The sequence below is a fragment of the Shewanella sp. 30m-14 genome (assembly GCF_052977125.1).
Genome location: NZ_JBRILW010000018.1, coordinates 1 through 106181 on the forward strand (window position 1 = coordinate 1; position 106181 = coordinate 106181).

Annotated in this window: 92 protein-coding genes, 1 rRNA gene and 1 other RNA gene; 44 read left to right on the plus strand and 50 right to left on the minus strand. The window is 44.5% G+C overall.

All coding sequences use genetic code 11. The features are described from left to right. Nucleotides 1–520: 520 nt before the first annotated feature. From ACVBIU_RS13690 to ACVBIU_RS13715, 6 genes are all read left to right on the plus strand, one after another. A complete protein-coding gene (locus ACVBIU_RS13690; protein ID WP_447163998.1) occupies nt 521–1399 on the plus strand; it encodes a TIR domain-containing protein in 879 nt (292 codons plus the stop codon). 456 nt (nt 1400–1855) lie between these two features. Continuing rightward, entirely contained in the window at nt 1856–3376 is a 1521-nt protein-coding gene (locus ACVBIU_RS13695) for a YifB family Mg chelatase-like AAA ATPase (RefSeq protein ID WP_447163999.1), read from the plus strand. A gap of 457 nt (nt 3377–3833) precedes the next feature. After that, nucleotides 3834–5357: an EAL domain-containing protein gene (locus ACVBIU_RS13700; RefSeq protein WP_447164000.1), complete on the plus strand. Its 1524-nt coding sequence runs from the start codon at nt 3834–3836 to the stop codon at nt 5355–5357. Nucleotides 5358–5567: 210 nt separating this feature from the next. Next, nucleotides 5568–6473 (plus strand): acyltransferase, encoded by a 906-nt coding sequence (locus tag ACVBIU_RS13705; RefSeq protein WP_447164001.1) that lies wholly within the window; start codon nt 5568–5570, stop codon nt 6471–6473. A gap of 7 nt (nt 6474–6480) precedes the next feature. Further along, nucleotides 6481–7419 (plus strand): acyltransferase, encoded by a 939-nt coding sequence (locus ACVBIU_RS13710; protein ID WP_447164002.1) that lies wholly within the window; start codon nt 6481–6483, stop codon nt 7417–7419. Between the two features lie 329 nt (nt 7420–7748). Beyond that, complete coding sequence (locus ACVBIU_RS13715) at nt 7749–8153, plus strand: hypothetical protein (protein WP_447162151.1); 405 nt, start codon at nt 7749–7751, stop codon at nt 8151–8153. A 193-nt stretch (nt 8154–8346) separates the two neighbouring features. Here ACVBIU_RS13715 and ACVBIU_RS13720 read toward each other — a convergent pair whose 3' ends face one another. Both ACVBIU_RS13720 and ACVBIU_RS13725 read right to left on the minus strand, forming a co-directional pair. Then, the gene (locus ACVBIU_RS13720) at nt 8347–9438 is read right to left on the minus strand and encodes a branched-chain amino acid aminotransferase (RefSeq protein WP_447164003.1); all 1092 of its coding nucleotides are present in this window, start codon (nt 9436–9438) and stop codon (nt 8347–8349) included. A gap of 238 nt (nt 9439–9676) precedes the next feature. Further along, a complete protein-coding gene (locus ACVBIU_RS13725) occupies nt 9677–10468 on the minus strand; it encodes a TetR/AcrR family transcriptional regulator (RefSeq protein ID WP_447164004.1) in 792 nt (263 codons plus the stop codon). Between the two features lie 342 nt (nt 10469–10810). Here ACVBIU_RS13725 and ACVBIU_RS13730 point away from each other — a divergent pair, with 342 nt between their 5' ends. From ACVBIU_RS13730 to ACVBIU_RS13750, 5 genes are all read left to right on the plus strand, one after another. After that, nucleotides 10811–12322: a flavocytochrome c gene (locus ACVBIU_RS13730; protein WP_447164005.1), complete on the plus strand. Its 1512-nt coding sequence runs from the start codon at nt 10811–10813 to the stop codon at nt 12320–12322. An 11-nt stretch (nt 12323–12333) separates the two neighbouring features. After that, complete coding sequence (locus ACVBIU_RS13735; RefSeq protein WP_012279024.1) at nt 12334–12702, plus strand: cytochrome c3 family protein; 369 nt, start codon at nt 12334–12336, stop codon at nt 12700–12702. Between the two features lie 45 nt (nt 12703–12747). After that, complete coding sequence (locus ACVBIU_RS13740; protein ID WP_447162579.1) at nt 12748–13890, plus strand: hypothetical protein; 1143 nt, start codon at nt 12748–12750, stop codon at nt 13888–13890. Between the two features lie 273 nt (nt 13891–14163). Next, entirely contained in the window at nt 14164–15267 is a 1104-nt protein-coding gene (locus tag ACVBIU_RS13745) for a DcaP family trimeric outer membrane transporter (protein ID WP_447164006.1), read from the plus strand. 176 nt (nt 15268–15443) lie between these two features. Continuing rightward, nucleotides 15444–16187: a cupin domain-containing protein gene (locus ACVBIU_RS13750; RefSeq protein ID WP_447164007.1), complete on the plus strand. Its 744-nt coding sequence runs from the start codon at nt 15444–15446 to the stop codon at nt 16185–16187. 306 nt (nt 16188–16493) lie between these two features. Here ACVBIU_RS13750 and ACVBIU_RS13755 read toward each other — a convergent pair whose 3' ends face one another. The 5 genes from ACVBIU_RS13755 to ACVBIU_RS13775 form a co-directional block, all read right to left on the minus strand. Beyond that, a complete protein-coding gene (locus tag ACVBIU_RS13755; protein ID WP_447164008.1) occupies nt 16494–17798 on the minus strand; it encodes a BamA/TamA family outer membrane protein in 1305 nt (434 codons plus the stop codon). Next, the gene (locus ACVBIU_RS13760) at nt 17795–19096 is read right to left on the minus strand and encodes a DUF4056 domain-containing protein (protein WP_447164009.1); all 1302 of its coding nucleotides are present in this window, start codon (nt 19094–19096) and stop codon (nt 17795–17797) included. The genes ACVBIU_RS13755 and ACVBIU_RS13760 overlap by 4 nt, the downstream gene beginning before the upstream one ends. Beyond that, the gene (locus ACVBIU_RS13765) at nt 19093–20001 is read right to left on the minus strand and encodes an alpha/beta fold hydrolase (protein ID WP_447164010.1); all 909 of its coding nucleotides are present in this window, start codon (nt 19999–20001) and stop codon (nt 19093–19095) included. The genes ACVBIU_RS13760 and ACVBIU_RS13765 overlap by 4 nt, the downstream gene beginning before the upstream one ends. Nucleotides 20002–20070: 69 nt before the next feature. Continuing rightward, complete coding sequence (locus ACVBIU_RS13770; protein WP_447162565.1) at nt 20071–20964, minus strand: virulence protein; 894 nt, start codon at nt 20962–20964, stop codon at nt 20071–20073. A 247-nt stretch (nt 20965–21211) separates the two neighbouring features. After that, on the minus strand, nt 21212–22558 hold the full coding sequence (locus ACVBIU_RS13775) for an esterase/lipase family protein (protein WP_447164011.1): 1347 nt from the start codon (nt 22556–22558) through the stop codon (nt 21212–21214). A gap of 242 nt (nt 22559–22800) precedes the next feature. Here ACVBIU_RS13775 and ACVBIU_RS13780 point away from each other — a divergent pair, with 242 nt between their 5' ends. Beyond that, on the plus strand, nt 22801–23409 hold the full coding sequence (locus ACVBIU_RS13780) for an outer membrane beta-barrel protein (RefSeq protein WP_447162563.1): 609 nt from the start codon (nt 22801–22803) through the stop codon (nt 23407–23409). Nucleotides 23410–23509: 100 nt separating this feature from the next. Here the strand turns inward: ACVBIU_RS13780 and ACVBIU_RS13785 are convergent, their stop codons facing one another. Beyond that, on the minus strand, nt 23510–24997 hold the full coding sequence (locus ACVBIU_RS13785; protein WP_447164012.1) for a Na+/H+ antiporter NhaC family protein: 1488 nt from the start codon (nt 24995–24997) through the stop codon (nt 23510–23512). A gap of 180 nt (nt 24998–25177) precedes the next feature. Between ACVBIU_RS13785 and zapB the strand changes: the two genes are divergently transcribed. Continuing rightward, nucleotides 25178–25381 (plus strand): cell division protein ZapB, encoded by a 204-nt coding sequence (gene zapB, locus ACVBIU_RS13790; protein ID WP_447162561.1) that lies wholly within the window; start codon nt 25178–25180, stop codon nt 25379–25381. Nucleotides 25382–25390: 9 nt separating this feature from the next. Here the strand turns inward: zapB and ACVBIU_RS13795 are convergent, their stop codons facing one another. The 9 genes from ACVBIU_RS13795 to ACVBIU_RS13835 form a co-directional block, all read right to left on the minus strand. Beyond that, complete coding sequence (locus ACVBIU_RS13795; RefSeq protein ID WP_447162560.1) at nt 25391–25603, minus strand: DUF1107 domain-containing protein; 213 nt, start codon at nt 25601–25603, stop codon at nt 25391–25393. Nucleotides 25604–26206: 603 nt separating this feature from the next. Then, complete coding sequence (locus ACVBIU_RS13800) at nt 26207–26818, minus strand: thiol:disulfide interchange protein DsbA/DsbL (protein WP_447162706.1); 612 nt, start codon at nt 26816–26818, stop codon at nt 26207–26209. 129 nt (nt 26819–26947) lie between these two features. Beyond that, nucleotides 26948–27976 carry a serine/threonine protein kinase gene (locus tag ACVBIU_RS13805; protein WP_447162707.1) on the minus strand — a complete coding sequence of 343 codons (1029 nt, stop codon included), beginning with the start codon at nt 27974–27976 and terminating at the stop codon, nt 26948–26950. 82 nt (nt 27977–28058) lie between these two features. Further along, entirely contained in the window at nt 28059–28355 is a 297-nt protein-coding gene (locus ACVBIU_RS13810) for a DUF3630 family protein (protein ID WP_447162708.1), read from the minus strand. Between the two features lie 49 nt (nt 28356–28404). Then, nucleotides 28405–29868, minus strand: a complete 1464-nt coding sequence (locus ACVBIU_RS13815) for a protein adenylyltransferase SelO (RefSeq protein WP_447164013.1) — start codon at nt 29866–29868, stop codon at nt 28405–28407. Nucleotides 29869–29928: 60 nt separating this feature from the next. Beyond that, a complete protein-coding gene (locus ACVBIU_RS13820) occupies nt 29929–30222 on the minus strand; it encodes a hypothetical protein (RefSeq protein ID WP_447162710.1) in 294 nt (97 codons plus the stop codon). A 122-nt stretch (nt 30223–30344) separates the two neighbouring features. Next, on the minus strand, nt 30345–31310 hold the full coding sequence (locus ACVBIU_RS13825; RefSeq protein ID WP_447164014.1) for a hypothetical protein: 966 nt from the start codon (nt 31308–31310) through the stop codon (nt 30345–30347). Nucleotides 31311–31496: 186 nt separating this feature from the next. Then, complete coding sequence (locus tag ACVBIU_RS13830) at nt 31497–33515, minus strand: EAL domain-containing protein (RefSeq protein WP_447164015.1); 2019 nt, start codon at nt 33513–33515, stop codon at nt 31497–31499. Nucleotides 33516–33704: 189 nt separating this feature from the next. Further along, the gene (locus ACVBIU_RS13835) at nt 33705–36281 is read right to left on the minus strand and encodes a TonB-dependent receptor (RefSeq protein ID WP_447164016.1); all 2577 of its coding nucleotides are present in this window, start codon (nt 36279–36281) and stop codon (nt 33705–33707) included. A gap of 629 nt (nt 36282–36910) precedes the next feature. On the opposite strand from ACVBIU_RS13835, the gene ACVBIU_RS13840 reads away from it, so the two are divergent. From ACVBIU_RS13840 to ACVBIU_RS13860, 5 genes are all read left to right on the plus strand, one after another. Beyond that, nucleotides 36911–37306 carry a nitrous oxide-stimulated promoter family protein gene (locus ACVBIU_RS13840; protein ID WP_447161801.1) on the plus strand — a complete coding sequence of 132 codons (396 nt, stop codon included), beginning with the start codon at nt 36911–36913 and terminating at the stop codon, nt 37304–37306. Nucleotides 37307–37502: 196 nt separating this feature from the next. Further along, nucleotides 37503–38699 carry a SpoIIE family protein phosphatase gene (locus tag ACVBIU_RS13845; protein ID WP_447164017.1) on the plus strand — a complete coding sequence of 399 codons (1197 nt, stop codon included), beginning with the start codon at nt 37503–37505 and terminating at the stop codon, nt 38697–38699. A 13-nt stretch (nt 38700–38712) separates the two neighbouring features. Further along, nucleotides 38713–39045, plus strand: a complete 333-nt coding sequence (locus tag ACVBIU_RS13850; protein ID WP_447161803.1) for an STAS domain-containing protein — start codon at nt 38713–38715, stop codon at nt 39043–39045. A 109-nt stretch (nt 39046–39154) separates the two neighbouring features. Further along, the gene (locus tag ACVBIU_RS13855; RefSeq protein WP_447164018.1) at nt 39155–39598 is read left to right on the plus strand and encodes an ATP-binding protein; all 444 of its coding nucleotides are present in this window, start codon (nt 39155–39157) and stop codon (nt 39596–39598) included. Nucleotides 39599–39680: 82 nt separating this feature from the next. Beyond that, nucleotides 39681–40007, plus strand: a complete 327-nt coding sequence (locus ACVBIU_RS13860; RefSeq protein WP_447161805.1) for an Hpt domain-containing protein — start codon at nt 39681–39683, stop codon at nt 40005–40007. Between the two features lie 66 nt (nt 40008–40073). Here ACVBIU_RS13860 and ACVBIU_RS13865 read toward each other — a convergent pair whose 3' ends face one another. Further along, on the minus strand, nt 40074–41114 hold the full coding sequence (locus tag ACVBIU_RS13865; protein WP_447164019.1) for a hypothetical protein: 1041 nt from the start codon (nt 41112–41114) through the stop codon (nt 40074–40076). A gap of 2 nt (nt 41115–41116) precedes the next feature. Next, entirely contained in the window at nt 41117–41611 is a 495-nt protein-coding gene (locus tag ACVBIU_RS13870; RefSeq protein WP_447161807.1) for a hypothetical protein, read from the minus strand. Nucleotides 41612–41714: 103 nt separating this feature from the next. Between ACVBIU_RS13870 and ACVBIU_RS13875 the strand changes: the two genes are divergently transcribed. Both ACVBIU_RS13875 and ACVBIU_RS13880 read left to right on the plus strand, forming a co-directional pair. Then, nucleotides 41715–44372 carry an ATP-binding protein gene (locus tag ACVBIU_RS13875; RefSeq protein WP_447164020.1) on the plus strand — a complete coding sequence of 886 codons (2658 nt, stop codon included), beginning with the start codon at nt 41715–41717 and terminating at the stop codon, nt 44370–44372. A gap of 159 nt (nt 44373–44531) precedes the next feature. Beyond that, nucleotides 44532–45437 (plus strand): hypothetical protein, encoded by a 906-nt coding sequence (locus tag ACVBIU_RS13880; protein ID WP_447164021.1) that lies wholly within the window; start codon nt 44532–44534, stop codon nt 45435–45437. 38 nt (nt 45438–45475) lie between these two features. Here the strand turns inward: ACVBIU_RS13880 and ACVBIU_RS13885 are convergent, their stop codons facing one another. Further along, entirely contained in the window at nt 45476–46069 is a 594-nt protein-coding gene (locus ACVBIU_RS13885) for a TetR/AcrR family transcriptional regulator (RefSeq protein WP_447164022.1), read from the minus strand. A gap of 204 nt (nt 46070–46273) precedes the next feature. On the opposite strand from ACVBIU_RS13885, the gene ACVBIU_RS13890 reads away from it, so the two are divergent. From ACVBIU_RS13890 to ACVBIU_RS13905, 4 genes are all read left to right on the plus strand, one after another. Continuing rightward, the gene (locus ACVBIU_RS13890; protein ID WP_447164023.1) at nt 46274–47305 is read left to right on the plus strand and encodes an HlyD family secretion protein; all 1032 of its coding nucleotides are present in this window, start codon (nt 46274–46276) and stop codon (nt 47303–47305) included. A 27-nt stretch (nt 47306–47332) separates the two neighbouring features. Next, nucleotides 47333–48877 (plus strand): MFS transporter, encoded by a 1545-nt coding sequence (locus ACVBIU_RS13895; protein WP_447164024.1) that lies wholly within the window; start codon nt 47333–47335, stop codon nt 48875–48877. A gap of 162 nt (nt 48878–49039) precedes the next feature. Continuing rightward, entirely contained in the window at nt 49040–51100 is a 2061-nt protein-coding gene (locus tag ACVBIU_RS13900) for a prolyl oligopeptidase family serine peptidase (RefSeq protein WP_447164025.1), read from the plus strand. 167 nt (nt 51101–51267) lie between these two features. Continuing rightward, nucleotides 51268–51834 carry a YSC84-related protein gene (locus tag ACVBIU_RS13905; RefSeq protein ID WP_447161814.1) on the plus strand — a complete coding sequence of 189 codons (567 nt, stop codon included), beginning with the start codon at nt 51268–51270 and terminating at the stop codon, nt 51832–51834. Between the two features lie 122 nt (nt 51835–51956). Here ACVBIU_RS13905 and ACVBIU_RS13910 read toward each other — a convergent pair whose 3' ends face one another. After that, nucleotides 51957–52541 (minus strand): hypothetical protein, encoded by a 585-nt coding sequence (locus tag ACVBIU_RS13910; RefSeq protein WP_447161815.1) that lies wholly within the window; start codon nt 52539–52541, stop codon nt 51957–51959. Between the two features lie 189 nt (nt 52542–52730). Between ACVBIU_RS13910 and lpxL the strand changes: the two genes are divergently transcribed. After that, nucleotides 52731–53660, plus strand: a complete 930-nt coding sequence (gene lpxL, locus ACVBIU_RS13915) for an LpxL/LpxP family Kdo(2)-lipid IV(A) lauroyl/palmitoleoyl acyltransferase (RefSeq protein WP_447161816.1) — start codon at nt 52731–52733, stop codon at nt 53658–53660. A 30-nt stretch (nt 53661–53690) separates the two neighbouring features. Here lpxL and ACVBIU_RS13920 read toward each other — a convergent pair whose 3' ends face one another. The 3 genes from ACVBIU_RS13920 to ACVBIU_RS13930 all read right to left on the minus strand — a co-directional run bounded on the left by ACVBIU_RS13920 (nt 53691) and on the right by ACVBIU_RS13930 (nt 57147). Further along, nucleotides 53691–54032, minus strand: a complete 342-nt coding sequence (locus ACVBIU_RS13920) for a YkvA family protein (protein ID WP_447164026.1) — start codon at nt 54030–54032, stop codon at nt 53691–53693. Nucleotides 54033–54159: 127 nt separating this feature from the next. Beyond that, a complete protein-coding gene (locus tag ACVBIU_RS13925) occupies nt 54160–56499 on the minus strand; it encodes a YgiQ family radical SAM protein (RefSeq protein WP_447164027.1) in 2340 nt (779 codons plus the stop codon). 249 nt (nt 56500–56748) lie between these two features. Beyond that, on the minus strand, nt 56749–57147 hold the full coding sequence (locus tag ACVBIU_RS13930; RefSeq protein WP_447161819.1) for an MAPEG family protein: 399 nt from the start codon (nt 57145–57147) through the stop codon (nt 56749–56751). Nucleotides 57148–57360: 213 nt separating this feature from the next. On the opposite strand from ACVBIU_RS13930, the gene ACVBIU_RS13935 reads away from it, so the two are divergent. After that, nucleotides 57361–58581, plus strand: a complete 1221-nt coding sequence (locus tag ACVBIU_RS13935) for a threonine/serine ThrE exporter family protein (RefSeq protein ID WP_447164028.1) — start codon at nt 57361–57363, stop codon at nt 58579–58581. A gap of 229 nt (nt 58582–58810) precedes the next feature. Further along, the gene (locus ACVBIU_RS13940; protein WP_447164050.1) at nt 58811–60409 is read left to right on the plus strand and encodes a ShlB/FhaC/HecB family hemolysin secretion/activation protein; all 1599 of its coding nucleotides are present in this window, start codon (nt 58811–58813) and stop codon (nt 60407–60409) included. Nucleotides 60410–60691: 282 nt separating this feature from the next. Here ACVBIU_RS13940 and ACVBIU_RS13945 read toward each other — a convergent pair whose 3' ends face one another. The 4 genes from ACVBIU_RS13945 to ACVBIU_RS13960 all read right to left on the minus strand — a co-directional run bounded on the left by ACVBIU_RS13945 (nt 60692) and on the right by ACVBIU_RS13960 (nt 63787). Next, nucleotides 60692–61018: a DMT family transporter gene (locus ACVBIU_RS13945; protein WP_447164029.1), complete on the minus strand. Its 327-nt coding sequence runs from the start codon at nt 61016–61018 to the stop codon at nt 60692–60694. A gap of 200 nt (nt 61019–61218) precedes the next feature. Then, nucleotides 61219–62058, minus strand: a complete 840-nt coding sequence (gene fghA / locus ACVBIU_RS13950; protein ID WP_447164030.1) for an S-formylglutathione hydrolase — start codon at nt 62056–62058, stop codon at nt 61219–61221. Between the two features lie 95 nt (nt 62059–62153). Next, nucleotides 62154–63284, minus strand: coding sequence for an S-(hydroxymethyl)glutathione dehydrogenase/class III alcohol dehydrogenase (locus ACVBIU_RS13955; RefSeq protein WP_447164031.1), 1131 nt, complete (start codon nt 63282–63284; stop codon nt 62154–62156). A 236-nt stretch (nt 63285–63520) separates the two neighbouring features. Then, a complete protein-coding gene (locus ACVBIU_RS13960; protein ID WP_447164032.1) occupies nt 63521–63787 on the minus strand; it encodes a DksA/TraR family C4-type zinc finger protein in 267 nt (88 codons plus the stop codon). Nucleotides 63788–64132: 345 nt separating this feature from the next. On the opposite strand from ACVBIU_RS13960, the gene ACVBIU_RS13965 reads away from it, so the two are divergent. The 6 genes from ACVBIU_RS13965 (at nt 64133) to ACVBIU_RS13990 (ending at nt 71456) form a co-directional block, all read left to right on the plus strand. Then, nucleotides 64133–65008, plus strand: coding sequence for a LysR substrate-binding domain-containing protein (locus ACVBIU_RS13965; RefSeq protein WP_447161824.1), 876 nt, complete (start codon nt 64133–64135; stop codon nt 65006–65008). A gap of 282 nt (nt 65009–65290) precedes the next feature. Further along, nucleotides 65291–66499: an NAD(P)/FAD-dependent oxidoreductase gene (locus ACVBIU_RS13970; protein WP_447164033.1), complete on the plus strand. Its 1209-nt coding sequence runs from the start codon at nt 65291–65293 to the stop codon at nt 66497–66499. A 464-nt stretch (nt 66500–66963) separates the two neighbouring features. Next, entirely contained in the window at nt 66964–67965 is a 1002-nt protein-coding gene (locus ACVBIU_RS13975) for an ABC transporter substrate-binding protein (RefSeq protein ID WP_447164034.1), read from the plus strand. Between the two features lie 83 nt (nt 67966–68048). After that, the gene (locus tag ACVBIU_RS13980) at nt 68049–68948 is read left to right on the plus strand and encodes an ABC transporter permease (protein ID WP_447164035.1); all 900 of its coding nucleotides are present in this window, start codon (nt 68049–68051) and stop codon (nt 68946–68948) included. After that, nucleotides 68941–70203: a quaternary amine ABC transporter ATP-binding protein gene (locus ACVBIU_RS13985; RefSeq protein ID WP_447164036.1), complete on the plus strand. Its 1263-nt coding sequence runs from the start codon at nt 68941–68943 to the stop codon at nt 70201–70203. The genes ACVBIU_RS13980 and ACVBIU_RS13985 overlap by 8 nt, the downstream gene beginning before the upstream one ends. Continuing rightward, complete coding sequence (locus ACVBIU_RS13990; RefSeq protein WP_447164037.1) at nt 70203–71456, plus strand: carbohydrate porin; 1254 nt, start codon at nt 70203–70205, stop codon at nt 71454–71456. Before ACVBIU_RS13985 ends, ACVBIU_RS13990 begins: the two co-directional genes overlap by 1 nt. A 228-nt stretch (nt 71457–71684) precedes the next feature. Here ACVBIU_RS13990 and rnpB read toward each other — a convergent pair. Both rnpB and rsmI read right to left on the minus strand, forming a co-directional pair. After that, an RNA gene (rnpB, locus tag ACVBIU_RS13995) (RNase P RNA component class A) lies at nt 71685–72036 on the minus strand. A gap of 72 nt (nt 72037–72108) precedes the next feature. Next, complete coding sequence (gene rsmI, locus ACVBIU_RS14000; protein WP_447161830.1) at nt 72109–72951, minus strand: 16S rRNA (cytidine(1402)-2'-O)-methyltransferase; 843 nt, start codon at nt 72949–72951, stop codon at nt 72109–72111. A 102-nt stretch (nt 72952–73053) separates the two neighbouring features. Here rsmI and ACVBIU_RS14005 point away from each other — a divergent pair, with 102 nt between their 5' ends. The 4 genes from ACVBIU_RS14005 (at nt 73054) to ACVBIU_RS14020 (ending at nt 76603) form a co-directional block, all read left to right on the plus strand. Then, entirely contained in the window at nt 73054–74928 is a 1875-nt protein-coding gene (locus tag ACVBIU_RS14005; RefSeq protein ID WP_447164038.1) for a penicillin-binding protein activator, read from the plus strand. A gap of 110 nt (nt 74929–75038) precedes the next feature. Further along, nucleotides 75039–75380 (plus strand): YraN family protein, encoded by a 342-nt coding sequence (locus ACVBIU_RS14010; RefSeq protein ID WP_447164039.1) that lies wholly within the window; start codon nt 75039–75041, stop codon nt 75378–75380. A 63-nt stretch (nt 75381–75443) separates the two neighbouring features. Continuing rightward, nucleotides 75444–76037 (plus strand): phosphoheptose isomerase, encoded by a 594-nt coding sequence (locus ACVBIU_RS14015; protein ID WP_012279127.1) that lies wholly within the window; start codon nt 75444–75446, stop codon nt 76035–76037. After that, nucleotides 76034–76603 carry a BON domain-containing protein gene (locus tag ACVBIU_RS14020; RefSeq protein ID WP_447161833.1) on the plus strand — a complete coding sequence of 190 codons (570 nt, stop codon included), beginning with the start codon at nt 76034–76036 and terminating at the stop codon, nt 76601–76603. Before ACVBIU_RS14015 ends, ACVBIU_RS14020 begins: the two co-directional genes overlap by 4 nt. A 30-nt stretch (nt 76604–76633) precedes the next feature. On the opposite strand, the gene ACVBIU_RS14025 is transcribed toward ACVBIU_RS14020, so the two are convergent. Continuing rightward, a complete protein-coding gene (locus ACVBIU_RS14025; protein WP_447164040.1) occupies nt 76634–77518 on the minus strand; it encodes a DMT family transporter in 885 nt (294 codons plus the stop codon). Nucleotides 77519–77662: 144 nt separating this feature from the next. Between ACVBIU_RS14025 and ACVBIU_RS14030 the strand changes: the two genes are divergently transcribed. Beyond that, the gene (locus ACVBIU_RS14030) at nt 77663–78532 is read left to right on the plus strand and encodes a LysR substrate-binding domain-containing protein (RefSeq protein ID WP_447161835.1); all 870 of its coding nucleotides are present in this window, start codon (nt 77663–77665) and stop codon (nt 78530–78532) included. 119 nt (nt 78533–78651) lie between these two features. Here ACVBIU_RS14030 and trpS read toward each other — a convergent pair whose 3' ends face one another. Genes trpS through rpe form a run of 3 tightly spaced genes read right to left on the minus strand, consistent with a single transcriptional unit; the run spans nt 78652 to nt 81044 of the window. After that, a complete protein-coding gene (gene trpS / locus ACVBIU_RS14035) occupies nt 78652–79662 on the minus strand; it encodes a tryptophan--tRNA ligase (protein ID WP_447164041.1) in 1011 nt (336 codons plus the stop codon). A gap of 5 nt (nt 79663–79667) precedes the next feature. After that, nucleotides 79668–80366, minus strand: a complete 699-nt coding sequence (locus ACVBIU_RS14040; RefSeq protein ID WP_447164042.1) for a phosphoglycolate phosphatase — start codon at nt 80364–80366, stop codon at nt 79668–79670. Between the two features lie 3 nt (nt 80367–80369). Then, nucleotides 80370–81044: a ribulose-phosphate 3-epimerase gene (rpe, locus tag ACVBIU_RS14045; protein WP_220778473.1), complete on the minus strand. Its 675-nt coding sequence runs from the start codon at nt 81042–81044 to the stop codon at nt 80370–80372. Between the two features lie 213 nt (nt 81045–81257). Here rpe and ACVBIU_RS14050 point away from each other — a divergent pair, with 213 nt between their 5' ends. After that, entirely contained in the window at nt 81258–81596 is a 339-nt protein-coding gene (locus ACVBIU_RS14050) for a hypothetical protein (protein WP_447161838.1), read from the plus strand. An 8-nt stretch (nt 81597–81604) separates the two neighbouring features. Further along, complete coding sequence (locus ACVBIU_RS14055) at nt 81605–81790, plus strand: DUF2970 domain-containing protein (protein ID WP_447161839.1); 186 nt, start codon at nt 81605–81607, stop codon at nt 81788–81790. 25 nt (nt 81791–81815) lie between these two features. Here ACVBIU_RS14055 and ACVBIU_RS14060 read toward each other — a convergent pair whose 3' ends face one another. The 9 genes from ACVBIU_RS14060 to ACVBIU_RS14100 all read right to left on the minus strand — a co-directional run bounded on the left by ACVBIU_RS14060 (nt 81816) and on the right by ACVBIU_RS14100 (nt 90931). After that, nucleotides 81816–82655: a Dam family site-specific DNA-(adenine-N6)-methyltransferase gene (locus ACVBIU_RS14060; RefSeq protein WP_447161840.1), complete on the minus strand. Its 840-nt coding sequence runs from the start codon at nt 82653–82655 to the stop codon at nt 81816–81818. Nucleotides 82656–82709: 54 nt separating this feature from the next. Beyond that, nucleotides 82710–84119 carry an AAA family ATPase gene (locus ACVBIU_RS14065; RefSeq protein ID WP_447164043.1) on the minus strand — a complete coding sequence of 470 codons (1410 nt, stop codon included), beginning with the start codon at nt 84117–84119 and terminating at the stop codon, nt 82710–82712. A gap of 160 nt (nt 84120–84279) precedes the next feature. After that, nucleotides 84280–85359 (minus strand): 3-dehydroquinate synthase, encoded by a 1080-nt coding sequence (gene aroB / locus ACVBIU_RS14070; RefSeq protein ID WP_447161842.1) that lies wholly within the window; start codon nt 85357–85359, stop codon nt 84280–84282. A gap of 3 nt (nt 85360–85362) precedes the next feature. Further along, on the minus strand, nt 85363–85878 hold the full coding sequence (aroK, locus tag ACVBIU_RS14075; protein ID WP_012279139.1) for a shikimate kinase AroK: 516 nt from the start codon (nt 85876–85878) through the stop codon (nt 85363–85365). Between the two features lie 214 nt (nt 85879–86092). Next, nucleotides 86093–88105 carry a type IV pilus secretin PilQ gene (locus tag ACVBIU_RS14080; RefSeq protein WP_447164051.1) on the minus strand — a complete coding sequence of 671 codons (2013 nt, stop codon included), beginning with the start codon at nt 88103–88105 and terminating at the stop codon, nt 86093–86095. Nucleotides 88106–88165: 60 nt separating this feature from the next. Beyond that, entirely contained in the window at nt 88166–88684 is a 519-nt protein-coding gene (locus tag ACVBIU_RS14085; protein WP_447161843.1) for a pilus assembly protein PilP, read from the minus strand. Then, nucleotides 88681–89301 (minus strand): type 4a pilus biogenesis protein PilO, encoded by a 621-nt coding sequence (locus tag ACVBIU_RS14090; RefSeq protein ID WP_447161844.1) that lies wholly within the window; start codon nt 89299–89301, stop codon nt 88681–88683. Before ACVBIU_RS14090 ends, ACVBIU_RS14085 begins: the two co-directional genes overlap by 4 nt. After that, nucleotides 89298–89864 carry a PilN domain-containing protein gene (locus tag ACVBIU_RS14095; protein ID WP_447161845.1) on the minus strand — a complete coding sequence of 189 codons (567 nt, stop codon included), beginning with the start codon at nt 89862–89864 and terminating at the stop codon, nt 89298–89300. Before ACVBIU_RS14095 ends, ACVBIU_RS14090 begins: the two co-directional genes overlap by 4 nt. After that, complete coding sequence (locus ACVBIU_RS14100; protein WP_447161846.1) at nt 89852–90931, minus strand: pilus assembly protein PilM; 1080 nt, start codon at nt 90929–90931, stop codon at nt 89852–89854. Before ACVBIU_RS14100 ends, ACVBIU_RS14095 begins: the two co-directional genes overlap by 13 nt. Before the next feature lie 436 nt (nt 90932–91367). On the opposite strand from ACVBIU_RS14100, the gene ACVBIU_RS14105 reads away from it, so the two are divergent. Further along, nucleotides 91368–93917 (plus strand): penicillin-binding protein 1A, encoded by a 2550-nt coding sequence (locus ACVBIU_RS14105; RefSeq protein ID WP_447164044.1) that lies wholly within the window; start codon nt 91368–91370, stop codon nt 93915–93917. Between the two features lie 115 nt (nt 93918–94032). Here the strand turns inward: ACVBIU_RS14105 and argH are convergent, their stop codons facing one another. The 5 genes from argH to argC form a co-directional block, all read right to left on the minus strand. Continuing rightward, nucleotides 94033–95400 carry an argininosuccinate lyase gene (gene argH, locus ACVBIU_RS14110; protein ID WP_447164045.1) on the minus strand — a complete coding sequence of 456 codons (1368 nt, stop codon included), beginning with the start codon at nt 95398–95400 and terminating at the stop codon, nt 94033–94035. A gap of 110 nt (nt 95401–95510) precedes the next feature. After that, the gene (locus tag ACVBIU_RS14115) at nt 95511–96749 is read right to left on the minus strand and encodes an argininosuccinate synthase (RefSeq protein ID WP_447164046.1); all 1239 of its coding nucleotides are present in this window, start codon (nt 96747–96749) and stop codon (nt 95511–95513) included. Between the two features lie 72 nt (nt 96750–96821). Next, nucleotides 96822–97727 carry an ornithine carbamoyltransferase gene (locus ACVBIU_RS14120; protein ID WP_447161850.1) on the minus strand — a complete coding sequence of 302 codons (906 nt, stop codon included), beginning with the start codon at nt 97725–97727 and terminating at the stop codon, nt 96822–96824. Nucleotides 97728–97742: 15 nt separating this feature from the next. Then, nucleotides 97743–98549, minus strand: a complete 807-nt coding sequence (gene argB, locus ACVBIU_RS14125) for an acetylglutamate kinase (RefSeq protein ID WP_447164047.1) — start codon at nt 98547–98549, stop codon at nt 97743–97745. A 21-nt stretch (nt 98550–98570) separates the two neighbouring features. Then, nucleotides 98571–99563 carry an N-acetyl-gamma-glutamyl-phosphate reductase gene (gene argC, locus ACVBIU_RS14130; protein WP_447164048.1) on the minus strand — a complete coding sequence of 331 codons (993 nt, stop codon included), beginning with the start codon at nt 99561–99563 and terminating at the stop codon, nt 98571–98573. Between the two features lie 276 nt (nt 99564–99839). Here argC and argE point away from each other — a divergent pair, with 276 nt between their 5' ends. From argE to ACVBIU_RS14145, 3 genes are all read left to right on the plus strand, one after another. Continuing rightward, a complete protein-coding gene (argE, locus tag ACVBIU_RS14135) occupies nt 99840–100991 on the plus strand; it encodes an acetylornithine deacetylase (protein ID WP_447161853.1) in 1152 nt (383 codons plus the stop codon). 167 nt (nt 100992–101158) lie between these two features. After that, the gene (gene ppc / locus ACVBIU_RS14140) at nt 101159–103795 is read left to right on the plus strand and encodes a phosphoenolpyruvate carboxylase (RefSeq protein WP_447161854.1); all 2637 of its coding nucleotides are present in this window, start codon (nt 101159–101161) and stop codon (nt 103793–103795) included. Further along, nucleotides 103795–104337, plus strand: a complete 543-nt coding sequence (locus tag ACVBIU_RS14145) for a DUF1439 domain-containing protein (RefSeq protein ID WP_447161855.1) — start codon at nt 103795–103797, stop codon at nt 104335–104337. The genes ppc and ACVBIU_RS14145 overlap by 1 nt, the downstream gene beginning before the upstream one ends. A gap of 66 nt (nt 104338–104403) precedes the next feature. Here the strand turns inward: ACVBIU_RS14145 and ACVBIU_RS14150 are convergent, their stop codons facing one another. Beyond that, a complete protein-coding gene (locus ACVBIU_RS14150; RefSeq protein ID WP_447164049.1) occupies nt 104404–105678 on the minus strand; it encodes a CinA family nicotinamide mononucleotide deamidase-related protein in 1275 nt (424 codons plus the stop codon). Between the two features lie 429 nt (nt 105679–106107). After that, nucleotides 106108–106181: ribosomal RNA gene (rrf, locus tag ACVBIU_RS14155) — 5S ribosomal RNA — on the minus strand; the annotation flags it as partial.

Here is a 106181-nt window from a genome sequence, read left to right on the forward strand (position 1 = left end):
TAACGCAGGCTTTAAATCTACATCGATGAACCTTTGATTCACCAATTCTTAGGCTAAGTTTGATGTATCTTCCAACATCAGTGGTTCCAATGGCCTGCGGCCAGCGCATGTGCAGAGGTTGAGGGTTCCATTGGCGTGAAACTAACGCAGGCTTTAAATCTACATCGATGAACCTTTGATTCACCAATTCTTAGGCTAAGTTTGATGTATCTTCCAACAACAGTGGTTCCAATGGCCTGCGGCCAGCGCATGTGCAGACACTGCTGAAACACGCTGCAAGTACGTCCTTGTAAGCTCTACGATGGCATCCATGCCATCAAAGGCTTCAGCCGTATCTACACCAAGTTAGAAAAGCGGATATTTTGGCTTAGTCATACTACTAATGAACACTAGAGTTTAACTCACCCTCGATGCTCGAGCTTTAACAGCAAAATAAAGCTAACCAATTAATCCTAAAACGTTTTGTCACCAAACACTCATATGCTAAAGTCAAAATACATCTGTGAATTGAGATAAGAAAATGAGTGGTCTACCAAGAATTTTTATTGCTTCCTCTTCGGAGAGCTATGAAGTAGCGTCAGCCTGTAACACCTGCATGGATAGAAAGGCCGAGCCAACAATCTGGTCGCAGATCTTTGTTCCCGGCGGAACCACTCTACAAACTCTGACGGAAAAAGCTAATAATGTTGATTTCGCCTTATTTATTTTTACGCCTGATGATTTAACAGTTATGCGTGGGAAAGACAAACCAACTGTTAGGGATAACGTATTATTTGAGCTAGGACTTTTTATTGGTGCGATAGGACAAGAACGATGTTTTATCTTAAAACCAAGAGGAGAAGAACTTCATTTCCCGACAGATCTCCTTGGCGTTAATACTCAAGATTATAATCCAAACCGTTCTGATAACGAGCTCGATTCAGCAGTAAATGCGGCATGCTCTCAATTCATAAAACAAATGAAAAAGCTTGGCCACTTTGACAGAAAAGTGAAAGACTTTATCAATAACCCCAAGCTCCATAAAACTTATGAGCTTAATGAAATATCTCTTAAAGTAATCAGCATATTATTATCTACAGCAACAACTAACGACTCCTTTGCTATGCATCAGCTCGAAAGCAAATGTGTAGGTATCGCAGAACAAAAGCTGCATATAGCTGTTATCAAACTACTAAGAGCTGGTTTCATCGAAAAAATTATCGAGTCTGACTGGAATGGAAATGAATGGTTCGCATATACCCTAACTCCTGACGGAGTGGAATACGCATTAGAGAACGAGGAGCGTCTAGACCAAATAAATGCTCCGAAGCCACAATATTATCCACCACAACAGCAACAAAAACCCAAAAATTCACAAGCTCTGCAAACAGTTGAAGACAAGCCATTCTGGGAAGATTAGCAAATAAGAGCAAAGCGTCTGTTAATTAGAACCTCATAACCACCTATCTCTGTAGAACTCACAGAAAACACCACTTCCCCCTCGGAGTTGCCGAGGGTCATTAAAGATAAATCGCGTGAACGAGTCATGGATGACGAGGTAGCCTCAGTAGAGCCATGGATGGCGATTCTGAGGCGATAGCGATTTTCGAAAATGACTGAGGATCAACAACTTCGTCTGGGGCGCTGAGGGTTCGCTAAGGGGGACAAGCGCTTTCCCCCTTGGCTCGGGTGTGGGCGAAGCGCCACGATGTTAGTTGTTAGACGAAGTCTAACTCCAAGCCCAAGTTATTAAGATAAAAAACAAACCCCATATAACTGCTAAACTTAATCAGAACCAAAACACAGAACCAAAACAAAGGGGAAATTGGATTTCCCTATCCACAACCACCTCTTCATAAAACAAAAGGATTTGTTTATGCCCATCGCCTGTGTTGCCACCCGCGCTAGCCTCGGTGTCCAAGCCCCTGCAGTACAAGTCGAAGTCCACCTTAGCAACGGACTACCAGCATTTAGCCTCGTCGGACTGCCCGAAGCTTCAGTCAAAGAGGCCAAAGAACGAGTGCGTAGCGCACTTATCAACGCCGGCTTTGAATTCCCCATGCGCCGCATCACCGTTAACTTAGCCCCTGCGGATCTACCCAAACATGGTGGCCGCTACGATCTACCTATCGCCATCGGCATACTCGCCGCCTCAAAACAAATTCCACTCAAATCTATCGAGCAACATGAGTTTGTCGGTGAACTGGCGCTCTCTGGCCATGTTCGCTATTGCCAAGGCTTGCTGCCTGTCATCGTCGATGCCAGCAAACAAAACACCACCTTAGTTCTTCCCGTTGATAACCGTGAGGATGCCGAACTTGTCGGCTTTGAAAAGGTGCTATTTGCTACCCATTTACAATCTCTCGTCGCCTACCTGCACGGCCAATCACAACTGCCCAGTATCGACCTTAACCTTGAATGGCTGACACAAGATAAAACTGAACCGCTATCTTGTATGAGTGAAGTCGTTGGTCAACATCAAGCAAAGCAAGCGCTTGAAATCGCAGCGGCGGGCAATCATAACTTATTGATGCTGGGGCCACCTGGCACAGGTAAAACCATGCTTGCCAGTCGCATGATGCAGCTGCTGCCGCACTTAGCGTATAACGAGGCCTTAGAGGTCGCTGCGATTCACTCTGTTGCAGGGCATAATATTAAGCCTGATAGCTTTTATCAACGTCCCTTTAGAAGCCCACACCACACCTGCTCAGCTATCTCTTTGGTCGGCGGTGGTGCTCAGCCCAAACCCGGTGAGATTTCGTTAGCTCATCGAGGCGTGCTCTTTCTTGATGAGGTGGCGGAGTTCCCAAGAAAAGTGCTCGATTGTTTACGCGAACCTATGGAGACAGGAGAAGTGAGTATTTCAAGAGCCGCAGCAAAGCTGACTTTTGCTAGCCGATTTCAGTTAATTGCCGCGATGAACCCTAGCCCTTGCGGTGATAGCGACAATGGCAGATCCAGTAATGAACAGATCCTGCGTTACCTTTCTAAGTTATCTGGCCCATTTATCGACCGCTTCGACTTAACCATAGACGTGCCTAAACTGCCATTAGGTGCACTCAATAGCCACAACAACCAAGCCGAAACCAGTGCCACGATAGCTAAACGCGTACAACAAGCCCGCGAGATACAACTTGCTCGCTCGGGGGTGCTTAACAGTGAACTGTCGGGCAAGCAGCTAAAACAAGATGCTAACTTTGATGATAAAGACCTGATTTTTTTAGAGCAAAGCGTTAATCAACTCGGCTTATCGGTGCGCAGCTATCATCGTTTACAACGTGTTGCCCGTACTATTGCCGATTTACAGCAGGAAGTTAACGTAAGCCGCTCTCACATAGCGCAAGCCTTAGGGTATCGCGCCATGGATAGGTTACTGGCCTCATTATCGAGGCAATAATCCCTGTTTATTTGCGGTAATCACGACAGGTTTACCAGACTAAAATAATAAGTCGTTAATTTTTATACCGGTTAAAGTTAACGCCAGTGGGCTTTAGCCAATGATCTGCTTTGAGCTTGATATGAGTAACTGCCATATTTACTGATAAACTCAATAGATTGAAAAAAGCACAAATAAGATACATGTTAATATCTGCATAAATAAGTTGATTCACATCTCAGATTACAGTAAATTCCGCCAGCTTCGTTAACTCGATGATATTGAAGTAGCAAACATTTATTTACTTAGATCCTACTTAGCCAGCGCTTTTATAGCATTAGTGCCTACAAGAACAACCTTGTATAACGCAGCTGAAAAATAGTAATTAGCTGTTTGCTCACCATCCCAACCAGCTAATCACAGGCTAATGGCTATCATCTTTTATTTAATATTTTCTTATAGTTAGTAAATCATAGCCATGCCAAGTAAATTCAAATATAACAGTCAATATGCCGTTAAATCCCTTGCTGCGGGGCTCATTTTGATCGCATTGCTGGCAACGTCTCTTGGTTTAAGCCATTACCAACTCACTCGCCAGCTTACCGCAGTGGCCGTACAACTGGATAATGAGTATCAAACACGCTTGCTCGCTGCAAAAACGCAGATGAAAGAAGTGCAAGCGATGCTCAATAAAGAGCAAGAAACACACTGCTCTGAAGCAACCATAAATTCGCTGAAACAGAAGCTGTTCGAACAAAGTGATCAACCTGTTCCCTGGGTTAAGTTTAACGATGAAAAACTTATTTGCTCGGCGATTGGCCGCTGGCCAGTTCCTAAAGGAAGTCGGTTATTAAGCCGCGATATAGACGGCCAAGCGCTGTTTGATGGCGAAGATCACCGTACCTTTAATAGACAAAAAACCATTTATGCCAGCGCGGCAAGCAGCACTGCTCATATATTTGTGCCAGTACAATCGGCTGATGCTATCAATACTATTTTAACTAACTGCAAGATATGCGGTGGCATCGATATCAAGGTTAATGGCCATGATTGGGTAAGCCGTAATACCGATTGCAACCCGTTTGCCAGTATCGAATATCAAGCCAAAGACTCTGAGTTTAAGTACACCTTAATCGCCAATGAAACCGCTAGAAATCACTTATGGTTGATCATATTCCTGTTATTACTCATTCCAACCTCGCTGTTAGCGGGGATCCTCTACCTCTTTCGCGAACGCATATTTAAATTATATTGGCACCGTCGCTTTGTGTCTGCGTCGAATCAAGGCGATTTTTACCTTGCCTATCAGCCGATTATTGATACTAACAATGGACGTGTTTTTGGTGTGGAAACCCTATTAAGGTGGCGCACAAAAGGCACTAAACATCGAGAGACCAGCAGTTATATATCTATGTTAGAGCAAGACTCGATAATGCCAAAACTGACGCAATGGATGATAAAAACGGCTCTCAGTGAATTAAAATCGTTACTGAAAAGTAATCAGATCGCTAGATGCAGTATCAATATTAGCGCCAAGCAAACAGAGCAAGGCCGGGTAATCTCTTACCTGCAACAGTTAGCCAATAATGGTTACCCGGTTGATCAGTTATGCTTTGAGTTAACAGAGCGTCAGCCTATCGAATCCTGGCAGGCGATGCGTGAATTTATCGCTGGCTGCAAACAGTTAGGCTGTCGGATTAAGTTAGATGACGTGGGCATAGGCTACGGCGGCGGTATACTTCTTCAACAATTGGAGTTCGATTGCCTAAAGATTAATAAGGCCTTCACCAAGATACTCTCGAGTGAAAATAATCAACCGTTTTTGATCCGCTCCTATGTCGCCATCGCCAAAGAGATGAATATTGCTCTTATCGCTGAAGGAGTTGAAACCCAGGATCAAGCCGAGCAACTTAAGAAGCTCGGGATTCATTTGCATCAAGGCTGGCTCTACTCAAAAGCCTTACCTGCAACGGAACTCAGATCTTACCTTCTCAATCATTAATATAAAAATCTAAGCCCTGGCATTGCCGGGGCTTAACCTTTACTGGTGACGACTTTTCATAAACAAGCATCACTCATGCTGACAATTAATCACAAACGTCCCCTAAATACTAATAGACTGCACCGTTAATCGTCGAAATTTAACATCTAGATTGAGACCAAACCTGACAACGAGTACTATAAGTCTCCAATTTTTTTCTTGAGGTTGTTAATGGGCGCGATAGTGTCACGCATTAGAGGAAGCTTTGCCTTCTTGTGTTATTTTATTAACACGTTATTTTGGGTCACCCCAATTCTTATTATGAGCATTTTTAAGCTCATTCCTTTAAATGTGACTCGCAAGGGCTGCACCTATTTCCTCGATTTTTGTGCCAGCGCCTGGATCAGCGTCAATGGCTTTATCGAAAACCGACTGCATCCGATCAAACTCACGATTGAAGGTGATAGCGAGCTGTCTACCAAAGAGTGGTATATGGTTATCGCTAACCACCAGTCTTGGGTAGATATCCTCATCTTGCAGCGAATTTTTAACCGTAAAATCCCCTTTTTGAAGTTTTTCTTAAAACAAGAATTGATCTTTGTACCTGTACTGGGGCTCGCCTGGTGGGCGCTGGACTTTCCATTTATGCGTCGTTATAGCAACGCACAATTAAAGAAAAACCCTAAATTACGTGGCAAAGATATCGAGATCACGCGTAAGGCCTGCGCCAAGTTCAAAAGCAAACCTGTCAGCGTAATGAACTTTGTTGAGGGTACCCGTTTCCATCCTAGTAAGCACAACAAACAGAACTCACCTTTTGCTCACCTGCTTAAGCCTAAAGCTGGCGGAATGGCTTTTGCCCTTTCAGCAATGGGCGAGCATATTGATAAATTAGTCGACGTTTCTATCTATTACCCCGGCAAGGTGCCAACCTACTGGGAGTACATTAGTGGCCAAGTCAAAGAAGTTAGAGTTCATATCACGGTTAATAATATTAGCGATGAACTGCGCGGTGATTATATCAAGGACCGTCAATTTAAAATTCAATTCCAGCAAGAGTTAAACCTTATCTGGCAGCAGAAAGATCAGGTTCTAGCCCAATTAGCACAAGCAGAAAACACCCGAGAAGAGGCATAAGAGCAAGATGTTAAACTTTTTACCTGCACCCATCTTATATTTTATAAGTACCCTGTTATTGATCATTAATACAGCTTTGTGGGCATCACTTATCAGCATAGGTGGCATCATTAAGCTGCTACTGCCTTTTACCGCTGCTCGTAACGGTTTAACCCATATCATGAATCGCTTCATGTGGGCCTGGGCTACCTGTAATGGAGGGATTTTATATCTACTCGCCGACATTGAATGGGATGTAGAAGGGCTAGAGAATCTCGACAAAAAGAGTTGGTATCTGCTGATCAGTAACCACCTCAGTGGTTTTGATATTGCTGCGCAAACTTATGTGTTACGTAACCATATTCCCATGCTCAAGTTTTTCCTTAAAAAAGAGCTTATGTATGTGCCGTGCTTAGGCTTGGGTTGCTGGGCACTGGATATGCCCTTTATGAGCCGTACTAGCCCGGCTAAGTTAAAGAAAAATCCTAAGCTCAAGGGTAAGGATTTAGCCTCTACTCGCAAAGCCTGTGAAAAGTTTAAAACCATGCCCACGTCTATCATCAACTATGTTGAAGGCAGCCGTTTTACAGAAGAGAAGCATACACGCCAAGATTCGCCTTACCGCTATCTATTACGCCCCAAAGCAGGCGGGATTGCTTTTGCCCTTTCGGCAATGGGCGAGCAGTTCACCAATGTCCTCGACGTGACGGTTCTTTACCCCGAAGTATTTAAAAAAGATGCCTTATATGAAGTAATGCATGGCCGCATGAAGAAAATTGTCGTGCGCGTAAAAGTACTACCTGTGCCTGAAGTGGATAATAAGCGTTATTTTTCTGAAGCTTCTTACCGCGTCGACTTTCAACGCTGGCTCAATGAACTTTGGGAAAGGAAAGATGAAGAGATCCACCAATTGATGCTTAAGCATAATAGCTCTAGCGAACATATTGTTGTTAAGCCTAAACAATAACTATCATTTTCTGCCCATCAATAATCAGGCCGCATTTTAAATGCGGCCTTTTCTTTATTTTGAAATCAATTGCAAGTCACAAAAACGTCAATAATACCAATGCAATATACTCATAAACCAATAAAAACGATATCGCTATAATTGAGCGTAAAAACAGTATGTTCCTCTACCCAGATAGATATACTCCCTTCCTATCCAAACCAATTAACAACATTGCCCTATAAAGCCCTAATGAAAAATAGTCACGGTCAAATTATTGACTGGATTTATAGCCAATAACTGGATAAGTTAACCTCGACTTTAAACATTGATGCAACAAGGGAAACCAAATGTATCACAAGAATCATTTAGCCAGTGTGTTGTTCATTTTCTTATCCGTTTTGGTAAATACCGCCTGCGCCACTCAAGGCGTAGATCAAAGTCGCCAACAAATTATTGAGCTCAGTGGTAGTGATATGGCCCGCTACTGGGTAACAAGAGACAAGCTTATTGATTGGCAGCAACTACTCCCAACAGACACTCATATCAACACTGGCAAGCATAAAGCAGTTTATGAGGTATCGTTTGTAGTCAATACTCACGGACAGATGAGTCAAGTCACCATGAAAAATACTGCCAATGGCACTAGGGTTCCTGCTGAGTTATTGGTCGGTGTAGACGACTATCAATTTTTTGCCACGGCATACAACATCACTCGCCAGGCTGTAAAAGTAAATGCCACGGTAGAGCTGTAAATTAACTGCTGTCGCCAAATAATATGGTGGCTATTGTAGTCTTATGCTAATCAGTGCAATACCAATTTGTACAAGCCCAATCTGTATAAGACTGATTTGTATAAGACTGATTTGTATAAGACTAATGAGTATTGCTTTAAAAATAACAAAAAAGGCTCCTATTTAGGAGCCTTTTTAGATCTAGTTAATCTAGTTAACTTTGCACACGCTTTACGTGCTGCACCCAGCCTTCAGGCCCTTGAATATGGCCTTTTTGGATCTCGGTTAACACCTTATAAATTCGCTTAGTGTGCTCACCTACTTCGCCATCACCAACCGTGACGATGCGGTTATCCTCAAAGATATAAGAGCCTACTGGAGAGACCACGGCTGCAGTACCAAAGCCACCTGCTTCAATAATCTCACCTGACTCGATGTCACTAATAAACTTATCCAGCATCACCGTCTCTTGGCGTACGTCGCAGCCCAGTAACTCGCCCAAATCGAGAATTGACTGTGAGGTAATCGACTTTAAGATAGTGTCGGTAAATTTAGGGATAATAATGCTGCCATCTTTCAGCACGTGGAAGTGGTTCATCGCGCCCACTTCTTCAATCTGCTTATTGTTAGCATCCAGATACAGCACCTGCGCTGCACCATACTCTGCAGCAGCTTTACCCGCCTTAAGTGATGCCGCGTAGTTACCTGCCGCCTTTGATGCGCCAGTACCACCAGAAACAGCACGGTGAAAACGCTCGCTAATCAGCAAACGAATCGCCTTATCAAAGCCGTCGCTATAGTAAGGGCCGCTTGGACTTAGCATGACGCAGAAGGTGTATTGTTCACTCGGGCTAACCGATAAACGATCTTCAGTGGCGAAGATAAACGGACGGATATACAGACAAGCGCCCTCTTGCATTGGAAACCACAAACGATCGACATCGATCAACGCGTTGATCGCATCAATCTGCATCTGCTCAGGCAATGCGGGAATACAAAGAATATCGGCCGAACGATTAAGTCGCTCGGCATTTTTATCAATTCGGAAAGTGTAGATTTCGCCGTCTTCATGTTGAAAGGCTTTTGCGCCCTCAAATACCGACTGACCATAGTGCAGCGCAATGGCGCCCGGTGCGACTTGAAAGGGGCCATAAGGAACGACTCTAGGATCTCGCCACTCACCATCGCGATAATCCATTAAAAACATGTGGTCAGTTCTTAGGTTACCGAAGCCAACGTTGCTTGTAGGCTTAAATTGCTCGGTACGGCGCTCTAACGCAGGTTTTAAGTTATAAGTTATTTGCATTGTATACCACCTTGATTACTGATTGAGCAGCCTATCAGTGGTCATAAAAAAGTCAAGTAAAACGGGGGCTAGCATCAGGATCTTCAGGCACGAAATCAGACCCTAACGGGAGGCTGATTTATGTATTGCCACCAGCAGAGCTTAACTGCATTTTAGCGCTAAAAAAACCAAGCTTTTATCCATTGGATAAATGCAAAAGCCCTCTTTTTTGAGGACTCTTTATGATGCTTTAAAAAACTTAAGCTGCGCATTCTTTTTTGCGTAAGCAGGGTGCTTCGCTATTAACCGAGGAGCTAGTCAAGGCACTGCAAGCGCTACAGCTCATATGGTCGCGATAATGTTTATCAAAAAAGCTCGAACTTCTATTCTCTAATGACTCAAAAAGCTCAGGGGTAAGTGGCTTAACCCACTTATATTGCGCCATCAATCTTGCCAAGTGGCGGTAACAGGTCTCGCGACGATTTGATAAGTATTCAGGCGCAATCAATTGGCTTTCGAACTGGGTTAATGAGCCTGTAAGGTAAAAGGTTATCCCTTGAACGAGCTCTTTCACCTGCAAGGGGGTGGCATCAAGCTCACCTCTTGCTACGGCTTCATTGAGAGAGTCGGTAAACCAGCCCCAAAATGCATTAATACGTTTTTTAAAGCGATCGACTTTTTCGTCACTCGCTAACTGCCACACCATGGTATTGACTGAAACTGAACGCAGAGTAAAAAAACTCTTGCTGCGTTTGATGGTTTCAAATGTAAACAAAATCGGTAACAGCACTTTTTCTTGAGCCGTTAAATCCGGATATTTGTTAATAAATATCGGTAGGTGATTAGAGGTCGCACTGCGTAAAAAAAGGCAAACCAAAACATCCTCTTTTCGCTCAAAAAACTTGTACAGTGTCCCTGTCGAACAGCCCACTTCCTTCGCGAGTTGCGAGAACTTAAACGACACAATACCTTGCGATTCTATGAGCTGTTCAGCCGCGTCAAGTATTTGATTGCAACGCATCATAGGCAGCGCTTCAGTGGGACATTTCATCTATAAAAAACCTGTATCTCGAATTAAGGCGATTATGCGCTTGTAACAATTACAGATTATAGATATCTCTTCCCTAATCGGGATTCAGTTCACGCTAATACTCCTTTATTGGTAGGCTTTGTGAGTCACGTCATACAAACATTAGTGCAATAACTTGTAACCCTATATGGAATTGAGTTCACATTTTTATAGCGTTATAACCGCATCCTATTTTAAGAGAAAAGATCTTCGAGATCTGCCTCACGAATAAATTTGTCACTGAAAAAATGGCGTGACTTAGTTCACCTTTAACAAGCGAACTTGCGTTTATCTTTAGCTCATTCCCATTGAGAGAATTACAAAATGCAAGGTAGAAGAAACTTTTTAAAGCTAAGTGCTGGCGCAGCAGTTGGCAGTTTAGCGGCAACATTACCCGGTACCGTACAAGCTAAGACTTGTGGTGAGATTAACTGGGATGAAAGCGTTGATGTCATTGTTGTCGGTTCTGGCTTTGCCGGTCTTTCTGCAGCCCTAAATGCTAAGCGTCAAGGCTTAGGTTCGGTACTTGTTTTAGAAAAGATGCAAGTGATTGGCGGTAACTCTGCTATCAACGGTGGTTGGTTGGCTATTCCTAAGAACCCTATCCAGTTAGCGCAAGGCGTCAATGACGACTCTCCTGAAGAACTAGTAAAAGATCAGATTATCTCTGGCCGCGGCATGCAAAACGAGCCTGCACTGCGTCTTATCGCTAACCGTTCTTTAGATGCCTATGATCTTTGTATCGACACAGGCGTTAAGTTCCGCGATGGCTTTAATATCCAGGTGGGCGGCCACAATAAAGCTCGCGCTATTCGTACTCAACACGGTACTGGCGGTGACATCACCACCAAGCTATATGAAGCCGGTGTAAAAGAAGGCGTTGATTACCGTCTACAGCACTATATCGAAGACTTCATCATGGAAGGCCAGAAGATTATTGGCGTAAAAGTGCGTAAGAACTACCGCTTCCCCGATCTAAAAACCGGTAGCACCATTTTTGTTAAAGCTAACAAGGCCGTAGTGCTCGCTAACGGCGGCTTCGCGCGCAACATGGCGCTACGTGAAGCGGTTGATCCATCTCTAGACCCAACACTAGATTGCACTAATGCAATGGGCGCAACAGGCGAAGTCACCCTGACGGCGATGGCTTACGGCGCACTACCTGTACACATGAACCTTATCCAAACGGGCCACTGGGGTTCTCCAGATGAAGGCGGATTTGGTTGGTCAAACGCCTTACTATCTATCGGCTGGCACCAAGGTGTGGCGATTAGCGTGCTCAACGGCAAGCGCTTTATGGATGAACGTGCAGACCGTAAGACCTGCTCTGAAGCCATCATGAAAAACCGCAACGCTGATGGTAGCCCAGCGTACCCAGTAGTGTTCTTCAACTACAACAACTACGCCAAAGATGACCGTGTTGTACGTGCCATCCGCGACAAGATGGCGTGGAAGGTCGACTCATTAGATGAGATCGCCGCTAAGTTCGATATTCCAGCCGCAGAGCTTAAGCGCAGCATTGTTGAATACAACAAGCACGTGAGTGAGCGTAAAGACCCGCTATTCAATCGCAAGATGGATACGGCAGAAGAGCTAACAGGCCCATTTGTTGTGTCACGTATTTGGCCAAAAGTGCACTACTGCATGGGTGGTCTAAAAACCGATTTAGGCGCTCGCGTCATTGATGGCCGCTCTATGGAGCCGATCAAGAACCTATACGCAATAGGTGAAGTAACAGGTGGTATCCACGGTGAAGCCCGTTTGAGTTCTACATCCTGCCTAGAGTGTCTAGTCATGGGTATCGTAGTGTCTGAAACCATCAAAGCTGATCTTTAAGGAGCCATCAAATGAACAAGTTATTACTAAGCGCACTACTTGGCCTTGCTCTATCTAGCAACGTGATGGCTGGCGAGCTAGTCAAGATGAAAGGCAAGACTGAAGGACGCGTAAACCACGAATTTATCTATCAAGATGGTTGCCAAACTTGCCACCAAGGTTCAGGTAAGAAAAACGCAACTGACGCAGCCTGCGTTGAGTGTCATGGCGACATTAACAGCATCCCTGTCGATGAAAGCAAGCTAGCCATTCCTGAAGCGCATCCTCACAAGTCACTGCACTATAACCAAGGTGCAAGCTGCCTTGCATGTCATGCCGAGCACGAGAAAAAAGCACCAGTTTGTACAGAGTGCCACCGTACTTGGTTTGAAGAGATGTAATTCGATTAATTGATTTACAAAATCTAAAAATAGCAATAGGGAATGATGATGAAAAAAACCACTAAGTTTATGTTGTCGATGGTGGCTACAGCAATCGCACTTTCAGGTGCTTCAGCTTATGCTGCTGAGCAAACTGAAGACGGTATCAAGCTAGGCGGTGCTGTGCGTGTTAACTACGCCTACCGTGACTATGACGAAGCTAACAAAGATAAAGGCGGTGACTTTTACTTTGATATGGCAGCGATCAAGTTTGATGGTAAGCATGGTGACTGGGGTTTATCGGCTGAATACCGTTTTACCTCTGGCACTAACTACATCAAGTACGGTTACGCTTACTACGACGTAGACCCAGACTGGCAACTACAACTGGGGATCAACAAGGTGCCATTTGGTAACCCGGACTTCATCTCAAACAGCTACTGGTTTGGCATTCCTTATTACTTAGGTTTTGAAGACGACCATGACACAGGTATCAAGGCGGTTTACGAAAAGAATGGCTGGCACACCGATTTAGCTTTCTATAAGAGTGCTGAATATGGTCCGTCTGAAAACAAACGTTATTCGACTGATATCTACAGCGGCACAATTGCAGCCAGCGGTATCACTTACTATAACGAAGAGACTAACCAGTTCAACGTGCGCCAGACGTACACCGCTGAGCACGAAGGCGGCCAAACCACTTTTGGTGGCTCTGCACAGTACGGTCAGATCTATAACAGCAATACCGGTAACAACGGTGATCGTTACGCTGTCGCGCTGCACTTAGACAGCAGCTATAAAGGCTGGAACTTGCAACTGCAAGCGATGCAATACGAATACGATGCCGCTGACGCTGTTGATGCTAACAAGATCGCGGTGTCTGTTGTGAGCTGGCAGTATGAGATCGCCTCTAAAGGCCAGTCTTATAGCGCTAACATCGCTAAGACATTTGCGACCGATTGGGGCAGCGTTAAGTGCTACAACGATTTTGGTTTAATGACACCCGATGTTGATGACGATAGCTACGACAACAGCATGCAAAACGTGACTGGTTGTGCGATTTCAGCTGGCCCAACTTACACCATGGTCGATTTTGTTATGGGTAAGAACATGACCTTCTCTACCGCGAACAACGATCACGTGGGTCTTCCTGAAATGGGCGATAGCTGGGACAAGCGCGTGAATATTAACTTCGGTTACTACTTCTAATCGCAGCTAATCGTTCAGCAATGGTGTTAGTACTGACTAACAATCCGAGCACAGGAACACGCAGAGATTATTAGCATAGCTAACCGTATTAATTAGCGTTACCGACAAAAGCGAAGCTGCTCTCACTTCGCTTTTGTCACCCCATTTACCTATTAGATTCACCCAACTATTGGACCGGTACAGTATCCCTGCTTACTGTCGCCGCGATGGATCACGCCCTTTTTATATAAAAAATACTAGGGCTTTTTTACCCCTTCCCTACAAGAAATAACTATGAAATCGATGACAAAACTTTCAATCTGTATCTGTTTTATTGGCGGCTTCTCCTCGTCATTGATGGCCAGTGAGTACCACTTCGGTGGATTCCTAAAGGCCAACGCACGTTATGTGGATGGCAACATTGCCTTTCAAGACAGTTGGACTGGCGGTGGTCGTGTCACCGACTCAGCCAAAAGAACTCAATTTAGCGCCGCTGAAAGCCGCTTCAATGTTGGGATAACACACGGCGAAGTTTATGGTTTTGCTGAGATTGATTTCTCAGGTTCGGCTCAAGGTAATGCGGCTTTTTCTAATTCCTATAGCCCGCGCTTACGCCACGCCTATATCAACTATCAAGACTTCACAGCTGGCCAAACCTGGTCAACCATGGTCAATACCAGCGCCTTTGCCGAAACGGCAGATTTAGGTGGGCCCTTAGTGGGCCAGGCGATGGTGCGCCAAACTTTAGTGCGCTATAGCAAGGGGAACTGGCAATTTGCACTAGAAAACCCATACACCTATGGCACTAAAGCTGGCGGCACTCAAGCCAGTAGTACTCACACAAATAGTACTCAAGCGGATAAAGAATGGGTCGATACCAGCAATGATTATATTCCCGATGCGGTGATCCGTTTCAATCAAAAAGGCGCCTGGGGCAATGTCTCTGTAGCAAGCTTAGTGCGTTATTTAGACCCACAAGACACGGCCCAACTTGGCGCTGGCGTGTCACTGGCCGCCAAGCTCAAAACCTTTGGTAAAGACGATATTCGCCTGCAACTTCACTACGGCAACCTAGGCCGCTATGTCGGCACTGATGCGGCTAGAGATATGATTAACGGCGAGATAGAAACCACCACCTCGGCCATGTTTGCTTATCGCCACTTCTGGACTGAGCGCACTCGTTCAAGCCTTTTCTACGGCCACACTATCACCGAAGAGGAGCAGACTAACCGTTTCCATGCAGGGGTGAATTTATTCACAAATCTTACCCCTGTGCTAGAGCTAGGTTTTGAATTGGGCCGTTATCAGATTGATGATGGTATCAGCCCTTATGAAGATATCGCTGCCGCAAAAGGCGCGTCTAATTACGCCCAATTGAGTTTGCAATTTCATATCTAAAACGCAGTAAAGGAAAGATTATTCGCGACCGAGCTCACGAATAAGTTTGCTGCTTAAAATGCTGCGTGATCCATTTCAACTTTACGCAGCAATTATCACTTTATTGTTAGTTCAAGCCCGTTAAAACGAGCACAATATCGCAGCTTTAGCTGCATCAGCTAAAAAACAGGATAAGAATGATGAAACTAAAAATGATGTTCGGTATTGCCGCGCTAACTTCTACAGCCGCATTTGCCCAAGGCCCACAGTGTGATCACGCCCAACTGCCATACCAGCAGATGACGCCAGTCCCATACGACAGCACCCCCTACTCGCCACAGGACACCATGCCAGAGCAGTGTAGCAACCCAGAAGTTGAAGCGTATATCGCAGCATGGGAAGCAGGTGAAATTGACTTTAGAACCATTAAGTCAAATAGCAGCATCGCTGCCGATCAGCAATTTTGTAAGTCATTAGATGACGATGGCAACGTATTAGAAATTCAAGACTGCGATAAGTCAAAGTCACCAGTAGGTTATATCTGGAAAGAACTGTCAGATAGCCCTGTGGTCATTGGTATCACCGACGGTGGTAAATCAGACCACGCGCCGCACTTCCATGGTCAGCCTGAGTGTTATTACGTGGTAAACGGTGAAGGTCAAACTCTGGCCGATAACCAGTTCAGGAAGCTAGGCACAGGCCAGTACTTCTACATTCCTGGTGCGACTATCCACAACACTCCTATCATGTCTGAAAAAGGCCTAGGTGTAATGTACTGGTACCCAAACAACGCTCACTTTAACGGCTTTAAGTACTACTGGCGTAAAGACGTTAAAAACCTACGTGTAGCTGAAGAAGCCTTCGACCGCGTAGATGAGATCCGTAAGCGTGACCTAAACTTAGGCCCATACGGTACTAACGAAGCTATCTTCAAAAAGTAAGAAGTGTTAGCAGTTAGAAATGAGTGGCAAGTTAGGCTCAAACCTAATTAATAAACAAAAACTAAGAACCCAGCATAAGCTGGGTTCTTTTCTTTAAAAGCTATAAACCACCAAGCGCTCACTTCGCTTACTACGCCGAGGACACGGAGAAAAGAAAAGCCCGGGTGGCTTTTCTTCGTGCTCTTCGCGTCCTTTGTGTGATGTGGTCCACTCTTATCTTTCGAAGTCAGCGATTTTTATCAGTTTTACTTCCTTAAGTGAGCGGCATTACTCAAATGAGCCCTTTTGCTTTTCCACTCCACTGTATTAAAACGCTTCATTGACGTTAAAATAAAAGCCTGTATCACCATCACCCCAGGCCATGTCTAATCTTAAATTGACTCTAGGTTTAACCTCGAAGCGATAGCCTATACCACCATTGGGTAGGATTTTATTGCCATCAAACTCGCTGATGTCATCAGCAATCACACCTGCACCGCCCCAAAACACCATGCCATGACGCCCTGGCAGATTAAGCCGATACTCCACTTGCGTCATCAGCAGCTGTTTATCGCGGTAACGCCCCGATGTATAACCGCGAAGCAGATCGCCGCCTCCCGCTTTGGATAGTTGATCCCATGGCACATCTCCACTGGTAAAGCGACCACGCACTTGCCAGGCCAAGATATCTTCATCACGACCGGTCTGCATGTATTCGCTATACAAGGCGTTGTAGACATCAAAATCTGTTTTACTGCCTAAATACTGACGATAGAAGGTGGCATCAATTTCTAAGATACGCCCCGACTGCGGGTTTAATACATTGTCTCGACTGTCATGATTAAGTAGCAGGTTCACACCGACGCTGCGGGAGCTTTCATCAAGAATGTCTGTATCGACATTCGAGTCTAATACATTAATTTTACTGGCATCGGCGTAGTTAAAATCAAAGCCAACACCGACAAAGCTCGTGGGGCTCATTCGCTGCAAGAACATAGGGTTAATCGAGATAATCCGCTGGTTAAACTCGACGCGATTAATCTCTTGATGATTAGTGTCATAACCCACACCGTAAAAAACATCTGGCGCATCGAAGACTTCGGCATTGAGGTAAAAACGCTGCTGGTCTTGATTGATAAAGGTCTTGTTAGCAACCGCCACACCTAATGCACCATTAGTTGAGGCGAGACCATTGATCACCAATGAAGACAGCTGACTGACTTCGTCATCGGGATCATATTGATATAAGCCGACCGCCGAGATCCCAACACCTAAATCCATCTCAGGGTTATAAAATGGTCCCGGCAAGTAGCTAAAGTCGATCAGTTTGTCTGGATCAAATTCACCATCTGCGCCCAGCGTTTGCAAGAAGTCTTCTAACCAACCTTGCGACGCTTTTTCATCAGCTTCGCCCTCTTTGATAACCGTCGTTTCATTCCCTGCAACTTCATCCGCTACGACTTCATCCACAGCTGTGTCATTAGCTGTAACAGTGACATCGTTAACAGCAACGTCAGCCCACGCTGGCGTGCTGATACAAACCAAAAAGGCCGCCAGAGCAGAGGTTCTGCTCATCAGTAAGGTTTTATTCAAGCGACTCAATCGCCCCTTGCTCAAGCCATTGCGCTTCATTTGGGCTCCATAGGTACAGCAGCCTCGTTCGCATCATCTAGCTGCAGATGTTGGCGTAGTTCTATTTCATCTTGCACTTGGTTATATTGGCTAATTTGGTAGAAATCAGCTTGAGTAAAACCGTCTTGCCACAGCTTTGCAGGAATATGCTCAAAACTGTGCTTAAATTTGTCAGCAACAATCAGCTTTTGCTGCGCAACCTTATCAATATCAATACCGTGAACGGTGCGGCTTAATGATAAGTTGTGTGCTTGATGCTCGGACGCAAACAACTCCTCGACTTCACTCCATTTAGCATGGGGCTCAGCCAACGATTTAGGCACTAAGAAAGGCGACTGCTGATCGCCTAATTTATAATGACGTTTTAGCAGCATAAACTTACTCGGTAATGGCTGCTGTGAGTCCCACCAGTGGCCATCAATCACATCAAATAGCGCATTGGTTTGCTTAATAGAAACCGGCTCAAGCCAATTAAGCGTAGCCGCTAACCATTGAGTCATATGCTGGTTATACAGCTCTTTATTCATCGCTAGATTATTATTAATCAGCGCTAAAGCAATTTTAGCTCCAAGCATATTGGAGTAGAGATCTTCTGGTGAGTAGGCCGATACCGTTTCGGACCAAGGCGCCCAACTACGATAACCATGCCACTGAGCGACCTCATGGGCTTCAGCCATAAAGTAAGCCAGTCTCACCGCTATTGCCCCTGCGGTTTCCCAACGCTGACGCGGACTCAACTGAGCAATATCAAACTCGCTTAGCTCAATCGTTCTAGGACCAATCTCATCAGGTAGCGTAATGCTTTGCTGCTGCCCAAGTTTTGGATAGATGCGGTAAAACAGCGCGATAGCATTGTCAGCCGTGTCGCGTACATGGGCCAAATCAATAAAGCCGCCTTGCAGCGTATACATCTGGCCATTGTTTTCAGTACCACGGCTACCATCGGGCGCATCTTTTTGATAGCTAAAAGTACCCGCCTCATAGGCGTGTGGGCCCACTTTATCGACGGCTAAGGTATTGGCGTAGCGAAAAAAAGGCACAGGTATAGGGCCTACAGTCACCTTTTGTGCATTACCAAAGGCGCAGCAAGGACGCACCGCCTCGGGGATGCGCACTAAAGGCAGCTCTTGCAGCTCGATTGCATGCAGTAGGTTTAAGTCTGGCTCACTGTCTAATGCCGCTTCGATTGCAATATCACTGGGCAGCGCGCGTACTTGCCAGTCGCTGCTGCTACATGCGCCAAGGACAAAAATAGCGATAGTACTCGCGGCCCCACGGATGAATAAACGGCTCATCATTGTACAAATGCCTTAATGGTTTGACTGACAATCTCAGGATAGTCATTACTGATCCCATGGGCGCCCTGTGGGATCACCACTATCGGAGCGCTTAAGTAGTCAGCCAATTGAATACCTGAACTGAGCGGGAAAACAATGTCATGCTCGCCCCAAATCAACACACTAGGAGGTAGCGAGTCGACGGCTATATTGGCAGCAATTCGATCTCTATCTGCGGGCAGCCCCTCGATAAGCGCGCGCTTCTCATCTAGATGACGTGCAAAGTACTTGTCATAAATACTCGAATCGATAAATCCGGGGTACCTGGGAAAATCGACGAAGGTAGCATCGAGCAAGCGCCGCATCTGCTTGGGCGTTTCAGGCACAAAGATCTCGCTTGGATCTGCCACGTCAAAACGCTGATTCATCTGCGATAGATCGCTGTCAGAAAACAGCACCCCAGGACTTGCCAGCAATATGGCTTTATCCACCTTAGGTTCGTTGATCATCAAATCGAACGTCACAAAGCCACCGTAGGAGATCCCAACAACATTGACCTTATCGAGATCTAGCATCGCTATTAGCTGCATAACAGCCTTGGTCTGAGTCGCAAGGCTAGGTGCCCCTTGACTCACTGACTCACCAAACCAAGCAAGATCAGGAGCAATGACTCGATAATCATTACTGAGATCGAGCATTACCTGTTGCCAACTGGTTACCGCAGAACCGCCAAAACCATGAATTAATAATATGATTTTCCCCTCACCGGCCTGCCAATAATTGAGCTCACCGCCCTCTTTGAGCATCATTTTATTTTGCTCAAAGCCTGCCGTTTGCAACGCGGCTTTCTCACGAGAATCGATAATATCAACAGCCGAGCAGCCACCAAGCATTAACGTCAATATCAACATAAAAATAGCGCGCATACTCTTACTCCAACATTTTGTACTACTCAAAGAACGATTAGCTCTTAACAATGAACTGCTTACGCTCACTTAAAAACGGTAGCCTAAGCTCATCATGAAGCTACTACGGGTACCAATACCAAATTCCATCAATAAATCAACGTTCTTAGTCAAGCCAACCTGACCACCAATCAAGCCGTTCCACTTATCTTCAAGATGCTGGTTAACCTCAAATTTGGCATCACCAAGCGGAAAGCCGATATCACGTAAGTAACCGCTAAATGTTTGCTCTACGTTTTGATACATGGCACCAACCCAGATTTGGATGTCATGGTTGTTGTAGCTGGTGCGATAACCCGCGCGAGGAGACACCACAATACTGCTGATTTCACCGTCAAGGATATTCAAGTTGGTGTTGGTGTAATTAACGTCAAGTAGTGCAAACCAGTTGTCGATACCACCGACAATGGTGCCACCTACTCCATAGGTCGTTCCCTTAAAATCCAGTATAAAATCAAATGGTTCACTGCTTACATTACAAGGTCTAATTTTGCAGTAACTCGGCGGCAATACTGAAGACAAGTCAGCCTCTAGCTGGACATTTGCCACGCTGCTACCTTTAGTGTGGCCAATCACACCGTAAAGGTTTAAGAATGGCAGCACCCACACATCGCCCCTCAAGGTCAGGGTTTCTGAATCTTGCACCGCTTCACTGCCCTTAATACTGAGCATCTCATCTAAACCGCCTAGCCCGGTAAAACCGACAGAATCGACGACTAGCGGTTGATCCATCGTCATGTAATTGACTGAGAAGCCGTAAGGCTTAGGCAACTCATGACCTAAATCCATCGCCTCCTGCGCCCAGATTGGGAATGTTCTGTCGTAGCGCGCCTCTAGCGGCTCTCGTTCAATTGACTGTGATAGAACTGGAGAAACAAAAAACAGCACTGAAAGTGCTGTCAAAATAGTAGTAATTTTAAGCATGTATAGATTGAACCTTAAAATAAAATAGTCGATGTTAAGTATCTAAACAGAGGTTATCGCTGAACTCATTGGCAGGAGATAAATAACGTAGGTTAATTATTACCCATCAAGCTGAATTCAATCTGAAACAGTCTCCATTAACATTAATATTTAGAGTAAATACTCAAAACAAAAAGAGATCATAACGTGTTAACCAACTAAAAACTAATCTGAATTTATTCTGTTAAATAGTGAGCAAAAATGATTGTTAATTGTCGACTAAATGGGAAAAACCTCCCCCTTGCTCAGGCGGTATGATGGTAAATGTATTTGGGCTGATTTGACGCTTTAATATGATATCAACCATGGTGGTTTGGTCAGCCTTTAGCAAGTTTTGTACTTGGCCAGGATCGGAATGAAATTCAACGCTGCGGTAATAACACACGCCATTATTGGGCCTTGGCTCGACCCTAATGCCTATCTTTCCACCATTCACTTTAGCCACTTTATCGGCGTCGACATATAGAGTCAGCACATGGTTATTATTATGGTTTTTCTGCTTATCAAGCATAAAACCACGTTTGAAGTTGCCCGGTAAAAAATCCGATCCTGATAGCAAGATGATATCGAAATCCTCTACAGGCAAGCCTGTATCATCAATCACTCGCACCACCAGCATGCAGGCACGTAATTTACGTTTAACTAAACGATTAGCGAGGCGCATCTCATCTGCGAGTTGTTGATATTGCAATTGATTAGTGACCATTAAGCACTGTTTTATGCGCTGAACCACTGGTTTTTTGCTTGCATTTCGGCGGCTTATAGAGCCCATAATGCCTTTGTTACTGCCGCTGTGGCTGGCATTTTTTATCACTTCAAAAGCAGTATTATGTCTAGGCTGAGTATGCTTGATTAACTGCAACGTGGCGACGCAGCGAGAGTCAAAACCATCACAGGTTTGCGCCGTTTGCTCTAACAGTAAATGGCTAAAATTAAGGTTGGCTGAGGCGACTCGTACCACTCCATCTGAGCCCAATTCTGAAGTATAACTGTTGAGGTAATCATAAAATTCAGCATCGATAGTGTCGCCTGTTAACACAAATGGCAACGGACCTTCGAGGCTAGAATTTTCAAGCCAGTGCAAATTCAATTGGTGTTGGCCATTACTGCCCAGCTCCAACCAATCTAAGATCTGCTGCCCCGGCTCTACACCAGAAAAAAAGCTTTTGATGCGCCCCAGTCGTGATTTACCCAGCTGAGCAAGCGCTGAGCCATGGTTGGCTGGGGCTAACATAATCAAATGAGTTAGAGGACAGTTGGCAAGCTTGTCACCGCTGTAAAACATCTTTAGCCACTGGCGTATAACAGGCGCTCCCGTAGAGTGGGTGATCACTGCAAACTGCTTATCGCTAAGTAACTCTGTTCGCGCAGCATTAAATGCTTTGGCGATATCAGTTAAACGAACTTCATCATCAAAGCTGATATAACGCCCAAGGTGAACATGGCGAATCGTGAGGTTAATATCATCCGCCATCAGCTTGGCTAATGCTTGGGGCAACTGCGCGTAAGTGTCTGTATTGGTAACACTCCATCCATGAACAAAGACCAGTTCCATTGTGACCTCGATAGGGTTTAACTTGCCATTAGATGACAAAAGACTTCGACTTATTTACATAGTACAAATTAGCTAATTAATTATTTTCAACAGCTTAACAGGCTGCGTTCAGTTTCTATATATCAAAACACTCAACAACAACCTTTGCTAATATCATTCAGTTATTATTCAGCTAGCCTCCCCTATGATGTGTCCAACAAAACGCAACACCTAAACAATTTGACCTAGTGTGGGAGCACAACATGAAAACTAAATCACTTATCTTAGCGTCTGTAATGGCAACTGCAATTTCGGCACCGACTATGGCTGCAGACTGGTTCATAGGTGGCGGTGTTGGCGCCCAGCAAAACTCTTACAAAGGTTCTAGCCAAGCAAACGTAGACCCTGGTTTTAACGCTGAACACTTTAAAGAAACCGAAAACAATGTCATTTATGAAGCAAGAGCGGGTGTTTACTTAAATGATGCTAACCGTATTTATGGTACTTACTCTTATAATTCAGATGACTTTAGCCGTCAGCAAAGCTTTTTAATGTCTTATGACTACTTAGTGGGCCTAGGTGACAGCAATAAACTGAACTGGTTTATTGGTGCAACAGCCGGTGTTAACCACATCAGCCCTGAAACAAATGCAGTTAGCTCAGATAACCGCTTCGTCTGGGGTGGTCAAACCGGTCTAATGTATAAGATTAATGACCAACTAAGCGCAGAAGTTGGCTACCGTTACCTGAAGCAAGATTACGATGCTAGCGTAACGTCACCAACACCTACGCCAATGAACATTGGCTCTACTGAATCCGCTTCTCTAAATGATAGCCAGCAACTATATATGGCTGTTGACTACCGCTTCTAATACCCAACAGTATAAGCAGCTCTGTTAACACAATAAGGCCGCCAACTCACTGAGTTGGCGGCCTTATGCTATGTGCTATAACCGATAAAACTTGCTGCGACTAAATAATCGCAACACGCTCACTTTGGTGTAACTTTTGATATGCCACCAGCATAGAGACTGCGGCAATAATAACGGCTAACCAGCTCCATGCTGTCGCAACTTCAAGATTAACTAACTGAAAGCCAACCAATGAGCTTATCCCTGCAATAATGGCAAAAGGCAATTGAGTCATCACATGGGCATGAGGCTCACAGCCCGAACTCAGCGCACTAATTACGCTGGTGTCTGAAATGGGTGAGCAATGATCGCCAAATACTGACCCCGCCATAACGGCGCTTAACGCTGGTAGTAAAAGAGTAGGCTCAACCGTTAATGCCACTTCAGCGCCAATCGGGATCATAATGGCAAACGTTCCCCAACTTGAACCTGTAGTAAACGCCATTATCGCGCACAATAGAAACGTACCAGCCACTAACATCTGCGCCGATAAGAACGTCTCAGCCCAAGTAGCCAGCAACTTTGCTACCCCTAAATCGGCTATCACAGCACCTATCATCCAGGTAAAAAGCAAGATGGAGATAGCGAAGCTAATAGCACGTACCCCGGATCCAAGATCTGCAATCAGTAACGAGAAACTGCGGCCACTCATTTTAATCATCAAGATGGCTAATAAAATTGCCAATAAACACGCATTACGCATGGCGGCACCAATATCTGCTGCCGAGACCCAATCGCTTAAGCTTGAGCCTTGTGCATTGCTAGCACCCGAGTACAAAGTTAGTCCTATTGATGCCAGTAACAAAGTCGCCATAGGTAAGCCCAACAACCAGGGGCTTCCAGCTGGTACATCTTCACTCTCTTGCTGCTCACTACTAGGTGCGACATCTGAATTAAAGCCAATACCAAACCAGGCAATGAGCAAAGACAGTAAGATCACCGTGATGGCGTAAAAGTTCATCTTGGCGATTTCAATAAATGATTCCAACGGCGTGAGTGGCAGTAAGGTGATACTGGCCAAAATGGCCATCACATAGGGACCCCAGCTAGAAAAAGGCAGCAAGGCACACAAAGGTGAAGCATTGGAGTCCACGAGGTAAGCGATCTGTTCCCGCGACATATTGTATCTCTGGCTTAATGGCTGACAAACATGCCCGACGGCTAAGCAGCTGAAGATGCCATCAATAAAAACTACCCAGCCTAGCACGACCACACCAACCCGGGCCTGACGGCCACTTTTAATCCGATGATATAACCAATCGGCGAAAAGCTTCACCGCTCCACCACGCGCTAGCAGCTGTGTCATCATGCCTAATAACACCATGGCCGCAAGCACATTTAAATGCCAAGCCTGCCAATGGCCATCACGATAAACCTGCAGCCATGCCTTGTCGGCCATATAAACCACGGTATCTGGCAGGTTAAAGTTAGATAAAATAAGTGCGCCAGATACAATGCCAACACCTAAGGCGACTAGGGTTCTACGCAGAATAAGTGCCAAACTCAGGGTTAATAGCAGCGGAATAAGTATCAGGAAATTGCCGGTCATTGCCGCGATCCAAGAGGAAATAAATAGAAGAATACTAACGACTTAGTAACAAGTGCAAAAAAAAAACGTTTTTGGTGATTTTATTGAGCGTTTTTCACTCATTTAGCATAATTAACTATTCAGCAATGCCACGTCACTGCTAGAATCGGAGCTATCATCTCGCTATCAAAGGGACTACCCATGAGTCTTGAACTATTATCGAAATTGGAAACAAAAATCCAAGCTGCACTTGAAACTATCGAGCTACTAAAAATGGAGCTTGAAGAAGAGAAGCAGACAAGCAGCGGCCTGTCTGAGCAAAACCAACAGTTACAGCAAGAGCTTAACTCTTGGAATGAGAAAGTGACTGGCCTAGTTGGTCTGCTCAACGACGAAGTAAACTAATTCCTAACGTTATGCCATGTGCATCTCGTTATTTTGAGTCTCAATCAATTCATTGAGCTCTAAAATAGCCTGCTTAACCTTAGGCAGGCTTTTTCTTGGCAATAAAAACCTTCCTTTATCAAATTCTAATCGACCTAAATCCTTTACCCAGATCACTCCGGTCAGAAAAATGCGCGCATGCTTTACGATAATTTTTGGTGCATAGACAGGAAAAACTCTCACAAGACCTCCCCACAACGTTATTTGTTGTTATTTATTTTTTAGTTGGACAGGCATTTTACCGTGAGAGTTTCATTTTTTTGAGGATTTATTTGTAAAAATTTAAGCGAAAATGTTACGAGAAAAAATTCACTAAAACTATCAATATGATAAAGAACACCAGAAATATGCTGTTACGCTAAATTGTCACTTGCCAGTTTTTTGACATCCTGTTAACGTTTAACTGTTACTCAGGGTAACGTTGAGCTTATAGCTCCATAGCCGTACTTCTTGCGACCAGGAAGTGCGGTTTTTTTCTGTCTGGGATTTTGTGCAGAATTAGAAAAAGTTAAAGAGAAATACAGTACGCATAGAGCAAAGAAAGCGGCAAACAGGGTTTTCCACCCTGTCGATCTTAAATAAAGAGCGCATAACTCTCTATTGCAAGATGCAAGACACAACTACCAAGGCTAACCATCCATGGCAATCTACAAGAAAGAGCGCATAACTCTCTATTGCAAGATGCAAGACACAACTACCAAGGCTATCCATCCATGGGCCTTGGCATAAGTGTTCCAGACACAAAAAAAGGAGCCTATTGGCTCCTTTTTTATCTAGCGTCGTAAATTACTTTTGCGTCGCTAGGTAGTAAGCAATATCAAGTAGCTCTTGGTAAGACTTGATTGCACCCGTTTCAACACGATATTTACCGTTTACAACCAATGCGGGTACGCCAGCAATTTGTGCATTTTCAGTGTCACGCTTCATTTTAGACATCTGCGCATTCACCATAAATGATTTAGCTGCTGCATCGAATGCTTTAGGATCGACACCGTTAACAACGAAAAGCGCTTTGATATCATCAAGGTTAGTGAAGTTCTGCTTCTTGTCTTGGATTGCTGAAAACAGAGCGTGCTCCATCTTCTCTTCAATCTTTAGTTGGTGTGCGATAGCAAAGGCACGTGACATCTCTACGCCCATTTGACGACCGATGAACTCAACGTGGTTCTGCTTGAAGGTAACACCTTCTGGCAAGGTTGCTTTAATCTTTGGTACCTGCTCTTTAGCGAAGGTATAGCAATGTGGGCAGTAGAAAGAGAAAAACTCGGCAATCTCTGGCTTCGCTGTACCAGGACCTTCGTTAATTACCGTGTAATGCACACCTTCTTCATACTGAGCTGCCATCGCTGCCATAGGCGCCATCAATAGTGCAAATGCAACCAATAAAGCTTTTTTCATCTTGATTCCTTTTGATGCTAACACAGCATCACGCTAATTATTTGGATATAACATAATGTGCTTTGGAGTCGACCTCAAGCGCAAAAGTTCATTTTTCTGTTACAAAATACGAGCATCACCCGTTTAAAATCAATATTGTGGAATTAAACTTAGCGGTGGCTCATCCAGTACTGCTAACTGCTCTTTAAAGGCTAAAATCTGTTGTTCCCAATATTTATCCTCAGCAAACCAGGGGAAGTTCATTGGAAAAGCAGGGTCTGCCCAACGACGACTAAGCCATGCATTGTAATGCAGCATGCGCATCGCTCGCAGCGGTTCAACCAACTGCAACTCACGACTATCGAATTCACAAAACTCTTCATAGCCTTCGAGTAACACCTCAAGCTGTAATAACTGCTGCGGTCTGTCTCCGGCAAGCATCATCCAGATATCTTGCACTGCAGGCCCCATCTTGGCGTCATCGAGATCGACAAAGCCTGGCCCCTCTGGCGTCCACAAAATATTACTCGGATGTAAGTCGCCATGCAGACGTATTGAGCGATAGCTATCTGGTAACCACAAAGCTGACGCTTTTTCTAAGATCTGCTCAACCACTGTAAAGTAAGGCAGCTCTAAACTCGCTGGAATATGACCAGAAGCTTTAAGCCAACTGAGAGACTCTTCACCCAATAATTTCGGTGACATCACATCACGGTATTTAAAGTCAGCCTGCTTTGAGTATTGGTGAATACGGCCAATAAAACGCCCCACCTGTTCTAACTGGTCAAGGTTATCGACTTCAAATGCACGGCCACCGATTGAAGGAAACAATGCAAAACGAAATCCTTGATATTCATGCAATGACTTGCCATCAATAATCACTGGGGTGGCGATAGGCACTTCATGCTCGGCTAATGCGGCAGAGAAGTCATGCTCCTCTTGAATTTGCGCATCAGTCCAACGCTCTGGACGATAGAACTTAACCACATAACGTTGCCCTCTATCACAGCGAAACTGATAAACCCGGTTCTCGTAGCTGTTTAATGCTAAAAGACCGGTTTCAGGATAGATCCCTAAGGTTTCAATTGCCGTTAAGATTAAATCGGGCGTTAATGCCTGATAATGAAAAGCCGAACCTGACTCTTTTGCTGTTGCTGATTGAGGAGGATTTATATTCATATCATTATGCTCAATTGTGAATGGCATCGAGGAAGCGATTTCATTCAAACTCTAAAATATATTCATGCTTATATAACACGATTTATAGCAAGTAAGGCTTCATCAATTCTGCTAAATAAACCAATACCTCGAACTCATCTTCTCTGTCTGTCGACAACCAACAGATATCACCATAAAACTCATAATGTAGCTGCAGGTGTGAGCCTTCAAACTCCAGTAGCCACTGATGGCGATCTGCGCCCCATTGCCTCTCAACCACTCGGCAATCTAATACTTTGGCAAAAGGCTCGGCAAACAGTTCAAATTGCTCAAAGTCGATATCTGCCTGTACCGATAAGCTTAAGGTTTCGCGCTCTAATTTAATTGAGGTTAATTGCATTAGTTTACTCTTATTATTCTATGTGTATCGATAAACACTCGCCTGCAGTTTAACTACTACAAGACATGATCAGCCCTTGCCCCCAATCTGGTGGACGCTTAGCTAAATCCTCAAACTCTAACTGTTCATCAAATGGGTTCTGCAACAAGCGCTGCAGATTATGCAGTGGCTGAAGGTCGCCCTGTTCAACAGCGATTATTGCCTCTTGTGCAAGATAATTGCGCAAAATATATTTAGGATTCGTCTGGTTACGCTCACGCTGCCAAAGCCCGACCTCATCAAGCTTGCCGATCCGCATTTGATAGGCCTGATACCAGGTATCAAAACCATTAAGATCGACAAAATCATCACGTAAAGAGGAATGACTAGAATTGGGATCTAACTGACCGAATCGACGCCAGGTATTGGTATGATCTAAATGATTACGCTCCATCAGCGTAGTGAAGCCACCTATGAGTGTTAAATCATAGTTATCCTGCTCTGTTACCACTTCAGGGGCAGCCTCAATGGCTGTTAGACCTAATTTAGCCCGCATCAAGACTAAATAATGCGTTACCAATTCCTGTTGATATTGATCCAGTGCAGCAACCAGATCGTCAGAAGGAATGATGGGCGACAATGCCTGTGCTAACCGTTGCAAGTTCCACAGGCCAACTCCCGGCTGCTGACCAAAAGCATAACGCCCCTCTGGATCGGAGTGATTACAGATAAAGTCTTCTTTAAACGTATCTAAAAAAGCAAACGGGCCAAAGTCGAAACTGTCACCCAGTATCGACATATTATCGGTGTTCATCACCCCGTGGGCAAAACCTATCGCTTGCCAGTGAGCAATCATCTTAGCGGTATCGGCAACCACACGAGCAAACCAGGCCTTGTAGCCAGCAGCGTCGCAACTTAAATATGGGTAATGCTGCTTAATCGTAAAATCGAGTAACTGCTTCAGCTTCTCTGGGGCTCCGCGCTGGCTATGGCAAAAAAACTCAAAGTGTCCGAAACGAATGTGACTTTTGGCTAGGCGAACTGTGATTGCGGCAGTTTCTTGGGTTTCCCGCCATACAGGCAAGTCGGAGCCAATAACCGCTAACGCACGGGTGGTTGGAATGTGAAGATGATGCAGAGCTTCTGAGATCAAAAATTCACGCACGGCAGAGCGCATCACTGCACGGCCATCACCATGGCGAGAATATGGTGTTGGTCCACCGCCTTTTAAGGCCACATCCCACGCGCCTTGCGGCCCTATCGCTTCACCAAGAATAATCGAGCGACCATCACCGAGTTGCGACGAATAGCCACCAAATTGGTGACCACTATAGACCTGTGCATAATAGCTTGCCCCCTCAATACTCGCATTACCAGAAAGCCCTTGCAGCAGCTCATCTGTAGGCTTATCTAACCCAATGAGAGCCGCCGCATCTTGGCTCCAGGCAAGCCAGTGCGGATCACTGATCCCCAATGGAAATACCTGTGAGTAGAAGTCTGGCAGTTGTTCAAAAAAATCTTGTTTTAATCGCATATGCCTTCCTAGAGTGTTTTGAATTCTGGCCGAATCAACAGCTATAAAATAGAGCTGAGATTACATGTCTGAAGTGATCACGCTTTGACAGCTCAACAACTCCCCTTGCGCTTCGCACTGATAACCACACACATAGTGGCCATCGGTAACGCCACTTAAACGAATAAGCCCCTTGCCTTTCGCATGGCACTGCTCGATGGTCTCATAATAGCCCGTTATAAATTCGCCAGACTGCTCAACGCTTGGTTTAGTCTGGCTGTCAGGGTAATACATTAGCGTCCATTCAGGAGACTGAGTGCAAGCAATCAGACCTATTGAAGCCATACCTAGTAAACACAGCGAACGAAAATTCATGCAATATTTCCTCTAAATAAAAAGGCGAAGTCCCAATGCAAGTCAGGAGTTCGCCTCTTTGCTAACCAATCTGCTTATTCTACACAGCTTAGTTAGTGATTAATTGTTTTTAGCTGTTAAAGCTATTTATTCGCTTTTGCCTTGGCTTTCTCGATACGCGTAATTCGCCCCTCAAACCCAGTAACCGTACCATCTGCAAGACCGTATTCAATTGCGGTTTTACAGATTGAAATCGCGCTATCGAAATCACCGTTATCATTAAGCAAGGTCGATAAATGCATCATGCCTGTGCCTTTAACTTCTGCATCAGGGTTCTCTGCCTTAAGGCCTTTGACATATGCGGCAAACAGTTCAAGGTAATCTTGAGACAAGCTTGCACCATACTGCACATACTCACTCAACTTGCGCTGCTTATAACACTCTGCGATGACGCCTGACAGCGCGAGGTGTTGCTCTGTGACGCCATTGGCAGCGACAAGGTCGCTGGCAGCCTTAGCCAATTTCGGGTTTGCCCATGATAGGTCTGCTGTCGCTTCTGGTTTAGCTTCTGGTTTAGCTTCTGGTTTAGCTTCTGGTTTAGCTTCTGCGTGAACTTCTGATTTAACTTCTCGCTCAAGTTCAACGCTTGGCTTAGCTTTTACTTCCGGCTCAGCTTTAACTTCAACTTCTGCCTTAGCTAGTATCTCAGGTTCAGATACTGATTCTGGCTCTAGTGCCGCCACAGGCTGAACTTTTTCTTCAACCTCAGAGAATGGCTCAGACACTGGCTCTGCTTGGGCTTCAACAACCGATTCTAATTTTGGCTCTGGCTCTGGCTCTGGCTCTGGCTCTGGCTCTGGCTCAACAGCAGCTTGTTTCACTTCAGCTTCATGATCAACCTTAGACTCAAAGCTCACCCCATCTACGGTGGGCGTCGATACCTCTTCTGTTGTCTCTGGAGTGATATCTTTCATCTCACTCTCGGCTGCATCTTGAGCCTCTTCAGAGCGCTTAGCTGCCTGCTCTTTTTCAGCTTTAGCCGCTTTTTGAGTGCGATTGTAAAGATAAAAACCTACTACAATCAGCAGTATAATGATTATTTCTTTCATTGTTTTCCACCATGGGTTAGCCACGAACACATTTAATACACGCGTTTGTGTAGCTAAAATGTGCAAAATTTAAACGTTATTATTAATGCATTGTCTTTTATAAAATCAACTATTTATATCATTTTTTTATCGGGTATCAAAAATAATCGCTTTTTTAGGTGTTACAAAACATAAATAAACAAAGCACTAACTATCCTGATAGCACAACTTTTCAAGGGGTAAAGGCTTAGCAAAATAAAAACCTTGGACTAAATCAACACCACAACTTTGGATAAATTGATATTCCTGCTGTGTTTCTACTCCTTCGGCAACGACTTTACAGTTAGCAATTTGGCCAAGCTTTGCAACTAACTTATAGATCTCTTTTCCTTTACTCGATGTCGCATCCAATAATAACGACCTGTCAATTTTAACTTTATTGAATGGGTACTTGAGTAGGTGAGGAAATGAAGCGTAGCCTGAACCAAAGTCATCCATTGAGATAGCGATGTCTTGCGCCTGAAGCTCGGTCATTACTCGAGTTAAGTAAACCTTGTCACTTAACATCGCTTCCTCTGTAATTTCGATTTCTACCTTAGACGGTGAAATAGCGTAGTACTCTAATCTAGACAGTAAATGCGACACAAAATCAGGCTCCTCGATGGAGGCGACAGATACGTTAATGGATATACGCCCCCCTACAGGTAACTCTATTTTCTGCATATCTTGTAATACCAACTCAATAACCATTTTATCTAACATTGGCATCGCTTTGAGTAATTGAAAGTCAGCAATGAATACTGGCGGACAAAGCATCCCTTTATCATCTATATAACGAATTAATGCCTCGTAGTTATAGTGTGATTTATCATGAACAGATTGTATTTTCTGGTAAAACATCACCAGAGTACCTTCTCTTAAAATCTTCGCTACCCGATTCTGCACTGAAGATTGAGTAATATTGTCGTTGGTTGAGTCCCTTACACTGCGCAATACATGATTAAAAATAGAGCCCTCAGCTGCAGCGTAACGAGTATTGGGATCAACCGAAATCAAGTGTTTGCCAACGTAGGCCAGGTAAAATGGTCGGTAGATAAAAATGCCGATAATAATAACGACTAATTGCAAAACAGCCCCATCTAACTGATCTCCCATAGCGAAGTAACCACTAAAAATAGGCGGTGTTAGCCAATTAACAATACTAACAACGGGAGAGACGATACCTAATGCAATACAAGCATACACGATCACAAAGCTGACCAAAGGGACAAGAATAAATGGAATGATCATGATCGGATTAAACAGGATTGGCAGGCCAAATAATAACACTTCATTAATATTAAACATGACCATAGGTATGGCAACGATTGCCAGCATCTTGTGGTTGTATTTTTGGCTAAAGATAAGCACGCAGAGTAATAAGCTTATGCAGTTACCTGAGCCTCCCATTGACAAAAATGCGTCATAGAAGCCTTGGCTAATGATATTGATTGAAGCTTCTCCGGCACGCCAAGCTTCAATATTCGCTAGGGTATCGGCATAGATTTGCTGCTTGATAGTAAACAACATATTGTGCCCGTTGATACCAACTGCACCCAAGATGCCAAGAAACGCTTGATATAACAAACCACCAGTAAACGTCATAGGATCCAGTCCTAATGACAAAATAACTGATTTAACAGAAAACCCTGTATAGGTCGCTAATTGCGACAGCAGCAATGCAATCAAGCAAAAACAAAAAATATGCACAATATATTTTATTAATCGAGAAGCAAAATCAAACGAGTTAGGATCTAACAGCCGGATCGGAAAATATAAATAGTATAAATACGTCACTATAGCGCTTAATAACGCCAATAGTGGATTGTTTGGCAATGAATAACTGGTTGAAAAATCTAGATGCTCTATGGACAAAATATAAAACAGAAGCAAGGCATAGATGATAAATATTGCACTGGATGCGTTAGCTTTTTGCGAAAGGTAATAACTCGCAACAATACAAAATGTTGTTGGGTAAAGATTAATTAAGATATTTGAAATATAAAAGAGTAGCTCTGAAACGTAATTAATCTCCATCACTCTAAAGGCATGGCCTAATAGCATAGCTAACGAGTTGGCTAGTGTTATCGGTAACAGCAACAGCGCAATCGCAGCAAGATCGGTCAAATAGAGTTTCGACCCTTTACTCCAATTACACACTCTTGCCAACATTTGACTAAACATCATGAGTTAGCACCGATTGTAGTGCTAGCATTAAGCCCTACATTATTAGCCCAACAATAAAGTGCGAAGAAAGCGACGTTCATTCTATTTCTCTTGTTTCTGGTCTGTTCCGAGCCACTTTGTGTTAGCTCAAAATCAAAAATAATACTCAATTAGCCTGCAGTGGCTCACGAAAGGATGGATACTCGAGATCTAGAATCGAACCGCTACACCTAATTTATAACGCGCCTCTCCTTCGGCACTAAATACAGGATAATTGTTTTTAAATTCGGGCTTAACTTCAGCTAAATCAGATGCCACCCCAAGCTGAATGCTATCTTCTTCAAACAAGTTAACCACTTCAAAAGTTAGCGAAAAATATTCGGTTATATCAAAAGTGCTACTAAAATCGACCGTGCCATAAGCTTGATGCTCACGATTACCGTAATAACCTGGTAACTCACGGATCATATAGGCGCTACGCCAGTTATAAGCTAAGCGGGCAGAGAAGCTATCTCGCTCATAATAACCCACTAAGTTAACCGCATGCCTTGATGAATCTGAAAACACATCAACTTGATCAGGATAATATTCAGCAGGTGCATGTGAATCAGCAAAAGTGTAATTTGCTGCATAACCCAATCCGTTTTCGAACCCATTTTGAAGCTGTAGTTCAACACCTTGTATAAGCCCACCTGAGCCATTTTTCTTGTTAGAAACAGTCCAACTATCTTCACCAGAGTCAGGATCAACAATGCCCACACTTTGATCTAATAATTGCTCTGAGGTGATAAACGAGTTGATATCTTTAACAAAATAAGTCGCTGATATGATTCCTTCAGGGCTGAAGTACCACTCCACGCCCAGCTCGGCCTGTATCGCTTTAAACGGCTCTAGAGCGATATTACCTTGATCGATTACTTCGTTATTCGGAATGCCATCGCCATAGCCCGATAGTGCAGAGGAGGCGAACATATCGTCATAATTGGGTCGAGAAATGACTTTAGATGCCGCCGCTCGGATAATGACATCATCAGTGGCCTCAAATGCAACATTGATACTTGGTAGTAAATCACGATAGTTTGCCCCTAATGTACTCAAATCATCAGCGTAAGTACCCTCTGAGGTAAGCTGGTAATAATCCGAAGCGACATTGGTCGAGATATAGCGAAGCCCGATATTGCCTCTAACACGCTCAGATGCGAAGTTAGCCATCAAATATAAGGCTAGGTTGGTTTCGTTAATGGTACCGTAACCCGACTTATATACCTGACCATTACTATCAAAGCCAGTGATTGCAGCCTTGGCATCGTTGAGCATGGCATCAAAAATAGGTTTCGGCAGAGTAAAGCCGCCTCCTGATGAAACCGTACCAGAGTAGTACGCAGATGCATTTTTTGCGATAATCTCGGGGTTAACTATGCCTTCAAAAGACTCCTGTTTAACGTCATGTTCAGCCCAGCTTACTCCGGTTTTAATTGTGTTGATAAAGCCAAGCTCTACAGGAAATGTAAGGTTTAACTTAAGGTAAGTCTCTTCATCTGAGTTGGGTTGTTTACGCAGCGACCAACTTTCTGGAGCCAAGGGGCCATTAAAGTCCTCTGCCGTAAATGAATTGTTCGCTATGTCGATATTTATCACATCACTGCGGGCATCATAAGTGCCTGCAAAATCGCTGGCCTGCCCCAACCAAAAACCGTAATTAGCTGTCGTGTTGGTTCCCCCTTCTGAGCGAGTATTACCCAGTACACCATCTACCGTATAGTCATCCGTTTCATACTTAAAATCAAAGTCATAAGTATTGGAATCCATGCTCGATTCGCGCACCCATGTTTGCGCCCAGGCCGGGTTAGCATCATCGGCATTACGACGATAAAAGATACAGGTTCCGGCCTCATTTCTTTGCTCGCAAGCAGCCTCTTTATCATCAGGAAACATCAAAAATAACGACGTATTGGCATTGTTGGCTTGCATATCAAGACTCATGAAATTGAAGCCAAGCTCCAATTCGTCTGTTGGCCGGTACTGCAACACCGCATTAATAGCAGAGCGCTCACGCTGCTGCTCGAACGTCGTCGGCACTATCTCTCCCCAGCCGATGCTTGATTCGATCCCATTACGCTGATAATGAGTGTTGGCATCTGCTACCGCGAGCAGCACACCTAAGCTATCGGTGCTATTTTTCCAGCTATACAAACCAGAAAATTCAGGGTCTACTTGCTCAGAAACGGTGCCATAGTCTTGCTTACTGCTAAAGAAAATTGAGTTAGTATCTAAATCCAACGGCTTGCGGGTATTAATGATAACGGTACCACCGATCCCACCTTCGGTAATATCGGCTTGAGAAGATTTATAAGCCTCTATTTCACCTATTATTTCAGGCGGTAACAAAGAGTAATTAAAACTACGATCAGTTGTTTGTTGGTCAAACCAACCTGTCGATGCAACAGAGTGACCATTTAACAAAGTACTGGTTAACTGATTAGATGCGCCACGAATAGACACTTGCTGACCCTGGCCAAATTGACGATTAACCGAAACACCGGGCATTCGCGCCAAAGACTCACCCACATCGCTGTCAGGGAATTTACCTATATCTTCTGCGGTTACCGCATCGACAACAGCATTGGAGAACCTTTTAGTATTAATAGAGGCCTTCATGGAGGCCTGAATGCCACGCACCTCAATAATTTCCATTGATGACCCAATGACGCTGCCATCCTCTATTGGGTTCGCTGTAACAATAGCAGGTAGCAGAGTGCTCACTAGCAGTAGTGCAGCGGTTGCCATTAAGCTTACCTTAAAACTTGTTCGTCTTATTTTTACACGCGTCATCAAAGGGGGGGATCTTAAAGTCAATTATCATTCTACAAGTAATGCCACATCAATATGAGCTGAAAGCCTAGTTCGGCGCACAGCCAACCTAAGGGAATAATAAGTAATATCCCCTTGAATAAAGTGGTTTTAGTGTTTACTGCAAACTTAATATCGACTTATTTAAGGCGATATTGGAAGTTAATTTTACCTTTGCTTGAGTCGGAGAGGTCAGTGACTTTAAGCCACCGAGAAATGATAAAGCCCTGAATTTAAGGCCCCATTGTAATCAATCTCAACGCTAGACAATCTCACTATATCATGAGGTAGATTGCCTCCTTCATCAATAATGTTTTATGAGGAAAATTACACCATCAAACACCGCGGCGGATTTTAATCCAGCGCAAATGATTCTGACAAGCATATTTTAATATATCGCTTTGGGGATAAACTAAAAAAACATTAGCTTGAAGTGATAAACCGTTTTTCTTGATTAGCTTAAAGCACTATTTTGTGCACACCTTCAAAGTTTGAAGCTAATATTTTGTCAGCAAAAGCGAACCCTTTTATGATGATAATAACCAAGTAACTTACTAAGGTATCCCATGGCATTTGCACAACTACTCAGTGGCAAACTTCTCAGAGAGTTTGAGACGATTTCAGCTATGGTGAAAATCTACTGTAAGGCGCACCATAAGGAAGCGGGATCTCACCCTTGCGAAGAGTGTGAAGACTTTATCGAATACGCCCATACTCGCCTTGATAGATGCCCCTATGGTCAAGATAAGCCAACCTGTAACAAGTGCCCAGTACACTGCTATAAGCCTCATATGAAAGCCAAGGCGCGCGAGATCATGATTTTCGCAGGCCCTAGAATGCTACTACCTCACCCTATTATGGCTATTCGTCATTTACTCTGCGAACGTCATCCTGCGCCAGGTAAGCCCCCCGAAGCTTGCTCTAACCGCCACCAACGCATAAAAGTTACCACAAAAGATTAGTCAATTTTACTAAGCGCGATATCATTTAAGCAAAATATAAAGCTAACCTATTGTCATAACGTTATTTTCCACGCCTTCAGTGCCGCACCCTTGTCGTATTTAACATTCACGACTAGACTTTTGAAAAGTAAGAATACTTGTCGAAAACTGAATATAAAATGGACTCAGTAACGAATGCAGCAAGGAGGCTGATGATTTGAGCAAAGAGATCCTACTCGTAGAGGATAATAAGGTCATGCTGCTACTGATGACAAAAATGCTCTCCTCCCGAGGTTACCATGTCATTAACGCTATCAATGGCCTTGATGCACTCACTCAACTCGAAAAGCACCCTTCTATTCAGCTTGTCTTAAGTGACTGGATGATGCCTGATTTAAACGGCATAGAACTGTGTTATCACTTAAAATCCCCCGACTATAACCGTTATATTTTTTTTGTTTTGCTCTCAGGACGTGATGATCAAGAATCAATTGTCGAAGGCATTAACGCTGGCGCCGATGATTTTGTCGCTAAAGATACTAATATCAATGAGCTAGATGCTCGCCTTAAAGCGGGATTTAGGAGTCTAGAACTACACAACCAGTTGGTTGCCAAAAATATTGAACTAGACCAAGCTTATGCCACCATACGCCAAGATCTCGATTCGGCCAGCTTATTGATCCAGCGGATGTTACCTAGCCAAAAAAAATTCCCTGGCGTTGAGCTGCACTACACTCATATACCGAGTGCTCAAATTGGTGGCGATATGCTCGGATGTATGCCGCTAGATGAAGACCATATCGCCGTTTACCTCTTTGATGTCGCTGGCCACGGAGTAAAATCAGCATTGATGTCTTTTGCAATCCAGCAAAGTATCGACTCTAGCAGTAACTCGCATGTAAAACACCAACAAGATAGCGACCCTTTTTATCGCTTAAGAGAGCCCAGTGAAGTGCTCGCTAGGCTTAATCAGAGTTATATTAATCAAGGCGATAATAACCTCTACTTCACTATGATTTACGCCGTGCTGAATACCAAAACCGGACAATTAAACTACGCCTTTGCTGGTCACCCTCCAATAATCTGGCAGCAAACATCGCAACAAATATGCCGCTTTATACAACAAGAGAGCTTTGTCGCCGGTATGTTCGATTTTGCTAGCTACCAAACCGAACAGATCCAATTGAGCGTAGGCGATCGCATATTTCTCTACTCTGATGGTATTACCGAAGCGGAATCTACAGATAAAGAACAATACTCAGAGCAAAGGTTAGCGTTGCAAATTCAACAGCTGTCCAAGCTGACAATTAGCAAGCAAAGTAACACCATAGTAGAGGAATTAAACAACTGGTCAGACACAACACAGTTCGATGATGACATCAGCTTGTTGGCATTTGAATGGAATGGAAGCTAATCAAGGAAACAGCATGCACTTCGATATAATTGCGAAAAACCAATACACGGTGATCCGAATTAAAGAGGCTAGGTTTGACGCCAAGCTGACTGCCAGTTTCCATGTTGAACTCGGAAAACTAAAAGATAACCTACGCGAGCATTTACTCCTTGATATGAGTGATGTGCGCTTTATGGACAGTAGCGGACTAGGAGCCATCATGGGCACCTATAAGATGTTGCGCAATACTAAAATCAGTATCATTAACCCACAGAAACCGATCCTAGATTTGCTCAAGTTAACTCGAATAGACAAGCTGATAGTGAGCCATGCAACCATAGAAGATGCGCTAACAGCAAACGCTTAAAAGGATAGCTTGATGAAGGGAATGACACTCGCCGCTGGAAAAGGCACAGAAGTACAGCCTATCTTCAATGCGTCTCCCTTTTATCGCAGCGGTAATAAGGGAGGTTAATGTGAACACAAGGACGTTTTACCAACAATACTCAAGCAGCCTGGAGGCATCCCGCACTGTTGCCTCCGATATCCTGCCCTTTTGGTACTCACTCGGCTTGGATACAGCCCTTATCGGGCAGATGGAGCTGTGCCTTGTAGAACTCGTGAATAACGTATTTGAGCATGCCTACGCTAACCTTGATGGGGCAAAGTTTGAAATAAGCTCTTACGTAAATGACACAAAACAGTTAATTATTGAAGTCGCAGATTATGGCGACTCGATACCCAAAAATCTGCTTGATGACCTACCTAAAATGGACTTTATTGAACCTCTCGCATGCGACCCAAGCACCTGGCTACAAAGCCGTAGGGGACTCAAAATCATTCAGCAGCTTTCAGACAAAATAGAATACCATTCACACGATAACCGCAATACTTTCAGACTATTGAAAAAGACCAGCTAAAGACACTCTAGTCATAACAAAATGCCAGCTTTAGCTGGCGATTTAATGGCTGTTAATATCAACACAAGCAAGGGGGGAAGCTATGATTAAGATTGATGAATTAAAAGCACTCTGTGACGGCGATGATTCTATGCTGAACATGCTACTGACGATCTATATCGAAGAGTATGGCCAAAGTGATCACCTCATTTTTCAGAGCTATCAAACAGAAAATATCACTGAATTATTTCGTCTCACCCATGAGCTCAAAGGCATGTTCAGTAACCTGTGCGCGCAAGACGCTGTAAGCTTGGCACAAGTCGTTGAGTCGAGCTCTAAAGGCGGCTCACTCCCCGAGCGCATAGCAATAATCAACTTGTGTAGCGAAATCCAAACCATCAATCGCCAAATAACCGCTATTTTACAATAACCGACGCGATTCACAGTCAAAGCCAAGCTGGAACGACTAGCCCAAAATGATTGAGCTTAGTCTTCATCAAAATACAAAACTAACCGCCAAGCTTAATAAATCAGCGTCTGAGCTTTCGCCGTAGACCAGTGGTGAAGTGACAAACTGGGCGCGATTACCTTCCTTTTGAGAGAAGATCATCTGGTATTCAATATTGATTGAAACACTTGATGTTAAGTCATATTTAACCCCTGCCGTTACCGCTTTTGACTTTCGCAGTTGATGGCTCTCACCGTAAGTTAAATAGGGTGACAATTCGTCAAATGCATAAATAGCCGAGGCATACCAGTTTGCTTGTAATCGATCGGACTCAACCTCTGCTATCCACAACCAAGAGCCATAGCTGTATTCCGCCCCTAACGTGTAAATATCGAGTTTTTCCTCCTCTACCGAGGGAAGCTGGGTATATTTGGCTTGCATAAAGCCACTATGAATACGGTAATTAAAGCCCACTAAATCAATATAGATCCCTGCTATCCATTCGGTATCAAACTGCAATAAAATGTCACCTAACTCGACCTTATTGACTCTATCAAAACCGTAATAGGGAGAAACCGTTAACAGCAGTTCATCAGAAATATCATAATTCCAGGCTAAAGAGAGACCATCATAAAAGGTAAACCCTAAAATGCTGTCATATACCTCTTGAGGTGGCCTTATCCACGGGTAGGCTTGGCTGACATAGTAGTACTCCGAAACCAGAAATACCGGTAAGCGCAAACGCCCTGCTCTCAACTCAAAATCATCAAAGCCATATGATAGATATGCCCATTCAAGTTCAGGGTCACTCCAGTTATCCTGGGTACGTTTCACCACCTGCCCAGACGCACTCAAGCCATCGAACACATCGATATCTAACTGTAAGCCAAATATGGTGTCACAGTCGTAGCAGGTATCGTCGGTAATTTCTCGACTAATAAATAGTGGGGTTCGATTATCACTTTTGCTGATAGTGGTTGAGCCAAATCCACTTAATAAAATGTTGTCGGTTAACTCAATACTTGCCTGGGCAGCAGGGCAAAATAACAGGTAAAATAACGCTATAAATAATGTTTGGCGAAATAACATGGCTATTCTCCCTGAGGCACGGTTATCAAGATATTGACTTCTTTGGGGACGGAATCGATGGGGGCATAGGCTATTCCGTTGGGGTTATCGTTAAGCCATTTTAAAATCTGCTTAATATCATCACTGTTTAATTCTTCGGGGGGAGTACCTCTTCCAGAAAATGCAAGCCCAGCCCAATAGCCGTTCATCTGCGATACGGATTTACCGAGTAGCATTTTGTAAAAGTCTTCTCTGTGGATGGAAGTTTCAGGGAGGTCTACCAGGATAATTTTTAAGCTACCGGATATTTTCTTACTTTTGCCTCGATAAAGCATTCTAGCCTTACTTTTACTTAATGGCGGCAAGTCGTCATTCAAGGTAAAAATTGCAAACTCAACGTCTTCGCTTTCATCGACGCCGGCTAAAGCTTGAGAGGCGGGGGAGCTACACACAAGCACCAGCAAAAGAAATTGCTGACAACAGACAAGCTGAACCCGTTCGTTTAATCCCTTAAACATTAAAACCCTCATTCCTTGATAGTTTTTTGTACTAAGCTGAATATAGTCAAGGCTTAGTTAAACCACAAGCTCACCACTAACTTGTTCAATTCATGGAGTAGAAATGAACTTATTGAATCATATTTCAATAAAAATACGGATGTTAGCCTTGGTGCTATTGCCACTGATTTTTGCCTCATTCTTGTCTGCATTAGAGATTAAAAATCAAAGCGACAATGTTGAATCGCTAAATACCCTCAATAGCAAAATTAACTTTCTTGAATCTTTCTCTCAGTTAAACAAACAGATCAATCACGCAAGAGAGCAGTTATTCAAACACAATATTAAGCTGTCCATCGACTCTTTCAACACCCGCCTCAACTACATAGCGCTGTTACTACCACAAGCCTTTAGTGCCGAAAACGCTTTAGAGATGGAGTCCTGGTTAAGTAATACCAGTAATGCGCTAAAAGAGATGAATGAAGTTGATAGTGAAGGATTAGGAGACTGGTCATTTTGGTTCAATGAGCTGCAAGTTCAAGCGCTAAGCACCATGGAAAAAGATCACTCAGGCGTTAACGATGAAATAAATCAACAGCTGGTGATACTCTATCAACTGCAGTGGCTGTCTCTATGGTCTACTGAAGAGCGTTGGTTAATCAAACAGTTGCTATTAAATCGCGGAGAAAGCGAACTGCTTAGCCAGCTGAACTCCATCACTGAACACCAACAACTTTATATTGAACGCTTTATTGAGATCAACGCTAAGCCGGAGCAAGTATCTCTGCTGCTGAGTACCTTTTCAGATAAAGCATTCGAGCAAAGCTACCAATTAAGAAGCCACATTTTAAATCAGCAACCACTAACCCAAACCCCAGATACAAGTTTGCAAGCATTACAGCAGCGTCTTGATTTAATTCAATATGTTGTGAGCACTTTCTCCAGCCAGCTAACTAACAATATCCAGAGAGAAATCAGCCAATCTAAGCGTTTGATCTTATTATTCTGTGCAGCATTGTTTTTCTCTTTGATCATTATTGCCATCATAGGCGCAAACCTATATCGACGCATCACTAACTATCTCAGCCACGTGATTAAAACCATGTCTCAAATTGAAGAAACTCATGACTATTCACAGAAAATAAACGAAGCGGGTAACGATGAATTCAGCCTATTTTCCCATACACTCAATAAGCTGATTAATGAGCGCCACCAAAATGAACTAAAAATATTACAAGCCAAGCGTGAGGCTGAAAAAGCCAATCAGGCAAAGAGTTCTTTTCTGGCAAATATGTCTCATGAAATCAGGACTCCGCTCAACGGAATTATCGGCATGTCCGATATCATGGCTGGCACTAAGCTAACGGCCACTCAAAGTGAACATTTACAAACTATTGAGACTTCATCGCAGACACTGTTACTGCTTATCAATGACATACTCGATCTCTCTAAAATTGAATCTGGTAACCTCTCAATAACCCATACAAATACCAATATTGTCGAAGTGGTATATGACACGCTTTCGATGATCTTACCCAAAGTCGCCGAAAAACAACTCACCCTTGAAGTCGATATCGATAAAGATACTCCTTACCTGACCTCCTTAGATGAACATCGCATGCGCCAAGTGCTGATGAATCTGCTCTCTAATGCGATAAAATTTACCCTAGAGGGAGGCATTAAGGTCGTTGTTTCGTGTCGCAATAGTGCCAGCTATAGCAAGATGCTAATTAGCGTGCATGATACTGGAACAGGAATAGCCCCTAGCAAGCAACAACAAATATTTTCTCCTTTTATTCAAGAGGACGACACCATTACCCGTCAATTTGGTGGCACAGGGCTTGGACTCTCTATTTGCAAACAACTTATAGAATTAATGGGGGGCGAGATCACCCTTAGCTCAGTGAAAGGAGAGGGATGCTGCTTCACTATCTCGCTGAAAGCTAAAATAGTCAGCTACACAAAACCAATCTCCAACCAATTTAAACCATTAACCGCTGCGATCATTTCAAATAACTCGCAACGCAATGACATGATTAGCAAAGAATGTCAGCGCCAAGGATTTAGCCTTAACTACCATTATCAGTCTTGCTTTGACCTGCTTCAAGATAGGCAAACAATTGATCTTTTGTTCCTCGATATCCAGTCATCGACAAGAGGTACACTTGCGAGCCTACCTGAATTGCTTAAGCAAAAAGACATCTTTACCATTGCCATTAACGCTCTGGGCGAGAAGCGACAGTTAGATAATATAGATGCAATAGTAACCCTTCCCTTATTAGGCAACCGTTTTAGGAACGCCATACATAACGGCATAGAAAACCGAAAACTAAGGCAGCAACAGCAACCACAGAATCAGCTCAACCCGATAAACAAGCCCGCTGAAACAGAGAAATCGAAAGTGGTTATTCTGATTGTAGAAGATAACCTAGTGAATCAGAAAGTGGCCTCTTTACAGCTCAAACAGGCGGGTTTTGATTTTATTATTGCGAGTAATGGCCAAGAAGCCTTTGAATTTATTAGCGCTGGTAGAGCCTTCCACGCCATTTTAATGGACTGCATGATGCCGGTTATGGATGGCTTTACGGCAACCGAAAAAATCAGAGAGTGGGAAAGTCTACATTCTCAGCCAAGGTTACCTATCATCGCACTAACTGCGAGCGTACTCGATCAAGATATTCAGAAGTGTTATCAATCAGGTATGGATGATTACCTCGCAAAACCCTTTAAAAAAGAGGCGTTACTACATAAGCTTAAATCGATATCTAAGCAGGCGAGTTAAATCGTCCACTGACTAACAGCCACGCTATACTCATAGCATCCCATGACGTTAATAGCGGCGTTACATTTCCTAGCAAGCACATACTATAGATGTAGGCTAGCTATGACTAAAAATTCAACACTTGCATCTGGGATAGTAATACGTTGAAATGATATCGGCATGAATGAATTTAGTGAGTTTTTCTCTCAAGGTTATTGGTGGCTCTCATTGCTTGGCGGTCTACACTGCCTCGGGCTAGGCTTGTATATCCGCTACATTTACACCGAGCAAAGTGGTAACCATAAAATTCTGGGTGGCATTTTCAGTTTAATGGCGCTGTATTTTTTTACTGGGTTACTCAACATAAATAACGCCCCTGCCCCCATCCACTTACTTTTCATCTTAATTATTCCCGTCTACTTTTTAATGATGCCCCTGCTCTACCTCTATTGCGACCGCAGCCTTAATGAAATAAAACGGCCAATCGGTTTTTCACGTCACTTCTACCCCGCCGTTATCATCGCTATTATTGTGGTATTAGCCACCAGTTACCGAATCACCTTTGAGCATAATTGGCCTGAAATTAAACTGAGTCAGCCGCCGACTCTGACTGATTTAAGCCTTTTAGGCATGGTACTTCCTGCCATGCTATTTGTTCAGACTGGGCTCTATTTTTATTACATCATTAAAATGCTTAGCCGCTATCCAGGCCGAGTATCAAGAGTGCATCAAGATAGCCTCAAAGATATTAAGTTTCGCTGGTTGTTGGTGCTAACTCTCGCGTTAATGGGCAATTGGCTTATCAGGACGGTATTGGTGATCTTGCCTTTTTACTTTGGCGATAGGTTTATTGCTATCAACCAAGCCGCGACCAAGTTAGCCCTGTTATTGACTGTCTATATATTGGCTATTTACGGCCTCAAGCAGATCACCCGAGCCGCCTTTTTGCGCGGCAAACTCACTCAACAACATTCGAAACAACCGATGCGGGCCAGCCAACAGCTACTTAGCTCTGAAGAGCTCGCTTATTTGCAGCAGTTAATGCTGGAGGAGAAAGAAGAAGATCAGAAAAATAACCCGCCATAGGCTTTGCTGAAGTCCACGGCGTGATAGGTCCATATTCGTTAGGCTTTACAGCCATGTAGGAAAATTTTAATCGCTTGCGCCGAATACTGCTTAATTTCCTCTTCCGAAGGGACACCTAACCCCAAGACCACATCTTGGTAATAATCACCTCGCAAAAGCCCAATTAACTGACTGCTTGTCTGGGCAGGATCGTCAATATTCAACTGTCCTTGAATAGCCTGTAGTTGTAAAAAATCACTCAACATTTGATAAAAACGATGGGGCCCACGAGATAAGAAAAAATCCACCAGCTCTTTATCTCGGCGAGACTCAGTCACAATAATCCGATATATATCGATAATAGGCTGAGAACACAAAGCCTTAAGGTATTCGTAACCGAACTGATTAAGCTGTTCAGCTAGATCCGCTTGAGCATCAAATTGAAAAGCACTGCCCACCTGTTCGGTACAGCGAGTGACCACCTGAATCAAAATTCCGCGCTTACAACCAAAATAGCTATAAAGGGTCTGCTTAGAGCCACCGCACACCTCAATAATTTGATCTAGACTCGTGTCGGCGTAACCCTGCTCAAAAAAAAGCTGAGTCGCTACGTCGATAATTTTTTCTTGTTTCTTTAGCGTAGATGGACGCATTCAAGTACCTCTCCTGTATGAGCCTAATTAGAACAGGTCTGTGTTATTCATGCAATTTAAGCCAAGTAACCCATAAGCTTGCTCAAGGCTAATTTGCGATCTCAAACGATCTTTTATGAACCTTGGTTAAAATTTAACTTGATCTAGTTATACCAAATAACTTATCGTACCGTCCAGTACAGTACGATAAGTTAATGGAAAAATATGAACGCCAAAATTAAAGCCATCGTTATCACCCTTGCCTTAGTCACGACTCTTGCAATGACGGCTAACACTTTTGTCAGTAATGCTGATACCGAAAAAACCGATAACGCCTATGTTCATGGTGAGATCACCCAGATAAGCGCCGAGGCTTCTGGTCGAGTCACAAAAATATTTGTAACAGATAACCAAATGGTAAAAGCCGGAGACGTACTGGCAATCATAGATCCGAGAGATTACGTCGCCCGACGAGACCAGGCTAAAGCGGCGTTAGCCATGGCGAGTGCATCACTCGATAGCAACCAGAGTCGCACCGCGCTACAACACGTCAATATCGATGAAACTGCGGCTCATTTGGAGGTCGCAGAGGCGAACCATGACTTCGAGCAAAAGGAGCTCATTAGGTATGCAAAATTGGTTAAGACCGATGCTGTCAGCAAAACACAGCACGATGCGCAAGCGAACAAGGCTCGCATAGCCAATGCCAACCTTGAGGCGGCTAAGTTTAAGTTATCAGCAGCCAAGCAGCAGCTTATTAACCTAGAGACAGATCGCACTCACATTCTTGCACAGCAGCAACAAGCACAAGCAAGCTTAGCGCTAGCCGAACTAGAACTGCAAGATACCCAAATTCTAGCGCCGATCTCTGGCCGGATCGGTAATCGCGCCCTACAACTCGGTAAGTTTGTCCAAGCAGGTTCTGGCGTATTGGCCATTGTGCCAACCGGTGAATTATGGATAGAAGCCAACTTTAAAGAAACTCAGCTAACCCATATTCAACCCGGACAGGCCGTAGAGGTGATACTGGATATGTTCCCTGACTCAACACTCACTGGCACGGTGAGCAGCACTTCGCCATCAACAGGTGCGCAGTTCAGCCTCTTGCCTCCTGACAATGCCACCGGTAATTTCGTCAAGGTGGTGCAGCGAGTACCAGTAAAGATCAAACTGATGATCCCGTCGGCATTAAAAGGCCGAGTCGTTCCAGGGCTATCGGCAGAAGTCACGATTAACACCAATAGCACCAATAGCTAAGTCTTTCACTTATTCAGAGTTAATTCCATGAACCGCCGCCTCGAACTTATGCTAATTGTGACCCTGGCAATGATCCCATTTGGCATCACCTCGGCTATCTACAATGCCAGTGCCAGTAACATTGCCGGAACATTAAGCCTATCGGCTGACAATGCTTCTTGGTTCAATATTGCTTATATCTTAGCGCAATTACTGACCCTGCCTTTGGCCTCATGGCTAAGTTACCGCATAGGCGCAAAGCGCCTGCTAACCATGGGCACCGCTCTTGGCTTGTTAAGCAGTTTACTATTAGGTTTTAGCTGCAATGTCGTGGGGCACTTTATTGGCTGGGGCGTTATCGGGATTGCAGCAAGCTGTATGTTAGTGGCAGTGCAGGTGTTGGTGCTGCGTAACCTGTCACTTAAGGACATAGCTATTGCTGAAGGTTGCATGATGCTAATGACAACTCTGCTACCTATGGGCGTCTACCCTTGGCTTATCGCCGAGCTAGCCGAGAACGCCTTATGGCAACTCATCTTTGCGGCACAATCGAGCCTTTACCTGCTCATTTTGGCCTGGTTATGGTTACGGCCACTCGATTATATCGACGCGATACAGGTCCTGAAATTTAACGCGCTACAAGCGATTACCATGAGCGCTGCCATCACCGGGATCACGCTAGTCTTGATGCGTGGCCAGTACTATAACTGGTTCGATAGTCCAGAGTTTACTCAGATGACTCTGGTCACCGCGGCATTGATTCTCTTATGTGTATTCGTTATCGCGAAGCAGCTTGGTCGTGGCGAGTTCATTCGTAGCGATGTATTAAGCCCGCTAAAGAATAAAGTGTCGATGTACAACGCTGCCCTTGCAGGCTTTGCCGTGCTTGGCACTTCTATGCTGATCAGCGTTTACCTTGGCAGTGTATTGCGCTACAGCCATAGCGAGCAAGGCTGGCTGCAAGTGCCCGCTTTTGCCAGCATGTTTGTCGGCTTACTTATTAGTATCTGGATCTGTAATCACCCAAGACTCAAACCCGATGCTGTGGTGCCCATTGGTGTGCTAATGATCTTGCTCTCGAGCGTCTCGCTATCAGGTAGCAGCGCCAGTAGTGGCGCAAGTGATATGCTGCCAGCATTGATCTTACGCGGGCTTGGCGTCGGCTTGCTCAATGTCACCGTGTCTATCTCTATTTTATCGAGTTTTAAAAAAGAGCATATTTCACAGGGCGTAAGTTACTTCTACCTCTTTAGAACCTTAGGGGGTCTGATGGGCATGGCGTTGTTCTCTAGAATGATGAGTATTGAGTCCACCAGCACCATGGGTGTGCTAGGCGAAAATTTCAATCAAATGAACAGCAATTTCATCCAGTATCAAACGGCCATGACTCAAGTCTTGAACCAAGGGATGTTGGAAGCCACGCCAGAGCGAGTCGCGAGCTTGCTTTCCAGCCAACTGCAACTACAAACGGCAGCCGTTGCAGGAGGCAATAATTTCCAGTGGTTTATTATCTCGCTGTTTGTGCTTGCCCCTATCTTGATCATAGGTAAAAAGTTAGTGGCAAAGTCTGCTAATCAGCAGCCGGAAGATTAACTAAGTCTGTTTTTGATTTATCACAAATAAACACCATTGAATGAATTTTTTTCATAGCCAACCGCGTAAAAGTTACGCTAGTGTATTAGCCCTTATTTCAAGAAAATATCAAAAAAAAAATAATAAATGCAAGTTAACTTATTGAAGGGTAGGAATTAATACATGAAACAATCACACAAGCTATCGTTGCTTGCTGCCGCACTGTTCGGCAGCAGTTTCTCCGCCATGGCGGTAGAGAGAACGCACGACATCAGCATTGATGACTTCTTTGATATCGGTAATATGGGCGCAGTAACCTTTAGCCCGAATGGTAGGCAAGCGGTGTGGTTAGAGTCCCGCTGGGACAAGGAGCTTGATAAAAGCCAGCGCGACTTATGGTTAGTTGATACTCAGTCTCGCCAACCAAAGCGTCTGACCTTTACTAACGAGAGCGAGTCTAGCCCACAGTGGAGCCCAGACGGTGAATACGTTTACTACCTAGGAAAAATAAAGCAAGAAGGTGCAAAGGCACCATTCAACGGTAAAACTCAAGTCTTCCGTTTATCCATCTCAAGTGGCGATAGCCAACCTATGACTAAAGAAGCCGAAGGCGTCACAGGCTTTGAGCTCAGTCATGACGGTAAAAACCTGTATTTTCTAACCACTAAAACCACAACCGATAAAGATCCGTGGGCATCGATGCGTGCTGATCACAGCGCTCCAAAGTATGGCCACGGCGAACAAAAAACCAATCCACTATATCAGCTCGATCTCGAGCACTTTAAACAAAAACTACTACTTGATGACGATAAGGTCGTTTGGGAGTTTAAGGTTAGCCAAGATGGCAGCAAGATCGCCCGTATCACCACAACAGACAATGAACTGGTTTTCTTAGAAGGTTGGTCTGATGTTGAAATTTTCGATACGACCACCCAGCAGAACAGCGTGCTGGCAGACACCCAGTGGCGCGATAATGCCCCCTCGCCTTATGGCTGGCTGCTCGGTCTTGCTTGGCAAGACAACAATACCGAATTAGCGTTTAGAATCGATTTCGACGGTCATCCAGGCCAGCTATTTATTGCCGATGCCAAAGCCACAGATAAACCATCGCTTGAGATCTCTCGCCCAGACGATGTGACACTGAACTCAAGCGATCTTACTTGGCGGCCAAACAGTGATGAGATCTGCTATCGCGGCGCCGATCATGGCCGCGTCAAACTGTTCTGTACTGAAATCGATGATGGCGAACAAGGCGATACTCGCAGCGTAATTCCCGGTGACATGGTGATCGGTAGTTATAGCTTTAGTCAAAATGGTAAGTCCGTCGCTTTTAGCCATAACGGCTTAGATCATTTCTCGGATCTGTTTATTGCAGATGCCAACAGTAGCCGTGCCAAGGCTAAACGTATAACCAATATCAATCCACAAGTTGATAGTTGGAAACTGCCGCAAGTTTCTATTGTAAAATGGACTGCGCCCGATGGTGCTGTTGTTGAAGGCATACTCGATCTACCAGCTGGATACAAAAAAGAAGATGGCCCCTTGCCATTAATCGTGCAAATTCATGGGGGGCCAACATCAGCGACGCCTTATGCCCTGCAGCATAGATCTTACGGACGTTCGACCTTCACCGCTAATGGATGGGCTCTACTTTCACCTAATTACCGTGGCTCCACTGGCTATGGCGATAAGTTCTTAACCGATCTTGTTGGTCGTGAGCATGATATCGAAGTCAAAGATATCATGGCCGGTGTCGATCAACTTATTAGCGATGGTGTCGTTGATGGTGACAAGATGGCCGTGATGGGCTGGAGTAACGGCGGTTATCTAACCAATGCGATTATCAGTACCAATAATCGTTTTAAAGCCGCAAGCTCTGGCGCTGGCGTATTCGATCAGCGCCTGCAGTGGATGCTTGAAGATACTCCGGGGCATGTGATTAACTTTATGGAAGGCCTGCCATGGGAAAAGCCTGCAGCCTATGATCATGGCTCGTCATTGACCCATGCTAATAACATCAAAACCCCAACGTTAATTCACATCGGTGAAGGCGATCAGCGTGTACCACTGGGTCATGCTCAAGGTCTCTATCGTACGCTGCACCACTACCTCAATGTACCTGTAGAGTTAGTCGTTTACCCCGATGAAGGCCATGGCTTAAGTAAATACCAGCACCGTAAGGCTAAAATGGAGTGGGATCAGAAATGGTTTAATCATTATGTATTGGGCCAGCCTGTAGAGTAAACGCGCTGTTTATCATCGTTTAGCTAACTCTATTAAAGCGCCCTGTTGGCGCTTTAATTTTTTAGATAACAATCGCTTTGTAAAAGTATATTCACTTTCCGTTCAGTAAGGCTATGCTAAGGTTTAAGCAGTTTATGACATAGCGAAAATGGAATGAGGAGAATCCAATGATAGGTTTTATTAAAAGAGTCACCGCTAGCTTATGTCTACTTGCTAGCGTATTGATAGCGCCGCAGGCGCTCGCAGAAGACAGCTATGCGCAAGCTAAGAGCACTTTTCAGCAAGCCAATGAAACCCAAAAATTCTTTGACAGCGCTTATGGTTACGCACTATTTCCTACGGTAGGAAAAGGCGGTATAGGTATTGGTGCCGCCTATGGTAAAGGACAAGTTTATCGTGCTGGCAGCTATGCCGGTAATACCAGCCTAACTCAAATTTCTTTTGGTTTTCAGCTCGGTGGTCAGGCCTACAGCGAGATCATCTTTTTTAAAAATGAGGCCGCCTATAAAGACTTTACCAGTGGCAGTTTTGAATTTGGCGCTCAAGCTTCGGCCGTTGCCATCAACATAGGTGCCAATGCTCAGGCTGGTACCACAGGTAACTCAGCGGGCGCCGGTAAAAGTGCTGCTACTGCCGCCTATATTAATGGTATGGCGGTATTTACCGTAGCCAAAGGCGGCTTAATGTTTGAAGCTGCTCTAGCAGGGCAATCTTTTACTTTTGAAGAAAAGTAGAGAAAAAGAAGGTTCTAGGAAATGCAGAGACGGATAGGACCTAGGACCTAGATCCTAGGTCCTTCAAAGTTAGAACCGAGGTAAATCACATTCTTCACACCCCTTTACAGGATAAGAATTCGTTATTTATGCCCCCATGGCACTGGTGGCAATGCCACTGGCTTGCTCAGATCAAAATCGACTCTAAAATCACGATTTTCACGAGTTAAACGGTAAGTAAATTCTTGCGGCTTGACGTACATGTGCCACACGTTAGTCACCGACACATCTAAAGCATTTTCTCTAAAGTTGTTAATCGAGTAAGCATCGACGGGGAATGACTGCTCAGTAGCGATGCCCATATTGGCTGTCATACCACCATACATAGTCACCTTGTCTTCAGATCCATCTTTATGACGGTGATCATGAGCTAAATGCAGGCCATAAGGCGTTTTAGTTATCACCCAAGTACGAGAGTGGTCATCACCCACATGAAATGGCACCTTAAGTACTGTATCGCTGCATTCACGCACATGCATAACAAGCTTCTTGCCACTAAATGCCGAGTCTGCGCTATTGCCCGCAGTAACAGTTCCTTCAAACGCTTTGCCACAATGAGCAGCGAGATTATCGAAAAAAGCAGCCTGTTCTGAGGTCACTGCCATTGCAGGCAATGCAAAGCCACTCGCCGCTAACAGGGCCATTTGTGAGTATTTTATTGTTTTCATTATTATCTCCGATGATTTGTGACTAACACTATCACAAAGAGATAAATTTTAGCTGAAAGCTTAAAGTCTTTATAAATCAAGCTGTGCCTTGGTTTTAGCGCAATTAACGAATATAAGACAGCGCTCAACCTCTAAACATGGCGTATACTCGCGCGACATTTTTCAGTATCACTAAAAGCTCAACCCCTCATGAGTAAGTACACAGTTCCAACCTTCTCGCTCGCAATGTTACATCCCAAATATTGGGGTGTATTACTCATCGTTAGCCTTAGCTTTCTTTGCAGTCTGTTGCCTTATGCGATTCAAATACGCTTAGGTAAGCTTGTTGGCCGTATTGTCATCGGCTTTATGAAGAAGCGCCAGCACACCATTAAGCGCAATCTTGAACTGTGCTTTCCAGATATGGGTGACGCTGAGCGCGATAACTTAATCAAACTGAATATTGAAAACACCGGCTTAGCCCTATTAGAAACCGGTATGGCTTGGTTTTGGTCGAATGAACGTATTGCTAAACACACCACTGTAGTTGGCATGGAGCATATCGACAAACTAAAGGCTGAAGGTCGTGGTGCACTGCTAATTGCCGTGCACTCACTCAACCTTGAGCTTAGTGGCCGCGCATTTGGCCAATATGCAAAGGGCATGGCGGTATACCGCCCTAACAACAATCCATGTTTTGATTACTTCCAGCTAAAAGGACGTTCGCAAGGTGGGCATACGTTGATTCATCGCAAGAACGTCAAGTTTATGCTGGAAGCGCTCAATGATGGTGCCTTCATGTGGTATGCACCGGATCATGACTATGGTCGCCGTCGTTCGACTTTTGCGCCGTTATTCGCAGTTGAAAATGCTTGTACTACCACTGGCACCAGTTTGTTAGCGGATAACACCAACTGCGCCATAGTGCCTGTTGTTTTTGTACGTAACAACGACAGTGGCCACTACACTCTCACTATAAAAGAACCAATGATAGATAAGTTTCCTAAGGGAGATGAACACGCGGGCGCGTGCTTTATTAATAAGATTGTTGAAGAGTCAATTATGGCTAAGCCAAGCCAATATATGTGGCTACATAGGCGCTTTAAGAACCGCCCTGATGGCGAAAGCTCTTTGTATTAACCAGTGAAGCCTCTCTGTATCAATGCTTCACTAATCAAACCAGGCTGACGACTTTTCGGCGGCTTGGTTTTTGACATCATCATCGATATACATAGATACCATAGCCAGCGCAGCAGCTAATGCCCCGAGATCATCGGAAAATCCCAGTATAGGGGTTAAGTCTGGAATTGCATCAATCGGCGAGATAAAGTAAGCCAAGGCACCAAAAATCACCGTCTTCGCCCACTTAGGCGTATCTGGTCGCTTGGCGGCATAATATAAACACAGCGCATTATCTATCACTTCACGTCCGGCTTTTTTGGCAAACATTTTCACCTTCAGCCAAAAGCTCTCATCGCTATAATCGTTTGTGTCATTCGTTTCTTGAGTCATGATCCAGCCCAAAAAAATAAGGGAATATCCTTGATATTCCCTTATTTTAGTTTAATTAGCTACAGCAAGCTTATCGCTGATGCTTTGGACAGTTGAGTGTCCCAAGCGTTGTTTTACTCTGGGTGCGTTACCTTTGGTGTTTCGGCGTGGTTCCCCAAGCATTCTTTTTAGGCGGTCGCTTGGCAGCGGCTTTATTTGAATTTGGATTTCCCTGACCACCTGTTTTAGCGCCTTGCTTAGCCGTGCTAGCGTTCGCCGCTTTGCTCTGGCCTGACTTATTCTGACTCGGCTTACTCTGAGCAGATTTACCCTGCCCAGACTTCCGGTCATCAAACTGATCAGCAGAGAAACGGGTAAAGGCTTTTTTACCTTTACCGTCATCTTTAGTATTGAGCTTCTTATTGTTGCGGTTCGCTTCACGCTCCTGACGCGTCTCTACTGGCACTAAGCAAGATGGGCCATTACCAATTAACTTTTCTTTACCCATATCGATAAGCGCTTCACGAATAAGCGGCCAGCCTGCTGGGTCATGATAACGCAACAAAGCTTTATGTAACTTACGCTGGCGGCCTTTTTTCGGTACCGAAACCTGTTCGCTGTTGTGCTTCACATTTTTAAGTGAGTTCAGCTCGGTATGGTAAATCGTCGTTGCGTTTGCCATGGGTGATGGATAGAAGTTCTGCACTTGATCCAGCTTGAACTTTTCGCCTTTCAGCCATAGCGCCAAATTCACCATATCTTCATTGGTGGTGCCTGGATGCGCCGAGATAAAGTAAGGGATCAAATACTGCTTTTTCCCCGCCTCTTTTGAGTACTTATCGAAAAGTTCTTTAAACTTATCGTAAGTGCCCATTCCCGGCTTCATCATCTTATTGAGCGGTCCCTCTTCGGTATGCTCTGGAGCAATCTTCAGGTAGCCACCCACGTGATGGGTTGCCAGCTCTTTAACGTAGCGCGGATCTTCAGTGGCTAAGTCATAGCGCACCCCAGAGGCAATCAATACCTTTTTAATCCCTGGTACATCTCGAGCGGCGCGATACAAGTCGATAGTCGCTTGATGATCGGTATCTAAATGACCACAAATTGACGGGAATACGCAAGATAAACGACGACAAGTGCTTTCAGCTTTAACACTAGAACAGCCTAAGCGATACATGTTGGCCGTTGGGCCACCCAGATCGGAGATCACCCCGGTAAATCCAGGCACTTTATCTTGAATGTCTTTAATTTCTTTAACGATCGAATCCTGAGAACGACTTTGAATAATTCGCCCTTCATGCTCGGTGATAGAACAGAAAGAACAGCCACCAAAGCAGCCACGCATAATATTGATTGAGGTCTTAATCATGTCGTAGGCAGGAATTTTTTCTTTGCCATAAGATGGATGCGGCACGCGCTGATAAGCTAAATCAAATACGCCATCCATCTCATCAGTATTCAGCGGCCATGCCGGTGGGTTAACCCAAATGGCACGCTCGGCATGCTTTTGAAATAACGCGCGCGCACAACCGGGATTTTGCTCCTGATGCAAAATACGCGAGGCATGGGCATACAAAAACTTATCTTCAGATACTTTTTCATAGCTAGGCAGTAAGACATAAGTCTTCTCCCAAGGCTTAGGTCTGGCAGGTTGGATACTGATCGCCTTTGGCGCATCATTATCGAATATTTTCTCATCCGTTGGGCCCGACAGGTTTTTACAACCGACATCATCGGCACCATACGGGTTAGGAATTGGATCGATTTTATGTAGTTGATCGATTTTTCGTGAATCCATGCCCTTCCACTCAGGCAAAGGCTCTTTACGAATAACTGTCGTGCCGCGAATATCATGCAGCTCAGAGATAGGCTCGCCAGCGGCTAAACGGTGTGACAACTCCACCAAAGGTCGCTCAGCATTACCGTAAACCAAGATATCTGCTTTGGCGTCTAAAATAACGCTACGACGCACTTTATCGGACCAATAATCGTAGTGAGCGATACGGCGCAAGCTCGCTTCGATACCGCCAATCACCACAGGCACATTCTTAAAGGCTTCCTTACAGCGCTGGGTGTAAACCGTTACGGCACGATCGGGGCGTTTACCGCCAATATTTCCTGCGGTATAGGCATCATCATGACGCATACGCCGCTCGGCCGTATAGCGGTTGATCATCGAGTCCATGTTACCGGCGGTCACACCAAAATAGAGGTTAGGCTTACCTAACTTCATAAAGTCTTCTTTGTTTGACCAATCAGGTTGGGCAATAATCCCGACTCTAAAGCCTTGCGCTTCGAGCATGCGGCCAATTACTGCCATACCAAAGCTTGGATGATCCACGTACGCATCGCCGGTGACGATAATGATGTCGCAACTATCCCAGCCTAGCTTAGCCATCTCTTTGCGAGACATAGGCAAGAAGGGCGCTGGGCGAGTAAGCTCAGGGCGATACTTTGGAAAGGTAAATAACGTGGATTCTACTTGCATGGATTAGGCAGCCTAACTGAAATACAAAAATTACGCAGATTTCGCGCCCCACGTTACTCTCACGTTGGGGACGCGGAGTATAACAGGCTCCGCCTGCAAGGTGTGACTAAAAAAGCATCAAGTTGATGCTTTTTTTAGTATAGCCCCTTATCCCATAATTTGGCTGTGGGTATTATTCAGCCTGACTTTACAGTGTACTGAAGTCGATACAATAAGGCTTATTAGCTTTTGGCTGACATTGACTAAGCGCTATAAACTGGAGATAAAAGTCAGTAAATTTGCCAGCACTAGAGCTAACATCACAGCCCAAGTTAACAAGACGCCCCAAAAACGACCGAAATGATAACCGCCTCGCCCCTGAGTTAACCCAATTGCATGCAGCAAACGAGCAACAATCCATACCGTGCCAAATACGTAAAGTAATAGCGCACCGGTGCCATTCATCTCTGCAACCACGAACAGCAACAAAGTAATAGGCGCGTTTTCCAATAAATTAGCGTGCACTCTTTGCGCCAATTCAAGTGACTCATTACCCGCACTACCGAGACCAATTTTATGTCTGCGCCTCAGTTTTATTACCCTAAAAGAGAGCGCAATCGTTAACAGTGCAGTAAGGCTGATAAACAAAGCGGATATAGCAAGTGGCATACGTTGACCTATTCAGTAGCAAGCAAAACCACAGCATTACAATTATCGAACATTATGTAAAATAAATGGCAACCTTTTTAGCTCAAATAGGTTAAGATGCGCTCGTCAAAACAGGGCAAATAAACATCTGTATAGAACAAACGATAAAAACAATATAAGCATCTGTTTAATAAAAATAAATAATCCTGAAGTCACCTACAGCGAAGCAAGATTGTGGATAATCGAGAATTTTTAGAAAAGCGCCGTTTCATCATCCGGCTCGGTAAAGCACTGCATAAATTTGGTACGCCAGCCTATCGCCTAGAGACTCACCTACAAGGTGTTTCTAACGTGCTTGGCATTGAAGGTTACTTCTTGATCTCGCCAACCGCGATGACCTTTGTGTTACAACACGACGAAGACCAAGAGTATAACCACGTCGCCAGAGTGAAGCCCGGTGAGCTAGATCTGGGCTCATTAGCCAGAACCGACGAACTGGTTGAAGAACTCATGTCTGGTCAGCGCACACTCAGTGAAGCGCTTGAACGCCTAGAAGAGATCTCCAATAAACCTAACCCATACGGTACCAAACTAACCCTACTCGCCTTTGGTGTATCGGCAGGTGCCTTTGCCATGCTAATGGGCACGAGTTGGAACGATGCTTTTTGGTCTAGCATGTTAGGCCTGATGGTTTACGGTTTAGTTTATCGCGCCGAACGTTCTAAACGTATGGCAGAAATGCTTGAGCCCCTTGCCGCGATCCTCTGCGCTATTGCAGCCTTCGCTATCGCACGCGTCGACCCTTCGGTTAATATCCCTGTGGTGATCTTGTCCGGCATTATTATCTTTATTCCCGGCCTTGCCCTCACTTTGGGGCTAGCTGAACTCGCCGCGCGTGACCTTATCTCAGGTACGGCAAGGGTGATGGATGCCTTCATGCTGCTATTTAAGCTCTATTTCGGGGTGATCCTCGGCATGGCCATTGGCAAGGCGTTATTTGGCGAGACAAGCTATATTCCTCCTGAAGCACTACCTCAATGGGCGACATTTATCTCAGTGCCAATCTTATCTACGGCACTGGTTGTTATCTTTAAAGCCAGAATAAAAGACTCCCCCTGGGGCATATTAGCTGGCATTGTCGCTTTTTTCTCGGCGATATTGGGCGGGATTTACTTTGGCGAATCGATTGGTATTTTCTTTGGTGCATTAGCCGTCGGCGTATACTCCAACTTGTTTTCTCGTTGGATGAAGGCACCCGCTTCTATCGCATTATTGCAAGGCATAGTGATCTTAGTACCTGGTAGTAAAACCTATATCGGCCTTAATACCTTAATTCTCGGTGAGACCATCTTTAACCAATCTCATTTGGGGATACAGATTTTTTTAATTTTTATGTCCATTATTGCAGGCTTAATTTTTGCCAACGTTGCCGTTCCGCCAAGGCGTACCTTGTAAGCGCTAGCAGCAATAATCACCAAAGAAAGAGCGCTTAAAGGCGCTCTTTTTTATTGCGCTAAATCATTTTCTGATTAAGTAAAACTGCCTGTTATGACTTGACTAATCTACACTTACGCTGTGTTATAGTTTTGTTACACCTTAGCCGCTATTAATTCTCGCCAAGGAGTAGAGTGACATAATGAAGCGGGTTTTCAGCATCACCTTAGTGTTCTTTTTTAGCATCCAGATGGATGTTGCTTCGGCTGAAAATAAAACTGCAGTTCCTGATAACAACCACGCTGAAGATTACGAGCAAAAAAAACCGACCAAGAATATTGTGATCAAGAGTAACGATATTTTTGATCTCTCCGACCCCGATACTTTTTTCATTCATCGTTGGGCTAACTACCTACATATTAACACCCGAGACTCAGTGATCCGCGACAAACTTAGCTTTTCAGAAGGAAATGAAGTCAGCCAAAAGGACCTAGACGAAGCACAACGTATATTGCGCTCACAGGCCTATATTCGTGACGCTAAAATTAGTTACTCGAAGCCCGCTCCCGATGCAGACCTTGCTGATGAAGGCGAAAATATCTTAGTCGAAACTTGGGATAACTGGTCACTGTTACCCACCTTTAGTGCCAGTCGTAGCGGCGGTGAAAATAAGTTTTCCATCGGTATCAAAGAGGATAACTTACTCGGCTACGGTATTCGTACTCGTATCAAATATCAGTCAAATGCCGACAGAACGGGTTACAAATTTGGGGTTGAGGCACCATTTAACTACATAAAATACGCCACTATTGCCGCAGACTTTTACGATAATAGCGATGGTCAGGCTAAACATGTTTATTTTAATAAACCATTTTATACCTTAGATGGCAGCCATATGTATTCCGCCGAATACCTAGATGATCTCCGTGTCGATACCCTTAAACAAAACGGGATGGATATTAATGAGTTTCAGCACTCCGTTTTCTACAATAATGCCCGTTTTGGCTGGCTGATAAACCACAATAGCGAAGAAGTTTCTAGGTTTATTACCGGGATAACTCAAGACCAGCACGAGTTTAACCATATCGATAGCTACCCCACCTCTGAGCTACCGCAAGATAGGAATTTTCTCTATCCATGGCTTGCTTATCAGTACTTAGAAGATGATTTTAAAGTCCTCAAGAATGTGCATTTAATTAATTATAACGAGGACTTTAACTTTGGTTGGCAACATTACTTTAAGCTGGGTATTGAAACCCGAGACCTAAACGACAGTTCACCGATTGGCTACCACGTTAACTGGCAATCGAATCGCGGTTACCAAGGTAAGGATCAACTGATTTTATTTGAGATGGATGGTGAAGGCGTATTTGCCACCCGCCAAAAAGATTTCTATAAACTCAATGTCGCCGCCGAGTATTTTTATCATATTAGTCCCAAGTGGACTGCCTATTCAAAGCTCAGATTAAGCACCTCACAAAATAACTACTTGGATGAACCTTTTGCTCTTGGCGATGACACTGGGGTTCGTGGCTACCCCAATGATTACCAATATGGTGACAATCAATGGGCCTTTACCGCAGAGATAAGAAACTATCCTAATATCAATTTATACCAATTAGCGGAACTCGGTTGGGCCGTATTTACCGATGTAGGTCATGCATTTGGTGGTGACGATGAAAATAACGCAGTATCTTCCCCCATCGGCAGCGTTGGTATTGGTGCAAGGATTTACTCATCAAAATCAAGCTACGGTAATGTCGCTCATATTGATATAAGTATGCCATTCACCTCCGGGGTTGAAGTGAATAGTTGGGAATGGCGCTTTCAGGTGAAAAATCGCTTTTAAGCGCCCTATCGAGCCAACAATTAGGCGTTACTTAGTGTCATAAAATGCTTCAATTTTTTCTTTAATGTCATTCTTCGGCTCATTATTTTCAAACTTATCGTTCCGCTTTATTTGCGCTTTCATCATTGCTCACCAAGTGTCGAGACAGAATCAAACCCTACTTCAACTTTGCCCATTGTCGAACTCACTTGTAGGCCTTGAGCAAAATCAATCAAACCAACATGTAAAATCAACAATTCGACTTAATTTATAGTCGTCTCAGTTAAACAGCAATATTCGCGGTTAATGGCTGTGCCCCTGAGAAAAGTTAATCATCATCACACCAACGGCCACCAGCGCCATACCAACCCAAGCTGTCATATCTAAGTGTTGACGATAAAATAGCGCCGACAATAAAGTCACAGTAACAATGGCCAACCCCGCCCAAAGCGCATGCACTACACCAACAGGCATGCCCTTCATCGCTTGGCCTAAAAAGATAAAAGCAGTTAAGTGGCCTAAAAGCACTAGTGCAGCTGGCAATGGCTTACTAAAGCCATCGGTAGCTTTTAACGCCACATGAGACAAGGCTTCTGCCACTACACCCAGTAAAAGAAACATCCAACTCATTTTATTACCTTAATTGTGCTCCGCAATTGTTTGCAAAGGCGTTAAAAATCAATATCCGTATTATATTTACCGGATAAATAATGATAATCCCCCTTCAATACAAATCACTTTTGCTCTTGGGTAATAATCTTTATAAAGGTAATAGAAAAGCCGCCCTATTGGCGGCTTATAGCGTCGGTATTTCGGGTGAAAATTGCGCTTTACTTCGCTAAATGCTCGGCATGAAAACGTAAGTGGTTTTCAATGAAGCTAGAGATGAAGTAATAGCTATGATCATAACCTTCTTGCATATTTAGCGTTAGCGGGTAGCCGCTCATTTTAGCTGCCGCCTCTAGTACTTCTGGCTTTAACTGCTCGATAAGAAAGTCATCAGCCTCACCTTGATCAACTAAAGCTGGCACAAATTCAGTCGCTTTACGCATCAATAGGCTGGCATCGTAATCAACCCAAGTTGTGGTATCACGGCCTAGATAGGCTGTTAGTGCCTTTTTGCCCCAAGGGCAATTTACTGGATTTGCAATCGGGCTAAATGCCGACACAGATTGATAAGCCTGTGGGTTACGCATCGCAATCACCAACGCACCGTGGCCGCCCATAGAGTGACCCGCAATAGAGCGCTTATCACTCACCGGGAACATAGATTCAATAAGCGCAGGCAATTCATTAACCACATAATCGTACATGCGGTAATGGCGATTCCAAGGTGCTTGGGTAGCATTGACATAAAAGCCCGCGCCTTTACCTAAGTCGTAACCCGCATCATCGGCAACATCATCGCCTCGAGGGCTGGTATCTGGCGCAACAATCGCAATACCCAGCTCAGCAGCCATTCGCTGTGCGCCGGCTTTTTGCATAAAATTTTCATCGGTGCAGGTTAACCCTGACAACCAATAAAGCACGGGAACTTTTTTACCATTTGACGCTTGAGGCGGCAGATAAACCGCAAATCGCATGGCGCAATTTAGGGTTGTAGACTGGTGGCTATATTGCTTATGCCAGCCGCCAAAGCTCTTATTGACACTGATATTTTCAACGGTCATTTAATGCCGACTCCTATAAATTTTTACATCGAGAGCAATCAAGCCTCTTAAAAACAACAAGCGCCCGAAAGCGCTTGTTATTTTATATGACTTAATTACTTGTCGAAGTGGATTACTGTACGAATACTCTTACCTTCGTGCATAAGATCAAATGCTTCGTTAACTTGCTCAAGCGCCATTGTATGAGTAATAAAGTCACTTAACTTGAACTCACCTGCAAGGTAACGCTCAACGTACTCTGGTAATTCAGAGCGGCCTTTAACGCCACCAAATGCACTACCTTTCCAAACACGACCCGTCACTAACTGGAATGGACGCGTTGAGATCTCTTGGCCTGCACCTGCAACACCAATAATCACTGACTCGCCCCAACCTTTATGACAACACTCAAGTGCGCTGCGCATGACGTTAACGTTACCAATACACTCAAATGAGTAATCAACGCCGCCATCAGTCAGCTCAACAATCACATCTTGGATTGGCTTGTCATAGTCTTTAGGGTTAATGCAGTCAGTTGCACCCAATTGACGGGCTAGGTCGAACTTACTTTCGTTGATATCGATAGCAATGATGCGTGACGCTTTAGCCATTGCCGCGCCGATAACCGCTGACAGACCAATGCCACCCATACCGAAGATAGCAACGGTTGCGCCTTCCTCAACTTTAGCGGTGTTCATTACCGCGCCCATACCGGTTGTGACACCACAGCCTAGAAGACAAACTTCTTCAAGTGGCGCTTCAGGGTTGACTTTCGCTAACGAAATTTCAGGTAATACGGTGTACTCAGAGAACGTTGAAGTGCCCATGTAGTGATAGATTATCTGGCCATCTTTAGAGAAACGGCTAGTACCATCTGGCATCAAACCTTTACCTTGAGTTTCACGGATCTTCTGACAAAGGTTAGTCTTACCAGACTTACAGAATTTACATTCGCCACATTCAGGAGTGTAAAGTGGGATAACGTGGTCGCCTACTTTAACGCTAGTGACACCTTCACCGATAGACTCAACAATACCGCCACCTTCATGACCAAGAATACAAGGGAAGATGCCTTCTGGATCGTCGCCCGATAATGTAAATGCGTCGGTGTGACATACGCCAGTGGCGATCATCTTAACGCGCACTTCACCTTTTTGTGGTGGCATTACATCTACGATTTCCATAGATAGTGGCTGGCCAACGGTCCAAGCTACTGCGGCTTTTGATTTGATTGTTTGTGCTGTCATCTTGTATTCCTACTCTTAATAAACTTTTATATACGGCGTGTCACCGCTGTGGGTATGGCAAAGATTATAACGACCTGTTCAATATTGATAATCCCACCAATAGGTAATTAACCTTTACCATATGGTAATAATCTTTAGGAATGTGGCTTCATTATTTACTGAAATGCTTTCTAGGGCTTGAGCTAATTCCAAGTCATGCTATAAATTAATCTCTACTGGTTTTTGCCGCAGCAAATTTAACGTAGCTGGCTATCTTTACTGCCTCGGCGATTAAACAGCTGTTGCTTTGCCTGAGCACCATCGAGTGCATTTTGACAATGAACACAGAGTCGTACACCTGCCACCGCCATACGTCGAGCCTCAGGGATCTGCTCGCCACACTCTTCACAATGTTGCAGGCTAATCCCGCCAACCAGTTTACTTCTAGCGGTTGCCACGGCATCGTCGACACTGCTGTCGATTTGATCTTGCACCGCACCATCTCTTGACCATCCACCAGCCATGTTAGTACCTCTCTATGACAATTCGCGGTTGCTGAGCATAAGTCGATTTAGCAGCCTATTAATCTATAGTCGAAGGCTGGGATTGCGTCTAACAATCCACTGTATTTCGCCCTTGAGTGACCAGCGCGAACTGAGAGCGAAGTCGCTCCAGATATAGACAGTTCCAGATATAAGCAGTCCATGTCACCCGGCTGCAGGTTAGCTAACCTGATTAGCGACAATGACTCACCTTTTGATGAGGCTCATTATATTTATTTCAAATAGAATGATAATTAGCTCTTAATACAAATCTCTTTTACCATACAGTAATAAAGGCTGAGTCAGCTTGTCGCATAAGGAGTCATCATGTTCAATTGGGAAGGTGTGAGTGAGTTTGTCGCCGTTGCTGAAGCAGAAAGCTTTACCAAGGCATCACAAAGATTGGGGATATCAACCGCACAAGTCAGCCGCCAAATTAGTGCACTTGAAACCAGACTGGCCTCTAAGCTGTTTCACCGCACCACCCGCAAGGTATCGGTAACCGAAGTTGGTCGCATCTATTATCAACATTGTCGCCAAGTATTAGATGGCTTAGAAGAAGCCGAGCGTGCAATTACTAATTTGCAGACAAGCCCACGCGGGTTACTCAAAATCACCGCGCCGGTCACCTATGGCGAAATGACCATGGCGCCATTAATTAATGACTTTGCATCGCTCTACCCAGAGCTGGAAGTCAAACTCAATCTAACCAACCAAAAGTTAGACTTAGTTGATGAAGGTTACGATCTGGCGATTCGACTTGGACACTTAGAAGACTCAAGCATGATGGCCAAGAAGCTAAGCAGTCGTACCCAATATGTGTGCGCGTCGCCTAGCTATATCTCAACCTATGGTATTCCGCACTCGCTATCAGAGCTAGATCAGCACAACTGCCTAATCGGCACCATGGATTATTGGCGCTTTCAAGAAAATGGCAAAACCAGAAATGTACGCGTTAGAGGCAGTTTAAGTTGTAATAGTGGCCACGCTTTAGTTGATGCCGCCATTAAAGGCATCGGCATAGTACAATTGCCCGATTATTACGTATTGCCGTTTATTGAGTCAGGCGAGCTAACGCCTTTGCTTGAGCAAAACCGCCAACCAGAAGAGGGGATTTGGGCGCTTTATCCGCAAAATCGCCACCTCTCACCAAAGGTACGTATGCTACTTGATCACTTAAGCCACGGCCTTAAACAAGCCTAGCACTCCCACTATTTTGACCTACACCCCAGAGCGTGGGTCAAAATACATATGACAAAATTCAAGTAAAATGCTTAAAAATCAATAAACAATAATTCCTCACGCAACAATTGTTACCTGTGTGCAAAAGTAATTTACCTTTTGAGCTAATTGTTCCAAAAAGAACGGTAACTATAATGAGCGCCATCTAAAGCCCTGCACTCGGTCATACCTTTCGTATCCCCTTTTAGTCCTAAGGCTCTTATCAAATTACATCGGCATCTGTTGATGCTTAGAGGAATTACTATGTCTCGTATTGTTATTGTTGGTGGCGGCGCAGCAGGCCTTGAAATCGCAAGTATGCTAGGTCGCAGTGTGAATAGCCAAGATGAAGTGATTTTGGTTGAAGGCGAAACCCACCATTATTGGAAGCCGCGGTTTCATGAAATAGCCGCTGGTACCTTTGATACCGATCTTGATAGTCTTTGTTACTTTAGCCATGGAGCTAAAAATGGTTACATGCACTATCAATCCTGGATGACTGACGTTAATCGAGCAGCAAAGAAACTCACCGTACGTAAGCCTAATGGTGAAACAGATACACTCGATTACGACTACCTAATCATCGCCATTGGCGCGATCAGTAATGATTTTGCGACCCAAGGTGCAAAAGAGCACTGCTTGTTCTTAGACACACCAGAACAAGCCCGTGATAGCTGGCACAAAATCAGCAATTTGCTGCGATCAGGTAAAGATTGCAACATCAACATTGTCGGTGCTGGCGCGACGGGTCTAGAGCTCGCAGCAGAGCTTGCCAAAGTAAGTGCAGAACTGAGCGAAAATCCTTATGCAGCATGGCTTAATATCAACTTGATTGAAGCCGCCGATAGAGTATTACCAAACGGCCCAGTTAAAATGTCTGAGCAAGCGCTACTGAGACTTGAGAAATATCAGATTAATGTGATGCTTAATACTCGCATCGCTAGCGTTGAAGCCGATCGTATGCTCACCAGCGACGGCCTAGTGCTCAATGCCGATGTGCAGTTTTGGGCAGCAGGTATTAAAGCCCCTGACTGGCTAAAAGAGATAGGCGGCCTGCAGAGCAACTCGCTTAACCAACTGGTTGTTGAGCAAACGCTTGTTACAACCTTTGATTCATCAATCTTTGCACTCGGTGACTGCGCCGCAATTCCACAAGCAGATGGTAGCCAAGTACCACCTAAAGCTCAGGCAGCTAACCGCGCTGCAGTGCATTTAGCTAAAAACTTAGTCGCCCTATTAGATGGGAAGCCACTCAAACCTTTTGTCTACAACGACGGCGGAATGGTGGTCGCTATCGGGCATAACTTTGCAATTAGCACCATGATGAATGACAGGTTAATCTTAAAAGGCCGCTTAGTGCGCCGCCTCTACGATACGATTTTCCGTTTACATCAAAAAACGGTTAGTGGTTACTTAACCATTTCGCGTTTGATTATTTTCAAACGACTAAAGTGTTTGTTTAAACCCGCTTAAGCAGAACTATTGCAATTACCTGCGTAAATTACAGCTAAAAAAAGCCCGCTTATCTTTCGATAAGCGGTTTTTTTGAATATTAGCCATTAATTTCTAATCTCATACCGCTGACCAACTTTAATCGTGGTGCCAATCATAGTAGAGCCAATAACGCGAGAGCACGAAAGCCAATAGAGTAACCCTGTAAGTGAATAGCCCTATTTGTAGAAAGTAGTTCGAACTCTAAACATATCTAGCAGGTATTTTTTGCCCTACACCACAAAGCAAGATTGCTTAACTGTTAACCACCAAGCAGCTGTGTTAATTTTGATCGATGCTAGCCTTAAATCTGTTGCAAACTAATTTACTAGACTGCAACAAGGCTGCTACCAGAAAAAGTGAAGCACTGCCTCTAGTTTGAACTCTAATGATTAACAGAGACGGCACGTGCGCAAAGGATCGCTAACCTCAAGCACGGAGTTCTTATGAAACGTATACTGTTAATTGGCTGCCTTCTTAGCGGCATAACACATCAAGCCCTAGCCCAAGAACAATGCGGCAAGGTCACTATCGCCGATATGAATTGGAGCTCTGCTTCATTAATCGCTAACGTTGACCGCTTTATTTTACAACATGGCTATGGCTGCGAAGCCGAGTTAACCCCTGGTGATACCATGCCCACCAGCACCTCTATGGTTGAAAAAGGCGAGCCAGACATCGCGCCTGAAATCTGGAGTAACAGCGTTAAAGAGCTTATCGAACAAGCAGTCACTGACAAGCGTTTGGTTATTGCCGGCAAGTCGCTGTCTGATGGCGGTGAAGAGGGGTTTTGGGTGCCGCAGTACATGGTCGACAAAGACCCCAGCCTGAAAACCATTCAGGGAGTGATCGCCAATGTAAAAGCCTTTGAGCATCCAGAAGATCCAGAGCGCGGTGCCTTTTATGGCTGCCCTGCAGGCTGGGGCTGCCAACTCTCTGCAGAAAACCTCTTTCGCGCACTCAAGCTCGGTGATGCTGGGTTTGATCTTATCGATCCCGGTTCAGGAGCCGGTCTAGCGGGCTCGATTGCCCGAGCTTATGAGCGTCAACAACCTTGGTTTGGCTACTATTGGGCGCCCACTGCGGTACTAGGCAAGTACAAAATGGTCAAAGTGGACTTTGGTAGTGGTGTCGATGCAAAAGAATTTAGTGACTGTATCTCTCAAGCAGAGTGTGCCGATCCTAAAGTCACTATGTACCCTGCAGCCTTGGTACAAACAATTACTACCGCAGCATTCGCTAAAAAATCAACGTCTGCATTTGAGTATCTTGGCAAGCGCGCCTTAACCAATGCACAGATGAACCGCTTATTGGCCTGGATGGAAGATAATCAGGCTGATGGCACTATCGCTGCCGAGTACTTCTTAATCAATCATCAAGATATTTGGCTTGAATGGGTTCCCGCAGAGGTGGCCACTAAAGTGAAATTGGCCATAGCCGATCTCTAAAAGTCACTATCAAAGCGAGGCCTGCTAAGCCTCGCTTTTTTATCCTCATCTAGATATCCCTAATAACAATAATAGAGGTCGTAATGGCTGACTTTTCTTGGCTCAGCGAATTTCCGAAAATGGATCGCTCCACTTTGCTGCAGATCCGTAAATATTTAGACGGTGCTTTTCGGGACTTTTCTCGCGAGTACGGCGATGTTATCGAGTCTCTATTCGATCCGCTGCTCGACTTTCTTATCTGGTTTGAAAAGCTGCTTGTGCAGTCGCCATGGTGGGCAGTGCTGCTCTCTATCACCGCTTTGGTTTATGTTGCTAGCCGCTCATGGAAATTATCTTTAGGCGTTGTTATTTCATTTATGCTGATTGGTTATTTTGGCATGTGGCAAGATACCATGCGCACCCTTAGCATCATTACTGTCTGCACCCTATTAGCCATCACATTAGGCGTACCCATTGGTATCTTAATGTCTCGCAGTAATCGAACTCAGGCGGTGGTGACGCCCATTTTGGATGTGATGCAAACCATGCCTGCCTTTGTCTACTTGATCCCCGTGGTCATGCTACTGGGTATTGGCAAAGTCCCCGGCGTTATTGCCGTGGTCATATACGCCATTCCACCTGTTATTCGCCTAACTAACCTAGGGATCCGCCTAGTAGACAAAGAAGTACTAGAAGCGGCGACGGCTTACGGCGCGAATCCGATGCAGCGCTTGCTGGGAGTTCAATTACCACTGGCCTCTCCCACCATTATGGCCGGTATTAACCAGACGATAATGATGGCACTCGGAATGGTGGTTATCGCATCTATGATTGGCGTTAAGGGCTTGGGCCAGCCAGTACTCAAGTTGATCACTAACCAATATTTCACTCTTGGGCTGTTTAACGGTTTGGCTATTGTCGCACTCGCTATCATTTTTGATCGCACCTCGCAGGCCTACGCCAAACGGTCACAAAAACATACGCGAAGTGGCCATCATGAATAACAACTCATCTAAAGAGCCACTCATTCAAATTAGAGATCTTTATAAGGTCTTTGGCAAAAAACCAAACAAGGTTATTCCGCTAGTAAAAGAAGGTTTATCTAAGGATGACATTCTCGCACAAACCGGCCATACCGTCGGCCTTAAAGCCATTAACCTCGACATTCACCAAGGCGAGATTTTTGTGATTATGGGACTATCTGGCTCCGGTAAATCAACCTTAATTCGTCACTTCAATCGATTAATCGATCCTACCGAAGGCCAAATACTGGTTGAAGGCTTGGATGTAATGAAGCTCAATACCAAGCAGCTAGAACTGTTTCGGCGCAGTAAAATGGCCATGGTGTTCCAACGTTTTGGCTTAATGCCCCACAAAAGCGTGCTGGAAAATGTCGGTTATGGCCTAAGTGTACAGGGGGTCGATAAAGCCACTAGAAATGCTAAAGCCAAACAATGGCTGGAAACTGTCGGTTTGAGCGGATATGAAGAGCAGTATCCTTCTCAACTTTCAGGTGGCCAACAACAACGTGTCGGTCTAGCAAGAGCCCTGTGTACCGATGCCGAAATCCTGCTGATGGATGAAGCTTTCTCCGCATTAGATCCACTTATACGCAGTGAGATGCAGGACCAACTGATTGATCTGCAAAAAGAGCTACGTAAAACCATTATCTTTATTACCCATGATCTCGATGAAGCGCTACGCATTGGCGATCGTATCGCCATTCTCAAAGACGGTGAACTGGTTCAAGTCGGTGAGCCAGTCGATATCTTGCTCAACCCTGCTGATAATTATGTAGCGGCTTTTGTCAAAGATGTAAACCGTCCGCGAGCCCTGACAGTTGAAACGGTTATGAAGCCACCCGCATTTCGCCTCACTGCCGACACGATAGGAGAAGCACTTAAACAGATGAAACGCATTCCTGCTAACTATGCCTATTACGTTACCGATGAAGGCTTTCAGGGGGTGGTGTGCCAAGCAGCGCTAGAAGATGCCGTCAAAGCTGATGAACAAGCGCTAATGGAAGACTTCAAGGTAGAAGAGCTAACCCCTATTTCACAAGATGCACTGCTTGAAAGCATTATTCCCGCGACAATGGAGTCTGATTACCCCCTCCCCGTTGTCGATGCCGATGGCGACCTACAAGGCGAACTTTCGCGGACTCACTTAGCCGACGTGCTATCGGATTTCTATAGCGACGCCGACAGCACAGCCAATACAGACCTACAAAAATCAAACTTAACTCATAAGGATAAATGATGATCCGCTACACACTTGCAGCTTCATGTATCGCCCTTGCATTATCCGCGAATGCAAGCGCCACCCCAATTGATGAAGAGCTAGAAGCGTTAAAAGCCCGCATCGAGCAACTTGAGGCTCAGCAGCTTCAGTCTCAACAGCTTGAACCTGAACTGCTCGTCGTCGAAGAGCAGCAAAAGGAACCAGAGAGCAGCGTCAATTTTGGCGGCGCCGTGCGTGTCAATTACACCTATGAAGACTATGATGACGACAATGCTGACCGTGGTGGCGATTTTGATTTTGACCTGTTCCGTATCGATGTGTCAGGCAATTATCAAGACCTAATCTTTTCTGCCCAGTACCGCTGGTTTGAGTACATGAATGTGATTCAGCACGCTTGGATTGGTTACAACTTTGATGACAAACAACAAGGTAAAATTGGTGTCACTCAAGTGCCTTTTGGTATGTTAACTTACGCATCAAACAACTACTTCTTCAGCTCTAACTTCTATCTCGGACTTGAAGATGACCATGATATGGGCTTGAACTACACCTATAAAGGCGATAACAACCAAATTGATTTTGCCTTCTATAAGAATGACGAACAAGGCGGCCTTGATGGCTTTGTCTCAGACCGAACCGATCGTTATGCCTACGATGTTGTTGGTATCCGTTTACCTGGAGAAGGTGTCTATGATGCCCCCAGTGACGGTTACGCTGCAGCTGAGGTGAATACCTTCAATGGTCGTTATGCTCACAATTTGATATTCGATGAGCTCGAAGTTGAACTGGGCGCGTCAATCCAAGCCGGACAGCTTGATATTGCCAATGGCACCGATGGCGATAATGTCGCTGCAGCCATTCACAGCGTGGTTAACTACGATCGCTGGAACGTTAAATTACAGCTGACCGACTACAAATACGATGTCGATGGCATGGATGTAGAACGTATTGTGGTAGCCGCATATCATTTTTACGACTCTATTCCAGCAGAAGCCACGACTTATATCGCCAACGTGGCATACAGCTTACCTGTAGAGATAGGCCCGATATCCAACCTAACCTTCTATAACGATTATTCACTGGTTACCGATAAATCTGCGGCACTGGCTGATACCTTTATGAATGTCACTGGTATGGCTATTGCTGCAGGTGGACTCTATACCTATGTCGACTTTGTTGTTGCAGAGAACCAACCCTTTATCGGCGGCACTATGGTGGGAGATGGCGGCACTAACACCCGCTTTAATATTAACTTCGGTTACTATTTCTAGTCATACTCTTTATACCGACAAACCTGATTTACAGGTAATAAAAAGCCCGCTTACTTTTCGGTAAATGGGCTTTTTATTAAGAGGTGACATTGATATCCGATAAACCCTAACTCTGGTTCAAGAGTGAAATAAATGACTTTTTATCTTTCTTTTCGAACTGCCACTCTAAAGAATTAATCGTTTTAAAAACAAAAGGCCCCACATTTCTGTGAGGCCTTCTGCATCAAAAGGTTGAGTTGGCCGATAAGCCGGGTCCTGTCGTGGACAGTTATTCATCTAGGCCTGCAATCGCTCACAGGCTCAAGCGACCTACCCGGTCCCAACGCGAGCAGCGCCATACGGGACCCTATTTGGTCTTGCTTCGGGTAGAGTTTACCTTGCTACGGACTATTGCTAGCCGCACGGTGCGCTCTTACCGCACCCTTTCACCCTTACCGACTTGATAAATCAAGCAGGCGGTTTCCTCTCTGTTGCACTTGTCGTCGGTTCACACCGCCCAGGCGTTACCTGGTACCCTGCTCTTTGAAGCCCGGACTTTCCTCCCCGTTCTTGCGAACGCGGCAACTGTCTAGCCAACTCGGCGCGGATTATAGCCTAAGCGAGACTAACAAACCAAGGACTTTCACAAATACCGTCTTCGCACGCACAATATTTAAAGGCCGATGGATAAACCATGTTTATAAAGTGCGTTCTTTTTAATATCGTAAATCTGTCCCGCTACGGCGGCAGCTTTTTTCAAAGGCAGCTCTTCGCACAGTAATTTAAGCGTGTTTATCACTGTTGGCGAGAACTCTAACTCTTCATCGCTGCGATGGCCGTGACACATCAACACGATTTCGCCGCGTTGCTGATTGGGATCATCTTTTACTGTTTGCAGTACTTCACCAGCGGGACCTGACAGGAAGGTCTCAAAAGTTTTAGTCACTTCACGCGCCATCACAATTTCACGATCGCTACCTAACGCTTCAACCAGTGACTCTAGGCTGTGCACAATACGATGCGGTGATTCATAAAAAATTAACGTGCGAGGATCATCTTTCAGTGCGGTAAGTTTATCAAATCTCGCTTTCTCTTTTGAGGGTAAGAAACCTTCAAACGAGAAACGATCAGAAGGTAAACCGGAAGCACTTAATGCCGTAATCGCAGCACATGGTCCGGGCAGTGGGATCACATTAAATCCTGCTTCACGCACTTGTTTAACTAAGTGGTAGCCAGGATCTGAGATCAGCGGTGTGCCAGCATCGGAGATCAATGCTACCGCTTCACCATTACCCAGCTTTTGAATGATCCACTGCGCTCTATCACGTTCATTGTGATCGTGAAGCGCAGTTTTTCGAGTTTCAATACCGAAGTGACTCAGTAATTTTCCACTATGACGGGTATCTTCACAGGCAATAAGTGATACTTGGTTAAGTACCTCTATTGCACGGCTACTGATGTCCCCTAGGTTCCCAATTGGTGTGGGAACAATGTAAAGCGCGACCGACAGGTCCATAACTACCTCTGTATTGAGTGTTGGCAAGAGTTTCTAACAATACTTTCGCCAAGCGGAAGAGCAGGTTAAACTATTAGCAGCATCTTACCAGAGTGAAGACCCGTGTTAAAAAGACTGAATACAACAAAATTTATTTCTATCGCAATTTTATCTGCGGTTTTGTTCGGTTGCGGCACGACTTCTGCGCCGGTACAGACTGAAAAGACACAAGTTTCTTTATCCGCAGTGACCGAGACGTCATCGCAATATTTGGCCCTTGCTGCCAAAGAAAAAAATAAACAAACCCGCGATAAATATGTTTTACTCGCCGCGCATGCCTTTATCAACGAAGGGAATGCCAGCGCTGCAGATAAAGCGCTGAAATCGATTGCGCAAGATATCAGCCAAAAACCAGAGCTACTGGCGGAGCATATTTACCTTTCCGCTCGCGTATTAGAGATGACGTCGACCTATGATCATGCTCTGCAGGTGCTTAATTATCCAAGCGACTGGACACTGCCAAACTGGCAATGGGTCAGTTACTACCAGTTTAAGGCTCACCTGTATCAATTAGTTAATCAACCAATCGATCAAGTGAGACAATTGAGCTTACTGAGCCAGTATTTACCGGCCTCACAGGCTCAAGAAGTCAACGACACTATTTGGCGCTCTCTACAGCCGATTAACGAACAAACCCTATTAAGCTTTAGCAACGATACCTCTAACCCGATTTTTGCGGGTTGGGTACAACTGGCCTATATCGCTAAACACTATGCCGTCGACCCTAACGATCTGGTTCGCCACTTAGGCAGCTGGCAACAACTCAACCCGTATCATCCTGCAGCGGCAAAACTGCCCACTGACTTAGAAAAGGCACTTAACACTCAGCCTTATCAGCCAAAAAATATCGCGGTCTTACTGCCATTAACAGGCTCACGTGCAAGCGTTGCTAGCACCGTCAAGCAAGGCATTATTGCCAACTATATGGCAACCGGTGACGACAGTGTTGCACTCAACTTTTTCGATACAGCAACAGGTGCACAGGCCGCTTACCAGCAAGCCGTGGCATCGGGCGCTGAATTTATCATTGGTCCACTACTGCAAACTGAAGTCGAGCAGTTACAGAATATGACTGCTGTAGGCGCTCCCGTTAACGCGGTTGGAGAGGCTGTCGCCGTGAGTCCAGTGGTGAGCAAGACCATTCCACAGCTTTACTTGAACCATATTGATACTTTTACCGCCGATCCTGATAAGTATTTCTTTGCCTTATCGCCGACCGATGAAGCCATTGATGCGGCTCAGCGCCTATACAATGATGGTATTGAACAGCCGTTACTATTAGTCAGCAATGATGCTGTTGGCCACCGCATGGCGGAAAGCTTCAATAAGGCTTGGCAAACCCTGACTAATAATCCGGCCGAAATCCATTACTATGACGGCGGCGACAAAATGAAGGTCACCGTACAAAAAGCCTTAGGCGTTATCGATAGTAAAGAACGTATTTCTCGCATTAAGGCTATTTTGACTCCTAAGATTGAAGCGGATTTTCGCTCCCGTCGCGATGTCGATGCTATCTATATGATTTCTGCCAGCCAAGATTTAGCGCTACTTAAGCCTTTTATCGACGTTAACTTTAGCGTGTTTGCTGAGCCTGTGCCTCTGTATACCACCAGCCGTAGCCGTGTTGAAGGTAACGACCGAGAAACGGCTAATGAGCTGAATAACTTAACGATTAGCGACATTCCATGGCTGATCACGCCCAACACTGAAACCCGTATGGTCAATGAGCTATGGCCTAACTGGAGTAACAGCCGTAAACGTCTATTTATTATGGGCTATGATGCGCTCGATTTAGTCGGTAAACTGGCACAAATGCACGCCTTACCTGGCTATCAGTTTACAGGGCGTAGCGGTTTGTTATCGGTGCAACCTGACGGTACCTTGAATCGCCAGCTCAGCTGGGGCCGCTATCAAAGAGGTAACTTGCGTCCGCTATAAAGCCGATGCAGGAAGCTTTTGATAAACTTTACAGTTAAATACGCTGAAGCAAATAGTCTCGGCACAATCTTTAAGATATATTCAAATTAACGCGACAAGGATGAGCGAATTTGGCACCAGCTAACCCAAATCAAGGCCAAATTGCCGAATATGCAGCACGGCAATATTTGCAGCAACGTGGGCTAACCTTTGTCGAACAAAACGTGCGATACCGTTTTGGTGAAATAGACATAGTGATGAAAGATGGCAGCGATTGGGTGTTCGTTGAGGTAAAATACCGCTCTCCATCTCAATACGGTGGTGCCGTTAATGCTTTGAGCCCAGCACAAGCAAGGCGAATTAGAAAAGCAGCAAACCATTACATACAGTTAAATCGAATCGATGCTATTTGTCGTTTCGATGTCATTGCGGCCGATCCCCAAGGGATCCAATGGATCCGCGGTGCATTTTAAATAGTTTAATTTTCATATGTACCACCAGCCAAAAGTGGACATAAATAAACATAGGGTTTATCCATGTTAGAACGCATTAAAGACAGCTTTACAGAGTCAATTCAAACTAAGATTGATGCTTCTGAAGCACTACCAGAATCAATTGCTAAAGCCGCTGAGATGATGGTTCACTGCCTGCTTAGTGGTAATAAAATCCTAGCTTGCGGTAATGGCGGTAGCGCCGGTGATGCACAGCATTTTTCTGCGGAGCTATTAAACCGCTATGAAATTGAGCGTCCACCACTACCCGCTATTGCTCTTAGCTGCGACACGTCAACAATCACAGCGATTGCTAACGATTACAGCTACGATGAAATCTTCTCTAAACAGATTATGGCACTAGGCCAGCCTGGCGATATTTTGTTAGCGATTTCAACCAGCGGTAACTCAGGTAACGTGATTAAAGCCATGGAAGCAGCCCTAAGCCGTGACATGACAATTGTATCGCTAACCGGTAAAGATGGCGGCGCGATGGCAGGCCTACTTAGCGTCAACGACGTTGAGATCCGTGTGCCATCAAATGTCACCGCCCGTATTCAAGAAGTTCACCTGCTAGCGATTCATTGCTTGTGTGACAACATCGACCACACATTATTCCCGCAGGACGAACAAGCATGAGAGCAGTGCTCCCATTAATCGCGATTGTGTTAATGCTGCAAGGCTGCGCTGGGGCCGTTATGGTCGGTGCAGTCGGCGGTGCAATGATGGTTAATGACGAGCGCAGCTTTAAGACTCAAATTGATGACACCAATGCCGACTTTAATATCTCTAGCGCATTGGCTTCTCATGATGACTTAAAAAACCAGGCGAATATTAGCGGGATTGTTATGAACGCTAATGTATTGATGATTGGCCAAGCGCCGAACTCAATGCTGCGAGATAAAGCGGTTCGTACTGTTAAAGAGCTAAAGATTGGCGGCAAGATCCATAACCAGATCCGTATTGGTAATCCAACCTCTTTTACGACTCGTAGTAACGATACCTGGATCACCACTAAGGTGAAGGGTCGAATGCTCAATGAGAAAGGCTTAGATGTAACCAATATTAAGGTCGTCACTGAAAATGGTGAGGTGTTCTTAATTGGTTATGTCGAACGCGCTCAAGCCGATTTAGCCGTGGAAGTGGCGCGTAATACCGCCGGCGTGCGCAAAGTGATTAAGGTGTTTGAATATACAGATTCTTAATCACAATGCCCTTCGCCAACACCTAAAAGATCATCCCGCCTTTTGCTCGATGATTTTTTTGGGTTTTAAATTAGCCATTCTTGCAACTATCCATGGAATAACTAGCGATGGCAGTACAATAAAGCCTGCACCAACCCAGCTCAAACCGTCTAACCACTCATCGAATAGCAGCCAGCCAAACAACACACAAAAGAGTAATCCGGTGTATTCAGCAATCGCTATCTGACTCGCCTGCGCTTTACGGTAAGCCAATACACACAACCAGTGATACGCCAGTAAGAAGCAGTTACTCAGTGCCGCAATGCCGATTAAGCCCCAGCTTACGCCCTCAAAGCCCTGTACCAGTATCATCACCAATGTCAGCGGGATACTGAGCGTGTTATACAACATCAGGGTCACACTTGGATCCTCGCTATCGGGCAGCTTACGTAGCGCGAGCTGATTCAGGGCAAAAGTAAAAGCCGAGATCAGCACCGCAATCCCAAACCAGTTGATTTCGCTTGGACGCAGTAAGATTAAAATACCAATAAAACCTAAAATGGTGGCGAGCCACTGAGTTGGCGTTACCTTCTCTTTTAGAAAAATCGAGCCCATCAGCACAATCATCAAAGGGGCAGAAAAGAATAACGAACTCACCGTCGCAATAGGTAATGACATCAAGCCCATAATCAAACACACCGCCCCTAATGCCCCCGTGTTCGAGCGGAAAAAGTGGACTTTTACATGTTGAGTCGTCGGTCTTTTAGCGTAAAACCATAAAGGCAGTAACATCAATACCGATAGTATTTGCCGTATTAACAAGAAAGTCGCGGCGTTACTTCCCTCTGGCATCCATTTAATAGAGACATCATAGAGCGCACTAAATAGGTTGCCGAAAACGAGGATAGCCATAGCAATTATGACGTTAGATTTCATCTGTTTTTCCACAGTACAACTGAATATGCGCGCATGATATCGCCCACAAAAGCCAAACTAAAATGATGTTTTTTATCCATGCATGAATTAAATTAATATCATGATGAAGATCACCTATTAAATTCATATATTGAGCAGGTCACTATGCGCAAACTCCCGCCATTAAGAGCCTTGCAGGTTTTTGAAGCCGCAGCTAGGCAGTCTCACTTCTCACGTGCTGCAGCCGAATTATGCATCACGCAAAGTGCAGTCTCTCATCAGGTAAAGCAGCTAGAAGAACATTACGGAGAACGCTTATTTAAACGTGAGGGACGGCAGCTGCAACTCACTAGCAAAGGTGAACTGCTATATCGAGAGTTAGAACGGATCTTCAACGAGTTAAGTGACTTAAGTATGCAAATAAGCGGTGACAGTAACGAGCAACTTCGCCTTGCTGTGTACAGTTCGTTTGCGGTCAAATGGTTAATTCCAAGACTCAGCGATTTTAGACGTCAACACCCTCAAATCAAAATCCGTCTCGACATGATAGCCGATGACCCAGAACTCAGTGACAGCGTGGCAGATATGTTTATCACCGGCCAAAGCGGTCAATTAGGTTACCACCATCACTTACTGCATAAAGAGCGCTTAATTCCGGTTATCAGCCCAAGTTTACTGGCGCTAGATAGCATAGCACTGGACGAATTAGCCAAGCACCCATTGCTGACGGTTGATGAAGGTGCACTGGGGCTCGATTGGGACCGCTGGTTTGTGGTAAACAACTTAGTGCCACCCGCAGAACAACAGCAACATATTTTTAGTCATGTGTTGTTAGCGATAGAAGCGGCTATAACTGGCCAAGGAATTGCGCTGGCATCTGACTTTATGGTGCAAGCTGATATTGATAAAGGGGTATTAGTAGCGCTTGATTTACCCGATATTTTGACTGGATTTGAGTTCTATTTCAGCTGTAAACAGCGCCGCCTCAAAGAGCCCGCTATTGCAGCATTTGTTGCTTGGTTAAGTCGCCAATAACGCGATCAAACTGAAGCAAGAAAGCTTAAGCAATACGACTTCAGTAATAAACTTAAGCAGCAATAAAAAAGCCAGCGATAATAGCTGGCTTTGAATCAATTTTAGGACCAGATACCGAATTAAACGATAAGCCCAATCTTTTCGTATACATTCTTGATGGTAACTTCAGCGCGAGCCTGTGCCTTTTCGGCACCGTCTTTCATCACTTTAGCCAAGAAATCGTGGTCTGCGCGGTATTCTTTAAAGCGCTGCTGTAGCGGCTCAAGCATACCGACAACGGCTTCACCCGTAGCCACTTTTAATTGACCATACATTTTGCCTTCAAACTCGGCTTCAATACTCGCAATCGATTGACCAGTACAGCCTGACATTAAGCTGATTAAGTTAGATACACCTGGCTTTTCAGCAACATCAAAACGGACTACTGGTGGCTCTTGACCATCTGTCATCGCCTTCTTTATCTTCTTCATGACAGCTTTTGGGTCTTCAAGTAAGCCAATAACGTTATTACGGTTATCATCAGACTTAGACATCTTCTTTAGCGGATCTTGTAGTGACATCACCTTAGCACCATGCTCTGGGATGAATGGCTCTGGGATCACAAATGTTTCACCATAAGCATTGTTAAAGCGTGTGGCAATATCACGCGTTAACTCTAAATGCTGCTTTTGATCTTGGCCTACTGGAATTTCGTTCGCTTGATAAAGCAAAATATCTGCCGCCATCAACACCGGGTAACCAAATAAGCCCACGTTAATGTTATTAGCATGCTTTTGTGATTTATCTTTAAACTGCGTCATGCGGTTAAGCTCACCCATCTGGGTGTAACAATTTAGTGCCCAGCCAAGCTGCGTGTGCTGTGGAACCTGAGACTGAATAAATACCGTGCTCTTCTTAGGGTCAACACCACAAGCCAAATACAGTGCTAGCGTATCAAGACATGCTTCACGTAATTTAACTGGATCTTGTCTGACAGTAATCGCATGCAGGTCAACGACGCAATAAAGGCAATCATGACTATCTTGCATTGCAACCCACTGACGTAATGCGCCCATATAGTTGCCGATGGTCAGCTCGCCTGATGGCTGCGCTCCGCTTAGAACTACGGGTTTCGTTAGAGGGTTCGTCATTTTGTTTATTGCTCCGTTGCTTTATCGCGCAGTTTAAGTAGCGCGGTTATTTCACTAAATTGTTCACATACGGCGTCGGGGCCGCTTAGCCCGATATCTTCACCGTAGTTGTAGCCGTAGGTCAAGCCCACAGAGGCAACCTTAGCCGCTTTTGCCGCTAATATATCGTTCTTTGAGTCGCCGACCATCAATAATTGCTCTGTTTGCAACTGCCATTCATGCAAAATGTGCTCTAATGGCAATGGATCCGGCTTCATCTTAGACAGTGAGTCACCACCAAGCACGATGCTAAAATACCCATCAATATTGAATGCTTTCAATAATGGAATGGTAAATTCAAAAGGCTTATTAGTCACAATTGCCATTTGATAGCCCGCTTGTTGCAGCTGAAATAAAACAGTTTCAACATTTGAGTAAAGCACACTGTGCTGCTGCAGGTTTAACTTATAAAAATGCATAAAGCGCGGCATAGTGCTTTGCAGCTTTTCTTCACTCACTTGGGCATCAAGAGAAAAACTGAGCGCTCTGCGCATCAACATCTCGGCGCCATTACCTACCCAGCTGCGCACCATATCATCGTTACACAGTGGCAAATTCAGCTCAGCTAGCGTCGCACGAGTCGCTGCGGCTAGATCTGGAACGCTATCAATTAGCGTTCCGTCTAAGTCAAATGCTACGGCTTTAATTTGACTAAAAGTGCTCATTGGCTACGCCTCAACAGTCGCTAATTCGCTGCGCATTTCATCAATTACCGCTTTGTAATCAGGCTTGTTGAAAATGGCAGAACCAGCAACAAACATGTCTGCACCCGCTGCTGCGATTTCAGCAATGTTGTCGACCTTTACGCCGCCATCGACTTGTAAACGAATGTCATAACCACTGTCATCAATCAACTTACGCACTTGACGCAACTTATCTAATGTAGACGGAATAAATGATTGGCCACCAAAACCCGGGTTTACAGACATCAACAAAATTACATCTAACTTATCCATTACGTGATCAAGGTAGTGCAGTGGTGTAGCTGGGTTAAATACTAGACCTGCTTTGCAGCCTGATTCTTTGATTAACTGCAGGGTACGGTCCACATGCTCAGAGGCTTCTGGATGGAAAGTTATAATTGAGGCACCGGCAGCAGCAAAATCAGGGATGATACGGTCAACAGGCTTCACCATTAGGTGCACGTCAATATCGGCAGTCACACCATAGTTACGTAGCGCCTGGCACACCATAGGGCCAATGGTTAAATTTGGCACATAATGATTATCCATGACATCAAAATGAACCACATCAGCCCCCGCGTTTAATACGGCATCGACATCTTCACCTAGACGAGCAAAATCGGCAGATAAAATAGAAGGAGCAATCAAAAATGGACGCATAACGAACTCACTTTAATGTTTAAGAAGTACGCCATTCTACCTGCTGTAGCCATAGCCCTCCACACCTGAGCGCCCATTTCAGCTAAATTGCAGAGATAAAATATTTCACCTAAACAATGAAATAGGATTTACACGTAAAAAACGTTTAAAATATAGCCTGCTTTGTTATACTATCTCGACGAGTTACAAAGGAAGTGAATAAAAGGAGGCGTGATGAAAGGATTTATACAGAATACTGCAGTGCTAAAATCTGTTGCTATTCTTGCGCTTGGCTTTACAGCGATAACCAGTTTCGCACTCTCTTCAAATCGAACCGACATTGCAGCAAATACAGCCTGTGCATGCGATAGCGACTCGAGTCAGTACAACCCTAGTCTACCTGCTAGCCACCCGAGTAATCGCTGCGCTGAACAGATGAGCGACTTAAGCTGGCAAAGCTGGTTAACCGGTAACAGCCAGACCAATCAATTACACTTTATCGATCTGTTTGAACTGTTATATGGCCATGAAAGCGCGCCTATCAGTAAGAACACTCCACTCAACAGCAAGTAATCAACAATATGCTGCGCCGCTTGTGGCACATATTCTCTAGTACTTTAGCGGCATTTTTTGGGGTACAAACAGAGCAGAATCGCGTAAGAGACTTTCAGACATCTTCACCCGTTCCCTTTATCATCATGGGCATAATATTAGCGATTATGTTTGTAGCTGCGTTACTGTTTATCGTTAGGCAGGTATTAGCATAATCCCTAGCCTAACGAGATTAGAAATTTAATCGTTTTCGTTATGGTATGAATCATCATACAGCGCCATCAGCTCATCGACTTTTTTACGGCCACTGCCCTTCTGACTAATATTACGCTGAACTTGAATCGTACCGAAACGAGCACCGTGGTATAACTCACGCGTTAACGGAATATCATGGTTACTAATCAGTACAGGAATACCACGCTCGATAGCTGTATGGCGTGCATGCCTCGCAAGCAAAGCCTGATCATCCAATGAAAAACCGCTCCCAACATAAGTCGTAAAGCTGGCTGTCGATGACAAAGGTGCGTAAGGCGGATCGCAATACACCACATCACCCGCTTGGGTCAGACCTATAGCTTGCTCATAACCGATGCACTGGAATTCGGCTTTTTGAGCCTTTTCAGAAAAAGCTCTGATCTCTTTTTCTGGGAAGTAAGGTTTCTTATACGAACCAAATGGCACATTGAAGCCCCCCTTACGGTTATAACGGCATAAACCATTAAAACCATGACGGTTCATATAGAGGAAATATACTGAGCGCGTAAAAGGATCTTGCGTGGCATTAAAAGCTGTACGTATTTTGTAGTAAGCCTCTTTTTCATTCATCTCAGGAACAAAAAGCGCTTGAGCAGCTTTGATGTATTTCTCAGGCTCTTTTTGCACAATCTTGTACAAGTTAATCAGATCATGATTAATATCGCACAATAGGTAACGACTATAATTGGTATTGAGAAATACTGAGCCAGCACCGACAAAAGGCTCGACCAGGCGGTCACCTTCAGGTAGATGTTCTGATAAGGCTTCAATCAGTTTAAATTTTCCGCCAGCCCACTTTAAAAAGGCTCTTTGTTTTTTAATCATTTAAATTGATTGAACACTGTGAAAAAAAGAGAGCTGATGATTGTACTCTGTTTATTATTGAATTTCACGAGTTGGAAGTACATCTTGTAGCTCATATTCATTAAGATTTTGCCAAGCTCGGATCCACGGCTCAGAAATTCCCGTTTTAGCCATTAATAGTGCCGACTGTTCTTGCGCACTTTTTCGACTAGAAAACTCTCCGAGTAGCACTACCCACCGATTCTTATAGCGCGCCACTTTAATTTGAGGAATATCTTCAAGCCTTAAAAGTGTGTTACGTAAAGAGTCTATCTTTTTTACACTCGCCAGCTGCAGGGTATACCCCTCTATTGGTCTACTGGGTAACTTTGCAATCGAGTCAACAGTTTCCGCTATTAGGGCCGCCTCTTCACGATGCTTTACAGCCTTGGTCAGTACTTTATTTGGCTTGTTACTTAACTCTGGCTGTATTGCATTCACTTGCTCTTGCTGCTCAGCTGCAAACGTCGAGATTTGCTTGGCTTCGTATGTAGTGACTTCAGTTGCATTAGAACCATCAAAATTGCCAAAACCCGATAAGGCTAAATGAGGTATTGGGCGGTAATGCTGCAGGATGCGCTTGGCATATTCAATAAGAAAGGTGTTATCTGGGCCAAACCGTTCGTCAGCATTAATCGCAAACGTAACCTCTTTGGCCTCAACATCTTCTGCGCTCTGATTACTATCAATTAGCAACCAACTCGCTAGCAGGGCAACAATGCCTAATGTTGAAGCGATAATAATCGTTTTTAATCTAGACTTTTGCAGTAACTGAACTTCCTCACCATTAAGCGCAAGCTCAAGTAAACCAACCACTTCTTTAGGTGTGCCAAGTTGCATCTCTAATCGGTTTTTAACTATATCCCTTGGAGTAAACGGTTGCTGTTCACTACGGCTTAATAAAGTGTAATAAAGGCCTTCGCGCTCAACTTGCTCTAATGGCTCAATATGTATGGCTAATACTTGCTCCAACAGGGGGTCTGGCAGCTGTTTGGTGACATCATTAAAAAACTCGGCAGGCGATGTCATTAAAATTTTAATCGACTTACCAGACAAGGATAGTTGACTAAGTACAATACATTCTGCCCAGATCTCAAGCGGCAATAGATGGGCGTCATCGAGTACGATACAGCTCTTGGTAGGCAGAGAGCCTATGACACTCAGTAAGCATTCTGGTAAAGGGGTTTCATCATCAAATACAGGATCGCTGAGTAGCTGAACCAATATTTTGCGCCTGATTTCAGCGCTATCGCAGTGTTTAGGACAAATAACTAATGCGGAGCTATGGTGCTCTAACTCACTGAGCAGTGCGGTAGCCAAAGTGGTCTTACCCGCACCATCGTCACCGGTTAACACCATCAACTGTTCGCCATACAAACTGAGATGTAATAGACGATGCAATAATGCATCTTGGCTTGGTAGTAGCGCAGCACCTGAAAACGACATCTAAAGTTGACCCCAATTCAGTTGTGACAATAAAGCCTTAGCATTAATTTTAGGCAACAAAAATCCACAACTATTCCTAAAGGGCATAGCCAGCAAAGAATAATCGAAGACTTGTTTTTTTATATTGAGTTTAGCGTTCACCGACCACCTGCAACATAATTTATGCGCAGTTGATAACCTCTTCCAGTAGCTCATCGGTAACGTCACTGTAGATCCCTGCTTGACCAATGCCTTCAGGTAAAATGAGTCGTAACTGACCTTTGAGCACCTTCTTGTCTCGGCGCATATGCTTAATGAATTGTTCAAAACCCATTGTTTCGGGTGCGGTTATCGGTAAATCAAATGCCGCTAATAACGCCGTTATTCGACAAACAATTGACTCATCAACCAACCCAAGCTTATTTGAAGTTATCGCAGCAAGGACTGTGCCAGCTGAAACGGCCTCACCATGCAACCATACACCGTAGCCCATTTCAGCTTCAATAGCGTGACCAAAGGTGTGCCCGAGATTCAGCAGTGCACGCACAGCTTGTTCGGTTTCATCCTTTTCTACGACTTCGGCTTTAATTTCACAGCAACGGCTAATTGCATACTCGAGCGCTTGTGTATCCAATGATTTCAACGCTTCAACGTTGTTTTCAAGCCATTGGAAAAACTCAGCATCCCAAATCACCCCATACTTAATGACTTCCGCCATGCCAGCTGCGAATTCACGTTTAGGTAGCGTGCTTAAACAATTGGTGTCAATTAATACACATTTCGGCTGATAGAAGGCTCCTATCATATTTTTGCCTAATGGGTGATTAACTGCAGTTTTACCACCAACAGACGAGTCCACTTGAGATAACAGCGTTGTTGGAATTTGGATAAAATCCACGCCACGTTGATAGCTCGCCGCGGCAAAGCCTGTCATATCGCCAATTACACCACCACCTAAAGCAACTAATACCGTATCACGGCCTAAGTTTTGCTCTAGTAATGCAGTGAATATCGAATTCATCTGTTCGAGGGTTTTATATTGCTCTCCATCGGGCAGAATGACAGGAGTCACGCACGCGAAACCCGACAGCATAGCTTCTACCTTTTCAAGATAGAGAGGCGCTATCGTTTCATTAGTGACGATTAGAATGTTTTTATGTTGAAGATAGCGAGCCAAAGGCTCGCAACTACTAAACAAATTCTGGCCAATTTCAATTGGGTAACTGCGCTCTCCGAGCTCTACCAGAACTTGTTTCGTCATATCTTAAAAACCTAACTGTTCAATAATTTGGTTTGCAACAACTTTGGCGCTTTGCTCGTCAGTCTTAACAATGACGTCAGCAATCTCTTCATAAAGAGGATTACGCACCTCGGCTAGGTTCTCTAGCACTTCTCTTGGGTCATCAACCTGAAGCAATGGACGACGCTTGTCTCTTTGCGTACGAGCAACTTGCTTATCAATAGTTGTTTCTAGGTAGACAACGATGCCGCGTGCAGAAAGATTATTACGGATCTCTTTGCTTTGAATCGAACCACCGCCTGTTGCTAAGACAATACCTTGTTTTTCGGTTAGATCAGCGACAACCTGTGTTTCACGGTTGCGGAAACCCTCTTCACCTTCAACATCAAAAACCCAAGCGATATCAGCACCTGTACGGCTTTCAATTTCTTGATCTGAATCGTGGAACTCTAAGTGCAGCATCTGTGCCAGATGACGGCCTATAGTGCTTTTACCAGCCCCCATAGGGCCTACTAGGAAAATATTACGTTTTTCGGCCATTTGATTTATACGTCTGAATCTTATTTAAGTTTGCCTACGTCAACTCAAATAAACAGAGTTGACCTTTAATCTTACCTTGCTCTATTGAGACTTGACCGCTGATTATCTCAGCTAAGTGCCATCTATGGCAAGCGGGGAATGCATTTCTATCGAAAATGTATCGACCAAAACGGCAAAGCCAGCGAATTATACTGGCTTTGTACGGCTAAATAATTTATAGCGCTTCTGAGACGATCTTCGGCGTAACAAAAATTAGCAATTCTTGGCGTTCATTTTTATCGGAGCTATTTCTGAACATGAAGCCTAAATAAGGGATGTCACCCAATATCGGCACTTTACTCACTCGGCTAATCAACTGTTGCTGGTAAATCCCGCCTAATACAACCGTCTCACCGTGGTCCACCAGCACTTGTGTGCCAATGCGTTGCGTATCAATTGAAACCGCTTGTCCTGTCGGTGTATCTACCGTTTTACCTTGAGAATCTTGAGTAATTTCAAGATCCAAAATAACACGATTATCAGGCGTAATTTGCGGCGTCACACGTAATGATAGCACAGCCTTTTTAAAGGTTACCGTTGTCGCACCACTAGAGCTTGCTTCAACATAAGGGATCTCCACACCTTGCTCGATATATGCCGCTTTTTGGTTCGAGGTGGTGATACGTGGACTGGCGATAATTTCACCCTTGTTTTCTTGCTCTAAAGCGCTCAACTCAAGATCCAATACCGTGCCATCTGCAAGCTTTGCCACATGAAATGCAATACTTGTTGGATTAGCCACAGCGGCAGGAAGGTTAACGTTTAGGCGATCACTTAAGCTTGGAACCACACCGTTTGCGATATCCCCCGCCCCTTCAAGACTACCTGAAGTGCCTTTATCGCCTTGCTGATCTGTGACCCCCCAACGAACACCGAGATCTTCAGAAACATCGTCTTTTACCGTTACCATACGAGCTTCAATCAATACCTGTTTAATTGGAATATCCAGTACCTCAATCAGGCGATGAATATTTTCCAATGTCTCTTCAGTATCTTTGACTAACAAGGTGTTAGTACGCTCATCAACGGCAACACTGCCGCGAGAGGTTAATAAACTAGAATCATCACCTTTTAACAATGCCGCGATATCTTTAGCCTTCGCATAATTAATCTGTAAGTATTCGGAGTATAGCGGAGCCAGCTCTTTTACTTCCTGGCGATTTTTTAGCTCTTGGCTCTCACGGATAGCGATCTCTTCACTAGGGGCAATCATCAAGATATTGCCTTCGATTCGCTTATCCAAACCTTTAGCTTGCAAGATAAGATCTAATGCCTGATCCCAAGGCACATCATCCAATCTTAAGGTGATATCCCCTTCAACCGTATCACTGGTCACTAGATTGAAGTTATTGTAATCAGCAATAATCTGTAGCACGGTTCTAACTGAAATATTTTGGAAGTTTAATGACAGCGAGCGTCCATCATATTTCTTCTCTTCCTTCACAATATTCATGCGCTCTGTTTTCTTCATCGTTAACTTAAATAAGCTACCGTCTTGCTGATAGTTGTACTCATAGTCACCATCAATATCCAGAAGAAAACGGGCAGTTAGATCTTCTTTAAAGGTTTCAAAGCTTTTAACTGGGGTAGCAAAATCATACACATCCATGACGTATAAAAAGTCACTCGGGATTTCTGTATTATAAAGTTTTAGTTCTAGCTTGGCGCCAACCTGCTCAACGTTTGCAGCCACAGAGCTGTTATTTAGCTTGACTAATAACTCACCACCACCATCGGCAGTCCGGCGAAAATCGATATTTTCGATGTTATTAACGAACGGACTTTTACCACTTGAACTCTGGCTCGCCACCTCGTCATTAATGGTTAAACGATAGGTATTGCCAACGACTTTACCTTGATAAGGTTTAACCTTGTCTAGACCAATAAAAACCTGTAAATCATTACCATTTGGCACAGTACTAACCGTTTCAACCCCTACCGTTTTAATTGGTAAGGTTTGCTTTTCTAGTGCCGAAATACTGTCTTCAAACCCTAAAATAATCTGAGCTGGAGACGCCTTTAGATCGATATCGGGTTCTTGAATATCATTCTCAAAAATTAACTGTAGCTCGAGCTGATGATCGACTACGGCGTGATATTTAACATCAATGAGTCGGTTAGCGGCATACGAATGCTGAGTCATACCTACGATTAATGCGAAACCAATAATAGCCTTAAATAAAGGCATTACCTTATAACTGGCTTGTGGCGTGGTTGAAGATCTCATTGTTCCCTCAGTCATCTCTTATTATTCTCCAGTCAATTCCATACTACTGTTGCGTTCCGTCCAGCAGCCAGATCCATCTGGTATTAATTCTATTATTTCGACAGTTTGTGGTGTTACTTTAGCTATTTGTCCATGATAAAGACCTAAATATTGCCCTACACCTAAACGGTAAACACTGCCATCTGTAGTCTCAAGTAGAGCCCAAATATCATCTTTCTCGCTTAACGTACCTCGCATTCTTAAGTTGTCTAATGCGTAGGTTTCTAATCGCCCTTTACGGCGCTTAAGATCCGGTTGTAAACAGTCCTTCGTCGTGTCGATGACTTCTTCAGTTAATTCCCTTGAAGGCGGCACGTATGGACTTCTCATTAAATCGGCTTGATAAGAAAAGTGCTCAAATTTTGGCGTTTCTTTCAAAGGCGGAATATGGGCAACATGTTGAGCTTTTGTCGTTGTCACAAACAGCTCAAGATCACTTTTATCTCCGACACAGCCTGCCAATAACACTGACACAATTAGAAGCGGTAACGGCTTTTTCATTTTGCAGCCCCCTTCTTACCCTTAGCGGGTAATTCTGCGCCCTCTTTAAAGCGGTAAGTCTTTGCCAGGATATCCATACCCAATTCGCCAGAGTCATTACGCTTAATCACAAAGTCATGCAAACTGACAATACGCGGCAACTTTGCCACTCCACTCACTAAATGACCTAGTTCATGATAGTCACCGCCAACCATGATTTTAATCGGAAATTCGATATAAAAATCGCGGGTGATTTCTGACTCCCAATCTAGACTCTTAATATTCAGCCCCGAATCTGTCGCTACAAATGTTATGTCGTCCAACAAGCCCGGCATTTCATTTTTTGAAGGCAACATTTTCAGCAGTTCAGCAAACTGTATTTCCATTATCGCCAGCTGTTCACGGTACAACTTTAGATTCGCCGCCAATTGGTACTTTGACTTAAAATCTGTTTTTAACTGTTGCTCTTTAACTTGTTCAGCATTGAGTGTATCTAGCGCGTCTGAAACAAATAGAAAATAGCCACCAATAAAAACACACACGGCTAAGAGTGCTGCAAATACAATTTTGACTAGCTGCGGCCAAGCACCGATGTTTTCAAAATCAATATCGTTAAACTGACTTAAGTCGAGGTTCATTTACTAGCCCCTTTCATTTCATCGCCATTGATTATGGTCACCCTCAATGTAAATCGCTGTAGCTGTCTCAGCTCTTCATTTTGCGCCACAATCGACTGCATATTAGGGTCTTGTAACCAAACTGACGCCGCGATCTTTCTCATCATATTGGCAACGTTATTGTTTGATTCGCTACGTCCTTCTATCCACAGCATGCTGCCTTTCTTTTCGATGCTAGAAAGATAAATTCCAGGGGGTACCACTCGCACTAGCTCATCTAAAACATGAGTCGGCAAGTTTCTCGATTGCTGCAGCCCTAGAATAATTTCAGTGCGTCGCTCAATATCTTTTTTACGAGTACGAATTTTAGTAATTTCGGCAATCTGTGACTCAAGAAGTTGGATCTCAGATTGAAGGTAGGCATTACGGCTTTTTTGATCATCGATAAACATATCGATCGTCATTAAAGACAGGTACACCACTAAACCAGAAACTAAGAAGACGAGCGCTAAAATCCCTGTGTAATCACGCTTCTGCTTCTCTCTTGCCTCTTCGCGCCAAGGTAATAAATTTATGTTCGCCATTCTGAATAGCTCCTTAGCGCTAATCCACAAGCCAACATATATTTACTAATTTGAGGCTGGAGGTGGCTCTTTATCGCCTCATCGGCATGTAAGCAGCCTTGGAATGGATCGGCAATAATAGTATGAATACCTAGCTCGTTAACCATTAGATTAGCCATACCTTCAAGTTTCGATGTTCCACCACACAAAACAATATGGTCAACTTTATCGCGACCACTGGACGTGCAGTAAATTTGTAAGGTTCTTTTTATTTGTTGTAGTAACTGAGTCTGGAATGGCGATAAAACTTCAAATACATAATTGCGTGGTAGATCACCCTCCAGCTTAGCCTTTTCAGCCTGCTCATAGGTCATGCCATAAAAAGATAAAATTGACTGGGTAAACTGCTCACCACCGAAGGCTTGCTCTCTTACAAATGTTGTTTCACCATGCTCTACAACTGAGAATGTCGTGATGTTGGCCCCGATATCCACCAGCGCGACCACTTTGTCGCTAACATCATCCGGTAGTTGGCCTGCGATCATGTCAAAAGAGCGCCCTAGCGCATACCCTTCAACATCAACCACTTTGGCTTCTAAATTTACCGCATCGAGCGAATCACTTAAGCTATCGATATTTTCGCTGCGACAGGCGCTTAATAGCACATCGACTTTAGTGGGATCGGTACGATTGGTACTTAGCGTTTCAAAATCAATATTCACTTCATCGAGCGAGTATGGAATGAGGTTGTCGGCTTCAATTTCAATTTGAGCCTCCATCTCTTCTTCACTTAATGCCGAATCCATATAAATAACTTTGGTCATAACTGCCGAGCCAGAAACAGCGACAGCAGCAAATTTTGTGGACTTGGGTAATACGCGTTTGATTTGCTTTAACGCGTCAACTACTGCTTCACTATCACGGATCTCATGATCATTAACAGCTCCCTTTTTTAAAGGAACGGCAGCATGACTTAATATTTTATACCCATCAGCAGTCTTACTCAGCAGAATCGCTTTGACTTCATGGGATCCCACATCTATCCCAACCATCTGCGGAGCCTGACGCTTCCAAAAATTAGAAAGCATAGTCCATAGTCACTTTTATAGTTATTGTATCCAAAGTAGATTAGCACAAAATCAACTCGTTATAGCTATTTGTACAAAATGTTTCGCCAATTTACAATTGCATTTTTTTTGACGCCAAACACTCACTTACAGGCAACCATAGTGTGCGCTCACCCGATTTAGGTTACATTTTCAACATAACTGCTACTTTATTCTTTATGATAGCGATATAAACTAGAAAAATACCCAACATCAGTCATAAAAACTGAGTCAATTGTTAATCATTATTTAAATAATATTTTTGAAGTAATAAGCTTTTCGACAAAATCTCTATAAAAAAATACACAGTAAAATAAGTCATCAAGAAAAAAGCTCAACCTAATCGGGAGACAAGACTTCACCATTTCGGCCACGGCTTATATACTATTGTTCTTATTTTAATTCTTGGAATATTGCGGTGAAGTGGTTAAAACGACTTTTTATAGCTTTCTTTAGCCTAGGTTTACTTGGCATCGCTGCAATTGTTGCAGCTTACTTTTACGTGTTGCCAGATCTGCCTGATGTTACAACGCTAAAGACCGTAAAACTGCAAACACCACTTCGTATTTATAGTAGTGACGGAAAACTGATCTCTCAGTTTGGTGAAAAACGCCGTATTCCACTCACACTAGATGAAGTACCTAAACCACTATTACAGGCGTTTATCGCCACCGAAGATGCCCGTTTTTACGAGCATAAAGGTATCGATCCTATTGGTATTTTACGTGCCGCTTCAGTGATGCTGACCACAGGTCAAAAAAAGCAAGGCGCAAGTACCATTACCATGCAGGTAGCACGTAACTTCTTTTTGACCCGTGATAAAACCATTATCCGTAAAGTAAAAGAAATCTTCATCTCGATCCATATCGAGCAGCTCCTCACCAAAGATGAAATTCTCGAGTTATACGTCAACCGCATTTATTTGGGGCAACGTGCCTATGGCGTAGGGGCCGCCGCTCAAGTTTATTATGGTAAAGAAGTTAGCGAACTGACTTTACCTGAAATGGCTGTGATTGCAGGCTTACCTAAAGCGCCTTCGACTCTTAACCCTATTACCTCTAAATCACGGGCTAAAGCACGTCGTAATGTCGTACTAATGCGAATGAATGAAGTTGGCTTCATCAATACCGCTGAATACCAAGCCGCGCTAGATAGCCCAATTACCGCAAAATATCACGGTGCAGTGATCGATCTATATGCCCCTTATATTTCTGAAATGGCTCGCGATTACTTAGTTGCAAAGTATGGTGAGGAAGAGGCATATACCGGTGGTTATGATATCTACACCACGGTCGATTCTAAGTTACAGCTCGATGCTCAAAGAGCGCTGCGTAATAACGTCTACTCGTATGATGAACGTCACGGCTATCGCGGCCGAGTCAAAGAACTATGGACTGCGACTCCATTAGAGCCTGAAGAGATCACCGCAAAGCTTAAACAAACTGGTGCATTCCAAGGTATGTTCCCTGCCGCCGTGTTGTCAGTTAATGAACAAACAGCCACTGCTATGAATGCTAAAGGTGAAACGATTGAGCTACCTTGGGATGGTATTAAATGGGCACGTAAGTTCATCACTAACAAGCGTCAAGCTAAGGCACCTAAATTGGCATCCGATGTTTTAAAGCCGGGTGAGCAAATTTGGATCCGCAACAATGGTAATTTCTGGCAATTAACTCAAGTTCCATTAGTGGCAAGTGCCCTCGTATCTTTGGATCCACACGATGGTGCAATTCGTACCTTAGTGGGTGGCTTTAGCTTCTACACAAGCCAATATAACCGTGTGACTCAGGCTAAGCGCCAGTTAGGTTCTAATATTAAGCCGTTTATTTACAGTGCAGCACTCGAAAAAGGTTACACCCTTGCAACCCTGATAAATAACGCGCCAATTAATAAACCTGATACTAGACAAGGTACGGCTTGGCGCCCTAAAAACTCACCCGATGTTTATGGTGGCCCAACTCGCCTGCGCGTTGGTTTAGCGCAATCGATTAACGTTATGTCAGTTAGAGCCATGCGTTATGCAGGTCTTGATGCCACGATTGCAGAATTAGTAAAATTTGGTTTTGATCCAGCCGATTTACCACGCAACGAATCTATCGCCTTGGGTTCACCATCGGTAACGCCACTGCAAGTCGTTACAGCATTCTCAGTATTTGCCAATGGTGGCTTTTTAGTTGAGCCATACTTTATTGAGCGAGTAGAAACCGCTAATGGTGACATTGTAGAGCAAGCCAACCCGACTTTAGCCTGTAAGCCTCCAATTGCAGAGCAAGCGATTGCAGTGGATCCATTCGCTGCGATGGCCAATGAGCTTCAAGCAAGCACTGCACCACTACAACATCAGTCTGCTAGCGATGAGGCGCCGCAATGTGGCGGTCCAGGCTCTCGATATGCACCGCAAATTATTTCGGAGCAAACGGCCTTCTTAGTCACTGAAGCACTTAAGAGTGTAATTTGGGGCGGTGGTGATTGGAGTAAAGGTACCGGCTGGAACGGTACTGCATGGCGTGCAGCAAGAGTCGTCAAGCGCCGAGATATTGCAGGCAAGACGGGGACAACTAACGAATCTCGCGACACTTGGTTTAGTGGATTCAATCCAAAGCTAGCTACCACAGTTTGGGTAGGGTTCGATGACCATAGCCAGGAGCTCGGTCGTACAAGCTGGAATGCTAACGGTGCTAAAGATCAAATATCGCTAGCGGAAGCTGGCGCCAAAACCGCAGGTCCGGGCTGGAATGAGTTTATGAAGGATGCACTCACAGGCACACCAGAAGTGCCAATGTCGCCTCCAGAAGGAATCGTTTCAGCAAGAATTGACTTAGCTACAGGTAAGCTGACTCGAAAAACTGACTATACCAGTAAGTTTGAGTACTTTATTGCCGGCACTGAGCCAACTGAGTATGTAACGGATCAAGAAGATAATAGCGATATCTTTATCGACAAGTCTGAAGAGGACTTGTTCCAATAACCGTCATTACTCGCCAGAGTATCGGATAAGTTCTCAGATAGCTTATCAGATACAAAAATGCGGTCATTGTGTTAACAATGACCGCATTTTTTATACTCGCTAGCTTTTTAAATCGCTATTTAGTTTGCTTTGCGGCGAGTGCACTCTTTACCTGTGGTAAAGAAGTCCCGCCCAAGGCCTCACGTTTTGCTAAGCAAGACTCAATAGTGAGGCAATCATATACATCTGCATCAATCACACCGCTAAATGCTTGCAGCTCTTCTAAGGTTAAGTCCTCTAACGGCGTTTGTTTCGCAATCGCACTGACAACCGCTTCACCAACTACATGGTGCGCCTCTCTAAAAGGCATACCTTTGGCAACAAGATAATCTGCAAGCTCCGTCGAGTTAGCATAACCCTGCTTAGCAGCATTGAGTGTTTTATCACGATTTACTGTTAAACCACTTAATACTAATGCCGCCATTTCGAGACAAATTGACCAGCTATCCATCACATCAAATAGACCTTCTTTGTCCTCCTGCATATCTTTGTTGTACGCTAGTGGCAGCGCCTTCATGGTGGTTAAAATACCCATTAAACTACCGTATACGCGACCGGTTTTACCTCTGATTAACTCAAGCGCATCAGGGTTTTTCTTCTGCGGCATGAGGGAAGAGCCTGAAGTCACCTCATCATCGAGATCGATAAACCCAGCTTCGCCACTATTAAAGAAAATTAAGTCTTCAGCCATACGGCTTAGGTGCATCATGCTAATAGAGGCATCGCTGCAGATCTCAATCACATGATCTCTGTCCGATACCGTGTCTAAGCTATTTAGCGTTGGTGTTGCAAAGCCCAGTGATTGCGCGAGCTTAACTCTATCCATAGGGTAAGCGGTACCGGCTAATGCTCCGGTTCCTAACGGGCATGTATCCGCGCGCTTTAATGCATCTTGTAATCGGCTAATATCACGCTCAAACATCTCGACATAAGCAAGACACCAATGTCCAAATACCACTGGCTGCGCTCTTTGAAGGTGAGTATAGCCAGGCATAACCGCATCGAGCTCACGCTCAGCAAGTTCAATCAGCGCCGATCTTAAATTAGCCAGTAAAATTAATAAATGCTCGCCCTCTTTCTTACACCAAAGCTTAAGATCTGTGGCCACCTGATCGTTACGAGAACGACCCGTATGTAATTTTTTACCTAAATCTCCAACCTTTGCGATCAGTGATTGCTCGACAAAACTATGAATATCTTCAGCGCCAGACATAATTATCAATTGAGGATTATCAATCGTTTCCGCAAGCAGCTCATTCAATGCTTGTTGCAACTCTGCGCACTCCAGCTCAGTAAGAATACCCACCTGAGTGATTGCGCCAGCCCAAGCAATCGAGCCAACAATATCTTGCTCAATGAGGCGAAAGTCCACAGGTAATGAGTCGTTAAAAAGTTTAAACAGTGCGCTGCTCTCTTGGCTAAATCTGCCACCCCATAATGCCATTTTGACTTCCTCTCTAATGCCAGGTGAGATGACTCCACCTATATATCTTTATGTTTATACAGCGCTAACTCAACAATGTTAGCGCTCACTAACTTTAACTGATGAATAACCTACTTTTGGCTATGCAATGCTCTAATCCGGCTTGAAAGCGAATACAAACGGATAAAGCCTTCGGCATCTTTTTGGTTGTAAACATCATCGGCACCAAATGTCGCAAACTCTTCTGAGTACAAACTATTCGGTGAACGCTTTTTAACAACGCTGGCTTGACCCTTATAAAGCTTAACCACCACTTCACCATTGACTAAATCGGCTAGTGGCTTGGATGCGCCAAGCAGTGACTCGCATAATGGGGTAAACCAACGACCGTCATAAACAAGGTGCGCCATCTGTGCGCCAACCTGCTCGCGCCATTCACGACTCGTTTTATCAAGCACTAACTCTTCGATCGCACGCAGTGCTGCAAACATCACTGTGCCACCTGGGGTTTCGTAGCAACCACGAGACTTCATACCAACGAGTCTGTTCTCGGTAATGTCGATTCTGCCAACACCGTGAGCACCTGCAACTTCATTCAACACCATCAGTGCGTTATAAGGTGATAAAGCCTCACCATTGACCTTGGTTACCTTACCTTGCTCAAGCTCGATTGCCACATACTCAGGTTGATTTGGCGCATCTTCTGGTGCAACGGTCATGGTCCATACGCCTTTTGATGGCTCGTTCCACGGATCTTCTAACTCACCACCTTCATGAGAAATATGCCAAGCATTAGCATCACGGCTATAGATCTTAGTGGCAGATGCTGACGTGGCAATATTACGCTCTGCGAGGTAATCAAGCAGGTCTTCACGGCTCACCATTTCCCACTCACGCCAAGGCGCAATTACGGTTAAATCTGGTGCTAATGCAGCAAAGCAACCTTCGAAACGTACCTGATCATTACCTTTACCCGTACAGCCATGGCATACCGCATCTGCGCCCACTTTACGTGCGATTTCAACCTGCGCCTTTGCAATAATCGGTCTCGCCATTGACGTACCTAAAAGGTAGGTTCCTTCGTAAATCGCCCCAGTTGCGATAGTCGGGTAGATATAATCGGCCACCAGCTCTTCTTTTAAGTCAACGATGTAACACTCAGATGCACCTGAAGCGATAGCTTTTTCATACAAGCCTTCTAGCTCTGCATCGCCTTGACCTACATCGGCACAGAAGGCGACGATTTCGCAATCGTTATAGGTTTCTTTTAACCAAGGAATGATTGCAGAAGTATCTAGGCCGCCTGAATACGCTAAAACAACTTTTTTAACACCTGCATGCTTACTTACTGCTGAATTTACATTAGACATCATATTTTCCTACTAGCTGTTTTTTTATGTCGATCCGCTAATGCAGATTGATAGTTGTTTTTATGAAATTAATTAGCTTAAAAGCGTTACAAGCACTGCGTTTTGCGCATGCATTCTGTTTTCGGCTTGGTGCAAAATAAGTGAGCCTTCGCCATCAACAACCTCAGCGGTAACTTCAACTTCGCGGTACGCTGGTAAACAATGCATAAAGTGTTTAGCACCTGCCTTTTGCATTAACTGTGCATTAACTTGGTAAGGCTTAAACTTGGCCTCAATTTCCTCCATTGATGCAGAGTCGCCCATAGAGATCCAAGTGTCGGTGTAGATCGCATTATGGTCTTCGATCGCAGCAATGTCTGAGCTCAAAGTCAGTTTGCCGCCATGCTTAGCAGCCAGCTCTTGCGCCTCACACACAACTTTTCCGTCTGGAAAATGGCCTGGAGGACAAATCACGGTTAACTGAGCCCCTAAGATGGCTGCACCAAACATCAATGAATGGGTCACGTTATTACCGTCACCAACATAAGCTAGCTTCACCTTGCTTACATCATCATATTGTTCAGCCAAAGTTAGAAAGTCTGCTAGACCTTGGCAAGGATGGTAAAGATCAGATAACGCGTTAACCACCGGCACTGTGCCATGCTCAGCAAGTTCTTCAATTGTCGAGTGTAAGAAAGTCCTGGCAACAATGGCATCTGCCCAACAAGAAATATTGGCCGCAAAATCTGATACAGGTTCACGCTTACCTAGCGCGCCATTTTGCTGATCTAAATATAAACAATGACCACCCAATTTATTGATACCGATATCAAAGCTCACTCGAGTTCTCAGCGATGGTTTTTCAAATAGCATCACCACACTTTTTCCTTCTAGAGCATGTTTGTATTCAGCAGGGTTACGCTTAATATTTTTCGCCAAAGCCAGTAAGTCGAGTAACTGCTGCTGGCTTAAATCTTTTATCGATAGTAAATGTTGCATAAGATGGCTCTCCTATTACTGAATTTGTGGCTGGATCTGTGTGCCAACTGTCTCGCCTTTGCTTAACGCGATTAATTGCTTTGCATGACGCCAAGAAGCAATCTGTACGGTTTGCCCCATGGACTCTGCAACATCTAATGCAGCTTCCACCTTGACCCTCATTCCTTTCTCGATAACACCGATCTTGGTCAGCTCATTGACTTGCTCTCTATTCAAACTCGTAATTAACTGGCCCTTACCATCAAGCACACCTGAAACATCTGATAGTAAAACCAATGAACCTGAAACCAACTTAGCTAGGGCCGTTGCCGCCTGATCGGCATTAACATTTAGCATCTTGCCTTCTTCACTAATTGCGATGGAGCTCACAATTGGCATCCAACCTTTTGATAAAACAAATTCAAGATAACTAGCATCTTTGGGCTCAACCTCACCGACTAACCCTAACTGCGGATCTTTAATTGTTGCCGTCATCATTCCAGCATCCGCAAGGCTCATACCTAAACTGGTTACACCCGCTTTAATTGCTGCCGCTTGCAATATTTTGTTTGAAGTCCCCGCCAATGCCCCCACTACAATAGGAATATGCTCTTGCGGGGTGACTCTTAAACCATCAAGCTTTTCCGATGTAAAACTATTCGCTTTTAGCTGTTCATCAACTAAACAGCCACCGCCATGCACCATAATCAGAGGCTGGTCATTAGCGATTATGCTTGCTGCAGCTTGCATTAACCGCTCCATTCCCATCTCACACTGTAACAATGCGCCACCAACCTTGAGCACCATAACGGGCTTAGCTTGCGTCGTTGTAAAATTAGTCATGTTCACCTCCATTCTCCCAACTCATGCTGTTACTGACGCATCAAAATGAATCTTTATGCACTGAAGCGCTTGACTTGCGGCCCCTTTCATTAAGTTATCAATAGCGCTAGCGATAACCAAATAACCATTCTGTTCATCGAACTTCCAACCTAGATGACAATTGGGTGTTTGCACCACATCATCCACCTTAGGGAATTGATTTTGTTTTACCGTGACAAGCTCGGCAGAGTCATAATATTGATACGCTGTTTCAATATCGCTAACTGAAGTGCCCGCAACTAATTGCACCGTGATGGTTGCAAGAATACCGCGTTTAAAATTACCAAGATGGGGAGTAAAGATAACCTCTTGCCCTAATTGAGTGGCAATCTCTGGCTGGTGCCTGTGACCAAGTACCCCATAAGGGGTCAAGCTTACCTCGCAAAAGCTGGTATGCAGTTGAGCTTTTCTGCCGGCCCCGGTCACACCACTAACGGCATTAATTACGGGTAAAACATCGGTCAGCAAATGCGCAATAGGTTTAAGTGCTGTTAGCGATGCTGTTGGATAACAACCTGGTACAGCAATCATCTTACTACTGGCTATCTGCTCTGCATTCCACTCGGCTAAACCATAAACAGCATTAGCAAGTACATCAGGATATTCATGAGTAAAACCATACCACTTAGGATATTGTGCTATATCGGAAAACCGATATGCACCGCTTAAATCAAATACCGCTAATCCTTGCTGATAAAACCAAGCAGCTAAGTGCAAACTTACCGCATGGTCAGTCGCTAGTACGACGGCATCAGCTGTCGCAACGATAGTTTGTTTAGCACCCTCCGTGAGCGGATTTAAGCTCAGTGATATATGACTGTAAGCCGGATAAAGCTCAGACAGAGGCTTGCCCTTGTCGAGGCTGTTTTCAGATACATAAAGACCTTGAACCGACAATGTCGATTCGGCATTTATAAGAGAGGTGATCTGTGCGCCCGTGTAACCACTAGCGCCAATAATGGCTATATTTTTCATAGTCTATGACTTTAAAACCTTAATCTTGAATTTAGATGACAAAACGGAAAAAAGAATGGGCACAACTTAAGCCCTGGCTGAACACCATTAATGACAAGATTATCGTCGCAGGAAGTGGGTATGATTAACCTTAATTACTATTAATTTAACCAGATTGAACATATATACTCTCATTAAACAGATCATCGAAGTGTGGTAGTTGTCTTAGCTGTTTGATAGACTAACACGCAAAATTAATTATGCAATATATTTGAATATATATTTAGGTATTTTTTAATGAAAGCACTTCCAGAGATTAAAAGTAGTTTTAGCCAACTGATTGCAACACCCTCTATTAGTGCACTCGAAGCTGAGCACGACATGAGCAATAAAGCTGTCATAGAACTATTGCATACTTGGTTTAGCGATTTAGGGATGCAGTGCCAGTCTGTACCTGTGACAGATACTCGTGACAAATACAATCTAGTCGCATCGTTTGGTCAAGGCCAGGGAGGGTTATTGCTGGCAGGGCATACAGATACCGTCCCTTTTGATGAAGGGCGCTGGAGCCAGGACCCATTTTCATTAGTAGAAAAAGATAATCGTTGGTATGGCCTTGGGACCTGTGACATGAAAGGCTTTTTTGCTTTAGTGCTAGAGGCACTAAAAGAGCTACCAATGGATAAGTTTAAGCGTCCATTGCATATCTTAGCCAGTGCCGACGAAGAAACGACCATGAACGGCGCGAAGGCATTTGCAGCAGCGAAATCAATTTCGCCTGATTATGCCATTATCGGTGAGCCCACCAGCCTAAAGCCGGTGTATATGCATAAAGGGCATTTTACCCAAGGTATACGAGTGACTGGTCGCAGTGGTCACTCTTCAGATCCAGCAAAAGGACTTAATGCTATCGAGGTCATGCACTTGGTTACAGGACAACTCCTCAAGCTAAAACAGCACTTAGCCGATAATTATCGAGAAGATGCCTTTAGTGTGCCCTATCCAACCATGAATTTTGGACATATCCATGGCGGGGACGCGGCCAATAGGATCTGTGGCTGCTGCGATCTACATATTGACCTTCGACCCATCCCCAGTCTCGCACTAGCCGATTTAGAGTTAATGGTTGCCAACTATCTTGAACCAGTGTGCAATCATTATCCTGGCTGTATCAGCGTTGCGCCTTTATACCCAGGTTCAGAGGCGTTTGCAGATAAAAAAGATGGCAGCTGGACCCAGTTGGTAGCACAACTCAGTGAAAGCCAGCCAGAAGTGGTTAACTATGCCACCGAAGCGCCGTATATCAGTACGCTAGGTTGCCAAACCTTAGTACTCGGCCCCGGTAGTATTGAGCAAGCTCATCAACCTGATGAGTTTTTAGATCTTTCGTATATCGAACGTACAAAAGATCTATTAAAAAAGCTTATTTATCACGCATGTATAAAGTAATTACTATTATCCATCCACTTTACCGCTCAAAGTATAGTCAGTACTTACATGGGCATACCTAAAAAGTGATGTACAACACATTCAAGCACGATATTTTAATCTGGATCATTGCCTAGCACAGCGCTGCTAGGTATTGTGATCGATTAGCTTACCGATATGGAGCACGTATGGTAGACATGTATGCCTCGCTAAGGTCTAACGTTGGAACCTTAGGGCAGATTTTAGGTGACACAATCCGCACCGATCTAGATGATGCTTTCTTAGATAAAATTGAACAAATCCGTCATCTAGCAAAAAGCTCTCGCCAAGGCGATGATGCCGCTCGTGAAGAGATGCTGACTTTACTGTCTTCTTTAAACGACGACGAACTCGTTCCTTTTGCTAAAGCTTTTAACCAATTTTTAAATCTGGCGAATATCGCAGAACAGTTCCATACCATCAGTCGTAATTGTGACGAATTAGTCTGTGTTCCAGACCCCGTTGAACAGTTGCTAGGACGTATGCTCGGCGGTAAAATCGACCAAGATAAGGTGCTAGCCTGCTTAAAGACACTGGATATTGATCTGGTGCTGACTGCGCATCCGACAGAAATCTCTCGCCGCACTCTCATTCAGAAATATTCTGCAGTGGTTGATTCATTAGCTGCACTAGAAAATACCCAGTTAACAGAGCAAGAAAAAAAGCAGCACCACCTGCGTTTGCGTCAACTGATTGCGCAGATCTGGCACACTAATGAAATCCGTAACGAACGACCAACACCTGTCGATGAAGCACGTTGGGGCTTAAGCACTATTGAAGCTTCTTTATGGCAAGCCATTCCAGATTTTCTTAGGCAGCTTAATCAGCAAGTTGAAGAGCGCACGAATACCCAACTCCCAATCGATATTGCACCGGTAAGGTTCTCTAGCTGGATGGGCGGCGACCGCGATGGCAATCCATTTGTCACCTCGACCGTCACTCAAGAGGTACTCGACCGAAACCGCCATACCGCTGCGCGTTTATACCTAAAAGACGTTGTGTTACTGGTAAACGAGTTATCGATGGAAGGTGCAAACCAAGCGTTGCAGGCTTACACCAATAACAGCAGCGAACCATATAGAGATGTGCTGAGAACACTTCGTCACAAGCTCAGAAACACCATTGATTATTTAAATGGCAGACTTGAAGGCCATCACCCTGATGTAGAACCAAACGACATCATTTGGCACGAAAGCGATCTAAAAGATCCTTTAATGATGCTATACCAAAGTCTTTGTGATCAAGGTATGAGCCTAATCGCTAACGGTTTACTGCTCGATATGCTGCGTCGTATCGCCTGTTTTGGCATTCATATGCTAAGGCTCGATGTGCGCCAGGATGCACAACGCCATGCAGACGTGATTGCCGAATTAACGCGCTACCTAGGTATGGGCGACTATGCTCATTGGGACGAAAAAGAGAAGCAGTCTTTCTTGTTACGTGAGCTCACTAACAAACGACCTTTAATCCCGGCAAACTGGAATGCATCTCCAGAAGTTGAAGAAGTCTTAAAGACTTGCAGACTGGTCGCAACTCAGCCAGCCAGAGCTATGGGCTCCTATGTTATCTCTATGGCTAGCCAGCCATCAGATGTTTTAGCTGTTCAGCTTCTTCTTAAAGAAACTGGCTGCCCGCATCCAATACGCGTCGTGCCACTATTTGAAACCTTAGATGACTTAAATAATGCCTCTAGCTGTATGTCGGCGTTGTTTAGCATCGATTGGTACCGAGGTTACACTAAGGGTATTCAAGAGGTGATGATTGGCTATTCCGACTCGGCTAAAGATGCTGGTGTCATGGCTGCGGCTTGGGCACAGTACACCGCACAAGAAAAACTCGTCGCCATTAGCCAAGAAGCCAATATCAAACTCACATTATTCCATGGTCGTGGCGGCACTATTGGCCGTGGCGGCGGACCAGCACATGAAGCGATTCTATCACAACCGCCAGGGTCTGTAGACGGTCGCATCAGAGTCACAGAACAAGGTGAGATGATCCGCTTTAAGTTTGGTTTACCTAAACTTGCCGTACAGAGTCTTGCGCTATACACCTCTGCGGTAATGGAGGCGACATTGCTTCCACCACCAGAGCCTAAGCCGGAGTGGCGCCAGTGTATGCAGCAACTCGCTGACGAGTCTGTCCTAGCTTATCGTGCAATTGTACGTGAAGAGCCAGATTTTGTGTCTTACTTCCGTGCGGCGACCCCTGAGGTCGAGTTGGGTAAACTACCATTAGGTAGTCGTCCAGCTAAACGTCGAATTGATGGCGGCATCGAAAGCTTACGTGCAATCCCTTGGATCTTCGCTTGGTCGCAAAACCGTTTAATGCTACCTGCTTGGTTAGGCGCAGGAGAAGCACTAAAGGCAGCATCAGAGCGAGGTGACTTACCACTCTTGCAAGAGATGGAAAAGCACTGGCCATTCTTCAAGACTCGGATCTCTATGTTAGAAATGGTCTACGCAAAAGCCGAACCTAATTTGTCTAAGTTTTACGAGACAAGCTTAGTGCCAAAAGAGTTGCACCATCTTGGTGTACAATTAAGGCAGCGACTAGCTACAGGCATTGAAGCCGTACTTGAGTTAACACAAGCCGAAAGCTTAATGGCACACACACCATGGAACCGCGAGTCAGTTGAGCTAAGAAACCCATACATCGATCCATTAAACTTCTTACAAGCAGAACTGCTTGCAAGAACTCGTAGAGAGGAACAATCATCTCAGAATGTTGAACTAGCCTTAATGTTAACTATTGCGGGCGTAGCAGCAGGGATGAGAAATACAGGTTAATGAAGTTATTAAAACTAGCGTTAGCGGGCGCGGCACTGCTATTGACCGGCTGTGTCAGTCAATACAACATCACAGAAAAAGAACTCGAGGGTTATCTCAGTGATGAAATGCACTTTGAGATAAAACAGGGGAATCAGATCTTTGGTATCGATCTGCGTGTGAATGACATTAACGTCACCCTAGGTGATAAGCCCAACACTATGGGTGTATCTGCGGCGACAATCGTTAACGTCCGTAACCCAATGATGCCTATCAGCGCAAAACTGGTGACACAGTTTGAAGCAGAGCCGTGGTATGACGCAAGTAATCACAGTGTTTACTTGCGTAATCTACAGTTAGTCAAAGTGGAATCAAAACCGAAGGATATCGAAAAAGCAATAGGCTCATTCGCTCCGCAATTAATGGGGTTTTTAACGCAGTTTCTAGAAACTCAGCCAGTGTATGTATTAGATACTAAAGAGTCTAACCAAGCTCTGATTGCCGATATGACACAAAGAATAGAAGTCAAACCCGGTAAACTTGTACTCGTATTTGACGAGTAATAGCGTGTTAATTGAAAGCAAAAAAGCAGTATCATTTGATACTGCTTTTTTATTATTTTATAAAGATCACTTTTTAAACCGACCAATCGAGCCATAATCAACAATAACCGCCTCGCCTAGTAATTCACGTCTTAACATATCAAACGCAACAGCAGTGCTTAAGCTGCGAACTAAATCCCTAGAACGTCGTGGTAGTTTAATCATCTGACTATAAACTCCGCCTTTTGTAGCCAATGCAATGGCTACTGTGCCAACAGGTTTATCATCCGTACCTCCCGTTGGCCCAGCGATACCACTCGTCGCCAACGCAAAGTCACTATCTAGTATGGCTCTAACTCCTTTCGCCATTTCCTCTACTGTAGCGATGGAAACTGCACCGTGATCATCTAAGGTCTCAGGTTTAACACCCAATACTTTAACTTTAGATTCATTGCAGTAAGTCACTAAGCCTTGATGCAAATAGGATGAGCTACCTGAAAAACTAATTAGCTGGCTGGCGATCATACCGCCAGTACATGATTCAGCTACACTTAAACTTTGGCCAGAGTTTAACAATAGAGCATGGATCTCTTCCGCCAAACTCATTTTCTCATCAGCCACAATGGCATTACCAAGTAAAAAACGAATTTGTGCTTCAGCTTTATTAAGTTGATCGATTGCAGCAATACCACGGGCAAAGAGTTTAACCTCGATGTGCGGCATTGAAGATCGATAGCCTATAGTCATCCCTTCTGGCAGTTTTATTTTCTCTAAAGTATCCGCGAGCGATGACTCACCTTGACCAAGGGTCAGGTACTTTCTTAATGCTACATCGCCACTAATCTCAAAGTGCTGCTTAACAAAAGGAATAAATTGCTCATGAACCATCTGTTTAAATTCAAATGGCACGCCAGGAGTAAAGAATAGCCAAGCTCTATTAAACTTAACCGCAAAGCCACAAGCTGTACCAACTGGGTTGTCTATCATAATGGCTGATTCAGGCAGTAAAGCTTGCTTAAGATTACTCTCGGCCATCACACGACCACTGCGAGTAAACCAATCTTCAAGACGTTGACGCCAAATACGATTCTCGACTAAAGACTCGCCCATTGCTAAAGCCATCGCTTGAGTGGAGAGATCGTCACTAGTCGGCCCAAGCCCACCATTAACTAAAATAATATCAGCATGTTGACTACGCTCTGTAAATACTGAAACAAGATCTTCTAGCCGATCACCTACCGTAACTCTACGTTGACATTCAATCCCTTGCTCCATCATCGTACTAGCAAACCAAGCGGCATTAGTATCAACGATTTGACCCGCTAATACCTCTTCACCTGTACAGATCATTTCCAGTTTCATTCGATAGTCCTTTAGGTATCCTATAGCTTGAGCCCTAAAACAGAGCCCTTAGCAACATCATTGCAGCTAAACTATGAGAGCTGAGGAGTAATAGCAATAATCAATTGTGATTATTTGCAATTTCGCTCTCTGCGAGTTTTATGTTAACTGTGGAATGATAGAAAAGTAGCAGTCGTTACCTGAAAGCAAATATCAAACTTGCCGAGCCGTAGTCGATTTAGTGAATGGTTAGTTTGCGTGAGCTATATGGATACAGTTTCTGGCTAAGCACAGCGACGGGCGACCGTCATGGATGGCGGAAGTGTCGATTATGCAGGAGCAATAATCTACTCGACGTTGGGAGTCGTTCTTTTCGCGCAGCGTATATACGAAAAAAGCCCGTTGCGTTAGCAACGGGCTTTATCGCTTCTCTTTCGAGAATAATTAGGCGCCTGGAAATGACCTACTCTCACATGGGGAGACCCCACACTACCATCGGCGATATTGCGTTTCACTTCTGAGTT

Coding starts and splice junctions, on each gene's coding strand:
- ACVBIU_RS14080 (WP_447164051.1), bottom strand. CDS start 88,105: ATGCCTTTATTTAAGGCTATTATTGGTTTCGCATTAATCGTAGGTATG.
- argH (WP_447164045.1), bottom strand. CDS start 95,400: ATGGCATTATGGGGTGGCAGATTTAGCCAAGAGAGCAGCGCACTGTTT.
- ACVBIU_RS13865 (WP_447164019.1), bottom strand. CDS start 41,114: ATGTTATTTCGCCAAACATTATTTATAGCGTTATTTTACCTGTTATTT.
- ACVBIU_RS13920 (WP_447164026.1), bottom strand. CDS start 54,032: ATGACTCAAGAAACGAATGACACAAACGATTATAGCGATGAGAGCTTT.
- rpe (WP_220778473.1), bottom strand. CDS start 81,044: ATGCGTCCATTTTTGATTGCTCCTTCTATTTTATCTGCCGATTTTGCT.
- ACVBIU_RS13835 (WP_447164016.1), bottom strand. CDS start 36,281: ATGGCAACCGCTGCACTACTGCTAGTGAGCACTCTGCTACCTGCTATT.
- ACVBIU_RS14060 (WP_447161840.1), bottom strand. CDS start 82,655: ATGATTAAAAAACAAAGAGCCTTTTTAAAGTGGGCTGGCGGAAAATTT.
- ACVBIU_RS13770 (WP_447162565.1), bottom strand. CDS start 20,964: ATGCTTAAAATTACTACTATTTTGACAGCACTTTCAGTGCTGTTTTTT.
- ACVBIU_RS13930 (WP_447161819.1), bottom strand. CDS start 57,147: ATGCCACTTGCTATATCCGCTTTGTTTATCAGCCTTACTGCACTGTTA.
- ACVBIU_RS13890 (WP_447164023.1), top strand. CDS start 46,274: ATGAACGCCAAAATTAAAGCCATCGTTATCACCCTTGCCTTAGTCACG.
- ppc (WP_447161854.1), top strand. CDS start 101,159: ATGGTAGACATGTATGCCTCGCTAAGGTCTAACGTTGGAACCTTAGGG.
- argB (WP_447164047.1), bottom strand. CDS start 98,549: ATGACTAATTTTACAACGACGCAAGCTAAGCCCGTTATGGTGCTCAAG.
- ACVBIU_RS13730 (WP_447164005.1), top strand. CDS start 10,811: ATGCAAGGTAGAAGAAACTTTTTAAAGCTAAGTGCTGGCGCAGCAGTT.
- ACVBIU_RS13860 (WP_447161805.1), top strand. CDS start 39,681: ATGATTAAGATTGATGAATTAAAAGCACTCTGTGACGGCGATGATTCT.
- ACVBIU_RS13715 (WP_447162151.1), top strand. CDS start 7,749: ATGTATCACAAGAATCATTTAGCCAGTGTGTTGTTCATTTTCTTATCC.
- ACVBIU_RS13985 (WP_447164036.1), top strand. CDS start 68,941: ATGAATAACAACTCATCTAAAGAGCCACTCATTCAAATTAGAGATCTT.
- ACVBIU_RS14015 (WP_012279127.1), top strand. CDS start 75,444: ATGTTAGAACGCATTAAAGACAGCTTTACAGAGTCAATTCAAACTAAG.
- ACVBIU_RS14090 (WP_447161844.1), bottom strand. CDS start 89,301: ATGAACCTCGACTTAAGTCAGTTTAACGATATTGATTTTGAAAACATC.
- ACVBIU_RS13945 (WP_447164029.1), bottom strand. CDS start 61,018: ATGAGTTGGATGTTTCTTTTACTGGGTGTAGTGGCAGAAGCCTTGTCT.
- ACVBIU_RS14115 (WP_447164046.1), bottom strand. CDS start 96,749: ATGTCTAATGTAAATTCAGCAGTAAGTAAGCATGCAGGTGTTAAAAAA.
- ACVBIU_RS14095 (WP_447161845.1), bottom strand. CDS start 89,864: ATGGCGAACATAAATTTATTACCTTGGCGCGAAGAGGCAAGAGAGAAG.
- ACVBIU_RS13820 (WP_447162710.1), bottom strand. CDS start 30,222: ATGAATTTTCGTTCGCTGTGTTTACTAGGTATGGCTTCAATAGGTCTG.
- lpxL (WP_447161816.1), top strand. CDS start 52,731: ATGAGTAAGTACACAGTTCCAACCTTCTCGCTCGCAATGTTACATCCC.
- ACVBIU_RS13690 (WP_447163998.1), top strand. CDS start 521: ATGAGTGGTCTACCAAGAATTTTTATTGCTTCCTCTTCGGAGAGCTAT.
- fghA (WP_447164030.1), bottom strand. CDS start 62,058: ATGACCGTTGAAAATATCAGTGTCAATAAGAGCTTTGGCGGCTGGCAT.
- ACVBIU_RS14065 (WP_447164043.1), bottom strand. CDS start 84,119: ATGTCGTTTTCAGGTGCTGCGCTACTACCAAGCCAAGATGCATTATTG.
- ACVBIU_RS13705 (WP_447164001.1), top strand. CDS start 5,568: ATGGGCGCGATAGTGTCACGCATTAGAGGAAGCTTTGCCTTCTTGTGT.
- ACVBIU_RS13990 (WP_447164037.1), top strand. CDS start 70,203: ATGATCCGCTACACACTTGCAGCTTCATGTATCGCCCTTGCATTATCC.
- ACVBIU_RS13710 (WP_447164002.1), top strand. CDS start 6,481: ATGTTAAACTTTTTACCTGCACCCATCTTATATTTTATAAGTACCCTG.
- ACVBIU_RS13880 (WP_447164021.1), top strand. CDS start 44,532: ATGAATGAATTTAGTGAGTTTTTCTCTCAAGGTTATTGGTGGCTCTCA.
- aroK (WP_012279139.1), bottom strand. CDS start 85,878: ATGGCCGAAAAACGTAATATTTTCCTAGTAGGCCCTATGGGGGCTGGT.
- ACVBIU_RS14100 (WP_447161846.1), bottom strand. CDS start 90,931: ATGCTTTCTAATTTTTGGAAGCGTCAGGCTCCGCAGATGGTTGGGATA.
- ACVBIU_RS14055 (WP_447161839.1), top strand. CDS start 81,605: ATGCTGCGCCGCTTGTGGCACATATTCTCTAGTACTTTAGCGGCATTT.
- ACVBIU_RS13740 (WP_447162579.1), top strand. CDS start 12,748: ATGATGAAAAAAACCACTAAGTTTATGTTGTCGATGGTGGCTACAGCA.
- ACVBIU_RS14030 (WP_447161835.1), top strand. CDS start 77,663: ATGCGCAAACTCCCGCCATTAAGAGCCTTGCAGGTTTTTGAAGCCGCA.
- argE (WP_447161853.1), top strand. CDS start 99,840: ATGAAAGCACTTCCAGAGATTAAAAGTAGTTTTAGCCAACTGATTGCA.
- ACVBIU_RS13850 (WP_447161803.1), top strand. CDS start 38,713: ATGCACTTCGATATAATTGCGAAAAACCAATACACGGTGATCCGAATT.
- ACVBIU_RS13700 (WP_447164000.1), top strand. CDS start 3,834: ATGCCAAGTAAATTCAAATATAACAGTCAATATGCCGTTAAATCCCTT.
- ACVBIU_RS13960 (WP_447164032.1), bottom strand. CDS start 63,787: ATGGCTGGTGGATGGTCAAGAGATGGTGCGGTGCAAGATCAAATCGAC.
- ACVBIU_RS13725 (WP_447164004.1), bottom strand. CDS start 10,468: ATGAAATGTCCCACTGAAGCGCTGCCTATGATGCGTTGCAATCAAATA.
- ACVBIU_RS14150 (WP_447164049.1), bottom strand. CDS start 105,678: ATGAAACTGGAAATGATCTGTACAGGTGAAGAGGTATTAGCGGGTCAA.
- ACVBIU_RS14145 (WP_447161855.1), top strand. CDS start 103,795: ATGAAGTTATTAAAACTAGCGTTAGCGGGCGCGGCACTGCTATTGACC.
- ACVBIU_RS13750 (WP_447164007.1), top strand. CDS start 15,444: ATGATGAAACTAAAAATGATGTTCGGTATTGCCGCGCTAACTTCTACA.
- ACVBIU_RS13900 (WP_447164025.1), top strand. CDS start 49,040: ATGAAACAATCACACAAGCTATCGTTGCTTGCTGCCGCACTGTTCGGC.
- ACVBIU_RS13735 (WP_012279024.1), top strand. CDS start 12,334: ATGAACAAGTTATTACTAAGCGCACTACTTGGCCTTGCTCTATCTAGC.
- ACVBIU_RS13785 (WP_447164012.1), bottom strand. CDS start 24,997: ATGACCGGCAATTTCCTGATACTTATTCCGCTGCTATTAACCCTGAGT.
- ACVBIU_RS13760 (WP_447164009.1), bottom strand. CDS start 19,096: ATGATGAGCCGTTTATTCATCCGTGGGGCCGCGAGTACTATCGCTATT.
- ACVBIU_RS14120 (WP_447161850.1), bottom strand. CDS start 97,727: ATGCAACATTTACTATCGATAAAAGATTTAAGCCAGCAGCAGTTACTC.
- ACVBIU_RS13780 (WP_447162563.1), top strand. CDS start 22,801: ATGAAAACTAAATCACTTATCTTAGCGTCTGTAATGGCAACTGCAATT.
- ACVBIU_RS13905 (WP_447161814.1), top strand. CDS start 51,268: ATGATAGGTTTTATTAAAAGAGTCACCGCTAGCTTATGTCTACTTGCT.
- ACVBIU_RS13955 (WP_447164031.1), bottom strand. CDS start 63,284: ATGACAGCACAAACAATCAAATCAAAAGCCGCAGTAGCTTGGACCGTT.
- ACVBIU_RS13695 (WP_447163999.1), top strand. CDS start 1,856: ATGCCCATCGCCTGTGTTGCCACCCGCGCTAGCCTCGGTGTCCAAGCC.
- ACVBIU_RS14085 (WP_447161843.1), bottom strand. CDS start 88,684: ATGAAAAAGCCGTTACCGCTTCTAATTGTGTCAGTGTTATTGGCAGGC.
- ACVBIU_RS13800 (WP_447162706.1), bottom strand. CDS start 26,818: ATGAAAAAAGCTTTATTGGTTGCATTTGCACTATTGATGGCGCCTATG.
- ACVBIU_RS14040 (WP_447164042.1), bottom strand. CDS start 80,366: ATGAGCACTTTTAGTCAAATTAAAGCCGTAGCATTTGACTTAGACGGA.
- ACVBIU_RS13720 (WP_447164003.1), bottom strand. CDS start 9,438: ATGCAAATAACTTATAACTTAAAACCTGCGTTAGAGCGCCGTACCGAG.
- ACVBIU_RS13775 (WP_447164011.1), bottom strand. CDS start 22,558: ATGGAACTGGTCTTTGTTCATGGATGGAGTGTTACCAATACAGACACT.
- argC (WP_447164048.1), bottom strand. CDS start 99,563: ATGAAAAATATAGCCATTATTGGCGCTAGTGGTTACACGGGCGCACAG.
- ACVBIU_RS13745 (WP_447164006.1), top strand. CDS start 14,164: ATGAAATCGATGACAAAACTTTCAATCTGTATCTGTTTTATTGGCGGC.
- ACVBIU_RS13925 (WP_447164027.1), bottom strand. CDS start 56,499: ATGCAAGTAGAATCCACGTTATTTACCTTTCCAAAGTATCGCCCTGAG.
- ACVBIU_RS13755 (WP_447164008.1), bottom strand. CDS start 17,798: ATGAAGCGCAATGGCTTGAGCAAGGGGCGATTGAGTCGCTTGAATAAA.
- rsmI (WP_447161830.1), bottom strand. CDS start 72,951: ATGGACCTGTCGGTCGCGCTTTACATTGTTCCCACACCAATTGGGAAC.
- ACVBIU_RS13810 (WP_447162708.1), bottom strand. CDS start 28,355: ATGCAATTAACCTCAATTAAATTAGAGCGCGAAACCTTAAGCTTATCG.
- ACVBIU_RS13970 (WP_447164033.1), top strand. CDS start 65,291: ATGTCTCGTATTGTTATTGTTGGTGGCGGCGCAGCAGGCCTTGAAATC.
- ACVBIU_RS13940 (WP_447164050.1), top strand. CDS start 58,811: ATGGATGTTGCTTCGGCTGAAAATAAAACTGCAGTTCCTGATAACAAC.
- ACVBIU_RS13815 (WP_447164013.1), bottom strand. CDS start 29,868: ATGCGATTAAAACAAGATTTTTTTGAACAACTGCCAGACTTCTACTCA.
- ACVBIU_RS13895 (WP_447164024.1), top strand. CDS start 47,333: ATGAACCGCCGCCTCGAACTTATGCTAATTGTGACCCTGGCAATGATC.
- trpS (WP_447164041.1), bottom strand. CDS start 79,662: ATGACGAACCCTCTAACGAAACCCGTAGTTCTAAGCGGAGCGCAGCCA.
- ACVBIU_RS13870 (WP_447161807.1), bottom strand. CDS start 41,611: ATGTTTAAGGGATTAAACGAACGGGTTCAGCTTGTCTGTTGTCAGCAA.
- ACVBIU_RS13965 (WP_447161824.1), top strand. CDS start 64,133: ATGTTCAATTGGGAAGGTGTGAGTGAGTTTGTCGCCGTTGCTGAAGCA.
- ACVBIU_RS13765 (WP_447164010.1), bottom strand. CDS start 20,001: ATGCGCGCTATTTTTATGTTGATATTGACGTTAATGCTTGGTGGCTGC.
- zapB (WP_447162561.1), top strand. CDS start 25,178: ATGAGTCTTGAACTATTATCGAAATTGGAAACAAAAATCCAAGCTGCA.
- ACVBIU_RS13875 (WP_447164020.1), top strand. CDS start 41,715: ATGAACTTATTGAATCATATTTCAATAAAAATACGGATGTTAGCCTTG.
- ACVBIU_RS14020 (WP_447161833.1), top strand. CDS start 76,034: ATGAGAGCAGTGCTCCCATTAATCGCGATTGTGTTAATGCTGCAAGGC.
- ACVBIU_RS14050 (WP_447161838.1), top strand. CDS start 81,258: ATGAAAGGATTTATACAGAATACTGCAGTGCTAAAATCTGTTGCTATT.
- ACVBIU_RS13840 (WP_447161801.1), top strand. CDS start 36,911: ATGGCATTTGCACAACTACTCAGTGGCAAACTTCTCAGAGAGTTTGAG.
- ACVBIU_RS13805 (WP_447162707.1), bottom strand. CDS start 27,976: ATGAATATAAATCCTCCTCAATCAGCAACAGCAAAAGAGTCAGGTTCG.
- aroB (WP_447161842.1), bottom strand. CDS start 85,359: ATGACGAAACAAGTTCTGGTAGAGCTCGGAGAGCGCAGTTACCCAATT.
- ACVBIU_RS14025 (WP_447164040.1), bottom strand. CDS start 77,518: ATGAAATCTAACGTCATAATTGCTATGGCTATCCTCGTTTTCGGCAAC.
- ACVBIU_RS13980 (WP_447164035.1), top strand. CDS start 68,049: ATGGCTGACTTTTCTTGGCTCAGCGAATTTCCGAAAATGGATCGCTCC.
- ACVBIU_RS13830 (WP_447164015.1), bottom strand. CDS start 33,515: ATGATGTTTAGTCAAATGTTGGCAAGAGTGTGTAATTGGAGTAAAGGG.
- ACVBIU_RS13885 (WP_447164022.1), bottom strand. CDS start 46,069: ATGCGTCCATCTACGCTAAAGAAACAAGAAAAAATTATCGACGTAGCG.
- ACVBIU_RS13825 (WP_447164014.1), bottom strand. CDS start 31,310: ATGAAAGAAATAATCATTATACTGCTGATTGTAGTAGGTTTTTATCTT.
- ACVBIU_RS13910 (WP_447161815.1), bottom strand. CDS start 52,541: ATGAAAACAATAAAATACTCACAAATGGCCCTGTTAGCGGCGAGTGGC.
- ACVBIU_RS13975 (WP_447164034.1), top strand. CDS start 66,964: ATGAAACGTATACTGTTAATTGGCTGCCTTCTTAGCGGCATAACACAT.